The 115,343-nt window shown below is 71.6% G+C and carries 87 protein-coding genes (2 of these 87 running past the window's edge); 59 read left to right on the forward strand and 28 right to left on the reverse strand.

The window, feature by feature from the left end; genetic code table 11:
* From GA0074704_RS07910 to GA0074704_RS07920, 3 genes are all read left to right on the forward strand, one after another.
* Nucleotides 1-6,619, forward strand: the 3' portion of a protein-coding gene (locus GA0074704_RS07910) for a non-ribosomal peptide synthetase (protein ID WP_088969891.1). Its footprint begins 2,951 nt before the window's first position; only the last 6,619 of its 9,570 coding nucleotides appear in the window; its start codon lies off the left edge, out of view; it ends in the stop codon at nt 6,617-6,619.
* Between the two features lie 25 nt (nt 6,620-6,644).
* On the forward strand, nt 6,645-7,943 hold the full coding sequence (locus GA0074704_RS07915) for an MFS transporter (protein WP_088969892.1): 1,299 nt from the start codon (nt 6,645-6,647) through the stop codon (nt 7,941-7,943).
* Nucleotides 7,944-8,037: 94 nt separating this feature from the next.
* The gene (locus tag GA0074704_RS07920; RefSeq protein ID WP_088969893.1) at nt 8,038-8,715 is read left to right on the forward strand and encodes a sensor domain-containing protein; all 678 of its coding nucleotides are present in this window, start codon (nt 8,038-8,040) and stop codon (nt 8,713-8,715) included.
* A gap of 26 nt (nt 8,716-8,741) precedes the next feature.
* On the opposite strand, the gene GA0074704_RS07925 is transcribed toward GA0074704_RS07920, so the two are convergent.
* Nucleotides 8,742-9,725 carry a Fe(II)-2OG oxygenase family protein gene (locus GA0074704_RS07925; RefSeq protein WP_088969894.1) on the reverse strand — a complete coding sequence of 328 codons (984 nt, stop codon included), beginning with the start codon at nt 9,723-9,725 and terminating at the stop codon, nt 8,742-8,744.
* Nucleotides 9,726-9,766: 41 nt separating this feature from the next.
* Nucleotides 9,767-10,612, reverse strand: coding sequence for an alpha/beta fold hydrolase (locus GA0074704_RS07930; RefSeq protein ID WP_088969895.1), 846 nt, complete (start codon nt 10,610-10,612; stop codon nt 9,767-9,769).
* 243 nt (nt 10,613-10,855) lie between these two features.
* Between GA0074704_RS07930 and GA0074704_RS07935 the strand changes: the two genes are divergently transcribed.
* The 6 genes from GA0074704_RS07935 to GA0074704_RS07960 all read left to right on the forward strand — a co-directional run bounded on the left by GA0074704_RS07935 (nt 10,856) and on the right by GA0074704_RS07960 (nt 19,816).
* The gene (locus GA0074704_RS07935; RefSeq protein ID WP_088969896.1) at nt 10,856-11,581 is read left to right on the forward strand and encodes a thioesterase II family protein; all 726 of its coding nucleotides are present in this window, start codon (nt 10,856-10,858) and stop codon (nt 11,579-11,581) included.
* A complete protein-coding gene (locus tag GA0074704_RS07940) occupies nt 11,578-12,408 on the forward strand; it encodes an SDR family oxidoreductase (protein WP_088969897.1) in 831 nt (276 codons plus the stop codon). Before GA0074704_RS07935 ends, GA0074704_RS07940 begins: the two co-directional genes overlap by 4 nt.
* Nucleotides 12,409-12,447: 39 nt before the next feature.
* On the forward strand, nt 12,448-15,081 hold the full coding sequence (locus tag GA0074704_RS07945) for an amino acid adenylation domain-containing protein (RefSeq protein WP_197697611.1): 2,634 nt from the start codon (nt 12,448-12,450) through the stop codon (nt 15,079-15,081).
* A gap of 128 nt (nt 15,082-15,209) precedes the next feature.
* A complete protein-coding gene (locus GA0074704_RS07950) occupies nt 15,210-16,214 on the forward strand; it encodes a methyltransferase domain-containing protein (RefSeq protein WP_088969898.1) in 1,005 nt (334 codons plus the stop codon).
* A 42-nt stretch (nt 16,215-16,256) separates the two neighbouring features.
* A complete protein-coding gene (locus GA0074704_RS07955) occupies nt 16,257-17,456 on the forward strand; it encodes a cytochrome P450 (protein WP_088969899.1) in 1,200 nt (399 codons plus the stop codon).
* Nucleotides 17,457-17,620: 164 nt separating this feature from the next.
* Nucleotides 17,621-19,816, forward strand: a complete 2,196-nt coding sequence (locus GA0074704_RS07960; protein ID WP_088969900.1) for an MMPL family transporter — start codon at nt 17,621-17,623, stop codon at nt 19,814-19,816.
* Between the two features lie 128 nt (nt 19,817-19,944).
* Here the strand turns inward: GA0074704_RS07960 and GA0074704_RS07965 are convergent, their stop codons facing one another.
* Nucleotides 19,945-20,589, reverse strand: a complete 645-nt coding sequence (locus GA0074704_RS07965) for a response regulator (protein ID WP_088973532.1) — start codon at nt 20,587-20,589, stop codon at nt 19,945-19,947.
* Between the two features lie 14 nt (nt 20,590-20,603).
* Nucleotides 20,604-21,938, reverse strand: coding sequence for a sensor histidine kinase (locus GA0074704_RS07970; RefSeq protein ID WP_172880469.1), 1,335 nt, complete (start codon nt 21,936-21,938; stop codon nt 20,604-20,606).
* Between the two features lie 454 nt (nt 21,939-22,392).
* On the opposite strand from GA0074704_RS07970, the gene GA0074704_RS07975 reads away from it, so the two are divergent.
* From GA0074704_RS07975 to GA0074704_RS07995, 5 genes are all read left to right on the forward strand, one after another.
* On the forward strand, nt 22,393-34,794 hold the full coding sequence (locus GA0074704_RS07975; RefSeq protein ID WP_172880471.1) for a non-ribosomal peptide synthetase: 12,402 nt from the start codon (nt 22,393-22,395) through the stop codon (nt 34,792-34,794).
* Between the two features lie 178 nt (nt 34,795-34,972).
* On the forward strand, nt 34,973-36,175 hold the full coding sequence (locus GA0074704_RS07980; protein ID WP_088969903.1) for a LeuA family protein: 1,203 nt from the start codon (nt 34,973-34,975) through the stop codon (nt 36,173-36,175).
* On the forward strand, nt 36,175-37,587 hold the full coding sequence (gene leuC, locus GA0074704_RS07985; protein ID WP_088969904.1) for a 3-isopropylmalate dehydratase large subunit: 1,413 nt from the start codon (nt 36,175-36,177) through the stop codon (nt 37,585-37,587). The genes GA0074704_RS07980 and leuC overlap by 1 nt, the downstream gene beginning before the upstream one ends.
* Entirely contained in the window at nt 37,584-38,219 is a 636-nt protein-coding gene (gene leuD / locus GA0074704_RS07990) for a 3-isopropylmalate dehydratase small subunit (RefSeq protein ID WP_088969905.1), read from the forward strand. The genes leuC and leuD overlap by 4 nt, the downstream gene beginning before the upstream one ends.
* A complete protein-coding gene (locus GA0074704_RS07995; protein ID WP_088969906.1) occupies nt 38,216-39,538 on the forward strand; it encodes a serine hydrolase domain-containing protein in 1,323 nt (440 codons plus the stop codon). Before leuD ends, GA0074704_RS07995 begins: the two co-directional genes overlap by 4 nt.
* A 125-nt stretch (nt 39,539-39,663) precedes the next feature.
* On the opposite strand, the gene GA0074704_RS08000 is transcribed toward GA0074704_RS07995, so the two are convergent.
* Nucleotides 39,664-40,326: a hypothetical protein gene (locus tag GA0074704_RS08000; protein WP_088969907.1), complete on the reverse strand. Its 663-nt coding sequence runs from the start codon at nt 40,324-40,326 to the stop codon at nt 39,664-39,666.
* 23 nt (nt 40,327-40,349) lie between these two features.
* Here GA0074704_RS08000 and GA0074704_RS08005 point away from each other — a divergent pair, with 23 nt between their 5' ends.
* Both GA0074704_RS08005 and GA0074704_RS08010 read left to right on the forward strand, forming a co-directional pair.
* Entirely contained in the window at nt 40,350-40,868 is a 519-nt protein-coding gene (locus tag GA0074704_RS08005) for an acyl-CoA thioesterase (RefSeq protein ID WP_088969908.1), read from the forward strand.
* 150 nt (nt 40,869-41,018) lie between these two features.
* Entirely contained in the window at nt 41,019-43,007 is a 1,989-nt protein-coding gene (locus tag GA0074704_RS08010) for an acetoacetate--CoA ligase (protein ID WP_088969909.1), read from the forward strand.
* A 46-nt stretch (nt 43,008-43,053) separates the two neighbouring features.
* Here GA0074704_RS08010 and GA0074704_RS08015 read toward each other — a convergent pair whose 3' ends face one another.
* A complete protein-coding gene (locus GA0074704_RS08015; protein ID WP_088969910.1) occupies nt 43,054-43,743 on the reverse strand; it encodes a TIGR03089 family protein in 690 nt (229 codons plus the stop codon).
* A gap of 156 nt (nt 43,744-43,899) precedes the next feature.
* Between GA0074704_RS08015 and GA0074704_RS08020 the strand changes: the two genes are divergently transcribed.
* Nucleotides 43,900-45,045, forward strand: coding sequence for a glycosyltransferase family 4 protein (locus GA0074704_RS08020; RefSeq protein WP_088969911.1), 1,146 nt, complete (start codon nt 43,900-43,902; stop codon nt 45,043-45,045).
* 55 nt (nt 45,046-45,100) lie between these two features.
* Nucleotides 45,101-46,189, forward strand: coding sequence for a mannose-1-phosphate guanylyltransferase (locus tag GA0074704_RS08025; protein WP_088973533.1), 1,089 nt, complete (start codon nt 45,101-45,103; stop codon nt 46,187-46,189).
* Here GA0074704_RS08025 and GA0074704_RS08030 read toward each other — a convergent pair.
* A complete protein-coding gene (locus GA0074704_RS08030) occupies nt 46,158-46,712 on the reverse strand; it encodes an NUDIX hydrolase (RefSeq protein WP_231926889.1) in 555 nt (184 codons plus the stop codon). The two genes, GA0074704_RS08025 and GA0074704_RS08030, sit on opposite strands and share 32 nt — an antisense overlap.
* A 384-nt stretch (nt 46,713-47,096) precedes the next feature.
* Between GA0074704_RS08030 and GA0074704_RS08035 the strand changes: the two genes are divergently transcribed.
* Nucleotides 47,097-48,095 (forward strand): winged helix-turn-helix domain-containing protein, encoded by a 999-nt coding sequence (locus tag GA0074704_RS08035; protein WP_088969912.1) that lies wholly within the window; start codon nt 47,097-47,099, stop codon nt 48,093-48,095.
* 17 nt (nt 48,096-48,112) lie between these two features.
* Here GA0074704_RS08035 and GA0074704_RS08040 read toward each other — a convergent pair whose 3' ends face one another.
* Both GA0074704_RS08040 and cofD read right to left on the reverse strand, forming a co-directional pair.
* Nucleotides 48,113-49,201, reverse strand: coding sequence for a coenzyme F420-0:L-glutamate ligase (locus GA0074704_RS08040; RefSeq protein WP_088969913.1), 1,089 nt, complete (start codon nt 49,199-49,201; stop codon nt 48,113-48,115).
* Nucleotides 49,198-50,145 (reverse strand): 2-phospho-L-lactate transferase, encoded by a 948-nt coding sequence (gene cofD / locus GA0074704_RS08045; RefSeq protein WP_088969914.1) that lies wholly within the window; start codon nt 50,143-50,145, stop codon nt 49,198-49,200. The genes GA0074704_RS08040 and cofD overlap by 4 nt, the downstream gene beginning before the upstream one ends.
* Before the next feature lie 96 nt (nt 50,146-50,241).
* Here cofD and GA0074704_RS08050 point away from each other — a divergent pair, with 96 nt between their 5' ends.
* The 6 genes from GA0074704_RS08050 (at nt 50,242) to GA0074704_RS08075 (ending at nt 56,750) form a co-directional block, all read left to right on the forward strand.
* On the forward strand, nt 50,242-51,126 hold the full coding sequence (locus GA0074704_RS08050) for a hypothetical protein (RefSeq protein ID WP_088969915.1): 885 nt from the start codon (nt 50,242-50,244) through the stop codon (nt 51,124-51,126).
* Between the two features lie 127 nt (nt 51,127-51,253).
* Complete coding sequence (locus tag GA0074704_RS08055; protein WP_088969916.1) at nt 51,254-53,797, forward strand: bifunctional FO biosynthesis protein CofGH; 2,544 nt, start codon at nt 51,254-51,256, stop codon at nt 53,795-53,797.
* 155 nt (nt 53,798-53,952) lie between these two features.
* The gene (locus GA0074704_RS08060) at nt 53,953-54,231 is read left to right on the forward strand and encodes a hypothetical protein (protein WP_088969917.1); all 279 of its coding nucleotides are present in this window, start codon (nt 53,953-53,955) and stop codon (nt 54,229-54,231) included.
* A 12-nt stretch (nt 54,232-54,243) separates the two neighbouring features.
* A complete protein-coding gene (locus GA0074704_RS08065) occupies nt 54,244-55,641 on the forward strand; it encodes a DUF4331 domain-containing protein (protein ID WP_088969918.1) in 1,398 nt (465 codons plus the stop codon).
* Nucleotides 55,642-55,652: 11 nt separating this feature from the next.
* Nucleotides 55,653-55,997: a phospholipase gene (locus tag GA0074704_RS08070; protein ID WP_088973535.1), complete on the forward strand. Its 345-nt coding sequence runs from the start codon at nt 55,653-55,655 to the stop codon at nt 55,995-55,997.
* Between the two features lie 495 nt (nt 55,998-56,492).
* Nucleotides 56,493-56,750: a WhiB family transcriptional regulator gene (locus GA0074704_RS08075; RefSeq protein ID WP_007074725.1), complete on the forward strand. Its 258-nt coding sequence runs from the start codon at nt 56,493-56,495 to the stop codon at nt 56,748-56,750.
* Nucleotides 56,751-56,956: 206 nt separating this feature from the next.
* On the opposite strand, the gene GA0074704_RS08080 is transcribed toward GA0074704_RS08075, so the two are convergent.
* Complete coding sequence (locus tag GA0074704_RS08080) at nt 56,957-57,406, reverse strand: metallopeptidase family protein (RefSeq protein WP_088963879.1); 450 nt, start codon at nt 57,404-57,406, stop codon at nt 56,957-56,959.
* 164 nt (nt 57,407-57,570) lie between these two features.
* On the opposite strand from GA0074704_RS08080, the gene GA0074704_RS08085 reads away from it, so the two are divergent.
* Entirely contained in the window at nt 57,571-57,945 is a 375-nt protein-coding gene (locus GA0074704_RS08085; RefSeq protein ID WP_088969919.1) for a DUF3499 domain-containing protein, read from the forward strand.
* A gap of 121 nt (nt 57,946-58,066) precedes the next feature.
* Here the strand turns inward: GA0074704_RS08085 and GA0074704_RS08090 are convergent, their stop codons facing one another.
* The 4 genes from GA0074704_RS08090 to GA0074704_RS08105 all read right to left on the reverse strand — a co-directional run bounded on the left by GA0074704_RS08090 (nt 58,067) and on the right by GA0074704_RS08105 (nt 62,157).
* Nucleotides 58,067-59,443, reverse strand: a complete 1,377-nt coding sequence (locus GA0074704_RS08090; RefSeq protein ID WP_172880473.1) for an NAD(P)/FAD-dependent oxidoreductase — start codon at nt 59,441-59,443, stop codon at nt 58,067-58,069.
* Nucleotides 59,443-60,063: a pyridoxamine 5'-phosphate oxidase family protein gene (locus GA0074704_RS08095; RefSeq protein WP_231926786.1), complete on the reverse strand. Its 621-nt coding sequence runs from the start codon at nt 60,061-60,063 to the stop codon at nt 59,443-59,445. Before GA0074704_RS08095 ends, GA0074704_RS08090 begins: the two co-directional genes overlap by 1 nt.
* Nucleotides 60,064-60,146: 83 nt before the next feature.
* A complete protein-coding gene (locus GA0074704_RS08100; protein ID WP_088969921.1) occupies nt 60,147-61,493 on the reverse strand; it encodes an aspartate aminotransferase family protein in 1,347 nt (448 codons plus the stop codon).
* A gap of 151 nt (nt 61,494-61,644) precedes the next feature.
* The gene (locus tag GA0074704_RS08105) at nt 61,645-62,157 is read right to left on the reverse strand and encodes an Lrp/AsnC family transcriptional regulator (RefSeq protein WP_088969922.1); all 513 of its coding nucleotides are present in this window, start codon (nt 62,155-62,157) and stop codon (nt 61,645-61,647) included.
* Between the two features lie 210 nt (nt 62,158-62,367).
* On the opposite strand from GA0074704_RS08105, the gene GA0074704_RS08110 reads away from it, so the two are divergent.
* From GA0074704_RS08110 to GA0074704_RS08150, 9 genes are all read left to right on the forward strand, one after another.
* Nucleotides 62,368-63,552, forward strand: a complete 1,185-nt coding sequence (locus tag GA0074704_RS08110) for a polyamine ABC transporter substrate-binding protein (protein ID WP_088969923.1) — start codon at nt 62,368-62,370, stop codon at nt 63,550-63,552.
* A 5-nt stretch (nt 63,553-63,557) separates the two neighbouring features.
* Nucleotides 63,558-64,733, forward strand: coding sequence for an ABC transporter ATP-binding protein (locus GA0074704_RS08115; RefSeq protein WP_088969924.1), 1,176 nt, complete (start codon nt 63,558-63,560; stop codon nt 64,731-64,733).
* 58 nt (nt 64,734-64,791) lie between these two features.
* A complete protein-coding gene (locus tag GA0074704_RS08120; RefSeq protein ID WP_088969925.1) occupies nt 64,792-65,703 on the forward strand; it encodes an ABC transporter permease in 912 nt (303 codons plus the stop codon).
* Nucleotides 65,704-66,546 carry an ABC transporter permease gene (locus tag GA0074704_RS08125; RefSeq protein WP_088969926.1) on the forward strand — a complete coding sequence of 281 codons (843 nt, stop codon included), beginning with the start codon at nt 65,704-65,706 and terminating at the stop codon, nt 66,544-66,546. It begins immediately after the preceding gene.
* Nucleotides 66,543-67,964, forward strand: a complete 1,422-nt coding sequence (locus GA0074704_RS08130; protein WP_088969927.1) for an NAD(P)/FAD-dependent oxidoreductase — start codon at nt 66,543-66,545, stop codon at nt 67,962-67,964. The genes GA0074704_RS08125 and GA0074704_RS08130 overlap by 4 nt, the downstream gene beginning before the upstream one ends.
* Entirely contained in the window at nt 67,964-69,166 is a 1,203-nt protein-coding gene (locus GA0074704_RS08135) for a saccharopine dehydrogenase family protein (protein WP_088969928.1), read from the forward strand. The genes GA0074704_RS08130 and GA0074704_RS08135 overlap by 1 nt, the downstream gene beginning before the upstream one ends.
* Complete coding sequence (gene speB / locus GA0074704_RS08140) at nt 69,163-70,176, forward strand: agmatinase (protein WP_088969929.1); 1,014 nt, start codon at nt 69,163-69,165, stop codon at nt 70,174-70,176. Before GA0074704_RS08135 ends, speB begins: the two co-directional genes overlap by 4 nt.
* Before the next feature lie 191 nt (nt 70,177-70,367).
* Nucleotides 70,368-71,174, forward strand: coding sequence for a G5 domain-containing protein (locus GA0074704_RS08145; RefSeq protein ID WP_197697640.1), 807 nt, complete (start codon nt 70,368-70,370; stop codon nt 71,172-71,174).
* Nucleotides 71,175-71,265: 91 nt separating this feature from the next.
* Nucleotides 71,266-72,015: a LamG-like jellyroll fold domain-containing protein gene (locus tag GA0074704_RS08150; RefSeq protein WP_088969931.1), complete on the forward strand. Its 750-nt coding sequence runs from the start codon at nt 71,266-71,268 to the stop codon at nt 72,013-72,015.
* 55 nt (nt 72,016-72,070) lie between these two features.
* Here GA0074704_RS08150 and GA0074704_RS08155 read toward each other — a convergent pair whose 3' ends face one another.
* The 5 genes from GA0074704_RS08155 to GA0074704_RS08175 form a co-directional block, all read right to left on the reverse strand.
* A complete protein-coding gene (locus GA0074704_RS08155; protein ID WP_088969932.1) occupies nt 72,071-72,415 on the reverse strand; it encodes a DUF779 domain-containing protein in 345 nt (114 codons plus the stop codon).
* The gene (gene adh / locus GA0074704_RS08160; RefSeq protein WP_088969933.1) at nt 72,415-73,920 is read right to left on the reverse strand and encodes an aldehyde dehydrogenase; all 1,506 of its coding nucleotides are present in this window, start codon (nt 73,918-73,920) and stop codon (nt 72,415-72,417) included. The genes GA0074704_RS08155 and adh overlap by 1 nt, the downstream gene beginning before the upstream one ends.
* A 39-nt stretch (nt 73,921-73,959) precedes the next feature.
* Complete coding sequence (locus tag GA0074704_RS08165) at nt 73,960-75,243, reverse strand: sigma-54-dependent transcriptional regulator family protein (RefSeq protein ID WP_088969934.1); 1,284 nt, start codon at nt 75,241-75,243, stop codon at nt 73,960-73,962.
* A 217-nt stretch (nt 75,244-75,460) separates the two neighbouring features.
* Nucleotides 75,461-76,735 carry a 4-aminobutyrate--2-oxoglutarate transaminase gene (gene gabT, locus GA0074704_RS08170; RefSeq protein WP_088969935.1) on the reverse strand — a complete coding sequence of 425 codons (1,275 nt, stop codon included), beginning with the start codon at nt 76,733-76,735 and terminating at the stop codon, nt 75,461-75,463.
* A gap of 2 nt (nt 76,736-76,737) precedes the next feature.
* The gene (locus GA0074704_RS08175) at nt 76,738-78,174 is read right to left on the reverse strand and encodes a gamma-aminobutyraldehyde dehydrogenase (protein WP_088969936.1); all 1,437 of its coding nucleotides are present in this window, start codon (nt 78,172-78,174) and stop codon (nt 76,738-76,740) included.
* 140 nt (nt 78,175-78,314) lie between these two features.
* On the opposite strand from GA0074704_RS08175, the gene GA0074704_RS08180 reads away from it, so the two are divergent.
* The gene (locus GA0074704_RS08180) at nt 78,315-79,754 is read left to right on the forward strand and encodes an aldehyde dehydrogenase family protein (protein ID WP_088969937.1); all 1,440 of its coding nucleotides are present in this window, start codon (nt 78,315-78,317) and stop codon (nt 79,752-79,754) included.
* 7 nt (nt 79,755-79,761) lie between these two features.
* Here GA0074704_RS08180 and GA0074704_RS08185 read toward each other — a convergent pair whose 3' ends face one another.
* Nucleotides 79,762-80,994, reverse strand: coding sequence for an SUKH-3 domain-containing protein (locus GA0074704_RS08185; RefSeq protein WP_088969938.1), 1,233 nt, complete (start codon nt 80,992-80,994; stop codon nt 79,762-79,764).
* Between the two features lie 75 nt (nt 80,995-81,069).
* Between GA0074704_RS08185 and GA0074704_RS08190 the strand changes: the two genes are divergently transcribed.
* The 13 genes from GA0074704_RS08190 (at nt 81,070) to ahcY (ending at nt 95,949) form a co-directional block, all read left to right on the forward strand.
* Entirely contained in the window at nt 81,070-81,501 is a 432-nt protein-coding gene (locus GA0074704_RS08190; protein WP_331716650.1) for a YbaB/EbfC family nucleoid-associated protein, read from the forward strand.
* Nucleotides 81,494-81,838 (forward strand): hypothetical protein, encoded by a 345-nt coding sequence (locus GA0074704_RS08195; protein WP_088969939.1) that lies wholly within the window; start codon nt 81,494-81,496, stop codon nt 81,836-81,838. The genes GA0074704_RS08190 and GA0074704_RS08195 overlap by 8 nt, the downstream gene beginning before the upstream one ends.
* Nucleotides 81,839-81,856: 18 nt before the next feature.
* The gene (locus GA0074704_RS08200; RefSeq protein ID WP_088969940.1) at nt 81,857-86,413 is read left to right on the forward strand and encodes a toxin glutamine deamidase domain-containing protein; all 4,557 of its coding nucleotides are present in this window, start codon (nt 81,857-81,859) and stop codon (nt 86,411-86,413) included.
* The gene (locus tag GA0074704_RS08205) at nt 86,410-86,844 is read left to right on the forward strand and encodes a hypothetical protein (protein WP_088969941.1); all 435 of its coding nucleotides are present in this window, start codon (nt 86,410-86,412) and stop codon (nt 86,842-86,844) included. Before GA0074704_RS08200 ends, GA0074704_RS08205 begins: the two co-directional genes overlap by 4 nt.
* Nucleotides 86,845-86,886: 42 nt before the next feature.
* Complete coding sequence (locus GA0074704_RS28705) at nt 86,887-87,075, forward strand: hypothetical protein (protein ID WP_157743624.1); 189 nt, start codon at nt 86,887-86,889, stop codon at nt 87,073-87,075.
* A complete protein-coding gene (nfi, locus tag GA0074704_RS08210; protein WP_088969942.1) occupies nt 87,072-87,770 on the forward strand; it encodes a deoxyribonuclease V in 699 nt (232 codons plus the stop codon). Before GA0074704_RS28705 ends, nfi begins: the two co-directional genes overlap by 4 nt.
* A 137-nt stretch (nt 87,771-87,907) precedes the next feature.
* A complete protein-coding gene (locus GA0074704_RS08215) occupies nt 87,908-88,999 on the forward strand; it encodes a hypothetical protein (protein ID WP_088973538.1) in 1,092 nt (363 codons plus the stop codon).
* Nucleotides 89,000-89,068: 69 nt separating this feature from the next.
* Nucleotides 89,069-90,454 (forward strand): phosphomannomutase/phosphoglucomutase, encoded by a 1,386-nt coding sequence (locus GA0074704_RS08220; protein ID WP_088969943.1) that lies wholly within the window; start codon nt 89,069-89,071, stop codon nt 90,452-90,454.
* Nucleotides 90,455-90,515: 61 nt separating this feature from the next.
* Complete coding sequence (locus GA0074704_RS08225) at nt 90,516-90,728, forward strand: Trm112 family protein (protein WP_088969944.1); 213 nt, start codon at nt 90,516-90,518, stop codon at nt 90,726-90,728.
* Between the two features lie 5 nt (nt 90,729-90,733).
* Entirely contained in the window at nt 90,734-91,927 is a 1,194-nt protein-coding gene (locus tag GA0074704_RS08230) for an SIS domain-containing protein (protein WP_088973539.1), read from the forward strand.
* Between the two features lie 61 nt (nt 91,928-91,988).
* Complete coding sequence (locus GA0074704_RS08235) at nt 91,989-92,993, forward strand: cation diffusion facilitator family transporter (protein ID WP_088969945.1); 1,005 nt, start codon at nt 91,989-91,991, stop codon at nt 92,991-92,993.
* Between the two features lie 2 nt (nt 92,994-92,995).
* Nucleotides 92,996-94,159: a mannose-6-phosphate isomerase, class I gene (gene manA / locus GA0074704_RS08240; RefSeq protein WP_088969946.1), complete on the forward strand. Its 1,164-nt coding sequence runs from the start codon at nt 92,996-92,998 to the stop codon at nt 94,157-94,159.
* A gap of 290 nt (nt 94,160-94,449) precedes the next feature.
* Nucleotides 94,450-95,949 carry an adenosylhomocysteinase gene (gene ahcY / locus GA0074704_RS08245; protein ID WP_088969947.1) on the forward strand — a complete coding sequence of 500 codons (1,500 nt, stop codon included), beginning with the start codon at nt 94,450-94,452 and terminating at the stop codon, nt 95,947-95,949.
* Between the two features lie 441 nt (nt 95,950-96,390).
* On the opposite strand, the gene GA0074704_RS29030 is transcribed toward ahcY, so the two are convergent.
* The 3 genes from GA0074704_RS29030 to GA0074704_RS08255 are packed head-to-tail and all read right to left on the reverse strand — an operon-like array spanning nt 96,391 to nt 97,908.
* Nucleotides 96,391-96,537 (reverse strand): hypothetical protein, encoded by a 147-nt coding sequence (locus GA0074704_RS29030; RefSeq protein ID WP_172880475.1) that lies wholly within the window; start codon nt 96,535-96,537, stop codon nt 96,391-96,393.
* Nucleotides 96,534-97,406, reverse strand: a complete 873-nt coding sequence (locus GA0074704_RS08250; protein ID WP_088969948.1) for a tetratricopeptide repeat protein — start codon at nt 97,404-97,406, stop codon at nt 96,534-96,536. The genes GA0074704_RS29030 and GA0074704_RS08250 overlap by 4 nt, the downstream gene beginning before the upstream one ends.
* 52 nt (nt 97,407-97,458) lie before the next feature.
* Nucleotides 97,459-97,908, reverse strand: coding sequence for a hypothetical protein (locus GA0074704_RS08255; RefSeq protein WP_088969949.1), 450 nt, complete (start codon nt 97,906-97,908; stop codon nt 97,459-97,461).
* A gap of 195 nt (nt 97,909-98,103) precedes the next feature.
* On the opposite strand from GA0074704_RS08255, the gene efeU reads away from it, so the two are divergent.
* From efeU to hpf, 8 genes are all read left to right on the forward strand, one after another.
* Complete coding sequence (gene efeU / locus GA0074704_RS08260) at nt 98,104-99,081, forward strand: iron uptake transporter permease EfeU (protein WP_088969950.1); 978 nt, start codon at nt 98,104-98,106, stop codon at nt 99,079-99,081.
* Nucleotides 99,082-99,109: 28 nt separating this feature from the next.
* The gene (efeO, locus tag GA0074704_RS08265) at nt 99,110-100,249 is read left to right on the forward strand and encodes an iron uptake system protein EfeO (protein ID WP_088969951.1); all 1,140 of its coding nucleotides are present in this window, start codon (nt 99,110-99,112) and stop codon (nt 100,247-100,249) included.
* Between the two features lie 29 nt (nt 100,250-100,278).
* Nucleotides 100,279-101,613, forward strand: coding sequence for an iron uptake transporter deferrochelatase/peroxidase subunit (gene efeB / locus GA0074704_RS08270; protein WP_088969952.1), 1,335 nt, complete (start codon nt 100,279-100,281; stop codon nt 101,611-101,613).
* Nucleotides 101,614-101,707: 94 nt separating this feature from the next.
* Nucleotides 101,708-102,397: an MtrAB system response regulator MtrA gene (gene mtrA, locus GA0074704_RS08275; RefSeq protein WP_088969953.1), complete on the forward strand. Its 690-nt coding sequence runs from the start codon at nt 101,708-101,710 to the stop codon at nt 102,395-102,397.
* Between the two features lie 64 nt (nt 102,398-102,461).
* A complete protein-coding gene (gene mtrB, locus GA0074704_RS08280) occupies nt 102,462-104,156 on the forward strand; it encodes an MtrAB system histidine kinase MtrB (protein ID WP_377472140.1) in 1,695 nt (564 codons plus the stop codon).
* Nucleotides 104,153-105,982 carry an LpqB family beta-propeller domain-containing protein gene (locus GA0074704_RS08285; RefSeq protein ID WP_088969955.1) on the forward strand — a complete coding sequence of 610 codons (1,830 nt, stop codon included), beginning with the start codon at nt 104,153-104,155 and terminating at the stop codon, nt 105,980-105,982. The genes mtrB and GA0074704_RS08285 overlap by 4 nt, the downstream gene beginning before the upstream one ends.
* A gap of 50 nt (nt 105,983-106,032) precedes the next feature.
* Nucleotides 106,033-106,716 (forward strand): ComF family protein, encoded by a 684-nt coding sequence (locus GA0074704_RS08290; RefSeq protein ID WP_088973540.1) that lies wholly within the window; start codon nt 106,033-106,035, stop codon nt 106,714-106,716.
* Nucleotides 106,717-106,968: 252 nt separating this feature from the next.
* A complete protein-coding gene (hpf, locus tag GA0074704_RS08295; protein ID WP_088969956.1) occupies nt 106,969-107,607 on the forward strand; it encodes a ribosome hibernation-promoting factor, HPF/YfiA family in 639 nt (212 codons plus the stop codon).
* A gap of 46 nt (nt 107,608-107,653) precedes the next feature.
* Here the strand turns inward: hpf and GA0074704_RS08300 are convergent, their stop codons facing one another.
* Nucleotides 107,654-108,766 (reverse strand): GNAT family N-acetyltransferase, encoded by a 1,113-nt coding sequence (locus GA0074704_RS08300; RefSeq protein WP_088969957.1) that lies wholly within the window; start codon nt 108,764-108,766, stop codon nt 107,654-107,656.
* Nucleotides 108,763-109,917 carry a GNAT family N-acetyltransferase gene (locus tag GA0074704_RS08305; RefSeq protein WP_088969958.1) on the reverse strand — a complete coding sequence of 385 codons (1,155 nt, stop codon included), beginning with the start codon at nt 109,915-109,917 and terminating at the stop codon, nt 108,763-108,765. Before GA0074704_RS08305 ends, GA0074704_RS08300 begins: the two co-directional genes overlap by 4 nt.
* A gap of 169 nt (nt 109,918-110,086) precedes the next feature.
* Here GA0074704_RS08305 and secA point away from each other — a divergent pair, with 169 nt between their 5' ends.
* Nucleotides 110,087-113,005, forward strand: coding sequence for a preprotein translocase subunit SecA (gene secA / locus GA0074704_RS08310; RefSeq protein ID WP_088969959.1), 2,919 nt, complete (start codon nt 110,087-110,089; stop codon nt 113,003-113,005).
* A gap of 357 nt (nt 113,006-113,362) precedes the next feature.
* On the opposite strand, the gene GA0074704_RS08315 is transcribed toward secA, so the two are convergent.
* Nucleotides 113,363-113,965 (reverse strand): Rv3235 family protein, encoded by a 603-nt coding sequence (locus GA0074704_RS08315; protein WP_088969960.1) that lies wholly within the window; start codon nt 113,963-113,965, stop codon nt 113,363-113,365.
* Nucleotides 113,966-114,067: 102 nt separating this feature from the next.
* Nucleotides 114,068-114,295 (reverse strand): helix-turn-helix transcriptional regulator, encoded by a 228-nt coding sequence (locus GA0074704_RS08320; protein WP_088969961.1) that lies wholly within the window; start codon nt 114,293-114,295, stop codon nt 114,068-114,070.
* A gap of 208 nt (nt 114,296-114,503) precedes the next feature.
* Here GA0074704_RS08320 and GA0074704_RS08325 point away from each other — a divergent pair, with 208 nt between their 5' ends.
* Nucleotides 114,504-115,013, forward strand: a complete 510-nt coding sequence (locus tag GA0074704_RS08325; protein WP_088969962.1) for a DUF6912 family protein — start codon at nt 114,504-114,506, stop codon at nt 115,011-115,013.
* A gap of 12 nt (nt 115,014-115,025) precedes the next feature.
* Here the strand turns inward: GA0074704_RS08325 and GA0074704_RS08330 are convergent, their stop codons facing one another.
* Nucleotides 115,026-115,343: the final stretch of a hypothetical protein gene (locus tag GA0074704_RS08330; protein WP_088969963.1), read on the reverse strand. It continues 774 nt past the right edge of the window; the window shows 318 of its 1,092 coding nt (coding positions 775-1,092); its start codon lies off the right edge, out of view; its stop codon occupies nt 115,026-115,028.

Below are 115,343 nucleotides of genomic sequence, written 5' to 3' on the forward strand. Positions count from 1 at the left end.
CTACGACCTGCCTCGTCGCTCGTCGATGTTCGATCTCACCGTGGAGTTCGTGGAGCGCGGCGACGACCTGACGGTCTGGCTGGGCTACAACACCGACCTCTTCGAGGCGGATACCGTCCGCCGCCTCGCCGGCATGCTGTTCCGGCTGCTGGACGCCGTTCTCGAGGACCCCACGCAGACCGTCTCGGCGCTGCCGATGCTTTCCGCGGCGGAGGAGCACCGCGTCCTGACCGAGTTCAACGACACCGACGTCGAATACCCCTCCGACAAGTGCGTGCACGAATTGTTCGAGGAGCAGGTACGCCTCCGGCCGGACGCCGTGGCCGTGATCGCGGGCCAGGACCGGATCACCTATGCGGAGCTGGACCGGCGCGCCAACCGGATCGCCCACGCGCTGCGCGGCCTAGGCATCGGACCCGACGTGCCGGTCGGGCTCTGTGTGCGGCGGGGCTGGCGGATGGTCGCCGGGATGCTCGGCATCCTCAAGGCCGGAGGCGCCTACGTACCGCTGGACCCCGCCTACCCCGCCGACCGGTTGACCTTCATGCTCGCCGACACCGCGGCGCCCGTGCTGCTGACCGAGGAGGAGCTCACGGGTCTGTTCGGCGACGAGACGGCCCCCACCGTGGTCCTCCTGGACACCGGCTGGGACACCCTGGCGGAGCACCCGGACACCACTCCGGAGAACCTGACCACGCCGGACGACCTCGCCTACATCATGTACACCTCCGGCTCGACCGGCGTACCGAAGGGTGTGGCCGCGCCGCACCGGGCGACCGTGCGCACGTTCTTCTCCTCCGGGCTCATGATCTCCGGCCCGGACGAGGTCGTTCCCCAGTGCCTCTCGATGTCCTGGGACGGTCTGTCGGCGGAGCTCTGGTCGGTACTGCTGCACGGGGGCACATCCGTGCTGTACCCGAACCAGCCCACCGACGCCGAGGTGCTCGCCGGCCTGGTCCGCGAGCACTGCGTCACCACTCTGTGCATGCCCCCGAGCCTGCTCAACGCATTCGTCGACGCATTCCCCGACGAGCTGCGCAGCGTCCGCCAAGTGATCACCGGCGGCGACGTCGCATCTCCGTTCCATATCGCCAAGGCGCTACGGCACGCACCGCACCTGCGCCTCGTCAACTGTTACGGCCCGGTGGAGTCCACCGTCGCGGCCACCTGGTACGAGATGCCCGCCGGCTACGACGGCACGAGCCCGGTCCCTATTGGACGGCCGTTGGGTAACACGGTGGTTTATGTAGTGGATGAGGGTTTGAATCCGGTGCCGGTGGGTGTGGCCGGTGAGTTGCTGATTGGGGGTGACGGTCTGGCGAGGGGTTATTGGGGTCGTGCGGATCTGACGGCGGAGCGTTTTGTTCGGGTGTCGTTCGCGGGCGGGCGGCGGGTGTACCGGACGGGGGATGTGGGTCGGTGGGGTGCGGATGGGTGTCTGGAGTTTTTGGGGCGTGTCGATGAGCAGGTGAAGGTTCGTGGGTTCCGGGTGGAGCCGGGTGAGGTGGAGGCGGTGTTGTTGGCTCATCCGTCGGTGGGTGAGGCGGTGGTGGTGGCTGTGGGTGAGGGTGCGCGGCGGCGGTTGGTGGGTTATGTGGTGGGTGTCGGTGGTGGTGGGGTGGATGTGGGGGTGGTGCGGGAGTTCGTGGCGGCGCGGTTGCCGGGGTTCATGGTGCCGTCGGTGGTGATGGTGGTTGACGGGTTGCCGTTGTTGCCGTCGGGGAAGGTGGATCGGCGGGGTTTGCCGGTGCCGGTTGAGGTGGATGCGGGTGGGGTTTTTGTGGCTCCGCGTTCGTCGGTGGAGCGGGTGTTGGCGGGGGTGTGGGCTGAGGTTTTGGGTGTGCCTCGGGTGGGGGTGGAGGATAATTTCTTTGAGCTTGGTGGGGATTCGATCCTGAGTATTCAGGTGGTGTCGCGGGCGCGGGCTGCGGGTTTGTGGTTGTCGTCGCGGGATTTGTTTGTGCGGCAGAGTGTGGCGGCGTTGGCGGCGGGTCTGGAATCGGGGGAGATCGGCCGGCCGGGGCCGGTACAGCAGCAGGTGACCGGCCCCGCACCACTGCTTCCGACGCAGTCCCTCTTCCTCGCCCACCACCCCGAGGAACCTGATCACTTCAACCAGTTCGTCGTCGTGGAGGTTCCCACCGGACTCGACACCGCGGCGCTGCGCGCCGCGACGGACGCGCTGCTCGATCGCCACGACGCTCTCCGCATGCGGTACCTGCGCATCGACGGACAGTGGCAGCAGCACACCCGCGCGTCCGAGACCCACGACGTGCTCACCGTGCACGACCTCGGCGACCTGGCTCCGGAGGCGGCGCAGGAGGCGGCCGAGCGGCTGACCGCGCGTGCCCATCGCAGCCTGAGCCTGGAGCACGGCCCGCTGGTGCGGGCCGAACTGTTCCGCTACCCGGACCGTCCGGCCGAGTTGCTCCTCGTCGTGCATCACCTGGTCGTCGACGGCGTGTCCTGGCGGATTCTGCTCGACGACCTGTCGTCGGCGTACCAGCAGGCCGCAGCCGGTGAGTCGGTGTTCCTGGGTGCGAAGACCACGTCGCTGCAGGAGTGGGGGATCCGGCTGGCGGCGCACGCGGACGCCGGTGCCCTCGACGACCAGCGCGCGTACTGGGCTGAGCGGGCCGGCCCGCTCAGCACCCGCATCCCCGTCGACGGCACCGGCAGCCGGCGGGCCGGAGCTGCCCGTACGGTGGTGCGCCGCCTCGACCAGGCCAGTACGCAGGCCCTGCTCACGCGGACTCCAGCCCTGCACCGAGCCCAGATCACCGAGGTCCTGCTGGCCGCGCTTGGCCGGGTGCTGGTGCCCTGGACCGGCGGCAACCAGCTGCGCATCGCGCTGGAGGGGCACGGCCGCGAAGAGATCTTCGACGACGTCGACCTCAGCGGGACCGTGGGTTGGTTCACCACCATCTACCCCTTCGACCTGCTCGCGGTGCCCGGCGACAGTTGGGCCACGACCGTGCGGCGGGTCAAGGAACGGCTGCGCGCCGTTCCGGACCACGGCCTTGGCTACGGCGTGCTGCACCAGCTCGACGGTGCCGATCCGTCCGTCGCGGACCGGTGGGAGATCAGCTTCAACTATCTGGGTCAGTGGCAGGCGGGTGGTTCCGGCGAGTTCCGCCTGCGCGCTGCCACCATCGGCCTGGACCAGAGCCCGGCGCACGATCGAATGCATCTGCTCGACATCGTGGCCGCGGTCGAGGCCGGCGAGCTGACCGTCACCTGGGTGCACTCACCGGAGATCCACCGCCGGGAGACCGTCGCGGCGCTGGCCGACCAGTTCACCGCCGCGCTGCGGAATCTGGCCGCCGACGCCCGGCTGGACGAGGCCGGCGCGCTGGCCCCTGCCGACTTCCCGTATGCCGGGCTGGATCAGGCGGCGGTGGACGCGGTGGTGGGTGACGGTCGTGAGGTGGAGGACGTGTACCGGCTGACGCCGATCCAGGCGGGGATGCTCTTCCATGCCCTGATGGCCCCGGAGGCAGGCACCTACGTCGGCCGGGTGTCGTTCGTCGTGCAGGGTGTCCGGGACGTGGACGCGTTGGCGCGGGCGTGGCAGGTGGTGACGGATCGGACGCCGGTGTTGCGGAGTTCGGTGGTGTGGCAGGGGGTGCCGGAGCCGGTTCAGGTGGTGTGGCGGCGGGTGGTGTTGCCGGTGCGTCGGGTGGACTGGTCGGGGTTGTCGGTGGGGGAGCAGGAGGCCGAGGCGCGCCGGTTGTCGGAGGAGGAGCGGCTGGCGGGTGTGGATCTGGGGCGGGCGCCGTTGTCGCGGTTGGTGCTGGCGGAGTTGGGCGACGACCGCGTCCGCGTCTTCCTGACCTCGCATCATCTGATGTTGGACGGGTGGAGCACGTTCCAGGTGTTGTCGGATGTGTTCGCCGTGTACGGGGCGTTGGTGTCGGGGGCGCGGGGCGCGGCGGTGGTGGCGGGGTTGCCGGTGCGGCGTCCGTTCGTGGATTACGTGGCGTGGTTGGCGGCTCGTGATCGTGGTACGGAGCAGCGGTTCTGGCGGGAGGTGTTGGCGGGGTTCGAGGCGGCGAACGTGTTGCCGGTGGACCGGGTGCCGGTGGGGTCGTATCAGGCTCGGGCGGATGCGTCGGTGCCGGTGGTGTTGCCGTCGGTGGTGTCCGATGCGGTGGTGGGGTTCGCGCGGCGGCATCGGTTGACGGTGAACACGGTGGTGCAGGGCGCGTGGGCGTTGTTGTTGTCGCGGTACTGCGGTGTGCGGGATGTGTGTTTCGGTTCGACGGTGTCGGGTCGTCCGCCGGAGTTGGCGGGCGCGGGTGATGTGGTGGGCATTTTCATCAACACGTTGCCGGTGCGGGTGCGCGTCGACGGTGGTGAGCCGGTCGTCGGCTGGCTGCGGGGTTTGCAGGACGCTCAGGTGGCGGCGCGGGAGTTCGAGGGTTCGGCGTTGGCGGACATCCAGAGCTGGAGTGAGGTCCCGGCCGGCTCGCCGATGTTCGACAGCATCGTCGTCTTCGAGAACTACCCCGCCGACTCGTCGGCCGCGACGGCCGAGGGCCTGGTGATCGACGACATCCGCGCCGACGAGATCGGCAGCTACCCCCTGAACCTCATCGCGTACGCCGGGCCCGAACTGAACCAGGTCATCCGCTACGACCCCAGGCTCCTGGACGAGTCGACGGTCACGCGGTTGGGAGGCCACTTCGTGGCCCTGCTCGACGGGCTGGCCGCGGGGGCCGACCGCACGCTCGCCGACGTGGAGATGCTCACCGCGGAGGAACGCCACCGTATCATCGACGAGTTCAACGACACCGAGGCGGCGTATCCGGCACACCTGTGTGTGCACGAGGTCTTTGCCGAGCAGGCGCGCGCCACACCGGACGCCGTCGCGGTGGCGTGCGCCGGCAGGGAGCTCACCTATGCCGAGCTCGACCGGCGGGCCAACCAGCTCGCGCATCACCTGAGAGAACTGCACGTCGGTCATGGCGTCCTGGTCGGCCTCTGCGCCGAGCGCGGCATCGACCTGATCGTCGGCATGCTCGGCATCCTCAAGGCGGGCGGCGCCTACGTCCCCCTCGACCCGGACTACCCCGCGGCGCGGCTGGATTTCATGCTCACCGACATCGCCGCGCCGGTGATCGTCACCCTCGACCGGTACGCCGATCGGCTGCCCACGAGCGGGGCCCGGATCGTACGGCTCGACGCGGACAGCGCCACTGTCGCGGCGCGCCCGGTCTCCCCGCCCGACACCGACGTCACCCCGGACGACCTGGTGTACGTCATGTACACCTCCGGCTCGACCGGCACACCGCGGGGGGCGATGGTCACGCACCGGGGCGTCGTCCGGCTCGTCAAGCCGGGTGACTACTGCCCGATCGGGAGCGACGACGTGGTGGCCCAGTCCGCCTCCATCTCGTTCGACGCGTCCACGTTCGAGATCTGGACCGGACTGCTCTCCGGTGCCACGCTGGCCGTCTACCCGCCCGGTGTGGTCTCGATGCAGCGGCTGCGCGGTTTCCTGGCCGAGCACGGGATCACTCTGCTGACGCTAGCCACGGGCATGTTCCACGAGATCGTGGACAGCAACGTGACGGCGCTGGTCGGCCTGCGGCAGATCGTCGTCGGCGGCGACGTGCTCTCCCCGGGCCACTGCGCCCGCCTGGCGGAGCACGATCCGGCCGTCCGCGTGATCAACGTGTACGGGCCCACCGAGTGCACATCCATCACGACGGTGCACCGCGTCGGGGAGGCGCCCACTGCGGACGACCGTCTGCCGATCGGTGCGCCGATCGCCAACACCCGGGTGTACGTGCTCGGCGAGAACCATGAGGTGCTGCCGATCGGCGCCCCGGGCGAGATATACATCAGTGGCGACGGCGTCGGCCGGGGCTATCTGAACCGTCCGGACCTGGACGCCACCCGCTTCCTTCCCGACCCGTTCCGGACCGGTGGTGTGCTCTACCGCAGTGGTGACCGGGCCCGGTGGCGGCCGGATGGGCAGTTGGAGTTTCTGGGCCGGCTCGACACCCAGGTCAAGATTCGGGGTCACCGGGTGGAACCGGCCGAGGTCGAGGCCGTACTGCTGCGTCACCCGGATGTGGTGGACGCGGCCGTGGTGGCCCGGGCGCGCTCGAACGGCCAACGCTGGCTGGTGGGGTACCTGGTGCCCGCCGAGGGCCGGCAACCGGACCTGGTGGAGGCGCGTGAGTTCCTCGCCGCCCTGCTGCCCGAGCACCTGGTACCGGGCGCGTTGCACGTGATGGATCAGCTGCCCCTGACGCCGAACGGCAAACTCGATCGGCGGGCGTTGCCCGAGCCGGACGGCATTGTCCGGACGGAGCCGTCGGTGGCGCCGCGGACGCCGACCGAGGAAGCCCTCGTCACGATCTGGGCGGACGCACTCGGCGTGAGCGAGATCGGGGTGAAGGACGACTTCTTCGAGTCCGGTGGCGACTCGATCATCAGCATCCGGGTCGTGGCCCGGGTCCGCGAGGCGTTCGGCATCGATCTGTCGCCGCGGGAACTCTTCGACCGGCCGACGATCGACCGGCTGGCGGAGCACGTCGAGGATCTCGTTCTCGCCGAGCTCGAACGCCAACTGTCGCCAGGCGGTCCGTCCTCCAACTCGGTCGACTGACCGACCCGAGCAGAAGGTGGATGCAATGAGCTCACCCAAGATCCAGGATTCCGTTCCTGGTCCTCCCGATCCCGGGGTGGTGCAGCAGGCGCCGAAGGTGCCGCTGTCCCGCAACCGCAACTATCTTCTGCTGCTGACCGGTCAGACCATCTCGGAGCTCGGCTCCGCAGCCTCCGCCGTCGCGTTCCCCCTGTTGGCGCTGGCGATCACCGGCTCGTCGGTGCAGGCCGGTGTCGTGGGCTTCGCCAACATGGCGGCCCGGCTCCTGTGCGGGCTGCCCAGCGGCGCGATCGTCGATCGTTTCGACCGCCGCAAGGTGATGCTCACGAGCGAATTCTTCCGCGCGCTCAGCATGAGCGTGCTCGCCGTCGCGCTGCTGTTCGGCCAGGCGGGCTTCGTGCTGATCCTCGTCTGCGCGGCTGCCGAGGGAATCTTCGGCGCGCTGTTCGCGCCAGCCGAGGAGGCGGCATTGCCGCAGATCGTGCCCGCGGAGCAGTATCAGACGGCACTCGCCGGTCTCGCCGGTCGAGCGTACCTGGGCATCACCATCGGTCCGGCCATCGGCGGCTTCCTGTTCGGGCTGCAAAGGATGCTGCCGTTCGTCGTGGACGCCATCTCCTACACCTTCTCGTTCGTCCTGCTGCTCTTCGTGCGGCTCAAGCCCGGCGCTCCCCGCGTCGAGCCGTCCAACGTCATGAACGAGACCATGCGCGGGCTGCGTTGGGTCTTCGGTGAGGCGCGCATCCGAGTCACCTTCCTCTGCGCGGTAGGGCTGAATCTCGTCTTCAACACGGTGTTGTTCGTGGTGATCATCGTGTCGAACGACCGGGGCGTCGGCGCCGGTGAGATCGGCCTGATGGTCGCGATGATCGGGGTCGGCGGGCTCTCCGGCGCGTTGGTGGCGCCGGCGCTGACGACGCGCTTGCGGCCGTACGCACTGGTCATCGGCCTGGCCTGGCTCTGCACTTTCCTGGTCCCCGTGCTGTTGGTGGCACCGGCCGGTATCGGCTTCGGCGTGGTGCTCGCCGCCATGGCATTCCTGACCCCCGCGGCGACCACGAGCATCCAGGGCGTGCAAATGGCCCTCACTCCGGACGGCATGCGTGGCCGGATGAGCGCCGCCTCCCAACTGTCCGGTGGAGTGTCCGGCTCCCTGGGGCCGCTGATCGGAGGCTTCCTGGTCGGCTTCGGCAGCGCCAATGGAGCGATCATCATCTGTGCGGCCGCGTTGCTGGTCCTCGCGGTGCTCACCTCCGCCAGCGGCACACTGCGGAAGCTACGCGCGCAGGACGTGGTGGAGCGGTTGTCCGAGACGGTGGAGTGACCCCTGCCGTCGCGGTGTGGTGGGGAAAACCCGACATCGAGAATGCCGGGCCAGTCCCATAGGAGCGCCCGGCCCGAGCTGAAAGTCTGAGTACATGGATGCACATGACACCCTGCTGCACCGGCCGGAGGGCCTTGCGTCCCGGCTCCGATACGACCGCAGCGCCTTCGGTGACGCCGTCTACGGCATCACGGACATCTTCATCGTCACGTTCGGCCTGGCGTTCGTCCTGGCACTCTTCGCGACCGGGCTCATCCTCGCGGTGACAGTGGTGGGCCTGGTCTTCCTTGGCCTGGCACTCGCCGGCGCACGGCGGCTGGCGAACTGGGAAGGCGCGCGTACGCGCGCGCTGCTCCGCCGTCCGGCGGGCGTGCTGGAGGGCCCGGAGCGTCGTCCCGGGCTGATGGGCTCCATCCGGTCGGAGATCGGCCATCGGTCAGGCTGGCGTGCCTTCGGCTGGCTGCTGGTCAAGCTGCCGATGGCGATGCTCACCAGCGCCGTCACCCTGCTGTTCTGGGGAGGCGGCGTGGCCGAGCTGACATATCCACTGTGGTTCCCGTTGACCGGCTCGGTGGTCGGCGCCGACGGCGAGGCCCGTCCGGGTGGTCAGGTCTGGGGCGGTCTCGCCCTCGACAGCTGGCCGTCGGCGTTCGCGGCCGCGCTGGTCGGAGTGCTGCTGCTGCTGGCGGCCCCACGCGCGACCCGCGCGGTCGTCGCACTGAACGCCCGGCTCACCGGCGCCCTGCTCGGCCATCCCCCAGCGGAGCGGTGACGGCCGGCCGGGTCGACTTCCGTCGATCAGCCCAGAACGCGCGAGCGTGACCTGTTGACCGTGTAGACCCGGCGGATGTCCCGCGTCAGGTTGACCCGCTTGAGCCACCGGTCGGTGCCGTCGAAGTTGGCGGTGAACGGGCTGCGCCCGTGGACGCCCTGGTGGTTGTCGATGAAGCCCAGATCACCGGGCTTCAGGACGACCTTCTCGACCGAGGAGGCGAGCAGCTCCTGCATCGCCGTGATCGCCTCCTCGGCGAGCCGGTCGCCCTCCCGCTCCGCGGCCATGAAGTCCACGTCGAATCGTAGATACGGACGCTCGGCCGGCCCGAACAGCACCGATCCCGTGGTGAACTGCCGCTTCGCCAGCGCTCCCCGGTCTTCCTCGACGATCAGAACCTTGCCGAGGTGCGAGTCGTCGGGATAGAACCGGAACCGGTCCTCGGACAGCACCACCCGCAACTCCGGCGGTACGTCGACCCGGCTGATCCGGGTCAACTCGGTGGCGACGTCATGTGGGTTGCGCAGACAGAACAGGGCCACGTAATCCGCGCGGCAGTCGTGGAAGACGTCCTCGGTGTGCAGCGACAGCGGCACCGAACTGCTCGCACTGGTGAGGGACTTCTCCATGCCCCGCGACGGGCAGACGTCGTGCACCATCCGGCCGTCCTGCTGGCTGCTCCAGCCGAACGGCTGGGCCAGGGCGGCTGAGCAGATCAGCAGCAGGACCTCCTCCACAGTCCCGGCGCCCGTCTTCGCGGCCGCGTCCCAGCCGGACGGGGTGGGCGCGAGATCCCCGCTCAGCGGAAGCCCCGAGACGACGGCGAGCTCCGCCTCGTGCGAACGCACCGTGACCAGGAACCGCCGCAGTCGCTGCGGTAGCGCCTCCGCCTCCACCTCGCATCGGCCGACGAGCTCGTGCGCGTCCCAGCCGTCGTACTCCTCGTGCACGCGGTGCACCAGCTCGGCGACCGTGCGGCTCTCGTCGGTGGTCAGCTCAATTCTCTCCACGCCGTCTTCTCCCTGCTGACGTCGATATCCTGTCGGCAGTCTCAGCGGGCGACCGGAGAGCGGCAATCTCTTTCAGGAGACGTCGAAGAGACACTCGGATGAGCGCCGAAGAATTCGAGGATCAGGGAATTGACGGCCTTCGGCCGCTCCAGATACCCGTAATGGCCGCAGCCGGGAACCTCGCGGTAGACGCTCGCGGGAACGGCGTCGGCGACCTCTCGTCCAAGGTGCGCCGGCGTGATCCGGTCGTCGCCGAAGGCCATCACCATGCAACGGGTGCGGATCCGCCGGTAGGCGGCGGTGCGGTCCTCGGCCAGATCCGCGGGATCGACCTGGTCGATCACCGGGTCACCGGCGCCGGCCGCCCGCTCGAAGATCTCGAGCCAGTCGCGGGTCGCGCGCTCGTCCCGGAAGGTCTGTGGTGACAGATACCTCAGTGCCCGGTCGATCGCGGCGGACCGGGGCGTCCGGGTGCCTTGCGCTGCGTCGAACTCGCGGTCGGCAGCGGCCAGGGCGAGGGTCCAGTGGTCCGCCCGGGCACGGGTGCCCATGAGCACCGCAGCGCTGACCAACTCCGGCCGGACCAGCAGCAGTTCCTGCACCACGCGGGCGCCCAGGGAGAACCCGACCAGCCGGACCGGCCCGGTGTCCAGGCTCTCCAGCAGGTGCACCGTGTCGTCGACGAGTTCGCTCATCCGGTACGTCCTCAAGACTCCCCGCCCTGGCGTGCCGAGGTTGTCGAAGGTCGTGACCCGGTGCCCGGCCGCCGCCAGAGCCGCCACCTGATGCAGGTGCCAGACCCGGCCGCTGCTGCCCGTTCCGGCCACGAGAACCAACGGGGTCCCCGTGCCGCGGGACTCCTGCCGGTGATCGCCGCTCATCGCCATCAGTCATCCCTCCGTCCGTGCGCCACCCCGGTGCAGGGCCACGGTTTGCAGTTCGTATCAGCACCGAAGGCGGCCGGACATCACTTTCAAGACTGCATGAATGGTTACCCGAAAAGGTGGACGGAGGCTGGGAGGGCGACGCGGGCGTCGGTATATTCCGGGACCGAGCGCCGTGCCGGGATCTGTTTGCGGGCTTGGCGCCCGATCGTTTCCGCTCGCCGTTTTCCCGGTGGGAGAGGGTCCATGTCCGCCATTCCTGTATTCTGTTTTCCACCGGCCGGCGCCGGTGCCTCCTTCTATCACACGTGGCGCGGCTTCTCGACGACGCTGGACGTCCTCCCGGTGGAGCTGCCGGGCCGGGAGAAGCGGTACGACGAGCCGCTGCCCGGCGATCTGCGCGATCTTGCCGCACAACTCGCGGGCGACCTCGCCGAGGCAGCCTCTACCGCCGGACGCATCGTCCTGTTCGGGCACAGCTTCGGCTCGGTGCTGGCGTACGAGACCGCGCTGGTGCTGCTCGCGCGTGAACCCGGGCTGGACCTGACCCTCGTGGTGAGTGGATCCCCGGGACCGTGGACGTTGCGTGGCCGGCGCATCGCCACGCTGCCCGACGACGAGTTCGTCGCCGGCGTCCGCGAGATCTCGGGCTATCACCACCCGGCCCTCGACGACCCCGAGCTCAGGGACCTGCTGCTGCCGACCCTGCGTGCCGACGTGGTCATGCACGAGGCGTACCACTCGACCCACGGCGACGAGCCGCGGGAGCCGCTGCCGGCGAACATCCTGTCGATCCGGGGCATCGAGGACGAGGTCGTCGACGAACCGGCCGCCCGCGAGTGGGCGCGGATCGCCGGGCGAACGTTCCGCCTGGAGCAGGTCCCGGGCGGTCACATGTACCTCGTCGACTCGTGGCCCGGCCTGCTGCGCCTCATCCAGCGGCGCCTCCCGTCCGTACCCGTGACGGCATGAGCGGCAGCCTGGCGGGGCGGGTCGCCGTCATCACGGGCGCGGCCCGCGGTGTCGGTCGCGCCACCGCGACGGCGTTCGCGGCTGAGGGCGCGGACCTCGTGCTCGTCGACATCGCGGCGGACCTGCCCGGAGTCCCGTACCCGCTGGGCACGCCGAGCCAGCTGGAGCACACGGCGTGGCTGTGCCGCAAGGCCGGCGTCGTGGCGGAGACCGCAGTGGCCGACGTCCGCGACCTGGCTGCCGCCGAGCGGGTGGTCGGGGAGGCCCTCGCCCGGTTCGGGACGGTCGACGTCCTGGTGAACAACGCGGGCATCGCGGCGCCGTCGGGGGCGGTCGTGCACGAGGTCACCGAGCCGGAGTGGTCCCTGATGATCGACATCGATCTCGGCGGCGCCTGGCGGATGATCAAGGCGCTCGGAGCGTCGATGGTCGCCCGGCGATCAGGCAGCATCGTCAACGTCGCCTCGACAGCCGGACTTGTCGGCTACCGCAACTTCGCCGGATACGTCGCCGCCAAGCACGGCCTGATCGGCCTGACCAAGGCCGTCGCGCTGGACTACGCGCCCTACGGGATCCGGGTCAACGCCGTCTGTCCGGGCTCGATCCGTGACGACGAGGTGCTCGAAGGCCGGATGCTGCGCGAGATCGCCCGCTGCCTGGAGGTCGAGACGGCCGACCACGAGAGCACATTCGTGCAGCTGCAACCGGACAACGCGCTGGTGGAGGCGCCCGCGGTGGCCGCCGCGATCCTGTGGCTCGCGTCCGGTCGATCCCACCACACGACCGGGACGGTGCTGACGGTCGACGGCGCATACACCGCCCGCTGACGATCCCTTTCGGGAGGTAAGGTGCCTTCGCCCCACGACATGCCATCGACCACCGTGTACGGCCACGCGGCGGTGTATCCCTTACCGGCCACCGTCGACGCGTCACGCCGCCTCGATGACCTGAGCCGGCTCCTGGCCGATCCCGCGGCCCCGGGTGGGGGAGCGGCACGCGTCTGGCTGACCGCCGTCACCGGCTCGTCGGGCAGCGCCTCGGCAGAGCGGCACCGGGCCGTGGAGGTGCGTCGCCCGGTCGGCCCCACGGACGTACGCGTGGTGATCCTCTCCTACGACGACGATCGCGACGACCTGGTCGTCGTCGCGGGCGACGCCGGTTCCCGGGCGCTGCTGGAAGCGGTGGCGCAGATGGCCGGAGTGATCCCGGAGGCCACCTCCGCCACGTCGCCGCCGGCGCTCGCCGACGTCGTCGCCGCGCTGGGTCTGCTGTTGGCCGCCCACGGCACGGACAATCCTCCCCGCGTCACCGTGCTCCGCGAGGACGACGCGGGCCCGCGGGTGGGCGTCGTCACCGTGGACACCGGGGCGACCGGCACCGGGGCGTACCGCGAAGCGGTCGCCGAGGCGCTCAGCCGGCCGGCCCCGGAGCCGGCGGACCCCTCGACGCCGCTCCTCTACGCGGGAGCCACCGGCTACCGGCCGCTCCCGGCCCGCCCCCATCCACTCACGGTCACGGTGTCCGGTGACGGCATCACCGTCGAGGTGAGCGCGGACCCCGGGCGGCCCGGGTGGGCCCGGGAGGACATCGGTGACCTGATCCGCCACGTCGCCGTCCAGTTGGCCGAGGCTCCGCAGGACGCGTCACCGACCTCGCTGAGCCTGCTGCCGCCCGGTGAGCGCGCACGGCTGCGCGCCCTGGGCGCCACCCCGCGAGATCCCGGTTCCGACGGGCGTTGCGTACTCGACGCCTTCGCCGACCGGGTGGCGGCCACACCCGACGCCGTCGCCGTCGGGGACGGTACCACCCGGCTGACCTATCGTCAGCTCGACGAGCGGGTGAACCGCTTCGCACGGGTGCTTCGAGCGCACGGCGTGCGCAGCGGCGACCGGGTCGGAGTCTGCCTGGACCGCTCCACGGACCTCGTGACGACGCTGCTCGCGGTTCTGGCCGCGGGCGCGGTGCAGGTGCCGCTCGACCCGCGCAATCCCGGTGCGCGCCTGGCGGCGGTCGCGGCGGATGCCGGCGTCGCCCTCGTCGTCCTGGACGCGGAAGCGCCGCCGGTGGGCGACAAGCCAGGGCTCACCCTGGCGCAGCTCGCCGAGGAAGCCGCACCGCGGTCCGCGGCTCCGCTGAGCATCGACCTCAAGCCGGAGGATCCCGCGTACGTCATCTACACCTCCGGCTCCACCGGTAGGCCCAAGGGCGTGGTCGTGCCGCACGTGAACGTGACACGCCTGATCTCCGCGACCCGGTCCGACTTCGGGTTGACCGGATCCGACGTCTGGACGATGTTCCACTCGCCGTCGTTCGACTTCTCGATCTGGGAGATCTACGGCTGCCTGCTCACCGGAGGCCGGCTCGTCGTGGTGCCCTACTGGACGACGCGGTCTCCGGACGACTTCCGGCGCCTGCTCCTCGACGAGAAGGTCACAGTGCTGAGCCAGACGCCATCGGCCTTCACCCAGCTCCTGGAACTGGAGAGCCGCAAGCCGGTCGGCCTGTCAGTGCGTCTCGTCGTCTTCGGGGGCGAGAGTCTCGACGCCCGCGTGCTCACGCGGTGGTTCGACGCATGCCCGCCGGCGCGGTGCCGGGTCGTCAACATGTTCGGAATCACCGAGACGACCGTGCACGTGACCGCCCAGACCATCACCCGCGCCGAGGCGCTCGCCTCCTCCCGTTCCGTTGGCCGCCCGCTGCCCGGCTGGTCGGTGCGCATCCTCGACCCGTACCGCCGCCAGATGCCCGCCGGCTGGCCCGGTGAGATCGCCGTCGGCGGGGACGGTGTGGCGGCGGAGTACCTGGGGCGCGCGGAGCTGACGGCCGAACGGTTCGTCATCGACCCCGAGGACGGTACGCGGATCTATCTCAGCGGGGACCGGGGAAGGCTCCTCCCCGACGGGCGGATCGAGCATCTCGGCCGGTTGGACAGCCAGGTCAAGGTTCGCGGTCACCGGGTGGAACTTGACGAGATCCGCTCCGTGCTGCTGGCCGAGCCGGACGTGACCGCGGCAGCCGTGGTGCTCGACGTCCCCGACCCGTCCGACCCGGCCGGGGCGCGGCTCAACGCGTATGTCGTCCGCGACTCGGCCGGCCCCACCGACCTGCGCAAGCGGGTCGCGCGCGTGCTGCCCGACTACATGGTGCCCAGCACTGTCACCGAGTTGTCGGCGCTGCCGCTGACAGCCAACGGCAAGCTGGACACCGGGCGTCTCCCGGCTCCCGCCGAACCGGTATCCAAACCGGTTCCGGCCTCGGGCCGCAGCAGCACCTCGGGCGGCGAGCCGCTGGACGTGATCCTCGACGTCTGGCGGAGCGTCTTCGGGGAGTCCGCCGGAGAGGCGCACAACTTCTTCGATCTCGGCGGCAACTCCCTGCTCGCCGTCCGGCTGGTCCGGAGCCTGCAATCGCGCGGGATACCGCTCGTGGTCCGCGACATCTACCGGTTCAACACCCCGCGCGAACTCGCCGCCCGCGTCGAGCAGCCGGGCGGGACCTGAACCCCGCCCGGGCATTCGTCGTCCAGTGAAACGTGTGGTCCGGGCCACCGGTGCTCTCGGACCATGGTCAGCGTCGGCGGGTGACCGCCGGATCGCTCGCCGTCCCATCATCGGCAAGGGGAGAAATCATGATCACCGAAACATCCGCCCAGGATTCGGTCCGGGCCGCCGCGCAGATCTACAACTCCGCGGTCGCCTCCTGGGCCATCGCTGCCGCGTGGGAGCTTGGCGCCCTGGAGGAACTGCGGGAGCACGGAAAGCTGGACTCGTCGGCCTTCGCCGCCGCGAACGACCTCGACGCCGCCTCCACGTACGGGATGCTGCGGGCGATGGTGGCCGTCGGTGTGCTCGACCGTGACGGCACCGTCTTCGCGCCCGCCGCCAGCTTCGACGAGATCTACCGGACCAAGTCGTTCTTCCACTGGCTGAGCCGGGGCTGCTCCGACCTGTTCACCGACATGCCCGCCGTGCTGAAGAACGCCAACCGGACGGGTGACTTCTACAACCGTGACGCGGCCGCCATCAGCTACGCGTGCCGGGACATCAACGCGAAGTGCTTCGACCCGGCCTTCTGGGCTGCCATGGAAGGCCTCAACGGCTCGTTCTCGGTGGTGGCAGACCTCGGCTGCGGCAGTGGTGAACGGCTCATGCAGATCGCCCAGCGTTACCCGGGCGTCCGCTGTGTCGGCCTGGACATCGCACCGGCCGCCATCGCCGCCGCCGAGAGCGACCGCGACAAGGCCGGGCTGACCGACCGGATCACGTTCCACCAGGCGGACGTACGCGCTGTCGACTCCCTGCCCGAACTCACCGAGGTCGACCTGCTCACGTGCTTCATGATGGGGCACGACTTCTGGCCGCGGGAGAACTGCGTCGCGACGCTGCGTCAACTCCGTGAGCGCTTCCCCAATGTGAAGAAGTTCCTGCTCGGCGACGCGACCAGGACCGTCGGCATTCCCGACTCCGAGACCCCTGTCTTCACCCTGGGCTTCGAGGTGGGTCACGACATGATGGGCGTCTACATGCCCACCATGGACGAGTGGGACGGCGTATTCGCCGAGGCCGGCTGGCATCTCACCAAGAAGCACCTCATCGACGCCCTCACCGCGTCGGTCGTCTTCGAGCTCGAGTAGAACCTCGGCAACCGTCAGAATGACAGCGAATGGAGCACAGGCATGACCGAATCGCGTCTCGAGTTCCAACCACCCACCACGGAAGACGGCGGCGCGGAGCTGCTGGCCTGGCTCCGGCAGATGCGCACGGAACAGCCGATCTGGCGTGACGCGGAGAGTGGGGCCTTCCATTTCTTCCGGTACAAGGACGCGGCCCGGGTGCTTGCCGATCCCGGTGCCTTCTCGTCGGACATGAGTGCCGCCGCCCCGGAAGACGTACCGAACTTCATCGAAGGCAGCCTCGCCACGACCGACCCGCCGCGGCATCGCCAGCTACGCAACCTGGTGAGCGGCGCGTTCACTGCGGGCATGGTGGAGAACCTGGCACCCCGCATCACCGAGATCACCAACGACCTGCTCGACGCGGCCGGCGACGAGATGGAGTTCGTGGAGGCGCTGTCCAACCCGCTCCCGGTGACGGTCATCGCGGAGTTGCTGGGTGTGCCGATCACCGACCAGCCGAAGTTCCGGCGCTGGGCCGACGCCGCCATCACCGCCACCAATGACGCCCAGGTCGGTGAGGCGGCGTTCCAGATCAACGACTGGGTGGCCGAGCAGGTCCGGGAGATGCAGGAATACCTCATCGACTACGCCAACAAACGGCGTGACGATCCCACCGGCGACCTGATGAGCCGACTCGCCTGCGCCGAGGTGGACGGCACCGCCCTGACCGACAACCAGCTCTTCAGCTTCGCGGCGGACCTGCTGTTCGCCGGACACATCACGACGACCATGTTGCTCGGCAACGCCCTGATGAGCCTGGACGAGCACCCCGACGCGCTCGCGGCGGTCCGTGCGGACCGCAGCCTCATCCCCGCCGCCTTGGAGGAGGTGCTGCGCTGGCGTCCCCCGATCACCATGACGAACCGCCTGGTAACCCGGGACACGGAGGTGGACGGGGTGGCCGTTCCGGCGGGGAGCCTCGCCATCGTGTGGCTGCTGTCGGCCAACCGCGACGAGGATCGCTTCGTCGAGGCCGGTCAGTTCGACATTCGGCGCAGCCCGAACCCGCACCTCTCATTCGGGCATGGCATCCACTTCTGCATCGGTGCCCCACTCGGCCGACTGGAAGCCAGAATCGCGCTGAATATCCTCCTCGACCGCTACGCGGAAATCCGTATCGCCGGCAAGCCGGAGTTCCTGTCCGCCCCGGGCCTCTACGGCGTACAGACGCTGCCGCTCGCAATGCGCGCACACGCGTGATCCGCCGTCGTACCCGAGTCCACCGGCGGGTGGTGGGGTTAACCCCCTAGGAGACACGGGGGGTTCACGGCAAAGACGGGGCCGTGGTCGTCCTGCCAGGATGACAATCAGTTGATCCAGAGTGTGCGGTACGGCCGAAGCGGTCTGCGTTGAAGGAGAAACAAATGGCTCGTCAGCCAGCCACTGTCAAGGTTGCCCGGTGGAGCGCAGTGCGGCCCTGGCGAGCGATCGGTGCCTGGATCGTCTTCGTGGCGGTGTGCGTCGGTGTCAGCGGAGTGGTCGGGACGCGCATGGTCACGCCCGTCGAGGCGGCCGTGGGGGAATGGGGGCGCGCCGAGCAGATCGTCGCGGAAGGGAACTTCAAGGATCCCGCTCAGGAGAACGTCCTCCTCACCTCCAGGAGCGGTGGCTCGATCGACAAGGCCGAGGGCACCCGGGCCGCCCAGGATGTGCTCCAGCGGCTGCGGGCGCTGCCGGAGGTGGAGTCGGCCGAAGGGCCGGTGCCGTCGCCGGACAGCTCGGCGATGCTCGTCCAGGTCGCCATGACCGGCGACAAGCTGACCGCCTCGGAGCGGGTCGAGCCGCTGTTGGGCGTGGTCGAGGCGGTTCAGGGCGCCTATCCGGGGCTCCGGGTGGAGATGGCCGGCGACGCCTCGACCAACAAGGCGGTCAGCGACACCCAGATCAAGGACTTCCAGCGAGCGGAGATCTTCAGCATCCCGCTCACGTTGATCATCCTGGTCTTCGTCTTCGGCGCGCTGATCGCCGCCAGCATCCCGTTGGTGCTCTCGCTGACCGCGGTGGCCGCCGCGATCGCCCTGTCCGCCGTCACCTCGCACGTGGTCCCGTCGACCAGCGCACTCAGCAGCATCATCCTGCTCATCGGGTTGGCGGTCGGCGTCGACTACTCGCTCTTCTACATCCGCCGGGAACGGGAGGAACGGCGGGCCGGGCGTGAGCATCGCGAGGCCGTGGAGATCGCCGCCGCCACTTCCGGTCACGCCGTCGTGGTCTCCGGCCTGGCCGTCATCGTCTCCATGGCGGCGCTCTTCGTGGTCGGCAACAGCGACTTCTCCTCCATAGCGACGGGCACCATCCTGGTGGTGGCGATCGCGGTGCTCGGGTCGGTCACCGTCCTGCCCGCCCTGCTGAGCAAGCTCGGCAAGTGGGTCGACCGGCCTCGGGTGCCCTTCCTGTGGCGGATGCTGGAGCGCCGCCGGGAGAGCGGCCGCAGCATCTGGGCCACGGTCCTGAAGCCCTCCCTGCGGTTCCCCAAGGCCACGCTCCTCATCTCGGTGCTCGCGCTGCTCGCCATGGCGCTGCCCATGACGGACATGCGCCTCAAGGTCGTCCAGGCGACGGACATGCCGGCATCCGTGCCGATCATCGCGACCTACCAGCGGCTGACCGCCGCCTTCCCGAGCACCAACAGCGAGCACCTCGTCGCGGTCGAGGCGCCTGCCGGAAAGTCCGCCGCGGTCAACGCCGCACTTCGCCAACTGATCGACCGTACGAGCGGTGATCCGCTGTTCGCCGCCGAGCCGATCTCCTCGATCCGGACCTCCCAGGACGGCAGGGTCGCCACGGTGGGCCTCGGTGTGCCGTTCGATCCGCGCGACGAGCAGGCCGAGCGATCCCTGCAGAAGCTACGTGACGAGTACCTGCCGGAGACCGTGGGCACGGTTCCGGGTGCCCGCTACGCGGTAGGCGGCCAGGTCGCCGTCAACCACGACTACGTCGACGAGATGGTCAAGGCGCTCCCCTGGGTGGTCGGCATCGTCCTGCTGCTCACGTTCATCGTGCTGCTGCTGACGTTCCGCTCCGTCGTGGTCGCGCTCACCGCCATCGTCCTGAACCTGCTCTCGGCGGGGGCAGCCTTCGGACTGCTCACGCTGGTCTTCCAGCGCACCTGGGCCGAGGACCTCCTGGACTTCCGTTCCAACGGGGGCATCGTGTCGTGGCTCCCGCTGATGCTCTTCGTCATCCTGTTCGGGCTCTCGATGGACTACCACGTATTCGTGGTCAGCCGGATCCGGGAGGCGTACCGGCGGGGCGAAGCAATCCGCGACGCGGTACGCATCGGCATCGTCGGCTCCGCCGGCGTGGTCACCAGCGCCGCGATCATCATGGTCGGCGTCTTCTCGGTCTTCGGGACGCTTACGGCGCTGGAGTTCAAGCAGCTCGGTGTCGGCCTGGCCGTGGCGATTCTGATCGACGCCATTGTGATCCGCGCGATCGTCCTGCCCGCGGCCATGATCTGGCTCGGTAAGGCCAACTGGTGGGCGCCGCGGTTCCTGCACCGCGCCGATGACCAGCAGCCGTCTCCGCAGCCGGCGGAGGTGCCGGTCTCAGCATCCTGACGAGACCGCACTCACGGTCCGCCCTTGTTGCCCACTCCCCCCGGGGCAAGGGCGGACCGTCCCGCTGTCCCCTAAACCGCGGTCCGCTCCGGGAGCACTGGCCGACGCCGGGCGGCCGGAACCGGGCCTCATCCCTCCAGGAAGCGCAGGACCGCAAGCACCCGCCGGTGATCCTGGGTGGTGGCGGGCAGGTCCAGCTTCAGGAAGATGTTGGTGACGTACTTCTCCACCGCACCGGGGGTGACGGTGAGCGCCTTGGCGATCGCGACGTTCGAGCGGCCCTCGGCCATCAGCGCCAGCACTTCGCGCTCACGCGGGGTGAGTGCGGTGAACTGCCGGGAGCGCTGCTGTACCTGCAGGAGCTGGGTCACGATCTCGGGGTCCAGCACCGTGCCGCCGCTTGCCACCTGCTGGACCGCCTCGACGAAGTCCTTGACGTCCGCCACCCGGTCCTTGAGAAGGTAGCCGACACCGCCGGCGCCGGCGGCCAGCATCTTCGCGGTGTGGTGGACTTCGACGTACTGGGAGAACACCAGCACGCCGACCTTCGGGCAGGAGCGACGCAGGTTGATGGCGGCGAGCAGGCCGTCCTCGGTGTGGGTCGGTGGCATCCGGACGTCCACGATGGCGACGTCCGGCGCGGTTCGCTCGACTACCGCCAGCAGGTCGTCGGCGCTGCCGACCTCGCCGACCACCTCGTGCCCGCGCGCCGTCAGCATCCGGACCAGGCCGTCCCTGAGGACGACGGAGTCCTCGGCGATGACGACACGCATGTAGGTGCCCCGCTTCACGCTCGCAACGGCAGATGTGCCCGAATGATGGTCGGGCCGCCGACCGGACTGTTGACGGTGATGCGCCCGTCAACCCGCCGAAGCCGTTCCGCGAGCCCGGTCAGACCACTACCGGCCCCTATCCGGGCCCCGCCACGTCCGTCGTCCTGCACTTCGAGGCGGATCATATCGTGCCGTTGACTGACCCGGACCGAGGTACGGGTCGCATCGCTGTGCTTGACCACATTGGTCAGCAGCTCTGCCACGCAGAAGTAGGAGATGGCCTCGATCGCCGGTGATGGCCGGTCGTACAGGTCTATCGACAGGTCCACGGGCACCTTGACGCTGTTGGTGAGGCTGGCCAGGGCCGCATCGAGACCACTGTCGAGGATGGGAGGGTGGAAGCCGCGGGCGAGGTTCCGCAACTCGGTCAGCGCCTCCTTGGCATTGCTGTGCGCAATCTCGATCAGATCCCGTATCTGCTGCTTGTTCTGCCCGGAGTCGTCGTCCTCGAGCGTCTGCTTGATGAGGCCGAGATCCATCGCCAGGGTGACGAGCCGTGCCTGTGCGCCGTCGTGCAGGTCGCGCTCGATCCGGCGGAGAGCGCTGGTCGCGTCGTCCAGGGTTCGTGCCCGCATATCCTCCAGGTCCCGGATGCGCTCGGCTCCGCGCCCGGGGCGCAACAGGATCCAGCTCAGCAGGCGGTCGGGAGCCAGCGAGATGTGAATCGCACGCGGCGCCAGGATCAGCATGAGGACACCGGCGAGCCCGAGAGCCAGGGCGCTGAGCCAGGTGTCGAAGTAGAACGAGTCGAACCGGAGCGTGGTCTCCGGCTTGACGACACCTTCCTCGTCCGCGACGGAGGCGCCCATGCGGAACCAGACCGGGTACGTCGCCAGCACCGCCCCCAGGCCGTAGAAGGCTGTCGCGGTGACGAATGCGGTCGACGCGGTCGGCAGTTTGGCCACCAGGTAGAGCATCACGCGCCAGGCACTGGCGTCGGTCAGGTGAGCGATCGTCCAGCCGCCGAGGCCGGGGCGTACCGGAGGCGGCGGCGTGCGGTCCAGCCAGACGTCCAGCAGCCTGGCTCTGCGTGCCTCGACCGCGCCCCAGCGGCGGGCGCCGGCCAGCCCGAGCGCCAGGAGGGGAATGCCGGCGAGGACGACGGCGAGACCCACCCCGACGAACAGGACGGCCAGTACGTACAGCGGCCCGAACACGGCGACGACCAGGTTGCCGAGCACATAGCGGAACTCCTGCAGCCCACGGCTCTGCCGGCGCTGTCGGTCGGACGTCATCGGCGGTGGCGGGCCGATCTCCGCGCCGAGTTCCGGAGGTGACGCCGACTCCACGTTCACATCCTTCCGGTCGTCCAGTGACCGCCGGGACAGGCTGCGGCACCGGGACAGCTTCGCAGCGGTCACGAGCGGCCAGCAAGGGGGCTATCAGAGCTCGCGTTTTCGGGTTATCCCCACTTCCGCGACGCATCGCAGCGGTCGGGAACAGCGGGCCGAAGCCGCGCACGGGACCTACACGGTGTCATGAAAAGAACGGCACGAGCTCCAGCCTGACCGCATCTGGTGCCTGTGTTCATGCGCGGCTGAAAGATGTTGCCCGCCATGTCGTCGAATGCGAGCGTCAACGTCGCCTTCATTCCCGCCAAGGATGGAGGCTTGGGCTCGTTCCGGCGACGATTCCGTTCTCGCTCCTCCGACCGATCATGAATACCCTCCGATCCCAGCCAGCCGACTGACCGTGGTGCGGCGCCTGGTCGCTCCTTCGCATTTGACGAAAGAGGAATACACGATGTCGTTGTCGCGTGAAGACCGTATCGCCGCGCTGCCCGCGCACGTCCGGGAAGAAGCTCTCAAACGCCTCTCCGGGCGTGTGGTGGGTGGGGGTATTCCGGTGGTGGGGCGGGGTGAGGGTTTGCCGTTGTCGTTTGCGCAGCAGCGGTTGTGGTTTTTGGCGCAGTTCAATCCGGGTGGGGTGGATTACAACGCGTCGGCGGGTTTGCGGTTGGTGGGGGGGTTGGATCGTTCGGCGTTGGTGGGTGCGTTGGGTGATGTTGTGGCCCGGCATGAGGTGTTGCGGACGCGGTTGGTGTCCGTGGGTGGGGTTGGTGTGCAGGTGGTGGAGCCGGCGGGTTCGGTTTCCGCTGAGGTTCGGTTCGTGGATGGGGTGAGTGCCGGGGCGTTGGACGATGTGGTGTTGGAGGAGGTGTCGAGGCCGTTTGATGTGTCGGTTGTGCCGTTGGTGCGGGCGTTGGTGGTGGGTGTCGGGGTTGATGAGCATGTGGTGGTGTTGACGTTTCATCATGTGGCGGTTGATGGCTGGTCGTTGGGGTTGCTGACCCGCGAGTTGGGTGTCTTCTATGACGCTCGGGTGCGGGGTGTGGATGCGGGTTTGCCGGTGCCGGTGGTGCAGTACGCGGATTTCGCGGTGTGGCAGCGGTCGCGGTTGACCGAGCGGGTGCTGGCCGAGGGTGTGGGGTATTGGCGGCGGCAGTTGGCGGGTGTGCCGGTGTTGGAGTTGCCGGTGGATCGGCCGCGGCCGGCGGTGCGGTCGACGGTGGGTGCGGTGGTGCGGGGTGTGGTGCCGGCGCAGACGGTGGCGGGTTTGTCGCGGTTGTGCCGGGCGCGGGGTGCGACGTTGTTCATGGCGTTGACGGCTGCGGTGCAGGTGGTGTTGGGCCGCTGGTCGGGTTCGTCGGATGTGGCGGTGGGGTCGGTCACTGCGGGTCGTGACCGTCGCGAGTTGCAGGACATGGTGGGCTTTTTCGTCAACACCGTGGTGTTGCGGTCGCGGATCGCCGAGCAGGAGTCGTTCGGGCAGTTGCTGGGGCGGGTGCGTGAGACGGTGCTGGAGGCGTTCGCGCATCAGGATGTGCCGTTCGAACGGCTGGTGGAGGAACTCGTCGAGCAGCGTGACCCGAGCCGGTCACCGCTGTTCCAGGCGATGGTGGTGGTGCAGAACGCGCCGGTGGAACTGCCCCGGTTGAGTGGCCTGGCGGTGACGGAGTTCGAGCTGCCGTGCGTGGCCGCGCAGTTCGAGGTGACCGTGGAGTTCACGGTGCCCGGCCCCGCCGACCCCGACCAGGGTTTGCAGATGGTGGTGGAGTTCAACACCGACCTGTTCGACGAGTCGACGATGGTGCGACTCGGCGAGCACATCGTCGAGTTGTTGCGGGTGGTGGCCGCGGACGCGGTCGCCGAGGTGGAACGTCCGCTGGCGTTGGTGGACATGCTGCCGGCGGCAGAGCGTGACCTGGTGGTGCAGGGATTCAACGACACGACGATGACCGTGCCGCAGCCCCACTGCGTGCAGGAGTTGTTCGCGCAGCGCGTGGCGCGCACCCCGGACGCGATAGCGGTGATCGACCAGGCCGGACCCGTGACCTTCGCCGAACTCGACACCGCGGCGAACCGGGTGGCGCACTGGTTGCGTGCCGCCGGCGCCGGTCCTGGTTCGCTGGTCGGGTTGTGTGTGTCGCGGGGTCGGCTGATGCCGTTGGGGATGCTGGCGGTGCTGCGCTCCGGAGCGGCTTTCGTGCCGCTGGACCCGGGCTACCCGGACGACCGCCTGGCACACATGATCACCGACAGCGGCACCACCCTGGTACTGACCGAACACGCACTACACCAACGCCTAAGCGCGGCCGGCCCGCACACGCGGTGGCTGGCCCTGGACGACACCGACACCGACACCGCCGGACTCCCCGACACCACACCCGAACACACCGCCACCCCCGACGACCTGGCATACGTCATCTACACCTCCGGCTCCACCGGCACCCCCAAAGGCGTCCAGATCGAACACCGGCAGCTCTGGCACATCGCCCACGCATGGGACCACCGGTTCGGGCTCACCGAACGGCCGCTGCGCTTCGTCTCGATCTCCAGTCTCTCGGTCGACCTCTCCTTCGCCGATCTGCTGCGCTCGGCGTTCTTCGGCGGCACGCTGATCATCGCGGATACCGACACCGTCACCGACCCACCGGAGCTGCTGCGGCTCATGGAACTCACCGGCGCGACGGGCTTCGAGGTGGTCCCGTCCCTGTTGCGGGTGCTCGTGCAGGAATGCCGGAACCAGGGCGTGCCCTTCCCGCCGCTGGCGCTGCTGTCGGTGGGCTCCGAGGGCTGGCGGGTCGAGGACTGCCGCGACCTTCTCGGCATCCTGCAGCCGGGCACCACCGTGGTGAACGCCTACGGGGGCACCGAGGCGACGGTCGACTCCACCGTTTTCGAACCGACGCTCGAAACCATCGAGGGCCGCTCTGTCGTCCCTATTGGACGGCCGTTGGGTAACACGGTGGTTTATGTGGTGGATGAGGGTTTGAATCCGGTGCCGGTGGGTGTGGCCGGTGAGTTGCTGATTGGGGGTGACGGTCTGGCGAGGGGTTATTGGGGTCGTGCGGATCTGACGGCGGAGCGTTTTGTTCGGGTGTCGTTCGCGGGCGGGCGGCGGGTGTACCGGACGGGGGATGTGGGTCGGTGGGGTGCGGATGGGTGTCTGGAGTTTTTGGGGCGTGTCGATGAGCAGGTGAAGGTTCGTGGGTTCCGGGTGGAGCCGGGTGAGGTGGAGGCGGTGTTGTTGGCTCATCCGTCGGTGGGTGAGGCGGTGGTGGTGGCTGTGGGTGAGGGTGCGCGGCGGCGGTTGGTGGGTTATGTGGTGGGTGTCGGTGGTGGTGGGGTGGATGTGGGGGTGGTGCGGGAGTTCGTGGCGGCGCGGTTGCCGGGGTTCATGGTGCCGTCGGTGGTGATGGTGGTTGACGGGTTGCCGTTGTTGCCGTCGGGGAAGGTGGATCGGCGGGGTTTGCCGGTGCCGGTTGAGGTGGATGCGGGTGGGGTTTTTGTGGCTCCGCGTTCGTCGGTGGAGCGGGTGTTGGCGGGGGTGTGGGCTGAGGTTTTGGGTGTGCCTCGGGTGGGGGTGGAGGATAATTTCTTTGAGCTTGGTGGGGATTCGATCCTGAGTATTCAGGTGGTGTCGCGGGCGCGGGCTGCGGGTTTGTGGTTGTCGTCGCGGGATTTGTTTGTGCGGCAGAGTGTGGCGGCGTTGGCGGCGGGTCTGGAATCGGGGGAGATCGGCCGGCCGGGGCCGGTGCAGCAACGGCCGGTGGTGGACGGGGTGTGGGAGTTGACCCCGATTCAGCGGTGGTTCTTCGACGTTTTCACCGCTGATCCGTCGCATTACAACATGTCGGTGCTGCTGGAATTGGATCCGCGGGTCGAGGTGCGGCTGCTGCGGGACGTGGTCGACGCGTTGGTGGCGGAGCACGACGTGTTGCGGTGTCGGTTCGTGCGTGGTGAGGACGGCGGTTGGCGGGCTTCCTGCGCGCCGGTGCAGGACATGTCGGCGGTGTTCGACGTGGTCGAGATCCCGGCGGACGAACAGCAGGCGGAGTGGGTGATGCAGGAGCAGGCGCGGCGGGCGCAGGCGTCGTTGCGGTTGGACACCGGTCCGCTGCTGCGGGCGGTGGTGTTCCGGGGTGGTTCACAGCCGCCGCGGTTGTTGTTGACGGTGCATCACCTGGTGGTTGACGGGGTGTCGTGGCGGATCCTGTTGTCGGATCTGCAGGCCGGTTATCGGCAGGTGGCGGCGGGTGAGCCGGTGCGGCTGGAAGCGGCGACGTCGTCGTTCCAGTACTGGGCGCAGCGTCTGGTGGGGCATGTGGCCGCGGGTGGGTTGGACGCGGAGTTGGAGTACTGGTCGCAGGTGTCGGCGGCGGATCCGCGGTTGCCGGTGGATGCGCAGGCGGCGAATACCGCGGGTGCGGTGCGTGAGGTGTCGGTGCGGTTGGACGCGCGGCGGACTGACCTGTTGTTGCGTCGGGTGCCGGCGGTGTATCGGACGCAGATCAACGATGTGCTGGTGGCGGCGTTGGGTCGGGTGCTGGCGCGGTGGACCGGCCGGGATCGGTTGTTGATCGGGATGGAGGGTCACGGTCGGGAGGAGTTGTTCGATGATGTCGATGTGACCCGGACGGTGGGCTGGTTCACCACGCATTTCCCGGTGCCGTTGCACGTGCCGGAACAGGGTTCGGCGGCCGAGCCGGACTGGCGGATCCTGATCCGCGCGGTGAAGAGTCAGTTGCGTCGGGTGCCGGGTCATGGTCTGGGATACGACGCGTTGCGGTGGCTGTCGGGGCCGGACCAGCCGGGCGCGGTGCTGCGTGGCGACGCCCAACCGCAGATCAGTTTCAACTACCTGGGCCAGTTCGACACCGCCGGTTCCGCCACCGGCGGCGGGTTGATCACCGGCCAGCGGGCCGGGATCGGTCAGGACCACAGCGAAGCCGGCGAACGACCGTACCTGCTGGATGTCGCCGGCAGCGTCCTCAACGGCCACCTCGACATCGTGTTCGCCTACAACCACCACATCCACCACCCCGCCACCATCACCACCCTCGCCGACACCTACCTGAACACCCTCGAAAACCTCATCGACCACTGCGTCGACATGGCTGCCGGCGGATGTACGCCGGAGGATTTCCCGTATGCCGGGCTGGATCAGGCGGCGGTGGACGCGGTGGTGGGTGACGGTCGTGAGGTGGAGGATGTGTACCGGCTGACGCCGATCCAGGCGGGGATGCTCTTCCATGCCCTGATGGCGCCCGAGTCGGGGGTGTACCTCGACCAGATGTCCTTCGTGCTCGAGGGTGTCCGGGACGTGGACGCGTTGGCGCGGGCGTGGCAGGTGGTGACGGATCGGACGCCGGTGTTGCGGAGTTCGGTGGTGTGGCAGGGGGTGCCGGAGCCGGTTCAGGTGGTGTGGCGGCGGGTGGTGTTGCCGGTGCGTCGGGTGGACTGGTCGGGGTTGTCGGTGGGGGAGCAGGAGGCCGAGGCGCGCCGGTTGTCGGAGGAGGAGCGGCTGGCGGGTGTGGATCTGGGGCGGGCGCCGTTGTCGCGGTTGGTGCTGGCGGAGTTGGGCGACGACCGCGTCCGCGTCCTCCGCACCTCGCATCATCTGATGTTGGACGGGTGGAGCACGTTCCAGGTGTTGTCGGATGTGTTCGCCGTGTACGGGGCGTTGGTGTCGGGGGCGCGGGGCGCGGCGGTGGTGGCGGGGTTGCCGGTGCGGCGTCCGTTCGTGGATTACGTGGCGTGGTTGGCGGCTCGTGATCGTGGTACGGAGCAGCGGTTCTGGCGGGAGGTGTTGGCGGGGTTCGAGGCGGCGAACGTGTTGCCGGTGGACCGGGTGCCGGTGGGGTCGTATCAGGCTCGGGCGGATGCGTCGGTGCCGGTGGTGTTGCCGTCGGTGGTGTCCGATGCGGTGGTGGGGTTCGCGCGGCGGCATCGGTTGACGGTGAACACGGTGGTGCAGGGCGCGTGGGCGTTGTTGTTGTCGCGGTACTGCGGTGTGCGGGATGTGTGTTTCGGTTCGACGGTGTCGGGTCGTCCGCCGGAGTTGGCGGGCGCGGGTGATGTGGTGGGCATTTTCATCAACACGTTGCCGGTGCGGGTGCGCGTCGACGGTGGTGAGCCGGTCGTCGGCTGGCTGCGGGGTTTGCAGGACGCTCAGGTGGCGGCGCGGGAGTTCGAGGGTTCGGCGTTGGCGGACATCCAGAGCTGGAGTGAGGTCCCGGCCGGCTCGCCGATGTTCGACAGCATCGTCGTCTTCGAGAACTACCCCGCCGACCTCGGTCTCGGTGCCGAGCACGGTCTGCGGATGACCGGCCTGGCGGGCACGGAAGCCACCAGCTTCCCCCTCAACCTGCTGGCGTACCCGGGCGACGGACTGGCGCTCACGCTCGCGTACGACCCCCGGATGTTCGACGAGACGACGGTACGGCGGATGGTCGCCCACCTTGGGCGGATCATCGAAGGACTCGCCGCCGCGGATGCCGCCGGCTCGCTGGCTGCCGTGCCGATGCTCACCGCGGAGGAACAGCGGGAGGCCGTCGGGCGGCACAACGGCGCCCTGGTGCCGATCGGACCGGAATGCCTGCCGGACCTCTTCGACGCGCAGGTCCGGCGTACCCCCGACGCGCCGGCCGTACGCTTCGAAGGGCGGACGCTCACGTACGCGGCCTTCGCGGCCCGGGCCAACCAGCTCGCGCACCATCTGCGTGAGCTCGGCGTGGGCCCCGGTGACCTGGTCGCCGTGTCGCTGCCCCGGTGCATCGAGCTGGTCGTCGCCCTCTACGCGGTCCACCAGGCCGGCGGCGCCTATCTTCCCCTTGATCCGGACTACCCTGCCGAGCGCCTCGCGTTCATGCTCGACGACGCGCGTCCCCGGGTGGTGCTGACCGACAGCCGTACCGAGAAGGTCCTGCCGTCGGGGCAGAGCACTGTCGTACTGCTCGACACCGAGACGACCGGCGCCCTCCTGAGCGGCCTTCCCACCGGTCCGGTCGACCGGAGCGGACTCGATCGGAACAGCCCCGCCTACGTCATCTACACCTCCGGCTCCACCGGCCGTCCGAAGGGTGTCGTCGTGCCGCACGTCGGCGTGGTGAACCGGCTCCTCTGGATGCAGGACGAGTACGGTCTCGCTGCCGACGACCGGGTTCTGCAGAAGACCCCCTCGAGTTTCGACGTCTCGGTATGGGAGTTCTTCTGGCCGCTCATGACCGGCGCCGCGCTCGTGGTGGCCCGGCCGGACGGACACGCCGACCCGGAGTACCTGGCCGACCTCATCCGGCGGGAACGGATCACCACCGTGCACTTCGTACCGTCGATGCTGCGCGCGTTCGTGGACACGCCGGCCGCCGCCGGGATCGAGACGCTCAGGCGGGTGATCTGCAGCGGAGAGGCGCTGCCCGCGCAGCTGTGGCGGCATTACCGCGAGGTGCTGGATGCCCCGCTGCACAACCTGTACGGCCCGACCGAGGCGTCGATCGACGTGACGTACCACCAGTGCGTGGACAGCGACCTGGACGGCACCGTTCCGATCGGCAGGCCGGTCTGGAACACGTCCATCCACATCCTGGACGCCGATCTGGCGCCGGTGGTGCCGGGCAGCGAGGGTGAGCTGTGCATCGGGGGCGTCCAGCTCGCCCTCGGGTACCTGAACCGGCCGGAGCTGACGGCTGAGCGCTTCGTGCCGGACCCGTTCGACGGATCGGATGGCCGCCTCTACCGCACCGGTGACCTGGCCCGGCGGCGGGCGGACGGCGTCATCGAGTACCGCGGCCGGCTGGACGAGCAGGTCAAGGTGCGTGGCTTCCGGATCGAGCTGGGCGAGATCGAGGCGGTGCTGGAACGGCACCCGGAGGTCGAGCGGGCGGCGGTGACCGCACCGGCCGACTCCGGCGGCGGACGGCGGCTGGTCGCTCACGTCGTGGCCGTCGACGGACGGTCACCGGTCGCGGCCGAGCTCCAGGAACACCTGGGAGAGCACCTTCCCGAGCACATGGTCCCGGGCCTGGTACTGCTGCGTGACGACCTGCCGCTGACCCCCAGCGGCAAGCTGGACCGCCGTGCGCTGGAGACGGCCAATCTCGCTACGGACGCCGTGGCGGTGTTCGTGGCGCCCCGCACCCCTGTCGAACGGGCGGTGGCGGCCATCTGGGCCGAGGTGCTCGAGGCGCCCCGCATCGGCATCGAGGACAACTTCTTCGCGCTCGGCGGCGACTCCATCCGCACCATCCGGATTGCATCGATGATACGCGATGTCCTCGGAGTCGATCTGCCCCTGCGCCGCCTGTTCGATCTGCCCACTGTCAGCGCCCTGGCCGCCGAGATCGAGCAGTCCGGGCGTGTGGTGGGTGGGGGTATTCCGGTGGTGGGGCGGGGTGAGGGTTTGCCGTTGTCGTTTGCGCAGCAGCGGTTGTGGTTTTTGGCGCAGTTCAATCCGGGTGGGGTGGATTACAACGCGTCGGCGGGTTTGCGGTTGGTGGGGGGGTTGGATCGTTCGGCGTTGGTGGGTGCGTTGGGTGATGTTGTGGCCCGGCATGAGGTGTTGCGGACGCGGTTGGTGTCCGTGGGTGGGGTTGGTGTGCAGGTGGTGGAGCCGGCGGGTTCGGTTTCCGCTGAGGTTCGGTTCGTGGATGGGGTGAGTGCCGGGGCGTTGGACGATGTGGTGTTGGAGGAGGTGTCGAGGCCGTTTGATGTGTCGGTTGTGCCGTTGGTGCGGGCGTTGGTGGTGGGTGTCGGGGTTGATGAGCATGTGGTGGTGTTGACGTTTCATCATGTGGCGGTTGATGGCTGGTCGTTGGGGTTGCTGACCCGCGAGTTGGGTGTCTTCTATGACGCTCGGGTGCGGGGTGTGGATGCGGGTTTGCCGGTGCCGGTGGTGCAGTACGCGGATTTCGCGGTGTGGCAGCGGTCGCGGTTGACCGAGCGGGTGCTGGCCGAGGGTGTGGGGTATTGGCGGCGGCAGTTGGCGGGTGTGCCGGTGTTGGAGTTGCCGGTGGATCGGCCGCGGCCGGCGGTGCGGTCGACGGTGGGTGCGGTGGTGCGGGGTGTGGTGCCGGCGCAGACGGTGGCGGGTTTGTCGCGGTTGTGCCGGGCGCGGGGTGCGACGTTGTTCATGGCGTTGACGGCTGCGGTGCAGGTGGTGTTGGGCCGCTGGTCGGGTTCGTCGGATGTGGCGGTGGGGTCGGTCACTGCGGGTCGTGACCGTCGCGAGTTGCAGGACATGGTGGGCTTTTTCGTCAACACCGTGGTGTTGCGGTCGCGGATCGCCGAGCAGGAGTCGTTCGGGCAGTTGCTGGGGCGGGTGCGTGAGACGGTGCTGGAGGCGTTCGCGCATCAGGATGTGCCGTTCGAACGGCTGGTGGAGGAACTCGTCGAGCAGCGTGACCCGAGCCGGTCACCGCTGTTCCAGGCGATGGTGGTGGTGCAGAACGCGCCGGTGGAACTGCCCCGGTTGAGTGGCCTGGCGGTGACGGAGTTCGAGCTGCCGTGCGTGGCCGCGCAGTTCGAGGTGACCGTGGAGTTCACGGTGCCCGGCCCCGCCGACCCCGACCAGGGTTTGCAGATGGTGGTGGAGTTCAACACCGACCTGTTCGACGAGTCGACGATGGTGCGACTCGGCGAGCACATCGTCGAGTTGTTGCGGGTGGTGGCCGCGGACGCGGTCGCCGAGGTGGAACGTCCGCTGGCGTTGGTGGACATGCTGCCGGCGGCAGAGCGTGACCTGGTGGTGCAGGGATTCAACGACACGACGATGACCGTGCCGCAGCCCCACTGCGTGCAGGAGTTGTTCGCGCAGCGCGTGGCGCGCACCCCGGACGCGATAGCGGTGATCGACCAGGCCGGACCCGTGACCTTCGCCGAACTCGACACCGCGGCGAACCGGGTGGCGCACTGGTTGCGTGCCGCCGGCGCCGGTCCTGGTTCGCTGGTCGGGTTGTGTGTGTCGCGGGGTCGGCTGATGCCGTTGGGGATGCTGGCGGTGCTGCGCTCCGGAGCGGCTTTCGTGCCGCTGGACCCGGGCTACCCGGACGACCGCCTGGCACACATGATCACCGACAGCGGCACCACCCTGGTACTGACCGAACACGCACTACACCAACGCCTAAGCGCGGCCGGCCCGCACACGCGGTGGCTGGCCCTGGACGACACCGACACCGACACCGCCGGACTCCCCGACACCACACCCGAACACACCGCCACCCCCGACGACCTGGCATACGTCATCTACACCTCCGGCTCCACCGGCACCCCCAAAGGCGTCCAGATCGAACACCGGAGTCTCGTCGAGGCGCTCGCCGTCGTGGAGCCGGTCCTCCGCCTCGATGACCGGGACGTCCTGCTGACGACGGGTGCCGGCCACTCGCTGTGGGAGACCTGGGCGGCGCTGCTGGCCGGGGCCCGCCTCGCGTACGCGCCCCCGGTTGGCGACCCGCACGCTCTCGGTGAGGCACTGCTGGAGCACCACGTCACGGTCGCTTCCATCCTGCCGTCGGCACTGCAACGGCTGGCCGCCGGCAAAGCCGACGGGGTGCCGCCGCCTCGGGCGTCGCTGCGGAGGATCCTGCTCAGCGGGGAGACACTCTGGTCCACCCAGCACCAGGCGTGGCGCGAGGCGTTCCCGGAGGCCTCGGCGCAGCTGGCGTACGCCTGGTGCCCGGAGGTCGCGGCCGGACCGGTGACGTGGAGCCCCGTGTCCACCCCCGCCGTCGGGCGTCCGCGCCGGGAGCCGGCCGGCCCGCCGCTGCCCGGGCGTGCCCTGTGGATACTCAACGCGGCCGGTGCCCACCAGCCGCTCGGTGTGCCGGGAGAGCTCCGGATGAGCGGCGCCGGTCTCTCCCGGGACGTGTCCGGGCAGGGAGTACGCGCCGACGAGCCGGTGGCACTCAGGCCCGACCGCACGATCGAGGTGTACTGCCGCGACGACGACATGCTCTCGGTCCACGGCGTGCGTGTCGATCCGGGCGAGATCGAGGGGGTGCTCTCGTCGTACCCGCTCGTCGCGGAGAGCGTGGTCACCGTCATCGAGGACCGCCTCGGTCGACGACTGGCGGCCCACGTGGTGCCGTCCGGCTTCCAGGTGCCCGAACGCTCGGAGCTACGGGCCTTCGCCTCCGAATGGTTGCCGGGGTTCATGGTGCCGTCGGTGGTGATGGTGGTTGACGGGTTGCCGTTGTTGCCGTCGGGGAAGGTGGATCGGCGGGGTTTGCCGGTGCCGGTTGAGGTGGATGCGGGTGGGGTTTTTGTGGCTCCGCGTTCGTCGGTGGAGCGGGTGTTGGCGGGGGTGTGGGCTGAGGTTTTGGGTGTGCCTCGGGTGGGGGTGGAGGATAATTTCTTTGAGCTTGGTGGGGATTCGATCCTGAGTATTCAGGTGGTGTCGCGGGCGCGGGCTGCGGGTTTGTGGTTGTCGTCGCGGGATTTGTTTGTGCGGCAGAGTGTGGCGGCGTTGGCGGCGGGTCTGGAATCGGGGGAGATCGGCCGGCCGGGGCCGGTGCAGCAACGGCCGGTGGTGGACGGGGTGTGGGAGTTGACCCCGATTCAGCGGTGGTTCTTCGACGTTTTCACCGCTGATCCGTCGCATTACAACATGTCGGTGCTGCTGGAATTGGATCCGCGGGTCGAGGTGCGGCTGCTGCGGGACGTGGTCGACGCGTTGGTGGCGGAGCACGACGTGTTGCGGTGTCGGTTCGTGCGTGGTGAGGACGGCGGTTGGCGGGCTTCCTGCGCGCCGGTGCAGGACATGTCGGCGGTGTTCGACGTGGTCGAGATCCCGGCGGACGAACAGCAGGCGGAGTGGGTGATGCAGGAGCAGGCGCGGCGGGCGCAGGCGTCGTTGCGGTTGGACACCGGTCCGCTGCTGCGGGCGGTGGTGTTCCGGGGTGGTTCACAGCCGCCGCGGTTGTTGTTGACGGTGCATCACCTGGTGGTTGACGGGGTGTCGTGGCGGATCCTGTTGTCGGATCTGCAGGCCGGTTATCGGCAGGTGGCGGCGGGTGAGCCGGTGCGGCTGGAAGCGGCGACGTCGTCGTTCCAGTACTGGGCGCAGCGTCTGGTGGGGCATGTGGCCGCGGGTGGGTTGGACGCGGAGTTGGAGTACTGGTCGCAGGTGTCGGCGGCGGATCCGCGGTTGCCGGTGGATGCGCAGGCGGCGAATACCGCGGGTGCGGTGCGTGAGGTGTCGGTGCGGTTGGACGCGCGGCGGACTGACCTGTTGTTGCGTCGGGTGCCGGCGGTGTATCGGACGCAGATCAACGATGTGCTGGTGGCGGCGTTGGGTCGGGTGCTGGCGCGGTGGACCGGCCGGGATCGGTTGTTGATCGGGATGGAGGGTCACGGTCGGGAGGAGTTGTTCGATGATGTCGATGTGACCCGGACGGTGGGCTGGTTCACCACGCATTTCCCGGTGCCGTTGCACGTGCCGGAACAGGGTTCGGCGGCCGAGCCGGACTGGCGGATCCTGATCCGCGCGGTGAAGAGTCAGTTGCGTCGGGTGCCGGGTCATGGTCTGGGATACGACGCGTTGCGGTGGCTGTCGGGGCCGGACCAGCCGGGCGCGGTGCTGCGTGGCGACGCCCAACCGCAGATCAGTTTCAACTACCTGGGCCAGTTCGACACCGCCGGTTCCGCCACCGGCGGCGGGTTGATCACCGGCCAGCGGGCCGGGATCGGTCAGGACCACAGCGAAGCCGGCGAACGACCGTACCTGCTGGATGTCGCCGGCAGCGTCCTCAACGGCCACCTCGACATCGTGTTCGCCTACAACCACCACATCCACCACCCCGCCACCATCACCACCCTCGCCGACACCTACCTGAACACCCTCGAAAACCTCATCGACCACTGCGAATGAGCAGGTCGGGGCGAGAACGGGGCTGCCCCGACAGGGCGGCCCCGCTCTGCCGTGCGCAGCGTGTCATCGGCTTTCATGCGCACTTGAAAAGCTTTGGGGAGCGTCCAAAACCGGTGCCAGGGTGAAGCTCCAATTCACGCTCGCGTGCAGCGATCACGCGGAATGGAGGCGATCGGTCATGACCGTTCACGGCGTGCCCGAACGACGACTTATCAAGATCTTCGACACCACGCTGCGGGACGGTGAACAGGCGCCGGGCAACGCCATGTCACCGCACCAGAAGCTTGAGATAGCCCTTGTGCTGGAGGAGTTGGGCGTCAACGTCATCGAGACCGGTTTCCCGAGTTCTTCGATGAACGATCAGCGTGCGACCGCGATGATCGCGAAAGCGCTGACCACCGCGGAGTTCTCCACTCTGAACCGGGCGACGCGCAGCGACATCAGCATCGCCGCGGAGGCCGGCGGGACAGACCGGCATCACCTTCAGGTCATGGTGACCGGCAGCGACATCCACCTGGAGCACAAGCGCGGGATCAGCCGCGGCGAGAGCCTCGCGGAGGTGCGGGACAGTCTCCGCTTCGCCCGCACGCTTGGCTTCACCAAGATCTCCCTCGGCATCGAGGACGCCACGCGCGGAAGTGGCGACCTGCTTCAGCCGTTGATCGAGACCGGCCTCGAAGAGGGCGCGACGACCGTCGTGCTCGCCGACACGACCGGATGTATGGTGCCGTCCGAGTTCGGCGCGCTCATCGGACGGGCACGGCGCTGGGTCCCGGAGGGGATCGGGCTGTCCACGCACTGTCATGACGACATGGGGCTGTCCCTGGCCAACGCGCTGGCCGGCATCGCCGCGGGCGCCGACGAGGTGCAGGTGACCCTGGCCGGAATCGGTGAGCGGGCCGGCAACACCGCCTTGGAGGAGTTGGCCGCGGTCCTGCTCTACAAGGGCGACGAGATCCGGGCGACGAGCACTCTGCGTACGGAGGGCCTGTATGAGGCCTACAAGTTACTGAGCCGTGTGATCGGTCTGCAGCCGTCCCGCAACAAGGCTCTCTTCGGCGAGAACGCCTTCGCCACCCTCGCGGGGATCCACCAGGCGGGCATGCTGCGCACCCCGGTGAACTACGAGTACGTCGAGCCGCACCGCTTCGGCAGGCAACGGGAGATGCTCGTCGGGCGCCACTCGGGTCACAACGTCGTCCGTTACGCCTTCGAGCAGTTGGGGCTGCCCGTGGACGAATCGGATGTGCGTCGCATCTACGCCGACCAGATCGCGGACCGTACGGGTGGGCAGACCTTGACCCTCGACGGCCTCAAGGCGCTGATCCTCCAGGAATCGGTCGTCTCCAGGGAACCGGGCGCCGTCGAGGTGACCAGCTGATGACCACGCCACGGACACTGGTCGAGAAGATCTGGGACCGGCACACCGTCGTGCGTGAGCCCGGTGAGCCCGACCTGCTCTACATCGACCTGCATCTCGTGCACGAGGCGAGTTCGCCGCAGGCGTTCGACGGCCTCTCGCTGGCCGGGCGACGGGTACGCCGGCCGGACCTCACGCTCGCCGTCGAGGATCACAACGTCCCGACCAACACCTTGATGATCAAAGACGCCATGGGTCTTGCGCAGGTGCAGCGGCTGCGGGAGAACTGCGCGCTGCACGGGATCGAGCAGTTCCGTCTCGGGGACGCTCGGCAGGGCATCGTGCATGTCGTGGCACCCGAGCTGGGAGTCGTCCAACCGGGCATGACCATCGTCTGCGGCGACAGCCACACCTCCACCCACGGAGCCTTCGGCGCTCTCGCGTTCGGTGTCGGCACCAGCGACGTGGAGCACGTGCTGGCGACGCAGACCCTCGCCCTGGCCCGTCCCCGAACGCTGCTCGTCCGCTTCGTCGGGCAGACGCCGCCGGACGTCACTCCGAAGGACCTGATCCTCGCGCTGATCGCCGAGATCGGCGCCAACGGGGCACACGGGCACGTCATCGAGTACGAGGGTCCCGCTGTCGATCGGCTGTCCATGGAAGGCCGGATGACGATCTGCAACATGAGCATCGAGGCCGGCGCGCGGGCCGGGCTGATCGCGCCGGACCGCACGACTGTCGACTACCTCGCGGGCCGGCCGGGTGCGCCGACGGGCGCGGACCTGGAGGAGGCGACCGCGGCGTGGCTGGGCCTGCGCACCGACCCTGGCGCCACCCACGACCGGGTCGTCGAGCTCGACGTCACCGGCCTGACCCCGTTCGTCACATGGGGTACGAACCCGGGCCAGGCTGTGCCCCTCAGCGGCGCGGTGCCGGATCCGGACACCTTCGAGGACGCGGTGGAACGCGCCGGGGCCGCCCGGGCACTGGAGTACATGGGGCTCGCGCCGCACGTACGCATGCGGGACATCGCGGTCGACACGGTCTTTCTCGGCTCCTGCACGAATGGGCGCATCGAGGACCTGCGGGCGGCGGCCGACATCCTGCGCGGCAGGCGGGTCGCCGACTCGGTGACCATGCTGGTGGTGCCCGGGTCGATGGACGTGCGCCGGCAGGCGGAGGAGGAAGGGCTGAGCGACGTGTTCGAGAAGGCAGGCGCCCAGTGGCGACTGTCCGGCTGCTCGATGTGCATGGGCATCAACGCCGACCGGCTGCAGGGCGGCGAGCGTGTCGCCTCCACGTCGAACCGCAACTACGAAGGCCGGCAGGGTACCCGCGCGCGCACGCATCTCGTGTCACCGGCCGTCGCCGCGGCCACCGCCGTCACCGGGCGCCTGACCGCGCCGCACGAACTCACGGAAGGAGTCGCATGAACCCCGTGCGACGGCACACCGGTTGCGGTCTCGTGCTGCGCCGCAGCGATGTCGACACCGATCAGATCATCCCGGCTGAGTTCTGCAAGCGGCTGACCAAGAGCGGCTACGAGGACGCTCTCTTCGCGCATTGGCGCAAGAACCCCGGCTTCGTCTTCAACCTGCCCGAGCGGGCGGACGCCACGGTGCTCGTCGCGGGGCACAACTTCGGCACCGGCAGTTCTCGGGAGCACGCGGTCTGGGCTCTGCGGGACTGGGGGATCGCCGCGGTCATCGCCACCAGTTTCGGCGACATCTTTCTCCGCAACGCCCTGAAGAACCAGCTCCTTGCGGTCGCGCTGCCGGAGGCGGCCGTAGCCGTGCTCGCCGAGCGGGTCGAGAGTGACCCGGCGTACCAGGTGACCGTCGACGTCGAGCACCGGACCGTCCTCTCGGACGCGGGATCCTGGTCGTTCTCCATCGGCACCCGCGAACGGCGGTTGCTGCTCAACGGTCAGGACGACATCGACGTGACGATGCTCAACGAGGACACCATCTCCTCCTACGAGCGCGACCGTGAACGCTGGTTGCCGCGCCTGCGGCGCGGTGTCTTCGCCGGTACGACGGCGGATGGGACAGGCATCTTCCGATGAATGCCGATGAGTTGCTGGCGGTGCTGGAAGCCGGGATGGCGGCTCATCGAGTCCCTGGCGCTCAGCTCGTGGTGCACCAGGGCGGGAAGACCACCGAAGCGTTCGCGGGCACGGCCGACGCCGGCACCGGAGAGCCCGTCACCTCGCGAACCCTCTTCCCGTTCGGGTCGGTGACCAAGCCCTTCACCGCCACACTCATCGCCCAGCTGGTCGACGAAGGAGATCTGGACCTCGACAGCAAAGTCCTGGAGCACCTTCCGGAGTTACGTGCGGCCACAGCACCGCAGTGGCGAAGTTTGACACTGCGTCACCTGCTGAGCCACACCGGCGGGCTGGTCGCCGATCACGACCTGGGGGAGCGGGGGAGCCGGTCCCTGCGCCGGTTCGTGGCCGGCTGCCGCGATCTCGAGTTCGTCGCCGAACCGGGGACGCGGTTCTCGTACTCCAACACCGGGTACATCCTGGCCGGGCGATGCGTCGAGGCGGTGACCGGATACCCGTGGTGGGAGGCGCTCGACTCCTTCCTCGCCCGACCGCTGGGACTCGGCCTGGCCGACCTGACAACGCCCGGTCCGGGCCCCGGACCGGTCAGCGGGCACGGCGTCAGCGGGGAGCGGGTCTGGCCCGTTCCCGTGGAGCTGCCGACGACGTGGGCACCGGCCGGTGGAGTGCTGGGCTCGGCGGCGGACCTGGTCGCCTTCGCGTTGCTTCATGTCGATCCCGCCACGGCCGGTGCGGGGCTGCTCTCCCCGGCTGCCGGCCATCTGCTCCGAGAGCCGGTTCCGGCTGCGGAACCCTTCGGGTTGGCCGATCGCTGGGGTTCGGGCTGGGCAATCTTCCGCAACGGCTGGATCGGACATGACGGCACACTTGACGGTGCCGTCTGCCATGTCCGAGCACACCCCCCCACCACCAGCGTGATCGCGTACGTCGCCAACGCGACGAGCGGAGACGCCCTTTGGACGGATCTGACGGTGGCGGTCTCCGCGTTGGGCCTCGATGTCGCTGCGGCCGAGATGTCGATCGCCAACGTCGAGATCCCCTTCACCGACCTCGAGCAGTACGAGGATGTGTATGTCAACGGCCGAACCAGACTGACCGTGCAGGCTGCGGAGGGCGGACGGCTACGCATCGCGGACGCCGGTGGCTTCAAGGCCACACTCATCGGCTGCGGCTCCGACCAGTTCGCCGTGCGTCGCGTCGACAGCACGGAGGTGCCCCACCTGGGCCGGTTCCTGCGTGACGACGCGGGAAGGGTGACCGCGCTGCAGTTGAGCGGTCGCCTGGCCCTGGCGCGGCGAGCCGCCTGTTCTTTCTGAGCGGTCCGGGCCGGTGGCATCCGACACCGACGCGACCGGTTCGCCGCGTGCCCAGCCCCGGCAGCGACCGGGGGAGCCGGCGGGCAGACGGGCGGGCCGGTGTCACCGGCCCGCCCGCCGTCGATTCAGCGTTGCTCGGGATGGTCCTGCTGGGTGCCGTACCGCGGCGGGGCGGACCACGGCGACTCGCTATCGCTGCGCCGGGGCAGCGGCTCGGTGGGGGTCTGGTCGGGATAGCCGAGGGTCAGCGGGGCGGTGTCCCGCTCGCTGCGTTCCCCGGCCGGCGGCCAGTCGCTGAGGGTGAAGGTGTTCTCGATCGGCTCGTCCACGGCCGCCGAGGTCAGCTCCGCCTCGGCCGCCGTTCGCGGCCACTGTCGCCATCGCTGTCCGCTGAACGCCGCCAGCAGCAGCACGACGCCGATCAGGAACAGGGTGCCGTTCTCCACCGGCAGCCGCAGCGGCAGGGGGTCGCCGAGGACCTTCCAGCCCTCCGGGATGCGGTCACGCACGGTGAAGGGCGCGACGAACATCCCGACGTACGGGGTGACCAGCAGCAGTCCGGCGACGATCGGCCCGAGCGGGGAGATCCGCAGGCTGCCGACCAGCCCGAGCAGGATGCCGGCGACGCCGAGGTACACGGCGGGCTCGATGAGATTGGCGGTGTTGAAGGTGCCGATCTCCGCCCAACGGGTGATGGTGTGACTCGACCCGTCCTGTCCGAGGGTGATCAGCATCCACGTGAGCGGCGCCACCACCAACCCGGCGAGGAAGCTCCAGAGATGTCGCATCCGCGCACCGTACCGTTTTCCCCATGACCGAGCACCCCTCCACCTCCCCACCCGGCAAGCCGACGTCGTACTCGCGCGTCACGCTCAGTCGGATCATGACCGCTGTCGACGTCAACCTGTACGGGAACGTGCACGGTGGGGTGTTGATGAAGTTCGTCGACGACGTGGCCGGTGCCGCGGCTGCCCGGCACAGCGGCGGTACGGCGGTCACCGCGTCGATCGACGAGATCGTCTTCTCCGAGCCGGTCCGGGTCGGCGACCTGGTGCACGCGCACGCCCAGGTCAACTGGACCGGCAAGACGTCGATGGAGGTCGGCGTCCGGGTGGTCGCGGAACGCTGGGACTCGGCCGAGGACGAGCCGGTCCGGGTGGCCACCGCGTACCTGGTCTTCGTGGGGGTGGACGTGGGCGGGGCGCCGCGCGCGGTCCGGCCGGTGCTGCCGGAGACCCCGGAGGACGAGCGCCGCTGCCGGGAGGCGGAGATCCGCCGTGCCCACCGGCTGGCCCGGCGCCGCGCCATCCAGGCCCACCGCGCCGGCTGAAGCGTTCCCACATGTGGTGGGGCTGCGGGGTGTGGGGCGGCCACGCCCCGCCGCCCACCCCGGCTGCGGAGAATGACGCTTCGAGGTAGGGCAAGATGTCGCCACGGCCCATTTCACAGTGTCGTGCGCGGGCCAGGGGAGGGTGGATCAGTGGGTGACGTGCTGTGGACGCCGCCGGCGGACGTACGCGAACGGTCCCGGATCGGCGACTACCTGCGCTGGCTGGCCGAGCACCGCGGGCTGGAGTTCGCCGACTACGACGCGCTGTGGCAGTGGTCGGTGACCGACCTGGACGGCTTCTGGCGGTCGATCTGGGACTTCTTCGGGGTGGTCGCGCACACCCCGCCGACGGCGACCCTCGCCGGCCGGGAGATGCCGGGCACCCGCTGGTTCCCGGGCGCCACCCTCAACTACGCCGAGAACGTGCTGCGGATGCCGGGGAAGGGCGACGACGACCCGGTGGTGATCGCGCACGGGCAGACCCGCGCGCCGGAGACGCTGACCGCCGGGCAGCTGCGCGACCGGGTCCGCCGGGTGGCGGCCGGCCTGCGCCGGCTCGGCGTCGGCGCGGGGGACCGGGTTGCGGCGTACGCGCCGAACATCCCGGAGACGTACGTCCTGCTGCTCGCCACGGCGAGCCTGGGCGCCGTCTTCTCCTCCTGCGCGCCCGAGTTCGGCACCCGTAGCGTCACCGACCGCTGGCAGCAGATCGAGCCGAAGGTGCTGGTGGCCGTGGACGGCTACCGGTACGGCGACAAGCCGGTGGACCGTCGGGGCGAGGTGGCGGCGATCCGGGCGGCCCTGCCGTCGCTGGAGCACACGGTCTCCGTCGGCTACCTCGACCCGACGGGTGAGGCGCCCGAGGGCGCGATCTCCTGGGACGAGCTGGCGGCGGAGACCGACGAGCCGCTGGCCTTCACGCCGGTGCCGTTCGACCACCCGCTCTACGTGCTCTATTCCTCCGGCACCACCGGGCTGCCCAAGCCGATCGTGCACGGCCACGGCGGCATCCTGCTGGAGCATCTGAAGATGCTGGCCCTGCACCACGACCTGGGCCCGGCGGACCGGTTCTTCTGGTTCACCACCACCGGCTGGATGATGTGGAACTTCCTGGTCTCCGGGCCGGCGGTCGGCGCGGCGATCGTGCTCTTCGACGGCAACCCGGGCCACCCGGACCTGGGCGCGCTGTGGCGGCTGGCGGCGGAGACCGGCACCACCTACTTCGGCACCTCGGCGCCGTTCCTGCTGGCCTGCCGCAAGGCCAACCTGAAGCCCGCCGACATCGCCGACCTGTCCGCGCTGCGCGGCGTGGGCTCGACCGGCGCCCCGCTGCCCGTCGAGGGCTTCACCTGGGTGTACGAGAACGTCGGCAGCGATCTCCAGCTCCAGTCGCTCTCCGGCGGCACGGACGTCTGCACCGGCTTCGTCGGCGGCGTGCCGCTGCTGCCGGTGCACGCCGGGGAGATCACCTGCCGGGCGCTCGGCGCGAAGGTGGAGGCCCGCTCGGCCGACGGCACGCCGGTCATCGGTGAACTGGGCGAGCTGGTGATCACCGAACCGATGCCGAGCATGCCGGTCGGATTCTGGAACGACCCGGACGGCCGCCGCTACTCCGAGGCGTACTTCGAGGTCTATCCGGGGGTCTGGCGGCACGGCGACTGGATCACCATCAACTCCCGCGGCGGCTGCGTGATCACCGGTCGCTCCGACGCCACCCTGAACCGGGGCGGGGTCCGGCTGGGCACCGCCGAGTTCTACTCGGTGGTGGAAGGGCTGGACGAGGTCGTCGACTCGGTGGTGGTGCACCTGGAGGACGACGAGGGCGGCGCGGGTGAGCTGCTGCTCTTCGTGGTGCTCGCCGACGGGCTGGAGCTGGACGACGCGCTGCGCAAGAAGATCTGCCGGGAGCTGCGTACCGCCCTGTCGCCGCGGCACGTCCCGGACGAGATCCATCAGGTGCGGGCGGTGCCGCGCACGCTGAGCGCCAAGAAGCTGGAGGTGCCGGTCAAGAAGATCCTCACCGGCACCCCGGTGGACAGCGCCGCCGCCAAGGGCGCGCTGGCCAACCCCGAGTCGCTCACGGCGTTCGCCACCTTCGCCCAGCGCCGTGCCGACGCGGACTCCCCTGCGTCGGCCTGAGGCCCCGACGGTCGCAGGGGCCCTCGTCGAGGGCCCCTGCCCGCGCTCACGCCAGTTGGTGGGTGGTCTTCTCGGTCGCCGCGCGGGCGTCGACCCGGGCCGGGTCGAGGTTGCCGCAGAGCACCGCGCTGGCGCGGGCGGTGAGCGGGGCGAGCAGCCAGTCGACCGGGTCGGGGTGGGCGCCGGTGTCGACCAGCACCCGGTCGCCCGCGGTCAGACCCAGGTCCGCGGCGCGGGCCTGCGCGCGGGCCAGCAGCGCCGCGTCGCCCTCGCCGCCCCGCGGGTACGGCGTGAAGTGGTCGCCGTGGCCGCGGACGGTGGAGACGAAGTCGGTGAAGCCGGGCGGCACCTGCCGCATCGGCAGCGCGAACGGGTCCAGGGCGAGGGCGTACCGCTCGCCGGCCGACCAGTCCGCCGCCTCGCCGACCCGGTCGGCGGCGGCGAAGAGCACCTCCACGTCGCCCGGCGTGTCGAGCACGGTCAGCTTCGCCGACCAGCAGCCCAGCAGCACCGCCGCGGTCTGCCAGTGCGGCGGCAGCAGCACCGCGGCCGGGTCGCCGGGGGCGACGGCATGCTCGTCGACGAGCAGGTTGGCCGTCTTGGCCACCCAGTTGCCCAGCGTCGCGCCGGAGAGTTCGGTGCGTTCGCCCGTGGCGTCGTCGTACCAGGTCAGCAGCGGTCGGGTGGGGTCGGTCGCGAGCGCGTCGGCGAAGACCCGGGCAATGTTGTCGGCCATCGGCGCGAACGATACGCCTCCGGCGGCCGTACTCGATGGCGACGACAAGTCGGCGTACCGTCGGGTCGCAGTCAGCGTCCGGACCAGGCTCCGGCGTAGGCTTGCTCCGGAGTGTTCTTTCCCACAGCCCCGCCGTTTCCCCCAAGGAGTCGCCCCGTGACCGCCGGTCGCCCGCCCCGCGTTCTCATCGACGCCACGAGTGTCCCCGCCGACCGTGGCGGCGTCGGTAGGTACGTCGACGGCCTGCTCGGCGCCCTCGGCAAGGTCTGCGGCGAAGGGCTCGACCTCGCCGTGGTCAGCCTCCGCACCGACCTGGAGCGCTACACCCGCATGCTGCCGGGCGCCGAGGTCATCCCGGCCCCGGCGGCGGTCGCCCACCGGCCGGCCCGGCTGGCCTGGGAGCAGACCGGCCTGCCGCTGCTGGCCCAGCAGGTCGGCGCCGAGGTGCTGCACTCGCCCTTCTACACCTGCCCGCTGCGGGCCGGCTGCCCGGTCACGGTGACCGTGCACGACGCGACCTTCTTCACCGAGCCGGAGCACTACGACAAGTCCCGCCGGACGTTCTTCCGCAGCGCGATCAAGACCTCGCTGCGCCGGGCCGACCGGGTGATCGTGCCGAGCAAGGCCACCCGGGACGAGCTGATCCGGCTGCTGGACGCCGACCCCACCAAGATCGACGTGGCGTACCACGGCGTCGACCACGCCGCCTTCCACGCCCCCGGCGAGGAGGAGAAGGCCCGGGTACGCGCCCGGCTCGGTCTCGGTTCCGGCAGCTACATCGCCTTCCTCGGGGCCAAGGAGCCGCGCAAGAACGTGCCCAACCTGATCCGGGGCTGGGTCCGGGCGGTGGCCGACCGGGAGGATCCGCCGGCGCTGGTGGTCGCCGGCGGGCAGGGGCACGACGACGACATCGACCGCGCGGTGGCCGAGGTCCCGTCGCACCTGCGGCTGCTGCGTCCGGGTTACCTGCGTTACGCCGACCTGCCGGGCTTCCTCGGTGGGGCGCTGGTCGCCGCCTACCCGTCGTACGGTGAGGGCTTCGGCCTGCCGATCCTGGAGGCGATGGCCTGCGCCGCACCGGTGCTCACCACCCCCCGGCTCTCCCTGCCGGAGGTGGGCGGCGACGCCGTCGCGTACACCAGCGAGGACCCGGACCAGATCGCGACCGACCTGGCCGCGCTGCTCGACGACGAGGCCCGCCGGCTGACCCTGGCCGAGGCCGGTTTCGCCCGGGCCAAGGAGTTCACCTGGGAGTCGAGCGCGGAGGTGCACATCGCGGCCTGGAGCCGGGCCCGTTCCTGACCCGCTTGCCGGTGAGCGGGCGTCCGGGCTGGGACGGGTCGGGCATGATGTGCTGATGCTCTACGCCGTCATTCCGGCGGGTGGCAGCGGCACGAGGTTGTGGCCGCTGTCCCGTGCCGGCCACCCCAAGTTCCTCCACCCGCTCACCGGCACCAGCGCGTCCCTGCTGCAGGCCACGGTCGAGCGGTTGGCGCCGCTGACCGGCCCGGAGCGCACGCTGGTGGTCACCGGTGCCGCGCACGTCGCGGCGGTGGCCCGCCAGTTGACCGGCCTGCCCGAGGAGAACATCCTCGTCGAGCCCTCGCCGCGGGACTCCTGCGCCGCGATCGCGCTGGCCGCGGCGGTGATCGCGCTGCGTGAGCCGGACGCGGTGATGGGCTCGTTCGCCGCCGACCACCTGATCGGCGACCCGCAGCGCTGGGTGGCGACCGTGCGGGAGGCGGTCCGCGGCGCCGAGCAGGGGCTGCTGATGACGGTGGGCATCACGCCGACCCGACCGGAGACCGGTTACGGCTACCTGGAGACCGGTGAGCCGACCGGCGACGGTCCACTGCGTCCGGTGGCCGAGTTCAAGGAGAAGCCGGCCGCCGAGGTCGCCGAGGCGTACGTCCGGTCCGGGCGGCACCTCTGGAACGCCAGCATGTTCGTCTGGCGGGTCGACGTCTTCCTCGCCGAGCTGGCCCGGCAGCAGCCGGCCCTGCACGCCGGGATCACCGCGATCGCCGCGACCTGGGGCACCGACGACCAGGACGACGTGCTGGGCACGGTGTGGCCGACCCTGCCGAAGATCTCGGTGGACTACGCGGTGATGGAGGGCGCGGCGCAGGCCGGCCGGGTCGCCACCGTGCCGGGTGACTTCGGCTGGAACGACGTGGGCGACTTCCACACCCTGGGCGACGTCCTCCCGGCCGACCCGGCCGGGAACGTGGTGCTCGGCGGGGCGAAGCCCGACGTGCTGCTGCGGGACACCTCCGGGCTGGTGGTGGTGCCGCAGTCGGGCCGGCTGGTGGCCGCGCTCGGGGTGCACGACCTGATCGTGGTGGACACCCCGGACGCCGTGCTGGTCTGCCCCCGGGACCGGGCGCAGGACGTCAAGCAGCTGGTCGACGAGCTCAAGGAGCGGGGCGAAGAGGGCTACGTCTGAGCGCCGCCAGTCCGGGCGCGACGAGGCGGGCGGTCCCGCCGGCCAGCGGTTCGGGCAACCGGTCCGGCGGGAACCAGCCCAGCGCCTCGGACTCGTCGCTGACCTGCTCCACCGCGCCGGCCGGGGCGAGGACGGCGAAGCGTACGTCGTGGTGCAGGGACTCCCCACCGCAGGCGACCGGGTGCACGTCCACGTCGATCGGGACGGGGTCGATGCGCAGGCCGGCGATGCCGGACTCCTCGCTCGCCTCGCGCAGCGCCGCGCCCGCCAGCGTACGGTCGCCGGGCTCGCAGTGGCCGCCGAGCTGCACCCAGCGGCGCAGCTTGCCGTGCAGGCAGAGCAGCACCCGGGAGCCGGTGGCGTCGAGGACGAGGACGCTGGCGGTGACGTGGCCAGCCCGATGGGAGCGACCCATCGCGGCCGGGCCGGCCTCGAGCAGGCGAAGGGTGCGGTCCCGGGCCTGAGCGGCGCTCGGGCTGGTCGGCGTCCATCCCGCGAGCAGCGCGGTGGCGTCGGCGTGCAGCGCGTCGACGGCGGCCTGGTGCGGCGCGACGGCGGACTCCGGCGCGGCGGGGGAGGGCTGGGGGACCGTGGCGGGTCGGGTGTCGGACACCCGAACACTCTACGAGCGCCGGCGGCGGGATCCGGCGCGTCGACGCCGGTGGGCGCCGGGTGACACCTTCTGCGGACTCACGGCCACAGACCCTCGTGGTGCCACCCGGTCGTCCCGCCCCCGGGTGCCCGACCCCGTACTCCGACGGTGCCGATGCCGGGCAAGGAGAAGCATGCCGGGATGGGAACGGCACCGTCGAGGACTTTCAGCTGACGCTTAAAGACGGTGAAAGATGCCGCCCGGGTAGAGTCGGGACGTGGCGGGCACCCCCTCGGCCCGCCCGGGAGCGCTCCGATGCTGAGGATCTACTTCACCGCTGAGGACATTCTCCGGACCCGGGTGGCCCCGGCCGCGGACGCGGTCTGGGAGACCGTCCTCAGCCTGCACGTGCTGTCCGGCGACGCCCGTGACCCGCTGCTGTCCGCGTGGCGGGGCGGGGTGGCGCGTACCCTCCGCCGCGAGGTCACCCACCGGCCGCGCCTGCTGCTGGCGTTGAACCCGCCCCGCGGCTACTTCCCGGACTTCCTCACCCCGTACGAGAGCCGCGACGGTTTCGAGGCCGGACTGGAGGCGCTGCGGTCCACCCCCGTACGCCGGCTGCGCCGGGAGTTGACCCTGGTCGCCGCCGGTGCCGCGCTGCCCTCGTCGGCCACCGCGCTCGCCGACGGCGAGCCCGAGGCGCTGCGCCACCTCACCGACTCGGTGACGCACTACCGGGCCCGGGCCCTGGCACCGTACTGGGCCCGCATCGAGGCCGCGGTCGAGGCCGACCGGACCCGTCGGGCGCGGGCGCTGCTGGACGGCGGCGTGGAGGGACTGCTGGACAGCCTGCGGCCGGTGGTGCGTTGGGAGTCCGGCGTGCTCTCCGTGCCCGGCTACCCGAGCGACCGCGAGCTGCACCTGGACGGGCGGGGCCTGCTGCTGGTGCCGGCCTTCTTCTGCGCGCCGACCCCGGTCGCCCTGCTCGACCCGGCGCTGCCCCCGGTGCTGGTCTACCCGGTGGACCGGCTGGGCGGCCTGACCCGTACCGACGGCCGGCGCGGCCCGCAGATCTCCGACGCGGAGCGGACCGCGTTGGCCGCGCTGCTCGGCCGGACCCGGGCCGAGGTGCTCGCGGCCAGCGAGGACGGCTGCACCACCGGGGAGGTCGCCCGCCGGCTGAAGATCTCACCGGCCGCGGCGAGCCAGCACACCGCCGTGCTGCGCAACGCGGGGTTGCTGGTCAGCAGCCGGGACCGCAACACCGTGCTGCACACGCTCACCCCGCTGGGACGCGCCATGCTGCACTCCTGAGGAGGGCCCCAGCAGAGTCAGAGGGCCAGCGAGGCCACGGCGGTGGTGCCGGCGGGCGGCGGCAGCAGGTTCGAGGAGACTCCCTCGGCGGCCAGGGCGGTGCGCAGCCGTTGCAGGTCGACGCCGAAGCGGACCAGGTCGGGCCGGTCGACCGGGGTCGGCGCCGCGCCGAGGATCAGCCCGGTCGCCGAGGTCGGCCAGTCCGGAACGGTGGCGGTCATGCCGGCGCGTACCTCGGCGTCGGTGACGTGGGTGAAGACCGTGCCGGGGGCGACGACCCCGGCCACCGCGTCGATCGCCCGGCGGACCGCGGCCGGGTCCGCCTCGGCGTCACCCAGCCGGTCGGGCAGGGTCGCGGCGGCCCGAAGCCCGGCCGCCCGGGCCTCGGCGGTGCCCAGCGAGAAGAGATCCAGCGCGCTCTCCCGGATCAGCGCGGCCGCACCGGCGCCGTCGTCCGGCGGGGCCACCCCGAGATAGCCGCGCACCACGGCGACGGGGACCTGGTCCCGCTTGCCCTTGATCAGCTCACCGGCGCCGGCGAGCTCGTCCACCACCGCCATCTGGGTCAGCTGGAGTTCGTTGCCGTACGGGTCGACCTCGCCCCGGTGGTCCCGCATGGCGGCCATCCCGGCGACGCCGAGCGCCACGTCGGTGAGGCCGTTGCGCCACGGCCGGCCCATCGTGTCGCTGATGATGACGGCCACGTCCACGCCGTAGCGCTCGTGCAGGGCCGCGCGCAACGCGCGGGCCGAGGCGTCCGGGTCCTTCGGGAGCAGCACCAGGCGGGTCGGGTCGACGTTGGAGGCGTCGATGCCGGCCGAGGCCATCACGAAGCCGTGGTGGGTCTGCACGATCCGGGTCGCCCCACGGGTGGCCACCACCCGGGCCGTCTCGGCGGCCAGCACCTCGTCCCGGGCGGCGAGCCGCTCCGGACCGTCGGCCGGCACGTCCACCAGGCGACCCTCCGCCTTCGACACGATCTTGCTGGTGACGACCAGCACGTCGCCGTCGCGCAGCCACGGCGCGGCAGCGCCGATCAGGGCCGCCAGGTCGTCGCCCTCGGTCACGTCGCCGATGCCCAGCACCGGCAGGATCTCCAGCCTCACACCAGCTCCAAGGCGGACCGGACCATCGCCGCGGTCGCCGTCTCGTCGGTCATCCGAAGCGGAGCCGCGCCGACCGTCACCCCCGGCACCTGGGCACCCGCGTCCTCCGGCGCTACCAGCCAGCCGTCCAGCAGGCCACCGTCGCGCCGCCCGCCGTAGAGCCGGCCCACCCCGGCGGCGCTGCACTCCACGCCGAGTACGGCGAGGCAGCGGTCGGCCATCCCGCGGACCGGGGCGCCCCCGATGATCGGCGACACCCCCACCACCGGTGCCGGCCCGGTCGCCACGGCGTCGCGCAGCCCGGGCACGGCGAGCACCGGCGCGACGCTCACCACCGGGTTGCTCGGCGCGACCAGGACCACGTCGGCCCCGCCGATCGCGTCCAGCACACCGGGCGCCGGCTTCGCGGCGTCCGCGCCGACGAAGACGAACCGGTGGGTCGGGATGTCGGCGCGGTAGCGCACCCACCACTCCTGGAAGTGGATGGCCCGCTGGCCCTGCTCGCCGTCGACCACCGCGTGGGTCTCCAGCCGGTCGTCGGTGGCCGGGAGGATCTTCACGCCGGGCTGCCAGCGGGTGGCCAGCGCCTCCGTCACCTCGGACAGCGGGTACCCGGCGTTGAGCATGGTGGTGCGGACCAGGTGGGTGGCGATGTCCTTGTCGCCGAGGCCGAACCAGGCCGGCTCGGCGCCGTACGCGGCCAGCTCCGCCTTCACCGTCCAGCTCTCGTCGACCCGGCCCCAGCCCCGCTCGGGATCGGCCCCGCCGCCGAGGGTGTACATGACGCTGTCCAGGTCGGGACAGACCCGCAGGCCGTGCAGCAGCAGGTCGTCGCCGACGTTCACCACGGCGGTCACCTCGGCGCCCACCTCACGGGCGTACGCCCGGACGCCGAGCAGGAACCGGGCACCCCCGATGCCGCCGGCCAGAACCACGATGCGCATGCCTCCATCCTTCCGCACGGAACGTCGGCGGTCCGCCGCCGGCCCGGGAGACTAGGCTCACGTCGCATCCGACCGCCCACGCGAGGGGGAGAGTTCGTGACCAGCCCCGACGAGTCCGCGTCCACCGACCCGACTCCGGCCCGCCGGCTCACCGAGCCGCTGCGCGAGCCGGCCGCGCTGGCGCTGCTCGGCGCGAACGCCGTGTTCCTCTTCGTCGGCCTGCTCCGCCTGCTGGTGCCCAACGGCTACGGCGACCTCACCGACCGGGCCGACGTCGCGTACTCCTTCTTCGTGGGGCTGAACGCGGCACTGCTGCCGCTGCTCGCGGTGCTGCTGGCCACGCACGTGCGGCCGGTGCTGCCGCAGGCCGCGCTGGTCACGAAGGTGGCGCTCGGCGAGTACGCGGTCAGCGGTGTGCTCGGCGCGCTGAGCTTCCTGATCTGGATGGTCGGTCGGCTGGCCGAGGGCGAGGTCTTCAACGTGCTGCTCGGGGTGCTGTCCCGGGCCGGCTGGCTGGTCCTGGTCGCGGTGGGCGCGCTGGTGGTGTGGAAGGTGTGGAGCACCCTCTACCGAACGCCGAAGCCGCCGCCCGGCGTGTACGGGCAGCCGCAGCCCGGCTGGCCGCAGCAGCCCGCCGGCTGGCCCGCCCCCGGCCAGCCCGCCGGCCCGTACGGCCAGCCCTCCGCCCCGACCGGCCCGCAGTACGGTCAGCCGTACCCGGGACAGCCCGGCGCCGGCCCGCAGTTCGCCCCGCCGGCCGGCCAGTCCCCCCCGCCCGCCGGCCAGTACGGCCAGCCCCACGCGCCGTACTCGGCCCCGCCGGCCACCGGGGCGCAGCCGGCCCACCCCGCCCCGCCGTTCGGGCAGCCGCCGTCGGCGGACCCGACCCAGACCATCCCCCGCCAGCCGGGCGAGCCGGCCGGCCAGGAGAGCGACCGGACGCAGCCCTTCCGTCGCGACGACCAGAACCCGCCGCGCTGACCCCTCGCCGGCCGGGCGGGCCCGGGGCTGACGCCGCCCTGACCCGGCGCTGACCGCCGGACGGGTCGGATCTCACACCCGGTCGCTGGCCCCTCCCCGCGGGCGGGGCAGCGCCTAGGCTGAACGGATGTCTGACCGCATCGATCCCGGGCCGACCGAGGCGAGCGTGCGCCGGGCCCTGCGCCGGGCCGCCTCCGGGCGGGCGCTCGACGTCGACGAGGCCACCGGCCTGCTGGCCGCCCGCGGGCCGGAGCTGGACGAGCTGCTCCGGCTCGCCGGGGAGGTCCGCGACGCCGGCCTGCGGGACGCCGGCCGGCCGGGTGTGGTGACGTACTCGAAGAAGGTCTTCGTCCCGCTGACCCGGCTCTGCCGGGACCGGTGCCACTACTGCACCTTCGCCACCGTGCCGCACCGGCTGCCGGCGGCCTATCTGGAGCAGGACGAGGTCCTCGCGATCGCCCGGGAGGGCGCGGCGCAGGGCTGCAAGGAGGCCCTGTTCACCCTGGGTGACCGGCCCGAGGAACGCTGGCCGGCGGCCCGGCGGTGGCTGGACGAGCGGGGCTACGACTCCACCCTGGACTATCTGCGCGCCTGCGCGGTGGCGGTGCTGGAGGAGACCGGCCTGCTGCCGCACCTCAACCCGGGCGTGCTCTCCTGGTCGGAGCTGCACCGGCTCAAGCCGGTCGCGCCGAGCATGGGGATGATGCTGGAGACCACCGCCACCCGGCTCTGGTCCGAGCCGGGTGGCCCGCACTTCGGCTCGCCCGACAAGGAGCCCGCGGTGCGGCTGCGGGTCCTCGACGACGCGGGCCGGGTCGGCGTGCCGTTCACCACCGGCATTCTGATCGGCATCGGCGAGACCCCCGCCGAGCGGGTCGACGCGCTCTTCGCGATCCGCCGGGCCATGCGGGAGTACGGCCACCTCCAGGAGGTGATCGTGCAGAACTTCCGCGCCAAGCCGGACACGGCGATGCGCGGGATGCCCGACGCCGAGCTGCACGACCTGGCGGCCACGGTGGCGGTGGCCCGGCTGCTGCTCGGCCCGAAGGCCCGGATCCAGGCCCCGCCGAACCTGATCGCCGGCGAATACTCGCTGCTGCTGCGGGCCGGCATCGACGACTGGGGCGGGGTGTCGCCGCTCACCCCCGACCACGTCAACCCGGAGCGCCCGTGGCCGCAGCTGGACGAGCTGGCCCGGCACACGGCGGCGGCCGGCTTCACGCTGCGCGAGCGGCTCACCATCTACCCGGAGTACGTCCGGGCCGGCGACCCCTGGCTCGATCCGCGCCTGCTGCCGCACGTGGGCGCGCTGGCCGACCCGGTGACCGGGCTGGCCGTCGAGGAGGCCCGCCCGCAGGGCCGGCCCTGGCAGGAGCCGGAGGAGGTCTTCGGCGGCGGCCGGGTCGACCTGCACGCCACCATCGACACCACGGGCCGCACCGACGACCGGCGGGGCGACTTCGACAGCGTCTACGGGGACTGGTCGGAGGTGGCCGGCAAGGTCACCCCCGAGGCGGCGGCCCGCAAGGCGGCCGGCCGGGCCGGTGGGGTGCCGGTGGCCGGGGGCGACCTGGCGGCCGGTCTGCGGCTGGCGGCCGACGATCCGGCGGCGCTGCTGGAGCCCCGGCACGCCGACGCGGCGCTGGCCCTGTTCGGCGCGGACGGGCCGGCCCTGGACGAGCTGTGCCGGCTCGCCGACGACGTGCGCCGGGAGACCGTCGGCGACGACGTCACCTACGTGGTCAACCGGAACATCAACTTCAGCAACGTCTGCTACGTGGGCTGCCGGTTCTGCGCCTTCGCCCAGCGGGAGCGGGACGCCGACGCGTACCGGCTCTCGGTGGACCAGGTCGCCGACCGGGCGGCGGAGGCGTGGGCGGCCGGGGCCGGCGAGGTCTGCCTCCAGGGCGGGATCGACCCGAAGATGCCGGTCACCGGTTACGCCGACATCGTCCGGGCGATCAAGGCCCGGGTGCCCGGCATGCATGTGCACGCCTTCTCCCCGATGGAGATCGTCACCGCCGCGGCCCGGGCCGGGGTGCCGGTGAAGGAGTGGCTGCTCCAACTCCGCGAGGCCGGCCTGGACACCATCCCGGGCACCGCCGCGGAGATCCTCGACGACGACGTGCGCTGGGTGCTCACCAAGGGCAAGCTGCCGGCCGCCGCCTGGGTCGAGGTGGTGAGCACGGCCCACGAGCTGGGCATCCGCTCCAGCTCCACGATGATGTACGGCCACGTCGACCACCCGGGCCAGTGGCTGGCGCACTTCCGGGTGCTGGCCGGGGTGCAGGACCGCACGGGCGGCTTCACCGAGTTCGTGGCCCTGCCGTTCGTGCACACCAACGCGCCGATCTACCTGGCCGGCATCGCCCGGCCCGGCCCGACCTGGCGGGAGAACCGGGTGGTGCACGCGATGGCCCGGTTGCTGCTGCACGGGCGGATCGACAACATCCAGTGCTCCTGGGTGAAGCTCGGTGACGCCGGCACGGTGGAGATGCTCAACGGCGGCTGCAACGACCTGGGCGGCACGCTGATGGAGGAGACGATCTCCCGGATGGCCGGTTCGGGCAACGGGTCGGCGCGTACCGAGGAGCAGCTGCGGGCGATCGCGGCGGCCGCCGGACGACCGGCCCGCAAGCGGACGACCGCGTACGGTCACGTCCGCGCCTGACGTCGAACCTTTTCCCACCGCCGGCCGTACCCGTTGTCGCCGGCGGCGGTCGCGGCGAGGACCGCCGCCGGTAGCCCTCATCCCGGGCCCGGCGGCATCCGTCCGGACCTCGGTCGTCCCGCGGGCGCTGCGGCGCCACGGTGGAAAGGTTGCCCATGACCAGTGCAGAGCGGAAGCGGCCCTGGCCGCGGCTGACCCGCCGGCAGACGTTGACCGCCGCCGCGAGCGCCACCCTCGGCGCCGCCGCGCTCACCGTGCCGGGCCTGTCGGCCGCGCAGAACTCTCCGACGTCGGCGGCGCAGGAGGGTCCGATCGTCGTCCACCTGAGGGACGCGGCCTCCGGCGCCATGGACGTCTTCGTCGGCACGTCCCGGATCCAGGTCCGCGACCGGGGGCTGGCGGAGCGGCTTCGGCGCGCCGCCGGCCGGCGCTGAGCGGGGGCCGGCATGTCTTCCCACCGTGAGGCTCCGGAGATCGCCAAGGATCCGGTCGCCGACAGCTCCGACCTGTACGCCTTCGTCACGCCGGGCCACCCGGACTCGGTCACGTTGATCGCCAACTACGTGCCGTTGCAACTGCCGTCCGGTGGGCCGAACTTCTTCGAGTTCGGCGACGACGTCCGGTACGAAATCCACGTCGACAACGACGGAGACGGGCACCCGGATGTCACCTATCGTTTCGAATTCACCACCGAGATCACGAATCCGAACAGTTTTCTCTACAACACCGGGCCGATCGAGTCGCTGGACAGCAGGAACTGGAACCGCCGCCAGTTCTACCGGCTGACCCGGATCGCGGACGGCCGGGAGCACGTGCTGGCGCACAAACTGCCCTGCCCGCCGTGCAATGTCGGGCCGTTGTCGACGCCGAAATACCACGAGCTGGTGCGGCAGGCGACGTACCGGCTCTCGACCGGGGAGAAGGTCTTCGCCGGGCAGCGCGCGGACGGCTTCTTCGTCGACCTGGGCGCGGTCTTCGAGCTGGGTACGCTGCGCCCGTTCCAACAGTTGCACGTGGCCGGGAAGAAGCTGTTCAAGGCCGAGGGGGAGCCGGTCAACTCGCTGGACCGGATGAACGTGCACAGCCTCGCGGTGCAGGTGCCGCTGAGCCGGGTGCGCCGCCGGGCCAACCGGTACGCCGCCGCCGACCGGGCCTCGGTGATCGGGGTCTGGACGTCCGCCTCCCGGCAGCAGGTGCGGGTGCTGGGCGACCGGGTGGCCGCCGACACCGCCGCCGGGCCGTTCACCCAGGTCTCCCGACTGGGGAATCCGCTGTTCAACGAGGTCGTCGTGCCGATGTCCAAGAAGGACCTGTGGAACACCCTGCCGCCGTCGGAGGACAAGCGGTTCGCGCACTTCGTGGAGCATCCGGAGCTGGCCGCCCTGCTGCCGACGCTCTATCCCGGGGTCTTCCCGCGGCTGGAGGCGTTGAACAGGTCGAAGAAGCCGCGGGCGGACCTGGCGGCCGTCCTGCTCACCGGCATCCCGGCCGGGCTGATCGACGGCTTCGCCAACAACACCGGCGAGATCCAGGCCGACATGCTGCGGTTGAACACCGCCATCCCGCCGACCCGCAAGCCGGACCGGTTCGGGGTGCTCGGCGGCGACCTGGCCGGCTTCCCGAACGGCCGCCGGGTCGGTGACGACGTGGTGAGCATCGCACTGCGGGCCATCGCCGGGGTCACCGTGCCGCTGGTCGACAAGACGTTCACCCCGGACGCGGCGGCCGCCGCGGTGACCCCCGGGTTGAGCGCCGCCGACGTGACCGCGCCGTTCCTCGGGGACTTCCCCTTCCTCGGCACGCCGTACGACGGGTTCGGCAACCCACCGGCAACAAAGTCCTGATCGGGGTGACCATGCACACGCACCACCACGAGTACGGGCCCACCGGGAGCGGGACCGTCCTGCTCGACATCGGGGCCGACACCGGTGCCCTGATCATCTACACCGGACCGGACCTGCGGGGCCGGGAGATCGAGATCAGCCGGACGGACCGGGCGGACGGTGTGCGTACCCATGCCGCCGTCCGCGAGCGGATCGTCCGCGAGGGTTCGTTCCACAGTGCGGTCTACCCGGATCTGGCGGCGGGTGTCTATACCGTCTGGTGGGACGCCGAACGACCGGCCGGAACGGCCACCGTGGCCGGTGGCGGCATCGCCGAATTCGTCTGGCCGACCAGCGCTCCGGCGGGCTCCGACTGAGCCTGTCCCGATGCGCCGGCCCGTCGCGCCCTGTCCACGATGTGGGCAGGGCGCTGTCGGCGTTTCGCGGCTCGGCGGGCGGTCGGCGGCACGGCGGGTTAACCTGTCCCCCACCAAGATCAGCGATCTTGGTGGGGCGGTCCTCCGCATGCGGCCGGACGGCCCGTCCACCGCCTCCGCCCCGGCGACGACGGGCGCGGACGGCGGCGGCGCCACGGCAGAAAATTCGGCAACTCGCCGAAGAGGGCGTTACTCGTCCGGGGTCTGAATCGATAGGGCAGGTTGCGAGGCCGGGCGGCTCAGGCGGCCACCCGGGGCGTGTCGGGAGGGCGACTCCATTATCAAGTTTGGCTTGACGGCGCACGCATTACACGCGTGTAATTTGATTGGGGTTGTTCGCACGGAACGCATCAAATTGGGACCGGACGGACACGCACGCCTTTCGCGTGGGGGGTTGCAGCGGCGTTGAGCCGGTGCGCGACAAGGAGGCAATTGATGGACGGCCAGCTCGAGGTGGCCGACCTGCTCGGAAACGCGCCGGAGTGGCAGGAGCAGGCGCTCTGCTCCCAGACCGACCCGGAGGCGTTCTTTCCCGAGAAGGGCGGCTCGACCCGCGAGGCGAAGCGCATCTGCTCGCGGTGCGAAGTGAAGACGGAGTGCCTCGAATACGCGCTGGGACACGACGAGCGATTCGGGATCTGGGGCGGGCTCTCCGAGCGGGAACGGCGCAAGCTCAAGCGGCGGGCCGCCTGACCCAGGGGCTCGGGCCGGGGCGGTGGGGCCGCCCGGCTCACGCCTTCACCGGGCGGCCGGGCCGGGCGGGGGCGGTCCGGTCGGTGGGGGGCCCGGCCGCCGGTCAGGCCGGGCCGGGCGGGGGCGGTCCGGTCGGTGGGGGGCCCGGACGGCGGTCAGGCCGGGCCGGACGGGGGCGGTCCGGTCGGTGGGGGGCCGGACGGCGGTCAGGCCAGCTCGTCGGGGTCGACCCCGAGCAGGTTCGCCACCTGTTCGATGATCACGTCGTGCACCAGGTCCGCGAGGTCCTCGCGGTCCATCGCCCGGAACTCCAGCGGGCGGCGGTAGAGCACGATCCGGGGTGGGACCTCCTGGCGACCCGGCCGGCCCGGAAGCAGGCGGGCGAGCGGGACCTCGCCGTCCTCCAGCACGTCGGAGTCGTAGACGTTCAGGTCCGGCGGCACGTCCTCGACCGCGAACTCGACCCCGGCCAGTTCCTTGGCGAAGCGCCGTTCCAGCGTCTCGACCGTGTCGAGCACCAGATCGTCGAAGACCTCCGCCTTCGTCCGCGCCAGCGGGACCGTCGCCGGCACCAGTCGCCCGCGCAGGCCCCGCCCGTGCCGGTCACGGTGGGTACGCCGGCCGGAGCCGGGGCGGCGGTGTTCCGGACTGGTCATGAGGGACAGGGTAGCCCCCGGGCCCGCCCGGACGGCGTCGGCGGCGCCGGCACGCCCCGCACCGCCGGCCGATCGGACGCCAGGTGCCAATTGTGATCACCGTGACGGGCGTGTCGTAACGCGAACCGGTGCGCCGGACCCGGTATTGGGGATACCCTGCCGCCGTGAGGTCACCACGGCGCTGCTCCCGTAACGGCTGCCCCCGGCAAGCGGTCGCCACATTGACCTATGTCTACAACGAGTCGACAGCGGTCGTGGGGCCGCTCGCGGCGTTCGCCGAACCACACACGTACGACCTGTGTGAGCCGCACGCGCGCAGCCTGACGGCGCCGCGCGGTTGGGACGTCGTGCGGCACGAGGGCGAGTTCGAGCCGCCGCCGCCCACCACCGACGACCTGGTGGCGCTGGCCGAGGCCGTCCGCGAGGCGGCTCGCCCCGCGCCGCCGCGCCCCCCGGCCGACGACCAGGACGCCACCGGTCACCCCAACCCCCACACCGGCCGCCGCGGCCACCTCCGCGTAATCCCCCCCAACCACTAACCCCCCCCCACGGCCCCGGTGATCGCCCGGGTTGATCATGAAGTTGTTGTCACGACACGCCGAGGCCGAGGGTGACAACTTCATGATCAACGGCGTCGGTGGTGGGCGCCGGGTGGGTGGGTCAGTGGCCCAGGAGGCGGGAGAAGGCCTGAGCGCGGCGGGAGGGGCGACCGCTGCGTAGCTCCGCCTCGTCGGCGGAGAACATCAGGCGCAGGCCGGCGTTGACGGCCAGCCAGCGCAGGGGTTCCGGCTCCCACCGGGGGGAGCGGTGGTCGACCCAGGGCAGCGCGGTCAGGTCGCTCTGCTCGCCCCGGATCAGGTCGGCGAGCGTACGGCCGGCGAGGTTGCTGGTGCCGACGCCGTCGCCGACGTAGCCGCCGGCCCAGCCCAGGCCGGTCGACCGGTCCAGCCCCACCGAGGCGGCCCAGTCCCGGGCCACCCCGAGCGGGCCGCCCCAGGTGTGGCTGACCGGCACCTGTGGACCGAGCACCGGGAAGAGTTCCCCCAGCACCCGGCGCAGCGCCGCGAAGACCCGGGGTTCCCGGTCGAAGCCCGGGGAGACCCGGGAGCCGAAGTGGTAGGGGGCGCCCCGCCCGCCGAAGGCGAGCCGGCCGTCGACGGTCCGCTGGCCGTAGATGATGACGTGCCGGTGGTCGGAGAAGGTCTCCCGCTCGGCCAGCCCGATCCGCGCCCAGGTCTCCTCGGGCAGCGGGTCGGTGGCCACCATCAGCGAGTAGACGGGGGCGAGCGCGCGGCGCTGGCCGGGCAGCGCCGGGGTGTAGCCCTCGGTGGCCCGGACCACGATCGGGGCCCGGACGGTGCCGTGCCGGGTCACCGCCGCGCCGGGGCGCAGCGCGGTGACCGGGCTGCGCTCGAAGATGGTCACCCCGCGACGCTCGACCGCCCCGGCCAGCCCGCGGACCAGCCGGGCCGGGTGCACCGCGGCGCAGTGCGGGGTGTACGTCCCGCCGCGTACCCCATCGGCGGCGCAGCGCGCGGTGGCCTCGGCGGCGTCGAGCAGCACCAGGTCGGCGTCGGTCAGCCCGTGCGCGTGGGCGGTGGCCACCTCGGCCCGGGCCCGCTCCAGTTGCACCTCGCTGCGGGCCAGCACCACGGTCCCGCCCTGCTGCCAGTCGCAGTCGATGCCCTCGGCGGTGACCACCCGGCCCACCTCGCGGACGGTCTCCTGCATGGCCCGTTGCATGGCCAGTGCCCGGTCCCGGCCGTGCCGGCGGGCTAGCGCGGGCAGCGAGGTGGGGAAGAGCGCGGAGCACCAGCCGCCGTTGCGCCCGGAGGCGCCGTACCCGGCGATCTCGGCCTCCAGCACGGCGATCCGCAGCGTCGGGTCGGCCCCGGCGAGGTAGTACGCCGTCCAGAGCCCGGTGTAGCCGGCCCCGACGATCACCACGTCAGCGTCGGTGTCGCCGGGCAGCGCGGGGCGCGGTGTGAGCGGCTCGTCCACGCTGGACAGCCAGTACGACAGGTCCTGGTAGCGCATCACCACTCCGGTGGGGGCAGGTCGTGGCGCAGCCTCGGGTCGGGCCGTGGGGTGCCGTACGCCTCGACGACCGGCACCACGCCCGCCCAGACCGGCCGGTCGAGGTCGTCCTCGGGATCGTCGGGCGGGCCGGAACTGACCTTGACCGAGCACTCGTCCAACGGCAGCGCCAGCACCAGCGTGGCGGCCAGCTCCTTGGCCGACGGCGGCCGGATCACCGCCCAGCGTCCGGGCAGCAGGTGGTCGGAGAGGCGTTCCAGGGCGGCCAGCTTCTCGTCGCCGTCCAGCGTCGTCAACGCACCCAGCACCATGGCACAGCGGTAGTTCATCGAGGACTCGAAGGCGCTGCGGGCCAGCACCAGGCCGTCGAGCAGGGTGACGGTGAGGCAGGCCGGGGCGCCGGCGGCCAGCTGCCGGAAGAGCCGGCTGCCGGTCGACCCGTGGACCAGCACCCGCCCCCCGTCCCGGGCGTACGCCACCGGCAGGGCGTACGGCTGGTCGCCGTCGGCGATGGCCAGGTGGGCGACCCGGCCGGCGTCGAGCACGGCGTGCAGGGTGGTCCGGTCTCCGACGGCGAGGTCGGGCAGCCGGCGTACCCGGGTGCGGTCGGTGTCGCCCACGGCCCCGGCGGGCGGGGTGCCGGAAGGGCGGGGCCGGGACCCGTCGCCGTGGGTCCCGGCCCCGCCCGGCCCTGGGCCGCCGCTCAGAGGCGCGACCATGCCTCGGTCAGCACCCCGCGCAGGATCTGCTCGATCTCGTCGAACTGCTGCTGCTCGGCGATGAGCGGCGGGGCGAGCTGCACCACCGGGTCGCCCCGGTCGTCGGCCCGGCAGTAGAGGCCGGCCTGGAACAGCGCGGTGGAGAGGAACCCGCGCAGCAGCCGCTCCGACTCGGCCTCGTCGAAGGTCTCCCGGGTGGTCTTGTCCTTGACCAGTTCGATGCCGTAGAAGTAGCCGTCGCCCCGGACGTCGCCGACGATCGGCAGGTCGTTGAGCTTCTCCAGGGTGGACCGGAAGGCGTCCTCGTTGGCCCGGACGTGCCCGACCAGGTCCTCGCGGGCGAAGACCTCCAGGTTGGCCAGGGCCACCGCGCAGGAGACCGGGTGGCCGCCGAAGGTCACCCCGTGGGCGAACATGCCGGTCTCGGTGAGGAACGGCTCCATCAGCCGCTCGCTGGCGATCATCGCGCCGAGCGGGGCGTACCCGGAGGTGATGCCCTTGGCGGTGGTGATGATGTCGGGCTGGTAGCCGTACCGGGTGGCGCCGAAGTACTCGCCGAGCCGGCCCCACGAGCAGATCACCTCGTCGGACACCAGCAGCACGTCGTACGCGTCGCAGATCTCGCGGACCCGCTCGAAGTAGCCGGGCGGGGGCGGGAAGCAGCCGCCGGAGTTCTGCACCGGCTCCAAAAAGACCGCGGCGACGGTGTCCGGGCCCTCCCGTTCGATGGCCCGGCCGATCTCATCGGCGGCCCAGCGGCCGAACGCCTCCGGGTCGTCGCCGTGCTCGGGGGCCCGGTAGAAGTTGGTGTTCGGCACCTTGATGCCGCCGGGCACCAGCGGCTCGAAGTCGCTCTTGATGCCGGGCAGGCCGGTGATCGACAGCGCGCCCATCGAGGTGCCGTGGTACGCGATGTAGCGGCTGACCACCTTGTACTTGTTGGGCTGGCCGGTGCGTTTGAAGTAGGCCCGGGCCAGCTTCCAGGCCGCCTCGACGGCCTCGGAGCCGCCGGTGGTGAAGAAGACCCGGTTGAGGTCGCCGGGGGCGAGCGAGGCGACCTTCTCGGCCAGCTCGACGGCGGTCGGGTGGGCGTACGACCAGAGGGGGAAGTACGCCAGCTCGGCGGCCTGCTTCGCGGCGGCCTCGGCGAGCTCGGTGCGGCCGTGGCCGGCGTTGACGACGAAGAGCCCGGCGAGCCCGTCGAGGTAGCGGCGGCCCTGGGAGTCCCAGACGTACGCGCCCTCGCCGCGCACGATGGTCGGCACCTCCCCGTCGGCGTAGCTCGCCATCCGGGTGAAGTGCATCCAGAGGTGGTCGGTGGCGTTGGCCATGTCAGCCCCATCGGGTATCGGGCCGGTCAGGGGGTGGCACCGGCCGCTCTGCCCACGGTTATCGCACAGTCCGACCCGCGAAAGCAAGAGCCTGAGAGGCGTCAGGCAACGAATTCAGCGTTGCGTGTTTGCCCACGCAACGGAATCCGTATCAGGCGGTGCCCCAGGTGTAGGTCTGCTTGCGCAGCTTGAGGTACACGAACGCCTCGGTGGCGAGCACGCCGGGAACCGCCCGCAGCCGCTGGAGGATCTCCAGCAGGTGCGCGTCGTTGCGGCACACCACCTCGGCCAGCAGGTCGAAGGAGCCGGCGGTGATCACCACGTAGTCGATCTCGTCGATGTCGGCCAACCGGTCGGCGACGGCCTCCAGGTCGCCGTCGGTGCGCAGGCCCACCATGGCCTGGCGGGGAAAGCCCAGCTGGAGCGGGTCGGTGACGGCGACGATCTGCATCACCCCCGCGTCCAGCAGTCGCTGCACCCGCTGGCGCACGGCCGCCTCGGAGAGCCCGACGGCCTTGCCGATCGTCGCGTACGGGCGGCGGCCGTCCTCCTGCAACTGCTCGATGATCTGCTTCGCCACGTCGTCGAGCAGTGCGTGACTGGAACCTTCACGCACCGTGACGCGGCGACTGCCGTTGCCGCTCTCCTGTTGCCGTACGACCATGGTCCGCTCCCGGGTGTCCGAATCTCCGTGCTGAGCGTAGTGCGTTGGCGCAGTCTGCCGTAATTCGTGGCCTAGGGCTATTCCCGCAACGGAATCCCTTGTAAGCGAGGTCACCTCATGTCAGGATCAGTCGTCCATCGCCTGAAGACCCTCCCGCCGGCGCGCCACCCCCGTCCCGCCGCCGACGATGACCCCCCTAGGAGTCGTCCCATGCGTAGTCCCCTCCGACCCCTCACTCGGCGTGGTCTGCTCACCGGCACTCTCGGTTCCGCCGCGCTGCTCGCCGCGGGTGGCACGCTCGCCGGATGCGGCACGAAGGGCGCCCAGCAGACCGAGGCCGGCTGCAAGAGCGACGACGTGTCCGCCACGGAGAAGAAGCTGGCCTTCTCAAACTGGCCGCAGTACATGGACGTCGACGAGAAGGACGAGTCGAAGCGGCCCACGCTGGACGCGTTCGTGGCCAGGTCGGGCATCCAGGTGACCTACACCGAGGACGTCAACGACAACAACGAGTTCTTCGGCAAGGTGCAGAACCAGCTGGCCGGCTGTCAGAGCACCGGCCGCGACATCATGGTGCTCACCGACTGGATGGCCGCCCGGATGATCCGGCTCGGCTGGATCCAGAAGCTGGACAAGTCGAAGATCGGAAACGTCGAGGCGAACCTGCTGCCCTCGCTGCGCAACCGCTCCTTCGACGCGGAGAACCAGCTCGCCATCCCGTGGCAGTCCGGTCTGGCCGGACTGGCCTACAACGCCAAGGTGACCAAGGAGATCCGCACCGTCGACGAGCTGCTCACCCGCCCCGACCTCAAGGGCAAGGTGACCGCGCTGTCGGAGATGCGCGACACGATGGGCCTGCTGCTCCAGTCGAACGGGCACGACCCGGCGAACTTCACCGCCGCCCAGTTCGACGACGCGCTCAACAAGCTCAAGAAGGCCGTCGACAGCAAGCAGATCCGCAAGTTCACCGGTAACGACTACGCGCCGGAGCTGGCCAAGGGCGACATCGCCGCCTGCATCGGTTGGTCCGGGGACGTGATCCAGCTCGGCTTCGAGGACGAGAAGATCAAGTTCGTGGTGCCCGACTCCGGCGTGATGCTCTGGTCGGACAACATGCTCGTGCCGAACAAGGCCACCCACAAGGCCAACGCCGAAGAGCTGATCAACTACTACTACGAGCCGGCGGTCGCCGCGAAGCTGGCCGCGTATGTCAACTACATCTGCCCGGTCAAGGGTGCGCAGGCCGAGATGGAGAAGATCGACCCGGAGCTGGCCGCCAACCCGCTGATCTTCCCCGACGAGGGGATGCTGTCGAAGTCCAAGGTCTTCATGGCCCTGGACGAGAAGCAGGAGAAGGAGTACGAGACCAAGTTCCAGCAGGTCATCGGGGCGTGAGGCAGATGGGCGCGAAGGCACAGGAACGCGACACCCCGGCCGGCGACCTGCGGCTGGCCAACCTGACCAAGCGGTTCGGCATCTTCACCGCGGTCGACGACCTCAGCCTGACCATCCCGCAGGGCTCCTTCTTCGCCCTGCTCGGCGCCTCCGGCTGCGGCAAGACCACCACGCTGCGGATGATCGCCGGGCTGGAGGAACCGACCAGCGGGCAGGTGCTGCTCGGCGACCGGGACATCGCCCGGCTCCGGCCGTACAAGCGGCCGGTGAACACCGTGTTCCAGAGCTACGCGCTCTTCCCGCACCTGGACATCAACGAGAACGTGGCCTTCGGGCTGCGCCGTCGCGGGATCCGCAAGGTCACCGAGCAGGTCGACCGGATGCTCGCCCTGGTGCAGCTCGAAGGCTACGGCCGGCGCCGGCCGGCCCAGCTCTCCGGCGGGCAGCAGCAGCGCGTCGCGCTGGCCCGGGCGCTGATCAACCACCCGCAGGTGCTGCTGCTCGACGAGCCGCTCGGAGCGCTCGACCTGAAGCTGCGCCGGCAGATGCAGATCGAGTTGAAGCGGATCCAGACCGAGGTAGGCATCACCTTCGTGCACGTCACCCACGACCAGGAGGAGGCCATGACCATGGCCGACACCGTCGCGGTGATGAACGCCGGCCGGATCGAGCAGCTCGGCGCCCCCGCCGACCTCTACGAATACCCGGCGACCGCGTTCGTGGCGAACTTCCTCGGCCAGTCCAACCTGCTGGCCGGCGAGGCCGCGGGCAGCGCCGGCACCGACGTGCCGGTCACCGCCCACGGCGCCCGCTTCTCGGTGCCCGCCGACCGCGCCCGCTCCGAGCGGGGTCCGGTCTACCTGGGGGTACGCCCCGAGAAGCTGCACCTGGTCGACTCCGTCGCCCAGGTTCCCAGCGGTCACCAGCACGTCGAGGGGGTCGTCACCGACGCCTCCTACGTGGGGGTGAGCACGCAGTACCTGATCCGGACCGGCTGGGGCAGCGAGATCAGCGCTTTCGTGGCCAACACCGGCGCCGGCCGGCAGCTCCCGGTGGGCGCCCCGGTGGTGGCGCACTGGGACGCGCGGCACGCCTTCCTGCTGCCCCGGGAGGCCGGCGCCGACTCCGACCGCACCACGCCGCTGCTCGACGAGCAGCCCCCGGTGGGGGCACTCTCGTGAGCGCGAGGAGCGAGCCGGTTCTGCGAGCCCCGCAGTCGCGAACAGGGGAGGCTCTGCAATGACGGCGCTGGCCCACGTACCGACCACGTCGGGGCAGTCGGCGGGCCCGACGCCGGCACCCCGGCGCGGCCGACGCCGGCTCCTGCCCTACCTGCTGCTGCCCGGCGCGGCGTGGCTCCTCCTCTTCTTCGCCCTGCCGCTGCTCCAGCTCGCCGCGGCCAGCCTCTACGACCCCAGTGGCTCGCTCTCCACCGGATACGCGCTGACCTGGGCGTTCGGCAACTACCCGGACGCGTTGCAGGCGTACTGGCCGCACTTCGTCCGGTCCTTCGTCTACTCGGCGCTGGCGCTGGCGCTGGCCCTGCTGATGGGCTACCCGCTGGCGTACGGCATCGCCCAGAAGGCCGGCCGGTGGAAGAACCTGCTGCTGGTCTGCGTGGTCGCCCCGATGTTCACCAGCTTCCTGGTCCGCACCCTGGCCTGGAAGACCATCCTGTCCGACAACGGTTGGCTGGTCGGGCTGCTGCGCGACGTGCACCTGCTCGGCGCCGACGGCCGGCTGCTGGCCACCCCGTTCGCGGTGGTGCTCGGCCTGACGTACAACTTTCTCCCGTTCCTGGTGCTGCCGCTGTACGCGAGCCTGGAGCGGCTGGACCCGCGGCTGCTGGAGGCGGCCAGCGACCTGTACGCCAGCTCGTGGGCGGCGTTCCGCCGGGTCACCCTGCCGCTGTCGATGCCCGGCCTGATCGCCGGCACGCTGCTCTTCTTCATCCCGGCCACCGGCGACTACATCAACGCCGAGCTGCTCGGCACCCCCAACGAATACATGATCGGCAACGTCATCGACTCGGCGTTCCTGGTCCGACTGGACTACCCGCAGGGCGCGGCGCTGTCGTTCCTGCTGATGGCGGCGATCCTCGCGGTGGTCTTCCTCTACCTGCGCCGGGCCGGCACGGAGGAGGTCCTCTAAATGAGAGTCTCGCGTTGGCTCGCCGACCGGTGGGTGATGATCGTCGCCCTGCTGGTGCTCGGCTACCTGTCGCTGCCGATCCTGGTGGTCGCCGGCCTGTCCTTCAACCGGCCCTCCAGCCGGCTGTCGTACGACTTCCACGAGTTCACCCTCGACAACTGGCGTAACCCGTGCGCCACCTCCGACATGTGCGACGCCGTGGTCCGCAGCGTGCAGATCGGCTTCATCGCCACCGCCGTCTCCACCGTGCTCGGCACCCTGATGGCGTTCGCACTGGTCCGGCACCGGTTCCGGGGCCGCTCCGGGATCAACGTGCTGATCTTCCTGCCGATGGCCACGCCGGAGCTGGTGATGGGCACCTCGCTGCTCGCCCTCTTCGTGGCCGCCGGGGTGCCGCAGGGCTTCTGGACCATCGTCATCGCGCACGTCATGTTCTGCGTCTCGTTCGTGGTGGTGACGGTGAAGGCGCGGCTGGCCGGCATGGACAGCCGGCTGGAGGAGGCCGCGATGGACCTCTACGCCAGCGAGTGGCAGACCTTCCGCCGGATCACCCTGCCGCTGGTGCTGCCCGGCATCGTGGCCGCCGCCCTGCTCGCCTTCTCGCTGAGCTTCGACGACTTCATCATCACGAACTTCAACGCCGGCACCACGGTCACCTTCCCGATGTACGTCTGGGGTGCCGCCCAGCGGGGCATCCCGCCGCAGGTCAACGTGATCGGCACGGCGATGTTCGCCATCGCGCTGCTGCTGGTCGGGGCGAGTTCACTGCGCGGCCGGCGGGCCCGTCGGGCGGCTCTCGCGGCCCCGGTGGCGACCGCCGGCGCGCCGAAGAGCGCGTCATGACCCTCCCGCATACCGGCCGGGCGCTGGCCGACGCCGCGCCCGTGCCGTACTGGCTGGACCGCCCGGAACGCCCCGACCCGCTGCCGCCGCTGGCCGGTGAGCAGACCGCCGACCTGCTGGTGGTCGGCGGCGGCTACAGCGGGCTGTGGGCGGCGCTGCTGGCCAGGCGCGACGATCCCAGCCGGGACGTGCTGCTGGTCGAGGCGGGCACCTGCGGCTGGGCGGCCTCCGGGCGCAACGGCGGCTTCTGCGCCGCCTCGCTCACCCACGGGCTGGCCAACGGGGTGGACCGGTTCCCCGGCGAGGTCGACGAGCTGGAGTGGCTGGGCCGGCAGAACCTGGCGGCCATCGCCGCCACCGTCGAGGCGTACGGGATCGACTGCGACTTCGAGCGCACCGGCGAGCTGGCGGTGGCCGTGGCGCCCTACCAGCTCGACGGGCTCGCCGAGGACGCCGAGCTGGCCCGCCGGTACGGCCACGACGTGCGGCTGCTCGACGCCGACGAGGTGCGCGCCGAGGTGGCCTCTCCGACGTACCTCGGTGGGATGTGGGACCGCGACCGGGTGGCCATGCTCGACCCGGCGAAGCTGGCCTGGGGCCTGCGCCGCGCCTGCCTGGCCGAGGGGGTGCGGATCGCCGAGCACACCCGGGTGACCGGGCTGCGCGCCGACGGGGCCGCGCTGCGGGCCGCCACCGCCGGCGGTCGGGACGGCCTGCCCGGCGCGGTGCGGGCCGGCCAGGTGGTGCTCGCCACCAACGCCTTCCCACCACTGCTGCGCCGGCTGCGCGCCTGGATCGTCCCGGTGTACGACTACGCGCTGATGACCGAGCCGTTGACCGCCGAGCAGCGCAAGGCGGTCGGCTGGGCCAACCGGCAGGGGCTGGCCGACGTCGGCAACCAGTTCCACTACTACCGGATCACCGCCGACGACCGGATCCTCTTCGGCGGGTACGACGCGGTCTACCACTACGGCAACCGGGTCGCCCCGGAACTGGAGCAGCGGGCGACCACCTTCACCGCCCTCGCCGACCACTTCTTCACCACCTTCCCGCAGCTCGACGATCTGCGGTTCAGCCACTCCTGGGGCGGGGTCATCGACACCTGCACCCGGTTCTGCCCGTTCTTCGGCACCGCCTACGACGGGCGGTTGGCGTACGCGGCCGGTTTCACCGGGCTCGGTGTCGGGGCCACCCGGTTCGGCGCCCGGGTGATGCTGGACCTGTTGGGCGGGGTGGAGACCCCGCTGACCCGGCTGGACCTGGTCCGCCGCAAGCCGCTGCCGTTCCCGCCGGAGCCCGTCCGGGCCACCGGCATCAATCTCACCCGCTGGTCGCTGGCCCGTGCCGACACGCACGAGGGCCGGCGCAACGTCTGGCTCCGTACGCTCGATCGTCTTGGACTGGGGTTCGATTCCTGATGCGCATCCTGCTCGTCGGCGCCGGTGGCGTCGGCTCCGCCGCCGTAGCCATCGCCGCCCGCCGTTCCTTCTTCGAGACCGTGGTGGTCGCCGACTACGACCTCGCCCGCGCCGAGCGGGCGGTCGCCGACCTGGACTCCCGGTTCCGTCCCGCCCGGGTCGACGCGTCGTCGGCCGACGCCGTCGCCGCGCTCTGCCGGGAGCACCGGATCACCCACGTACTGAACGCCGTCGACCCGCGCTTCGTCATGTCGATCTTCGACGGCGCGTACGCCGCCGGGGCCGACTACCTGGACATGGCGATGTCGCTGTCCCGGCCGCACCCGTCGCGCCCGCACGCCGAGACCGGGGTCAAGCTCGGCGACGAGCAGTTCGCCGTGGCCGACGACTGGGCGCGCGCCGGCCGGCTGGCGCTCTGTGGTGTCGGCATCGAGCCGGGCCTGTCCGACGTGTTCGCCCGCTACGCCGCCGACGAGCTCTTCACCGAGATCGACGAGGTCGGGGTACGCGACGGCGCGAACCTGACCGTCGACGGCTACGACTTCGCCCCGTCCTTCTCCATCTGGACCACCATCGAGGAGTGCCTGAACCCGCCGGTGGTGTGGGAGGCCGACCGGGGCTGGTACACCACCCCGCCGTTCAGCGAGCCGGAGGTCTTCGACTTCCCCGAGGGCATCGGCCCGGTCGAGTGCGTCAACGTGGAGCACGAGGAGGTGCTGCTCATCCCGCGCTGGGTGAAGGCGAAGCGGGTCACCTTCAAGTACGGCCTCGGCGACGAGTTCATCGAGGTGCTCAAGACGCTGCACAAGCTCGGCCTGGACTCGACGAAGCCGGTCAGCGTACGGGGCGCCGAGGTGTCGCCGCGGGACGTGGTGGCCGCCTGCCTGCCCGACCCGGCCACGCTGGGCGGGAAGATGCGCGGCAAGACCTGCGCCGGCACGTACGTCACCGGCACCGGGGTGGACGGCCGGCCGCGCCGGGTGTACCTCTACCACGTGGTCGACAACGAGTGGTCGATGCGGGAGTACGGCCACCAGGCCGTGGTCTGGCAGACCGCGGTCAACCCGGTGGTGGCCCTGGAGCTGCTGGCCACCGGCGCCTGGTCCGGCGCGGGCGTGCTCGGGCCCGAGGCGCTGCCGCCGAAACCCTTCCTGGATCTGCTCACCGGCTACGGCTCGCCCTGGGGGATGGAGGAGCGGTGACCCGCTACGGCCCGATGTACGGCCCCGACGTGACCTTCCTCGGCGTGCCGCCGTGCACCATCGAGGAGCCGGTGACGTACGCCGACGCCGATGTGGTGATCGTCGGCGCCCCCTTCGACGGCGGCACGTCGCACCGGCCCGGCACCCGGTTCGGCCCGTCCGCCATCCGGCAGGCCTGCTACCTGCCGCACGACGGCTCCCGCCCGTCGCTGGCGTTGCGGGTCGACGCCCTGCGGGACCTCTGCGTCTACGACGCGGGGGACGTGGAGATGTTCGCCGGTGACATCGAGCGGTCGCTGCACGCCCTGGAGCAGGCCGTGCACGCCGTCGCGGCGGCCGGCGCGATCCCGGTGGTGCTCGGCGGCGACCACTCGATCGCCCTGCCCGACGCCACCGGGGTGGCCCGCCACCACGGTCTGGGCCGGGTGTCGCTGGTGCACTTCGACGCGCACGCCGACACCGGGGACGTCGAGTTCGGCTCCCTGCACGGGCACGGCCAGCCGATGCGCCGGCTCATCGAGTCCGGCGCGGTACGCGGCGACCGGTTCCTCCAGATCGGCCTGCGCGGCTACTGGCCGGGGCCGGAGACGCTCTCCTGGATGGCCGAGCAGCGGATGCGCTCCTACGAGATGACCGAGCTGGTGGCGCGTGGCCTCGACGAGTGCCTGACCGAGGCGTTCGACATCGCCACCGACGAGTGCGAGGGGGTGTTCCTCTCCGTCGACGTGGACGTGGTGGACCCGGGCATGGCGCCCGGCACCGGCACCCCCGAACCGGGTGGCCTGACCTCGCGGCAGCTGCTCGACGCGGTCCGCCGGGTTTGTTACGAGCTGCCGGTGGTCGGGGTGGACGTGGTCGAGGTCGCCCCGCCGTACGACCACGCCGACATCACCGCCTTCCTCGGCAACCGGGTGGTGCTGGAGGCGTTGTCGGCGATCGCCCGCCGTCGTCGGGACGCCGCCGGTGGACCGTCGTGGGATCCCCGCCAACCGCTGCTGGACGGTCGCTGACCGGCCGCTGCCGTCCACAAGGGCCGTCCGACCGGCCCGTCTCTCCTGGTACAACCGTGTTGACCAGGCCGGACGTCCGTCGCCGCGACCGACCGGTCGGTGGCCGGGCAGGCACCGATCGACGATCGTGAGAAGAGGTACGCCCCTTTCCGCCGCAGGTGGGGGCCACGAGACTCGGCTGCGTGACGCAGATGCCGCCGTACTCCGGCCCGCCCCAGCCGTACCCCGTCCCGCCCACCGGTGGCCGACCCGGGTGGTTCCACCGACTCAGCCCCGGCCGCCGGGTCGGCGTGCTCGTCGGTGGGGTGCTGATGTCGGTGCTGCTGCTCTGCTGCCTCGGTACGGCGATCGTCGCCGCCTTCACCGATCCCGAGCAGCCGAAGGCCACCGGCGCCGACCGTACCGCCGGCCAGGCGGCGCCGGTCGCCGAGCAGCCCATCGCGGTGCTGCCCAGCACGGCGGAGCCGACCTCGGCGGCGCCGGAGACCACCGCCCCGAGCCCGACCACCGCCAGCCCGGCCACCGCCAGCACGGCCGCCGCCAGCCCGACCACGGCCCGCCCCACGCCGCCGCCCACCCCGGCCGCGCCCAAGGTGACCACCCGGACCGAGACGCGGACGCAGCCGATCGCGCACGGGACCCGGACCGTGGAGGACTCCTCGCTGGCCGAGGGGAAGCGGGTGGTCCGCACCAGGGGCGTCGACGGCGTACGCACCCTGACCTACCGGGTCACCCTCACCGACGGGGTACGCACCGACCGGACGTTGGTCAGCTCGACGGTGACCCGCAAGCCGGTGACCGAGGTGATCGCCGTCGGCACCAAGCAGGAGCGGCAGTGCGACCCGAACTACAGCGGCTGCGTGCCGGTCGCCAGCGACGTCGACTGCGCCGGCGGCAGCGGCAACGGTCCGGCGTACGTCAGCGGCCCGATCCGCGTGATCGGCATTGACATCTACCGGCTCGACAGTGACAAGGACGGCGTGGCCTGCGAAGACTGAAACAGGCATTGACAGGCGTCGTACGAGTCGTGATCATACGGTGACGCTGCGGCCGTACGGGGGACCGCGGCACGATCACCGGAGGACCTTCATGGGTCGAACCCTGTCCGCCTTCGCCCTGGGCGTCACCGCCCTCGCCGCCGCCGTCCTGGTGGACACGGCACCCGCGTACGCCGCCACCGACCAGCTGCGCCTGGACTTCGACGCCACCCCGACCGGTCAGGTCGAGCCGGGGCCGTGGACGTCCGGCTGCTTCGCCGACGTGGCCACCCCGGGTGACTCCGGCTGCATCGCGGTGAACGCCCCGGGCAGCATCTCCCGGGCGACCCGGCCGAGCGGCGCGGGCAGCAGCCCGGCGCTCGCGTTCCCCGCCGCGGGCAGCGCCATCGTCCAGGTGCCCGACGCGCCGAACCTCAACCCCGGCACCCAGGACTTCACCGTCAGCGCGCTGGTCAAGGTGACCTCGGCTCAGGTGACCGCCGGGGCGAACCTGGTGCAGAAGGGCCTGTTCGCCGACCCGGCGCAGTGGAAGCTCCAGCTCGACGGTGGCAAGCCGGGCTGCCGCATCAAGGGCACCGACGCCAACGGGGCCGCTCTTCCCGAGGTCCTGCTCGGCTCGAGCGTGTCGATCGCCGACCAGGGCTGGAAGTTCATCCAGTGCAAGCGGCGGGGCGACGTCCTGACCCTGCTCGTCGCCAACCAGGTGGTGGACACCAAGGACAAGGCGAGCATGAACATCACCAGTACCGCCAAGGTCAACATCGGTGCCAAGGGGACCGGGCTGACCAACAACGACCAGTTCCGCGGCGAGCTGGACAACGTGATCTTCAGCCTCGGCTGAGGTGGACGTTCGCGGGGGGGGGGCGGTGGGCGGCTGCCCACCGCCCCCCGCGGTGTCAGGCCAGCCGGGAGCGGATCAGAAAGCGGACCCCTTCGGGGGCTTCCAGGGAGAAGCCGCTGCCCCGGCCCGGCACCACGTCGACCGTGAGAGTGGTGTGCCGCCACAGCTCCCACTGCGACTTCGACATCCAGAACTCCACCGGCTCGGCGACGCCGTCCACGGCCAGGGACGCCAGCAGCACGTCGGAGGAGCCGGTGCGGAACTCGCCCGCCGGGTAGCACATCGGGGCGCTGCCGTCGCAGCAGCCGCCGGACTGGTGGAACATCAGCGGGCCGTGCGCCGCCCGCAGCGACCGGATCAGCTCGGCCGCCGCGGGCGTCACGGTCACCACGTCACCCATCAGAAGAAGCCGAGCTTCTTGGGCGAGTAGCTGACCAGCAGGTTCTTGGTCTGCTGGTAGTGCTCCAGCATCATCTTGTGGTTCTCCCTGCCGATGCCGGACTGCTTGTAGCCGCCGAACGCGGCGTGCGCCGGGTAGGCGTGGTAACAGTTCGTCCAGACCCGCCCGGCCTGGATCGACCGTCCGGCCCGGTACGCGGTGTTGATGTCCCGGCTCCACACCCCCGCGCCCAGCCCGTAGAGCGTGTCGTTGGCGATCTTCACGGCGTCGTCCAGGTCGGCGAAGGAGGTCACCGACACCACCGGGCCGAAGATCTCCTCCTGGAAGATCCGCATCGAGTTGTCGCCCTCGAAGATCGTCGGCTGCACGTAGTACCCGCCCGACAGCTCGCCGCCCAGGTCCGCCCGCTCACCGCCGGTCAGCACCTTCGCGCCCTCCTGCCGGCCGATGTCCAGGTAGGACAGGATCTTCTCCAGCTGGTCGTTGGAGGCCTGCGCCCCGATCATCGTGTCGGTGTCCAGCGGGTGGCCCTGGACGATCTGACCGGTCCGCGAGACGGCCGCGGCCAGGAAGTCCGCGTAGTGGCCCTGCTGGATCAGCGCCCGCGACGGGCAGGTGCAGACCTCGCCCTGGTTGAGGGCGAACATGGTGAAGCCCTCGAGCGCCTTGTCGAAGAAGTCGTCCCGGGCCGTGCTGACGTCGTCGAAGAAGATGTTCGGGCTCTTGCCGCCCAGCTCCAGCGTGACCGGTCTGATGTTCTCGCTGGCGTACTGCATGATCAGCCGCCCGGTGGTGGTCTCCCCGGTGAACGCCACCTTCGCCACCCGGGGCGAGGACGCCAGCGGCTTGCCCGCCTCGACGCCGAAGCCGTTGACCACGTTCACCACGCCCGGCGGGAGCAGGTCGCCGACCAGCGACAGCAGGTAGTGGATGGACGCCGGGGTCTGCTCGGCCGGCTTGAGCACCACCGCGTTGCCGGCGGCCAGCGCCGGGGCGAGCTTCCAGACCGCCATCAGGATCGGGAAGTTCCACGGGATGATCTGCCCGACCACGCCAAGCGGCTCGTGGAAGTGGTACGCCACGGTGTCGTCGTCGATCTCACCGAGCGAACCCTCCTGGGCCCGGATCGCCCCGGCGAAGTAGCGGAAGTGGTCGATCGCCAGCGGGATGTCGGCGGCCAGAGTCTCGCGTACCGGCTTGCCGTTCTCCCAGGTCTCGGCGATCGCCAGGGACTGGAGGTTCTCCTCCATCCGGTCGGCGATCCGGTTGAGGATCAGCGCCCGCTCGGCCACCGAGGTGCGGCCCCAGGCGTCCGCGGCGCCGTGCGCGGCGTCGAGCGCCTTCTCCACGTCCTCGGCGGTGCCCCGGGCCACCTCGGTGAAGGTCTGCCCGGTGACCGGGGTGGGGTTCTCGAAGTACTGGCCCTTGTGCGGCTTGACGTACTCGCCGCCGATGAAGTGGTCGTAACGCGACTGGTAGGTGTCGGGCGCCTCGAAGCGCGGCATGGGAACCTCCGTCGTCCGGCAGGGGTGACGACGGCGAGGCTAGTTTCGGGCACGTTGCAGCGACGTTGCGCGGGGCAGGTCGTACTCCGTGGCGAGCTGGCGGGCGCGGGCCAGCGCGAGCGGCCGGCGCGGCGCGCCCGGCGGCAACGCCCGCGCCAGGGCCTGCCACGCGACCAGGTCGTCGGCGCCGACGGGGGTGGCGGTCCAGGCCGTGAGCAGCGCCGGATCCGCGGCGGCCAGCACGGCCGCGCGCAGTTGCCCGTCGATCAGCCGGCGCAGCCGGGCCACTCCCGGCGCGTCGGAGCCGGGCAGCAACGGCCCCGGGTACGCGCGCAGCGCACCCGCCACGTCCCCGGCGTCGAGCAGCCCGGAGACGGTACGGAAGTCGGCGTGCACGGTCCCGCGCAGCCGGTACGGGCGGGAGTCCAGCAGCTCGGGGCCGAGCGTGCGGCGCAGCCGGGACAGCTCGGCGCGCAGCGTCACCGGGTGCAGCCGGTCGTCGCCGTAGAGGTCCAGGCCCAACTGCTCCCCGGTGCGCCCCTCCGGATGGTCGAGCAGGAGCACCAGCAGCTCGCTGTGCCGGCGGCCGAGCCGCACCCGCCGCCCGGCCACCCGCAGCTCCGCCTCGTCGCGGCCCAGCGCCGACAGGTGCACCACGTCCGGGTCGACCGGCCGCGCCCCGGCCAGGTACGCCTCGGCCGCCCGCGCGGTGGCCCGGACCAGCGCCAGGCTCTGCGGGGTGGCCAGGTGGTCCCCGCCGGTGATGTCGACCGCCCCGAGCAGCAGCCCGGTGGCCGGGTCGTGGATCGGCGCGGCGGCGCAGGTCCAGCGCTGCACCGGCCGGACGAAGTGCTCGGTGGCGAAGATCTGCACGCTGTGGTCCACGGCCAGGGCCGTGCCGGGGGCGTTGGTGCCGGCGTGCCCCTCGTCCCAGCGGGCCCCGGGTACGAAGTTCATCCGCTCGGCGTGCCGCAGCACCCCCGGATGCCCCTCCACCCAGAGCAGCCGCCCGTACGCGTCGCAGACCGCCATCAGGTGCGCCCCGTCCTGGGCGATGCCGCCGAGCAGGTCCCGGAAGAGCGGCAGCACCGGCGCGAGCGGATGGGCGGCCCGGTAGCTCTCCAGCGCGTCGTCGGTCAGGTCGACCGGCGCGGATGCCTCCGGGTCGAGCAGCGCCGAGCGTTCCCACGATCGGCGGACCACCTCGCGCACCCGGTCGGGGGCGGTGCCGGCGGCGAGGAACGCCTCGTGGGCGGCACCCACCTGCGCGATCCGCTCGGCCGGATCGGCGCCGAACTCCAGGGCGAGCCACGGGTCAGCCATCGGCGACCTCCTCCCGCCCATCGTGACGCACCTCACGGCCGATCGCCAACAACGTGTCCGCCAGCTCCGGGAGGTGGCCCGCCGTGCGGAGACGGACGGCGTGCGGGCGTACTGCTGGTGGCGCCTCTGAAGGGTGGGGCACCACGGGCGCTTCTCCTGGGGTGAGAGCGCCCGTGGTGCCCCACGTTCCGGAGCCGGCTGTCGGGACGGCCGGCGGTCAGCCGAAGGCTTCCTCCAGGATGTCCAGGCCGCGGGCCAGCTCGTCTTCGGAGATCACCAGCGGTGGCAGGAAACGCAGCACGTTGCCGTAGGTGCCGCAGGTCAGGGTGAGCAGCCCGGCGGCGTGGCAGGCCGCCGAGACCGCCGCCGTGGCGGCCGGGTCCGGGGTGAGGGTGCCGGGCACGACGATCTCCACGGCCAGCATCGCGCCCCGGCCGCGTACCTCGGCGATCCGCGGGTCGCGGGCGGCGATGCCGCGCAGCCGGTCACCCATCACCTGGCCGATCCGCCGGGCGGCGGCGGCCAGGTCCAGCTCACGCAGGGTCTCGATGGCCGCCAGGGCCGCCGCGCAGGCGATCGGGTTGCCACCGTACGTGCCGCCGAGCCCACCGACGTGCACCGCGTCCATCAGCTCCGCCCGCCCGGTCACCGCCGCCAGCGGCAGCCCGCCGGCGATACCCTTGGCCAGGGTGACCAGGTCCGGTTCGACGCCCTCGTGCTGGCAGGCGAACCAGTCCCCGGTGCGGCAGAAACCGGTCTGGATCTCGTCGGCGACGAAGACCACCCCGGCGCGCGTCGCCCACTCGCGCAACGCCGGCAGGAACCCCTGCGCGGGTACGACGAAGCCGCCCTCGCCCTGGATCGGCTCGATCAGCAGCGCCGCCACGTTCTCCGCGCCGACCTGCTTCTCCACCATCTCGATCGCCCGGGCGGCGGCGGTCGGCCCGTCCAGCCCGCCGTCGCGCAGCGGGTACGACATCGGCACCCGGTAGACCTCCCCGGCGAACGGCCCGAACCGGTGCTTGTACGGCATGTTCTTCGCCGTCAACGCCATGGTCAGGTTCGTCCGCCCGTGGTACGCGTGGTCGAAGACCACCACCGCCGGCCGCCCCGTCGCGTGCCGGGCGATCTTGACGGCGTTCTCCACCGCCTCGGCACCGGAGTTGAACAGCGCCGAGCGCTTCTCGAAGTCACCCGGGGTCAGCGCGTTGAGCTGCTCGCAGACCGCCACGTACGACTCGTACGGCGCGACCATGAAGCAGGTGTGGGTGAAGCGTTCCACCTGCGCCTTGACCGCCTCGACGACCCGGGGAGCGGAGTTGCCGACGTTGGTGACCGCGATGCCGGCGGCGAAGTCGATCCACTCCCGACCCTCGACGTCGGTGATCGTGCCGCCGCCCGCATGGTCCACGTACGCGCTGATCGTGCTGCCGACGCCGCGTGCGACGGCCGCGCCCCGCCGCTTGTGCAGCTCCTCGCTGCTCACGCTCATGGTCAGGCCTCGATGTTGTGCATGACGTGCTTGATCCGGGTGTAGTCCTCCAGGCTGTAGACCGAGAGGTCCTTGCCGTGCCCGGAGTGCTTGAAGCCGCCGTGCGGCATCTCCGAGACGAACGGGATGTGCGTGTTCACCCAGACGCAGCCGAAGTCCAGCCGGCGGGTCATCCGCATCGCCCGGCCGTGGTCCCTGGTCCACACCGAGGCGGACAGGCCGTAGTCGACGCCGTTGGCCCAGCGCACCGCCTCGTCCTCGTCGGAGAAGCGCTGCACGGTGATGACCGGCCCGAACACCTCCTGCTGGATGATGTCGTCGGCCTGACGCACCCCGGAGACCACGGTCGGGGCGTAGAAGTAGCCGCGCTCGCCGAGCCGGGAGCCGCCGGTCTGCACCGCCGCGTGGTCGGGGAGGTTGTCGACGAAGCCGCTGACCCGGGCCAACTGGTTGGCGTTGTTCAGCGGGCCGTAGAGCACGTCCGCGTCGTCCGGCGCGCCGGTCTTCGTGTTGCGGGCCTGCTCGGCCAGCGCCGCGACGAAGTCGTCGTGGACGCCCGGGCCGGCCAGCACCCGGGTCGCCGCCGTGCAGTCCTGACCGGCGTTGAAGTAGCCGCCGACCGCGATCGCCTCGGCCGCCGCCGCCACGTCCGCGTCGTCGAAGATCACCACCGGGGCCTTGCCGCCCAACTCCAGGTGGGTGCGCTTGAGGTCCGGCGCGGCGGCGGAGGCGACCTCCATGCCCGCGCGGGTCGAGCCGGTGATCGACACCAGCTGCGGCGTCGGGTGCGACACGAGGGTACGACCGGTGTCCCGGTCGCCGCAGACCACGTTGAACACCCCCGGCGGGAAGAACTCCGCGGCGATCTCGGCCAGCAGCAGCGTTGACACCGGCGTGGTGTCCGACGGCTTGAGCACCACCGTGTTGCCGGCCGCCAGGGCAGGGGCGATCTTCCAGACCGCCATCATCAGCGGGTAGTTCCAGGGCGTCACCTGGGCGCAGACGCCGATCGGCTCCCGCCGCACGTACGACGTGTGCCCGGCCATGTACTCACCCGCCGAGCGGCCCTCCAGCAGGCGGGCGGCGCCGGCGAAGAAGCGGAACTGGTCCACCGCCGGCGGCAACTCCTCCTCGGCGGTCAGCTGGCGGGGCTTGCCGGTGTTGCGCACCTCGGCGTCGACCAGCTCGGCCGCCCGGGACTCGACGGCGTCCGCGAGCCTGAGCATCGCCTTCTGCCGCTCACCCGGGGTGGCGTCCCGCCAGCCCTCGAAGGCGTCGGCGGCGGCCTTCATCGCCGCGTCGACGTCGGCCCTACCGGAGACCGGGGCCTGGGCGAAGACCTCCCCGGTGCACGGGTCGATCAGGTCGGCGTAGCCGCCGTCCACCGGGTCGACGTACTCGCCGTTGACGAAGTTGCGCAGCTGCTGCTGGTCGCTCATGAGGATGTCTCCGAGGGGTGGCCGGGGGAGGTGAGCGGAGGTTATCGCAATCTGACTGCCATCTTGGCTACTGAATTCGCGGCAGACAAGGTCTTGGGCAACTGTTTCCGCGCGAACCTGCGTCGTCTACGCTCCGGAGCGTGGAGCCGAGAGCCTTCTATGTAGCCGGCCGCCCCGCACACGGCGAGGGCGAACTGACCGTCACCCACCCGTACGACGGCAGGACGGTGGGGCGTACCAGCTGGGCCACGCCCGACCAGGTCGAAGCCGCCGTCGCCGCCGCGGCCGGAGTGGCCGCCCAGGCCGCGGCCCTGCCCGCGCACGCCCGCGCGGCGGCCCTGGACCACGTCTCCCGGCGGCTCGCCGAACGGGCCGACGAGGTCGCCGAGCTGATCACCGCCGAGAACGGCAAGCCGGTCAAGTGGGCGCGCGCCGAGGTCGGCCGGGCGGTCTCCACCTTCCGCTGGGCGGCCGAGGAGGCCCGGCGCTTCTCCGGCGAACTGCAACGCCTCGACACCGACCCGGCGGCCAACGGCCGGATCGCCCTGGTCCGGCGGGTGCCCCGCGGGCCCGTCCTCGGCATCGCGCCGTTCAACTTCCCGCTCAACCTGGTCGCCCACAAGGTCGCCCCGGCCATCGCCGTCGGTACGCCGATCGTCGTCAAGCCCGCCCCGGCCACCCCGCTGACGGCGCTGCTGCTCGGCGAACTCCTCGCCGAGACCGACCTGCCCGAGGGCGTCTTCTCGGTGCTGCCGCTGCCCAACGAGCGCGCCGCCGAACTCGTCGCCGACCCCCGGCTGCCCGTGGTCTCCTTCACCGGCTCCGGGCCGGTCGGCGCGGCCATCCGCCGGGCCGCGCCGGAGAAGCACGTCACGCTGGAACTTGGCGGCAACGCCGCGGCGGTGATCTGCGAGGACTGGTCCTCCGACGAGGACCTGACCTTCGCGGCGCACCGGATCGCCACCTTCGCCAACTACCAGGCCGGGCAGTCCTGCATCGCCGTGCAGCGGGTCTACGTGCACGAATGGCTCTACGACGGGTTCCTGCCCCGGTTGGTCGCCGCCGTGCAGGCGCTGCGCACCGGCGACCCCTCGTCGGAGCTGACCGACGTGGGGCCGCTGGTGTCCGTCGAGGCCGCCACCCGGGTCGAGGCGTGGGTGGACGAAGCCGTCGCCGCCGGGGCCACCATCGAGGTCGGCGGTCGGCGCGACGGCGCCACCTACCCGCCGACCGTGCTCTCCGGGGTGCCGGCGGACGCGAAGGTGTGCCGGGAGGAGGTGTTCGGGCCGGTGCTGGTGGTCGCCCCGGTCGCCGACGACCGGGCCGCGTTCGCCGCCGTCAACGACTCCGCGTACGGGTTGCAGGCCGGCGTCTTCACACACCGGTTGGACGTCGCCTTCACCGCCTCGCGGGTCCTGGAGGTCGGTGGGGTGATCGTCGGCGACGTGCCGTCGTACCGGGCCGACCAGATGCCGTACGGCGGGGTGAAGGGGTCCGGGGTGGGACGGGAGGGGCTGCGCAGCGCGATGGAGGACTACACCGAGCCGCGGGTGACGGTGCTGACCGGGGTGGAGCTGTAGCGACCGGTCACCAGGTGCCATCGTCGCGTACCCGGGCGGGGGCGATGCCGAGCAGCAGGTTGGTCAGGGCGGTGTCGATGTCCGGGCCGATGAACCACTCGCCCGCCTGGTCCAGGGCGAAGATCCGGCCGTGCTCGTCGACGGCGAGGATGCTGTCCTGCCGCTCGGTGCCGATCGGGAAGAGACGTACGCCGAGGACCTGGGCGAAGTCGGCGAGGGTGTCGGCGGTGTGCGCGGCCCAGACCGGGTTGGTGTCGAACTGACGGATCCAGATCTCCCGGCCGGGGCGGCGTCTCAGCGTCACGATCGCCGGGAAGTCCAGGAAGACTCGCGTGGCGGCCGGGAAGGGCTCATGGCGATGCGTCCTTCCGGTCACCTCACACGTCTCCGCCATGGCACCATCCGCCAGAACGTCGTTCAGCTCGTGCTGATCCCAACCGCCGTCGGCGAGTGCCTGGGCGACCTCCGGCGGGAAGCGGTCCGGATGAGGTATCGGCTGCTGACGAAGGGGCGGGGTCTCGCTGAGCCGGCCGAGTTCACCCCACGGCAGGACTCCGAACTGGACCAGCGCCCTCGTGCAGGACTCGCAGATGTCCCGCACCTCGCCGCCGTTGCGGTCGCCCGGTTCGCGGATCTGGAAGACCTGGAGCCGGCTGCCCTCGAAGAGCGTCATCGCGTCCCCGACGGTCAACGGTCCGTCGCCGGTGGCCTCGCGGCGGTGGTCGTACTCGTGCAGGACGTCGGAGACGACGATGATCTCGGCGTGCCGCTCGCCGCCGCGGACCAGGCGTCCCGCCGGCAGGCCGTCCAGGTAGGCGCGGACCATCGGGTGGTGGTTGAGCTCGACGTCGCCCTTGGCGCCGTGCGCCACGTACGTCCGACCTTCGACGGTGAGATGGGCGGCCGTGCCGGGCGTCGGCAGCCGGCGGATCTCGCGCAGCAGCTGACTGGCCGGGTCGACCGTGCGCGGGGCCGGGTCGGCGGGGCGGCTGCGCCGGTACATCTGCTCGACCACGGCGGCGGGCACCCGCGGCCAGGTGGAGACGTCGCCGGTCTCCTTGTCGACCACCGTGGTGGGCAGGTCACCCGGCAGCGCCTGCGCATCGCGGGCCACTGTGGACCGGATGATGTAGCCGAGGTCGAACTCGTCGACCGTGGCCCGACACTCGAATCCCAGGCGCTGCGAGTCGCGGCGGGCCCAGACCGTGGCGAGCTGCTCGGCTTGCTGGCGATCGATCACAGCCGTGAAACTACCGGACCCCACGGATTCGTGGCGCCCGGTATGGTCTCCCTGACTGAACGTGACCGGGGGAGGGTGACGTTGACCGAGAGTGTCGACCGGGACGCCAATCGTGCGCTCCGGGCCCGCTTCGACGACGTGTACGGGCAGTACCAACGGCTCAGGTCCGGGTTGGACGAACTACAGGCCAGGCTGGCCGAGCTGCGGGTCACCGAACGGTCGGACGACGGGCAGGTGACCGCGACCGTCGGCGCGCGCGGGCAGGTGATCTCGGTGGAGCTCTCCCCGGCCGTCTTCCGGGACCGGGACGCCGAGGTGTTGAGTCGGAAGATCACCCGGACGGTGCAGCGGGCCGCCACTGCGGCCACCACGGCGACGCAGGAGCTGGTCGGCGGCTACCTCCCCGACGGGCCCGGGTCGGCGGAGTTCCTGCGCAGCGGCGACTTCGGGGCGCTGCTGGGCCGGGCGGACGCGGCGCTCCGCGGCGAGGGCGGCCCGCGTGACTGAGGAACAGCTCTGGCTCGATCCCGAGCGCGCCCGTCGCGGGGCCACCGATCTCCACCTGGCCGGGGAGGACGTCACCGCCAGGCGACACGAGGTGGGTGGCGCGATCGCGGCGGCCAGCTCGCAGCGGCCCTGGGGCCGGGACGACATCGGGGCCGCGTTCGAGAAGAACTACCGGACGTACGAGGGCATGCTGCTGCGCGCCTGGGAGGGCCTGGGCGAGGCGATCCAGCGGCTGGGCACCGACGTGACGACCTCCGTCACCGCCACCGTGGACGTCGACGTCACCAGCGGCCAGCGACTGGACGGGATATCCGGCCGGCACGGCTCCCGGCACTGATCGACGCGGAGGACCGGCGTGACCATCCTGCCCAGCCCGATCCCGCATCCGCTTGACTTCTGCCCCTGGCACCTGCCCGGCTGGGTCTACGAGGCCCTCGACTGGGTCGTCGGGGTGGAGTGGCCGGAGGGCAACGAACGCTCGGTGTGGGACCTGGCCGACCAGTGGTACGCCGTCGCCGGGACACTCGCCGGTCCGCGGGCCGACGCGGTCGCCGCCGCCGCCGAGGTGGGCAGCGGCTACGGCGGCGGCGGGATGGTGGCCGAGGCGTTCGACGCCGCCTGGCGGCGGATCGCCGACGGTGAGGACGCGCCACTTGGCGTCCTGCTCGCCTTCACCGACGACCTCGGCCGGCTGGTCGAGGGGTGCGGCACCGACATCGAGGCGGCCAAGCTCGAGGTCTGGATCGAGTTGGGCATCCTCGTCGTCGAGCTGATGTCCGTGGCGGTGCTCGCCGTGGCGACCGCCGGCGCCGCCTCGCCGGCCGCCGGTGCGGCGGTCACCGCCAGCCGCGCCGTGGTGCAGCAGATCTTCAAGCGACTGCTGGTGCAGCTCGCCAAGAAGGAACTGAAGAAGGGGCTCAAGGAGGCCGGGGAGCGGGCCGCCAAGGAGGTCGCCAGGGGCGGCCTGCGCGGGTTGGGGCGGCACGCCGTGAAGGGTGGCCTGGAGGAGGCCGCCGAGGAGGCCGGCGTCAGCCTGGCCACCCAGGCATACCAGAACACCACCGGCCGCCGCGACGGCCTCGATCTCGTCGACCTCGGCACCTCCGCCCTGGGTGGGGCGGCCGGGGGAGCGGTGGCGCCTCTGGCCGGTCTTGGCCGGCACGCGCACGGCCGGGGTGCGCGGATCGCGGAGCACTTCGGGCGGGAGATGGGCGGTGAGACCCTGGCCGAAGGCGCCGCCGGGTTGGCCACCGGCCAGGGTATCCTTTCGCTGGAGGATGCCGCTCGTGCCGCCGTCTCCGGGACCACCGGTTCGGCCACCGGGCAGGTGGACCACGCGCTGCGTTCGGGCCTCGACGGGCGGATGGCGGCCCTGGGGGCGCCCATCGCCCCGATGGAGCTGCCGCTCGCATCGCCACCGGAGCTGGCGGGCGGGATCACGGCAGACGCCGGCGCGGGACACTCGGCTGGGGCTGGGGCTGGGGCTGGGGCTGGGGCTGGGGCTGGGGCTGACGGGCGGATCCCGGGGCCTCGGCCGGCGTCGCCGCTGGAGACGGTGGCACACCCGGTGTTCCCGGGCGTCGACCGGGCCGAGATCTCGGCCGACGTCAGCCACACCCCGTCCGTCGCTCAACACCAGTCGGCGTCCGCTGCACCCGTGACACCCGTCCAGCCCGCGGAGTCGACGGGCCCGGGCGTGTCGCTCTCCCACCAGGTCGAGTCCGCCCCAGTGGCCGTCGGACCGGTGTCCGTGGACGTTTCGACGGCGGAGGCCGTGGGCGTCAGCGAACCGAAGGCCGGACCCGTCTCGTCGGGCGAGGTGGGATCGTCGGCCCATGTCGGCCCGGCACTGTCGGCGGTCGCGGTCGACCCGTCGTCAACCGTGACGCCGCAGCACCAGTCGGGTGTCGTGACCGCAGGCCAACCGGCACCGCAGACGGCGACCGGCAACGGCCCGACCAACGCCACCGCCGCTCCGGTGCTGCCGACGGTCAACCTGGCCGCTCCCCAGGTGGATCCGATCGACGTCCGGACCCCGCCGAACGGCGCCGGAACCGGCGCCCTCGGCTCCCATGGCGCCGCCGTGTCACCCAGCCCCGTTGCTCCGCAGGCCGCCGCCACGGCCGGGGACGCGTCCATCCGCCACCCGACGATTCCGTCACCGGACAGGGCCACCCCTTCCATCCCGCACCAGCGGCACGGCTCCACCGGCCCGGCGGACCCCACCCTCCCGGCCACCGGAGGTGGCGTCACGCACCACGCGGAGGCGGATGCGGCCGGCGCCGCCCACCGGCGGTCGGTGTTCGAGGCCCTGAACCCCGGGACGCCCCTGACACCACCCGTGGATCCGCCGGCACCGCCTCCGGCCGCCGACCCCGCCGACCTGCGACCCCGAACCCCCGAGTGGTACGCGGCGGTCTGGGCAGCCGAGCGGGACGCCTTCGAGCGACGCCGCTACCAGGGCTACTTCGAGGCGCAGCGCAGGTGGTACGAGGACGGCAAGCGCGACGAGTTGGTTACTCGGACTCGCCGGTTGGCCGGCGCGCATCTGGAGCGCGCACGCTGGTTCAAGGTGCGGGCCCGGGAGATGGTCAGGGCGGGGCTGAACCTGCGAGCCCAGCACACCTTCGAGGCGAGCAGGCTGGCGGAGAAGGACTCCTACGACTACACCGACTACGCCCAGGCGGTCCACGAGGGCAATGCCGTCCGGGAGACCGTCTACGTCGACAGTCCGGAGGACTTCCGGCGGATCAACGACGACGTCGCGGACCTGGCCCTCGGTGCCGTGGAGACCGGCGACCGGTCGGCGCTGACCGGCGACGACGTACCACCGCCGACCGACCGGTCCCGCCCGTACGGCATCCCGGGTGGCCTCCGGCCGCCGCTCGCCCTGCACCAGACCGACCTCGAACGGCGGATGCCGCGCAACCCCGACGGCAGCGTCACGCGTACCGCCGATCCTCGGCAGGGCGGCTGGTTCGCGCTGGCCAACGACGGAGGTCCGGAGGCCGACCCGACCCGGGGCATCAACTGCCTGGACTGCACCCTGTCGCTCTACGACACCTGGGTGCACGGCCGGCCACGGGTCTCCGCCCCGCGTACCTTCGACGGCTACACCGACGGCGACATCCGCCGGCCCATCCTGGGTGAGAAGGGCGGCCCGCGCCGGGTGGAGGAGGTGACCGGCGGACGGTTCCAGAAGCTCGTCGGTGCTCCGGCGGGTGAACCGCGAGACCACGCGGCCGAGCACCACGCGGTGCAGCGCGGCTACCGCAACCTCCACGACCAGCTGCGCCTGGGCGGCCACGGGGCCTACGCCTTCCTCATCACGCAGTGGGAGGACGGCGGATCCCACGCCTGGGTGGCACTCAACCAGAACGGGACGATCCTCTACCTCGACCCACAGAGCGGAGCGGTCGACGATCGACCCCTCTACTCGCACACCGGCGGCAAGTTCGACGGCAATGTGGTGGGCATCGACGTTCTCGTGCTCGCCGGGGACGGTGACCCGTTACCGCTGGGCGGGCTGGCTCGCGGGCGCTTCAGCGAGTTGCCTGATCTGCCGCGGTACCCGTCGACCCCGGAGGACAAGGCCGGCCACGGCGATCCGTACGTGAACCGGCTCTACCTGCTCGACGGGCCGTCCGCACCGCCGTACATCGAGCCCCGGCCGCCCGGGGCACCTCCGACAGGACCAACTCCTCGCGGGGTCGGGGAGCCGGACGAGGTGCTGCGGCGGGAGCGGATCCAGGCTTACGAGTCCAGAGTCGCCGATGGCGTGTCGGTCGACGAGGTGCTGGCCCGAAGCGCCGACCTCGACGCGGTCTTCGCTGCCGGCGTACGCCCCGACGAACTCGCTGCGGCGGCGGATCCAGCCACCTTGAGGCGGCTGGCCCCGCACCTCGATGAGGCAGCCGCCGCGGACCTGGCCCAGATGTTCGCCGACAGTCGGGTCCAGCGGATGCTGGGCACCGCTTGGACAGAGCCGCCCGCCGAGCAGCCGACGCTCGCCGAGACGCTCGTCCGTGATCTGTCACAGCATCCCGACCTGGTGCGGATGATCCTGGACGAGCCGGAGTTGGCGAACCCGCTCACCGCACGCCCGGAGACCCTGCATCATCTCGCTGGGCAGCAGCGGGCACTCGACGTGCTGCGAGAGGTGCTCGACGACGTCAATGAGCGTGGCCCCGCCGCGGTGGCTGAAGCTGGCGATCTGGGCGGCGCAAACGTGGAACTGTTGACGGGCGAGCAGAAGGAAATCAGCAGCCGGCTGGCTGAGATCGGCTCCGCGCCGACACAGCCCGGCTTCGATCGCTCTCGAAAGGACGACAAGGCATATCGGGACGGCTGGGTGCGAAATCTGATCCGAGAAGCTGAAGGAGCGCAGTCGGAGCTACAGCAACTGGCCATCCGTGTGGCTGGAGACCATGGTGGGCATCCTGCTTGGCGTACGGAACAGAAAAAACTGAGCCGGATTGAGGACAAGCTCATCGAGTATGAGAACGACGCATCGAGGCTAAAGGATCTGGCCGGCGCAAAGGTGCAGTTCCGAACGTTGCGTGCGCTCTACCGAGCGCTTGACGACATAGGGAGTGACCGGGCGGTCCAAGTGGTGGGCGTCAAGGACCGGTTCCAGCAGCCGCAAGCGAGCGGCTACTGCGATGTGTTGTTGAACATTCGTACCTCTGGTGGCCATATCGGCGAGCTGCGCCTGCACCTGACCGAGGTGGACGAGGTGGCCGAGTGGGAGCATGAGTTGTACAAAGTGCGCCGTGATCTTGAGGCGCTCGCAGAGTCGGAGGGTCGCCAGGCGAGCGTTCGAGAATCGGCGATCGTCAAGGGCCTGCTTCGGCGGGGACGGGCGGCCTACCGGCATGCCCTGTCAGAGGCCGCCCAGGAGGATGAGGATTGAACAAGTCGCAGAGCCGTGGCTCGTCGAGATTCTTCGACTACTACGACAGCCCCCTGAAGCTCGTGGAGGTACCCGGCGGGAAGTTCACTGCGTGGCGGCTCTCGGACACGGGTGGATGGAACCGTGCTGATGACCTCATCAACAAAGTGCTCCTCGTCGGTGGAGACGAGATCCAAGAGATCACTCGCGACGACTTCGTCCAGTTGACTGAGCGTGAACGTGCCTACCGGTTGAAGGGCACGGGACCGGTCTTCGCTCTCTACGAGACCGTCCAGGCCATTCTCGACGTCCCCGACCGGGAACGCAGGTCCCTGACGCCAAGGGAGCGTGCCCTGGTCGGCGGCATCAGACGGAAGACGTTCGTGATGTTCGAGGAGGAACTTCAGCGGGCCGGCGATCCGGGCGCGGACCCGACCCTCGCCCAGGGGTGACAATGGGCGCCGGCGCTTGCCTGTCGGCAATAAGGTCCAGGCGTGCGGACCAGAGGGCTCGGCCGTGAGACGACCATGCTGCTGCTGGGCATGGCGATCGGCATCTATCTCGGCATGTGGATCTTCGGCGGCATCCTCGGGGTGGTCGTCGGCGTGGCGTACGGCAGCGCCCTGCACGCGGTCGGCTTCGACCGCCGGCGGGCGGAGGCCCGGCAGGGCCAGGCCGGGTGAGCGTCGCGGGGCGGGAGACGCCGGGCACGGTCGAGGAGGCGTACGCGATCCAGGACGCCCTGCGGCCCCTGGTCGACCTGGTCGGGCCGGGTCCGGCCGAGCCCGCGACGGTAGCCGGCCTGGACGTCGCGTACGCCGACGATGATGACCGGCTCGCGGCCGCTGTCACGGTGCTGGACGCGCGGAGCCTGGCCGTCGTGGATTCGGCCGTGGTGGTCGCCCGGCCGGCCTTCGGCTACGTGCCGGGGCTGTTCGCGTTCCGGGAGCTGCCCGCGCTGCTCGACGCGTTGGACCGGCTGGCCGTCCGCCCGGACCTGCTGATCTGCGACGGGCACGGGCTGGCCCATCCGCGCCGGTTCGGGCTGGCCTGCCACCTCGGTGTGGTGACGGGCCTGCCGACGGTCGGAGTGGGGAAGACGTCGCTGGTGGGCCGGTGGGAGCCGCCCGCGCCGCGGCGGGGTGCCTGGTCGGCGTTGCGGGACGACGACGGCGAGGTGCTGGGCCGGGTGCTGCGGACCCGGGACGGGGTGAAGCCGGTCTTCGTCAGCGTCGGGCACCGGGTCAGCCTCGACAACGCCTGCGCGCGGGTGCTGGCGGCGACGCCGCGTTACCGGCTGCCGGAGACCGTCCGCACCGCTGACCGGCTCTGTCGGGATGCCCTGCGGGGGCACCTCCGGCCGGGGCAGGGAAGGTAACGCCGCGCACATCCGGGCCGCTCTATGACCGGGGGCCCTTCGGGGCCGGTAGTAGCCTGTCCGCCGGACCCCGACCGAGGAGGACCGGCCCACTCGAAGGGACCGGGCCCCGTCCGGGGAGGAACTGCGAGGTGAACATGTCGGTACGTCGGCACGCGGCGCGGCTCGCGACGGTCTGCGCGCTGCTGGGCGGCCTGGTGGCCGCCGGGGCGTCACCGGCCCTCGCGGAGGACGACTCGGTGCGGGTGCGCTCGACCGACACGTTCAAGGCCGGTGGCTCGCCGGGCGGTGTCTCGGTGGAGGTTCGCAAGCGCAGCGACGGCTGCGTCCTGGTCCGCACGGTGCTCGGCCTGCGCCTCGACGGGCTCTCCGCCGATCAGGTGAAGGTGCAGGTCAACTTCGGTGGGCGCTGGTGGCCGGCACCGATCGGTGACGGTGGTCGCGGCGTGCAGACCGGCCCGACGACGCCGACCAATCCGACGCTCTGCAAGGGCAAGAGCGTCACCGTGAAGTACCGGGTGGCGTTCCTGGCCGGCGCGCCGGAGGGTTCGCTGACCCTCGTCGGCGAGGCCACCAACGCGTTCGGCAAGCCGCTGGACCGGGGGGCCGACCGGGCCCGGGTGGTCGGCGGTCAGGTCGCCGCGGCCACGCCCTCCGCGACGCCCAGCCCCACGCCGGAGCCGACGCCGACGCCGACCCCGAGCGCGGTCGCGACGGTGGATCCGGCGGTGCCCAGCCAGCCGGCTTCGGCGGTGGCCGCCGCCGTCGACACCCGCAGCGCCCAGCCGGTCGCCCAGAAGCAGAGTTCCGGAATGTCGCCGATCATGCTCGTCGGCCTGGCCCTGGTACTGGTCGGCGCGGGCCTGATCATCCTGCTGGTCCGTCGCTCGCGCGCCGACCGGGCCGCCGTGGAGGAGCCGGCCGCGGCCGATCCGTCGCCGTGGTCGGGCGCGCCGCTGCCGCGCAGCGCCGGCCCCACCACCTACCGCGCCGGCGGCGGGTCCGCGCCGGCGCCGAGCGGCCAGGTGTACGGCCAGCCGCCCGCCCCCTCGGGCGGCGTCTACGGTGCCCCGGCGCCCCGCCCGACCGGTGGCGTCTACGGCACCGGTGCCACCCCGGCCCCGCCCGCCGCTCCCACCCCGCCGGTTCAGGGCGGGCCGGGCACCCCACCGCCGGATGCGGCGAGTGGCGGCGACGCCACCACGGTGATGCCCCGCCTGCCCGGCTGAGCCGGGACGCCCCCTGCTCCTCCGATACGCTCAGGTGCGTTGACGACCTGCGGCTGAGGAGCGAAACCGGTGTCTGATCTGTCCCAGATCATCAAGGCCTACGACGTCCGGGGCACGGTCCCGGAGCAGTGGGACGAGCCGGTCGCCGAGGCCATCGGTGCCGCCTTCACCCAGTTCCTGGCCGCCACGGGCGAGCCGGGCGACGCGGTGGTGATCGGGCACGACATGCGGGCGACCTCGCCGGGCCTGGCCGCCGCCTTCGCGGCCGGCGTACGCGCCGAGGGGCGCGCGGTGATCGAGATCGGGCTGGCCTCCACGGACATGCTCTACTACGCCTCCGGCGCGCTCGACCTGCCCGGGGCGATGTTCACCGCCAGCCACAATCCGGCGAAGTACAACGGCATCAAGATGTGCCGGGCCGGCGCCCGCCCGATCGGGCAGGCCAGCGGGCTGGCCGAGATCCGGGACCGGGCCGAGGCGCTGCTGGAGAAGGGCGAGGCCGCCCCCGGCGGCGAGCCGGCCGCCCCGGCCGAGCAGCGGGACCTGCGCCCCGAGTACGCCGCCCACCTGCGGAAGCTGGTCGACCTCTCGGGCATCCGCCCGTTGAGGGTGGTCGTCGACGCCGGCAACGGCATGGGCGGGCACACCGTGCCCAGCGTGCTGGGCGACGCGGTGCTGCCGGCCCTGCCGCTGACGATCGTGCCGCTCTACTTCGAGCTGGACGGCAGCTTCCCCAACCACGAGGCCAACCCGCTGGACCCGGCGAACCTGGTGGACCTCCAGCGGGCCGTCGTCGCCCACGGGGCGGACCTGGGGCTGGCCTTCGACGGGGACGCCGACCGGTGCTTCGTGGTGGACGAGCGTGGCCGGCCGGTCTCCCCGTCGGCGATCACCGCCCTGGTGGCCGTCCGCGAGCTGGCCAAGCACCCCGGCTCCACGGTGATCCACAACCCGATCACCTCCGCGGCGGTGCCCGAGATCATCCGTGAGCAGGGCGGGCAGCCGGTGGTGGCCCGGGTCGGGCACTCGTTCATCAAGGCCGAGATGGCCCGGACCAACGCCATCTTCGGCGGGGAACACTCGGCGCACTACTACTTCCGGGACTTCTGGTTCGCCGACACCGGAATGCTGGCCGCCATGCACACCCTCGCCGCGCTCGGCGAGCAGCCGCTGCCCCTGTCCGAGCTGGCCGCCGCGTACGAACGCTACGTCGCCTCGGGTGAGATCAACTCCACGGTCGACGACCAGGTCGCCAAGGTGGCCGAGGTGCGGGCCGCGTACCCGCAGGCGGAGGTCGACGAGCTGGACGGGCTCACTCTGCGGTTCCCCGACGGCGCCTGGTTCAACCTGCGCGCCTCCAACACCGAGCCGTTGCTGCGGCTCAATGTCGAGGCCCCGTCCGAGGAGCGGATGATCTCGCTTCGCGACGAGGTGCTCGACCGGGTTCGCCGATAAGATCCCCTGCGCCGGTCGGCACCGCCGATCGGTCGACCGCACACGTGGAAGGAGCCGCGCCGTGGCCCTGGACCCGCAGTTGCTCGAGATCCTCGCCTGCCCGGACACGCACCACGCCCCGCTCGACTACGACCCGCAGGCGCAGACCCTGACCTGCACCGAGTGCGGCCGGATCTTCGAGGTCCGCGACGACGTGCCGGTGCTGCTGCTGGACGAGGCGCGGGGTGGCCCGGCCGCGGACGGCGGGCGTGACGCCTCGGCGGTCGACCGGTGATGGAGATGGACGGCACCGCCGGGGTGAGCGGCCACCGGCACGCCGACGAGGCACTGCTCGACGATCCCGCCCGGCTGGCCGAGAGCGATCCGGGCGGCATGCTGCGGTTCACCGCCTCGGCCGGCGCCCAGGTGCGCGAGTCCGCCGCGCTGGCCGCCGAGGCGAACCTGTCGGTGCTCACCGACGACCTGCGCGCCCGCGCGGTGGTGGTCGCCGGCATCGGCACGGCGGCGCGTACCGGTGACGTGCTGGCCACGGTCGCCGGCCCACGCTGTCCGGTGCCGGTCATCTCGCACCGCAGCGCCGGGGTGCCCGGTTGGGTGGGCGCGGCGGACGTGGTCATCGCGGTCAGCGCCTCCGGGCGCAGCCCCGAGGCGCTCGGCGCCGCCGAGGCCGCCCACCGGCGCGGCGCCCGGCTGGTCGCCGTCGGCGCACCCGACTCGCAGTTGCAGTCCGTCGCCGAGCGGGCCCGGGCACCGTTCATCCCGGTGCCCCGCCGCGCCCCGGCCCGGGCCAGCCTCTGGGCGCTCACCGTGCCGGTCCTGCTCGCCGCCCGTAGTCTCGGCCTCGTGAAGGTCAACGAGGCGGATCTGGCGGAGACCGCGGCGCGGCTCGACGCCGAGGCCGACCGGTGCCGGCCCACCGCCGAGTCGTTCGTCAACCCGGCGAAGTCGCTGGCCCTGGGGCTGGCCGGGTCGGTCCCGATCGTCTGGGGTTCGTCGCCGCTGGCCACCGTGGCGGCCCGCCGCTTCGGTGACACCCTGTCGGCCAACGCCCGCTATCCGGTGGTCACCGGCGCGCTGGGTGAGGCCGGCCGGGGCCGGGTCGGGCTGCTCGACGGTGTCTTCGGCGGGCTGTTCGAGTCGGGGCGGGACATCTTCGCCGACCCGGACGAGTCCGACGGCGACGCCACCCGGCTGCGACTGGTCATCCTGCGCGACGGCGGCCTCAACGCCGACGACGACACCGACGAGCCGCTGGCGGTGGAGGAGCGGCGCGCCGACGCCGTGCAGACCCTGGCCGAGCGGCGGGGCGTGCGCTGTGACGTGGTGACCGCCGAGGGCGGTTCCGCGCTGGAGCGGCTCGCCTCGCTGATGGCGGTGCCGGACTTCACCTCGATCTACCTCGCGCTCGCCCATGGCCTGGACCCGATGGCGGTCCCGGCGATCACCGAAATGAAGGAGCTGTCGAACCAGTGAGCGATCGGACGAACCGACCCGGCATGCACCGGCTGGCCATTGCCGGGACGGGGGCGGCGGCGTGAGCGCCAACGGCGGGACGAAGGCGATCATCGCCGCCCTGCTGGCCAACATCGGCATCGCCGTCACCAAGTTCATCGCCTTCCTGTTGACGGGCTCCTCGTCGATGCTGGCCGAGTCGATCCACTCGGTCGCCGACTCCGGTAACCAGGGGCTGCTGCTGCTCGGTGGCAAGCGGGCCAAGCGGGAGGCCACCCCGCAGCACCCCTTCGGCTACGGCCGGGAGCGCTACATCTACGCGTTCATCGTGGCGATCGTGCTGTTCACCCTGGGTGGCCTCTTCGCGCTCTACGAGGCGTACCACAAGTGGTCCGAGCCGCACGGCATCGACAGCTGGCAGTGGGTGCCGGTGACCGTGCTGGTGCTGGCGATCGGCATGGAGGGTTTCTCCTTCCGTACCGCCATCAAGGAGTCCAACCACACCCGCGGCAACCAGAGCTGGGTGCGGTTCATCCGCCGGGCGAAGGCGCCGGAACTGCCGGTGGTGCTGCTGGAGGACTTCGGCGCCCTGGTCGGTCTGGTCTTCGCGCTCTTCGGCGTCGGCATGACGCTGATCACCGGCAACGGCAGGTGGGACGCCGCGGGCACCGCGATGATCGGCATCCTGCTGGTGATCATCGCGATCGTGCTGGCGGTGGAGACCAAGAGCCTGCTGCTGGGTGAGGGTGCGGAGCCGAAGGACCTGGCGGCCATCGAGCGGGCCGTCACCGACGGCCCGGAGGTCGAGCGGATCATCCACATGAAGACCCTCTACCTCGGCCCCGAGGAGCTGATGGTGGCCGCGAAGATCGGCGTCCCGCGCTGCGAGAGCGCGGAGGCGCTGGCCCGCGACATCAACGCCGTGGAGGCCCGGATCCGGGAGGCCGTGCCGATCGCCCGGGTGATCTACCTGGAGCCGGACATCTACAGCGCCGCGGCGGAGCGAGCGGGCACCGGTGCCGCCGCGGACACCGCGGTACCGCAGCCGGAGTCCACCCCGGAAGCCGCCGGCCACTCCGGGAGCTGACCGTGGAGCTGCTGTACGGACCGATCCGGGACTACGCCTGGGGTTCCCGCTCGGCGATCGCCGAGTTGCAGGGGCGCCCGGTGCCCAGCGACGGCCCGGAGGCCGAGCTGTGGCTGGGCGCCCACCCGGGCGCACCGGCCACGGTGGACCGGGAGGGCACCCGGGTCAGCCTGGTCGACCTGCTGGTCGCCGAGCCGGACCACTGGCTCGGCGAGCGGATCGTCGGCCGGTTCGGCACCCGGTTGCCCTTCCTGCTGAAGGTGCTCGCCGCGGACGCCCCGCTGAGTCTTCAGGCCCATCCGGATCCGGAGCAGGCCCGGGCGGGGCACGAGGCGGACGCGGCGCGGGCGGCCGGCGAACGCAACTACGTCGACCCGTACCACAAGCCGGAGCTGCTGGTCGCGCTCTCGCCGATGGAGGCGCTCTGCGGGTTCCGTGACCCGGCCGTCTCGGCGGAGGCGCTGGCCCGGTTCGGCGTACCCGCGTTGGCGCCGGTGGTGGCCGCGTTGCGGGACGGTACGGCGGGGTTGCGGGAGGCCGTACGCACGCTGCTGACCTGGCCCGCCGCGCGGCGGGCCGGGCTGGCCGAGGCGGTGCTGGCCGCGGAGGTCGCCGGTCCGGACGCACAGCTGGCACGCTGGCTGGCGGCGACCTACCCGGCGGACCCGGGGGTGCTGGTGGCGTTGCTGCTCAACCACGTCCGGCTGGACCCCGGTGAGGGGATCTGGATGCCCGCGGGCAACCTGCACGCCTACCTGGGCGGCACCGGCGTGGAGATCATGGCGGCCAGCGACAACGTGCTGCGCGGCGGGCTCACCCCCAAGCGGATCGACGTGGACGAGCTGTTGCGGGTGCTCCGGTTCGAGGTGCTCGACGACCCGGTGGTACGACCGCAGCCGGTGTCGCCGGGGGTGGTGACCTGGCCGGTTCCGGTGGAGGACTTCGCGTTGCACCGGGTGACGGTGGACGCGTCCGGGCCGGGTGTGCGGTTGGCCCTGCCGGGCCCGCGGGTGGTGCTCTGCCGGACGGGGAAGCTGTCGGTGGACGACGGCGCCGGCGCGGTGACGCTGGACCCGGGCCAGGCGGCGGTCGGTACGGCGGCCGGCGGGGCCCTGGTCGTCGGCGGTGAGGGCGAGGCCTACGTCGCCAGCTGCGGCCTGCGCTGAGCCGCTTCGCGGCGTGCGCGGCGCTCCGGCGACTCGCCCAAGTCGGAAATTCCGGAAACGCTTGACGTGGCCAATGCGGAGTGTGACTCTATGAGTACGCAGCGTTGTCGCGACGATCGTCGGGGCACGCGCGCGGGGGAACCAAACCGGGGGGATGCACGGGGCGGCCGGCCCGTGGGCGGAAAGTCCGTCCACGCCGACCGCCCCGTGCGCTGTCCGCCCCCGCAGTCGGATCGACCCGCGCGTAAGGTAGAGGGTCGCGCACAGCTAATCGTTCGACAGGAGCTTCCATGACCAGCACCCTCCCGGCGGCCGCCAGCGGCTCGCCGACCGAGGCCCGGCCGAGCACCCTCGGCGAGGGCGACTACAAGGTGGCGGATCTGTCGCTCGCCGAGTTCGGGCGCAAGGAGATCCAGCTCGCCGAGCACGAGATGCCGGGCCTGATGGCGATCCGTCGCGAGTTCGCCGAGGCGCAGCCGCTGGCCGGCGCGCGGATCACCGGCTCGCTGCACATGACCATCCAGACCGCCGTCCTGATCGAGACCCTGGTCGCGCTCGGCGCGCAGGTCCGCTGGGCGTCCTGCAACATCTTCTCCACGCAGGACCACGCCGCCGCCGCGATCGTGGTCGGCCCGACCGGCACCCCCGACAACCCGGCCGGTGTGCCCGTGTACGCCTGGAAGGGCGAGAGCCTCGAGGAGTACTGGTGGTGCACCGAGCAGGTGCTGAACTGGCCGGACGGCCAGGGCCCCAACATGATCCTCGACGACGGCGGTGACGCCACCCTGCTGGTGCACAAGGGCGCCGAGTTCGAGAAGGCCGGCGTGGTCCCGCCGGTCGAGTCCGCCGACTCCGAGGAGTACGCGGTCATCCTGAACGTCCTGCACCGCTCGCTCGCCGAGGACGGCCAGCGCTGGACCCGGATCGCCGCCGGCATCAAGGGCGTGACCGAGGAGACCACCACCGGCGTGCACCGTCTCTACGAGATGCACCGCGACGGCAAGCTGCTCTTCCCGGCCATCAACGTCAACGACTCGGTGACCAAGAGCAAGTTCGACAACAAGTACGGCTGCCGGCACTCGCTCATCGACGGCATCAACCGGGCCACCGACGTGCTGATCGGTGGCAAGATGGCCGTCGTTCTCGGCTACGGCGACGTGGGCAAGGGCTGCGCGGAGTCGCTGCGCGGCCAGGGCGCCCGGGTCGTGGTGACCGAGGTCGACCCGATCTGCGCCCTCCAGGCGGCGATGGACGGCTACCAGGTCGCCACCCTGGACGACGTGGTCGAGCAGGCGGACATCTTCATCACCGCCACCGGCTGCTTCGACGTCATCACCAACGAGCACATGGCCCGGATGAAGCACCAGGCCATCGTCGGCAACATCGGCCACTTCGACAACGAGATCGACATGGCCGGCCTGGCGAAGCGTTCGGACGTCACCCGGGAGAACATCAAGCCGCAGGTCGACCTGTGGCGCTTCGACGACGGCCACGCCATCATCGTGCTCTCCGAAGGCCGTCTGCTGAACCTGGGCAACGCCACCGGCCACCCGAGCTTCGTGATGTCGAACTCGTTCGCCAACCAGACCATCGCCCAGATCGAGCTCTTCACCAAGACCGAGGAGTACCCGATCGGCGTCTACGTGCTGCCGAAGCACCTGGACGAGAAGGTCGCCCGGCTGCACCTGGCCGCGCTCGGCGCCAAGCTGAGCACGCTCACCAAGGAGCAGGCCGCCTACCTGGGCATCTCGCCGGAGGGCCCGTTCAAGTCCGAGCACTACCGCTACTGATCCACACCGAGGACCGGGTCGGCCGCCGCGCGGCCGGCCCGGTCCTTTCGTGTACGCCGTCCACCCGCCGTGCCTGTTCACCAAGGGTGATCGCTCGACGTGGTGGCGCAGTGTGACCGCGTGGCGCGGGAGCCACCACAGCCCTCGGCGCCTTTGCTCTGCTGCGCCCGACGCAACACCGCGTTGAGCTGGCCTTCTACGCGATCGAGCCTCGCCGGCCTATCAGCGATCCGTCACCCTCCGTGCCTGTTGCGCGCGTTGCAGCAGAGCAAAGGGAGGGCGGGGATGGTGGCGTGCCGGCGGGCCGGTCACCGTCGGTGGCCGGGCGGGATCGGTGCGACACCCTGGGTGGTCGCGGCGGACGCGGCGGACGGGGCGGACGGGGCGGACCGGGCGGGGCCGCTCGACCAGGAGCGACGGCCCGGGCAGCGGATCGGGTGGTCAGGGGCGGCGGGAAGGGCGGATCCAGGTCCAGACGCACCAGGCCAGCCAGCCCAGCGAGACGAGGGTTGCCAGGGCGCGGAGCCGCAGCGCGCTGAGCAGCAGCACCACGACCAGCACGGCCAGCCACGGCCCGAAGCCCTTCACGACCGCCACCTGCCGAGGACCAGTCGCCGGACCAGGGCCGGGGCGACCCAGGACCAGACGCAGTACACCAGCCACAGCAGGCCGACCAGGCCGGCGACCGGCTCCAGCCCGGCCAGGTTCAGCGCCACTACCGTCCCCACCGCGATCAGCCAGGTACGCAGCACCCCGAGCCGGTAGAGCGGGCGCAGCGGCAGCAGCAGCGGGTGGGCGTACACCCGGGACTGCCAGGCGGCGTCGGCGTAGTCGGCGTCGGTCGGGTCCTGGGCCACCGCCTGGCCGAACGAACGGTGGGCCACCCCCACCTGCCCCCGCTCGCCGGCCATCGCGCCGTGCAGGAACAGCGCGGCCGGGTGGTCGGGCCAGCGGCCGAGGAAGTCCTTGGCGATCCGCTGCGCGGTGCGGTCGTCGCCGGCGGCGTAGGCGAGCTGGAACCGGGAGACCCACACGAGCGGGTGCTCGGGTGCCAGCGTGGCGGCCCGGTCGACCAGCTGCGCCGCCTTGCCGGTCTGGCCGACCATCGCGCAGAGGTCGGCGTACTGGCAGAGCAGCCAGACGTGCTGCGGTTCCACGGCCAGGCCGTCGAGCAGGGCCCGCTCGGCGCCGGCGTGGTCGCCCTGGTGGCGTAGCGCCAGCCCCAGCCGGCCGAACAGTTCGGCGTCCGGACCGGTCTCGGCGAGGCCCTGCCGGGCCGTGTCGGCGACGGCTGACCACCGTTGCAGGTCGGTCAGCGCGGCGGCCCGCAGCTGGAAGGCCCGCCGCTGGGTGGCCTCCGGGCCGGCGAGCCGGCCCAGCTCGGTCAGGGCCTCGTCGGCGCGGTTGAGGTCGAGCAGGGCCGCCACCCGGTCGAACTGCCGGTCGGGGGCGGTCACCGGTCGGCTCCGGTCCGGCCGGCTCCGGTGGCGCGGTCCGCCCCGGCGCGTGTCATGCCCCCGCCACGGTGAGCACCAGCAGGGCCTCGGCGAAGCCGAGCACCAGGACGGCCAGCACCGCCGGACCCCAGAGCGAGCCGGCCTCGCCGCCGCGCATCTCGTACCCGCGGAAGGCGCCCTTCTGGGTGGCCGACACCGCCAGCCAGGCCAACCCACCGGCCAGGGCGCCGATCAGCCGGCCGGGACCGCGGGAGCCGTCGTCGTCGAGCACCAGGGCGGTGACCAGCACCCTGGCGGCCAGCGCGGCCAGCCCGGCGCCGAGCACCGCGGCCCGGGCCCGCCCGGGCAGGCCCAGCCGGCGGGCGTTGACCAGGGCGAGCGCCGTCACCGGGGCCGCGCCGCCGAGCAGGGCCGGATAGACCAGCGAGGACGGGCGCCACGGTTGGCGGCCGTCCGGACGGGCGGTGGGGGAGATGGTCGGTCGGAAGAGCTCGTCGGCCACGGTCGTCCTGTCCTACGAGGGGTTGGCCGGATCCTGCCACAGCCGAGCGCGGCGCGGGGACCTCGGCGAACCGGTCGGCTGCGTCACGGACCCGGGTGACGTGACCATGAACGACTTGACGGCACGGGGGGATCGGGAGGAAGGTATGGCTGCCCTAAGTTAACTGAGGCGTGCCTAAGTGATCACGGAGTTCCGATGTTCGCCACGTACCTGATCGGCCTGCGGGAAGGGCTGGAAGCGACCCTGGTGGTCAGCATTCTCGTCGCCTTCCTGGTGAAGTCGCAACGGCGCGACCGGCTGCCGCACGTCTGGGCCGGCGTGGCCCTGGCCGTGGCGCTGTCGGTGCTCTTCGGCTGGCTGATCGAGTACACCTCGACCTCGCTGCTGGCCCGCTCCGAGGACCGCGAGCTGTTCGAGGCGGTCACCTCCGTGGCGGCCGTGGTCTTCGTCACCTGGATGATCTTCTGGATGCGCAAGGCGGCCCGGACGATCTCCGGCGAGCTGCGCGGCAAGCTCACCGAGGCCCTCGCCGTCGGCGCCCTCGCGGTCGCCGGGATGGCCTTCCTCGCGGTGATCCGGGAGGGCCTGGAGACCGCGCTGATCTTCTACTCCGCCGCGCAGAGCGCGGCCGGCGGCGCCGGCCGTGGCCCGCTGCTCGCGCTGATCGGTGGCATCGCCACGGCCGTGGTGCTCGGCTTCCTGCTCTACCGCAGCGCCCTGAAGATCAACCTGTCGAAGTTCTTCACCTGGACCGGCGCCCTGCTGATCCTGGTCGCCGCCGGCATCCTCAAGTACGGCGTGCACGACTTCCAGGAGGCCGGCGTGCTGCCCGGCCTGAACAACCAGGCGTTCGACATCTCCGCCTGGCTCGACCCCAGCACCTGGTACGCCGCCCTGCTCGCCGGGATGTTCAACATCACCGCCGCCCCGACCGTGCTGGAGATGATCGCCTGGGTCGCGTACGCGGTCCCGGTGCTCTTCCTCTTCCTGCGCAAGCCGGCCGGCAAGCCCGCGACCCCCGCGAAGCCGGTCGCGCAGACGCAGCCGGTCGCGCAGCCGGAACCGGTCGCGCCGACCGGGCCCGCCGTGTCCGCCGAGCGGACCGAGCCCGCCGCACGGACCTCGTCCGGCGAGGCCGGCACCACCGACACCTCCGCGCCCCAGCGCGCCTGACCCGCCTTCCGCGAGGAGATCGAGAACCATGCGTACCACCCGCTTCCTGGTGCTCGCCGCCACCGGCGTGCTGGCCGTCACCGGCGTGACCGCCTGCGGCTCGGACGACGACTCCTCCGCCGCCGGGGGCGGAGGCAACACGGTGACCGTCAAGGCCACCGACACCACCTGCGAGGTGGCGACGACCGACCTCACCGCCGGTCAGGCCACCTTCTCGGTGACCAACAGCGGCAGCAAGGTCAACGAGTTCTACATCTACGCGGCCGGTGACCGGGTGATGGGCGAGGTGGAGAACATCGCCCCCGGACTGACCCGTGAGCTGCGCGTCGAGTTGCCCGCCGGGGCGTACGAGACGGCCTGCAAGCCCGGGATGAGCGGCCGGGGCATCCGGGGCGCGCTCAAGGTCGGCGGCGGGTCGGCGGCGCCGAAGGCCGCCGACGCCCTGCTGACCCAGGCGACCGCCGGCTACCAGCGCTACGTCACCAGCGAGACCGCCGAGCTGCTGACGAGGACCGGCGAGTTCGTCGCCGCGGTGAAGGCCGGCGACGTGGCGAAGGCCAAGGCGCTCTACCCGGTGACCCGCACTCACTGGGAGCGGATCGAGCCGGTCGCGGAGAGCTTCGGCGACCTCGACCCGAAGATCGACGGCCGGGAGGAGGTCATCGAGGAGGGGATGGAGTTCACCGGCTTCCACCGGATCGAGAAGGACCTCTGGACCACCGGCGACATCAGCAAGGACGGCCCGATCGCCGACCGGCTCCTGGTCGACGTCAAGGCCATCGTGGCGAAGGCCAACGCCGAGAAGCTCACCGCGCTCCAGCTCGCCAACGGCGCCAAGGCGCTCCTCGACGAGGTCGCCAGCGGCAAGATCACCGGTGAGGAGGAGCGCTACTCGCACACCGACCTCTGGGACTTCGACGCCAACCTGGAGGGCTCCAAGGCGGCCATCGCCGCGCTCCGCCCCGCCCTGGAGCAGCGCGCGCCCGAGCTGGTGAAGCAGCTCGACACCGAGTTCGCCAACGTGGAGAAGGCGCTCGGCCAGCACCGCGCCGGTGACGGCTGGAAGCTGCACACCGAGCTGAGCACCACCCAGCTCAAGGAGCTCTCCGACAGCATCAACGCGCTGGCCGAGCCGGTCAGCAAGGTCGCCGCCGCCGTGGCCCGCTGACCCCCGAGCCCACCTTCGTTGGAGGTTCGATGAGCACCGACGCCGAGAAGACGAGCACCGACGCCGGCGAGCCGACCGCCGACCGGGCCGGTACGACGCTCTCCCGCCGCCGGGCGATCACCCTGGCCGGTGTCGGGGTGGCCGGCGTCGCCGGGGTGGCCGGCGGGGCCGGCGCGCTGATCCGGGGCGCGGCCGACCACGCCTCGGCCGGCGCCGGCGCTCCCGCCGACGCGGTGCCCTTCCACGGCGCGCACCAGGCCGGCATCACCACCCCGGCCCAGGACCGGCTGCACTTCGTCGCCTTCGACGTGATCACCAAGGACCGGGGCCGGCTGGTCGCCATGCTCCAGGAGTGGACGGCCGCCGCCGCCCGGATGACCACTGGCCGCGACGCCGGGGTGTTCGGCGCGGTCGGCGGCGTGCCGGAGGCCCCGCCGGACGACACGGGTGAGGCGCTCGGGCTGCCCCCGTCCCAGCTCACCCTGACCGTCGGCTTCGGCCCGACGCTGTTCCGCGACGCGCAGGGACGGGACCGGTTCGGGATCGCCGACCAGCGTCCACCGGCCCTGGCCGACCTGCCGCACTTCGCCGGGGACGCCCTGCGCCCGGAGATCTCCGGCGGCGACATCTGCGTCCAGGCCTGCGCCAACGACCCGCAGGTGGCGGTGCACGCCATCCGCAACCTGGCGCGCATCGGCATGGGCGTGGTGAGCGTCCGCTGGTCGCAGCTCGGCTTCGGGCGTACGTCGTCGACCTCCCGGGAGCAGGCGACCCCGCGCAACCTGTTCGGCTTCAAGGACGGCACGGCGAACCTCAAGGCCGAGGACGCCGCCCTGCTCCGCGAGCAGCTGTGGGCCCAGCCCGGCGACGGACCGGACTGGATGACCGGCGGGTCGTACGCCGTCACCCGCAAGATCCGGATGCAGATCGAGACCTGGGACCGCAGCTCGCTGGGGGAGCAGGAGCAGATCGTCGGGCGGACCAAGGGCAGCGGTGCGCCGCTGGGCCGCCGGGACGAGTTCGACGAGCCGGACTTCGCCGCCCGCGGGGACGACGGGCAACCGGTGATCGCCGAGACCTCGCACGTGCGGTTGGCCCACCCCACCCTCAACAACGGTGCCCGGCTGCTGCGCCGTGGCTACAACTTCGTCGACGGCTCGGACGGCCTGGGCCGGCTCGACGCGGGGCTCTTCTTCATCGCGTACCAGCGGGACCCGCGCCGGCAGTTCGTGCCCATCCAGACCCAGCTGTCCCGGCACGACGCGATGAACGAGTACCTGCGGCACGTCTCCAGCGCGTTGTTCGCCTGCCCGCCCGGGGTGTCCGACGCCGGCGACCACTGGGGCCGGGCCCTCTTCGCCTGAACCGGCCGCGCCGCTGGCGAACCGGGGCCCGACCGGGGATCATGATGGTGACCGTGATCCCACCGACGTGAACGGGGATGCCAACATAAACCCCATGAGAGCCCGGGTACTGGTGGTCGACGACGACCCCGCGCTCGCCGAGATGCTCGGCATCGTCCTGCGCAGTGAGGGCTTCGTGCCGTCCTTCGTCGCCGACGGGGAACGGGCGCTGGCCGCGTTCCGGGACAGTCGACCCGACATCGTCCTGCTGGACCTGATGCTGCCGGGCATGAGCGGCATCGACGTGGCGCGCGCCATCCGCGGCGAGTCCGGCGTGCCGATCGTGATGCTCACCGCCAAGAGCGACACCGTCGACGTGGTGCTCGGGCTGGAGTCGGGCGCCGACGACTACGTGGTCAAGCCGTTCAAGCCCAAGGAGCTGGTGGCCCGGATGCGGGCCCGGCTGCGTCGGGGCGAGGACGTGGCGCCGGAGATGCTGACCATCGGGCCGCCCGGGAACCAGATCACCATCGACGTGCCGGCGCACACGGTGAGCCGGGACGGCGAGGAGGTCAAGCTCACCCCGCTGGAGTTCGACCTGCTGGTCGCGCTGGCCCGCAAGCCGCGCCAGGTGTTCACCCGCGAGGTGCTGCTGGAGCAGGTCTGGGGCTACCGGCACGCCGCCGACACCCGCCTGGTCAACGTGCACGTGCAGCGGCTCCGGGCCAAGATCGAGCCGGATCCGGAGCGACCCGAAATCATCCTCACTGTGCGGGGCGTGGGCTACAAGGCGGGCACCGGCTAGCCTTGGTCACACTGTGGCCACCCTCCGCGTACCCCCGGACCAGAATGCCCACCAACGCTCCGCCGTGTGGGACATCTGGCGTGCCCTGACCGGTTGGGCGGCCCGGCTGGTGGCCGGTCTGCATCAGACCTGGCGCCGGTCGTTGCAGGTGCGTGTGGTGTCCATCACCCTGGTCGCGTCGAGCCTGCTGGTCGGCGGCTTCGCCTACCTGATCGCTGACAAGATCACCAACATCCTGCTGGAGAACGCCGAGACCGACGTGCTCCTGCGGCTGCGCAGCGGCAGCGACTACGCCGCCAAGCAGCTCGGCCTGTTCAGCCAGCCGCAGGACGCCCAGGTCCAGGACACCATCGACAACACGGTCAGCTACCTGGGCGACCCGCAGCAGACCAGCGGGGTGGTGGTGGCGCTGACCGCCGACCACACCGACAGCATCAGGCCGCGCAGCTCACCGGACGTCGACTTCCAGCCGCTGGTCAGCCCGGAGCTGCGGGCGGCCGTCGCCGACGGCAACATCGCCCACCAGATCCGTACCGGCCGGCTGAACGGGAACGAACCCACCAAATACCTGGTGTACGGCTCACCGGTGCCCACCCGGTTCGGCCAGGTCGAGCTCTACTACCTCGTACCCCTGGCCCGTCAGGACAGCACCGCCGCCGACGCCCGGGCCACCGTGGTGGCCACCGGCGTCGCCCTGGTGCTGCTGCTCGGCCTGCTCGCCGCGCTGGTCACCCGGCTGGTGGTCACCCCGGTCCGGGTGGCCGCCCGGACGGCCCAGCGGCTCTCCGCCGGCCTGCTCGACCAGCGGATGACGGTCAACGGCGAGGACGACCTGGCCCTGCTCGCCGCCTCCTTCAACCAGATGGCCACCAACCTCCAGCGGCAGATCCTGCGGCTGGAGGAGATGTCCCGGTTGCAGCGCCGCTTCACCTCCGACGTCTCGCACGAGCTGCGTACGCCGCTGACCACGGTCCGGATGGCCGCCGACCTGATCTTCGCCGAGCGGGACGAGTTCGACCCCGCGGTGGCCCGCAGCGCCGAGCTGCTCCAGGCCGAGCTGGACCGGTTCGAGGAGCTGCTGACCGACCTGCTGGAGATCAGCCGCTTCGACGCCGGCTTCGCGATGCTCGACTCCGAGCCCACCGACCTGGTGCCGGTGGTGCACCGGGTGGTCGACCGGCTGGCCGGCCTGGCCGAGCGGGTCGGGGTGGCCATCGAGCTGGACGTCCCGAGCACGCCGGTGATCGCCGAGGTGGATCCGCGCCGGGTGGAGCGGGTGCTGCGCAACCTGGTCGGCAACGCCGTCGAGCACGGCGAGTCCAAGCCGGTGCTGATCACCCTCGGCGCGGACGAGACCGCGGTGGCGATCACCGTCCGCGACCGCGGGGTGGGGCTGAAGCCGGGGGAGGAAAAATTGGTCTTCAACCGGTTCTGGCGGGCCGACCCGTCCCGGGCCCGGCAGACCGGCGGCACCGGGCTGGGCCTGTCGATCAGCCTGGAGGACGCCCGGCTGCACGGCGGTTGGCTGGAGGCGTGGGGCGCGCCGGGGCAGGGCGCCCAGTTCCGGCTCACCCTGCCGGCCCGCTCCGGTGACCGGCTCACCACCTCGCCGCTGCGGCTGGTGCCGGCCGACGCGCCCTTGCCGTTCGGCGGCCCGCGCGACGGCGGGCTGCTGGCGATCGGTCCGGGCAGCGCCGGTGCGCTCGCGATCGGCCCGGGCCCGGGCGGGGACGCCGAGCGGGCGGGGGTGCGGTCGTGAGGCGCCGGCTGGCCGGGCTGCTCTGCGGCGTGCTGCTCGCCACCGCGGCGGCGGCCTGCGGCATTCCGAAGTCGTCCGAGGTGCAGGTGGACGGGCGGGGACTGCCGCCGACGGAGGCGGGCTCCACCAACGGGCGTCCCAACCAGCCACCGATCCGCACGACCAGCGGCAACGACACCAAGGCGTTCGTGCTCAACTTCCTGGCCGCCGCGGCGGGTGAGCCCGATCGGGCCTACCTCCAGGCCCGGGCCTTCATCCAGCCCGAGCAGCGCAACCGGTTGCAGCCGAAGCAGGGCAGCGAGGTCGCCCTCACCGTGGTGCGGCTGCGCGAACCGGACCCGTTGGTCCAGACCAACACCGACGGCACCTTCTCGGTGGAGCTCGCCGTGCAGCAGGTCGGCCTGCTTCGCGCCGACGGCACCCTGGCACCGCCGGTGTCCACCGAGACCGAGTACAAGTTCAACCTCAGTGCCGACTCGGAGAACGGCAACGGCGGGCTGTACGTGACCGACCCGCCCAACGTGCTGCTGCTCAGCGACACCGCGTTGGAGCGGTACTACGAGCGACACCTGGTCTACTTCTGGAGCACCGACCAGACGCGACTCGTGCCCGACCAGCGCTACCTGCCGCTCACCGTCCCCAAGGAGCGGCTGGTCAACGAGGTGGTCCGGTGGCTGATCGGTGGGCCGTCGGAGTGGCTGGCCAGCGGCGTCAGCCGGCTGCCGGATCGTACCGATCTGATCAACAACGCCACCGGGGCCGACAGCCGCTGGGAGGTCAACCTCCGCATGCCCGGCGAGGACGTCGGCAAGCTGAACCGGCTCGCCACCCAGCTCGCCTGGTCGCTGGCGGATCTGGGGCAGCCGGGTGGCCAGCTCGACCTGAAGATCGGCAACCAGAGCCGGCGCATCATCGACCTGGCGCGGGAACGGGCGGCCCACCCGGTCTACTCGCTGCTGCCGCCGGCAGCGCAGCGGTTCTGCGTGTACGACGGCGCCATCCACCCGCTGAACTTCCCCGAGGAGCCGCCCGGACAGGTGCCGGTGGTGGCGGCGGAGAACCACGACATCGTCTCCGCCGGGCTGAGCCGGGCCGAGGAGGAGATCCTCGCCGCGCTGGTGGTGACCGGACCGGATCGCAAACTGCGGCTACGGGTCGGCACCGGCGTGCGACCGGTGGCCGTGTTCAACACCGGCGACGACCGGTACGCGGCCATGGGCCGGCCGGTCTGGCTGCGGCCGTTGCACAAGGAGCCGCCGCACGGGCTGGTGGTGGCCGACAACCGGCTCTACTCCTTCGACCAGTCCGCCGGGATGACCCCGGTGGCGTTGACCGTGCCCGGCCCGGTGACCGCGGTGGCCGCCGCCCTGGACGGGCGCCGGATCGCGGTGATCGTGGGCGGCCGGCTGCACGTCGCGGCGGTCAACCTCGACGGCGGGGTGGTCAACGTCGGGCCGGCCCGGACGCTGGCGACCTCGCTGACCGGCCTGACGGCGGTCGACTGGGGCGGGGAGAACTCGCTGATCGCCAGCGGGCTGAGCGCCGGCCCGGCCGGGCGCCGCCCGGCGCTGCACGAGGTGGGCGTGGACGGCGCGTTGGAGACCTCGCTCAAGCCGGACGTGGGCGCCCAGGTCACCCACCTCGCCGCGTACCCGACCAACCCGGTCGTGCCGCAGCCGGCCAACGCGCTGATGTACGAGGCGAACGGTGTCTCCTGGGCGAACAGCCCCTTCGAGACCATCAAGCGGGATCAGGTGCTGGACGTGGCGCAGCCGCCGGCAGGGGGCCGGCCGTCCAACCCGACCGCCCCGTTCTTCCTCTACTGAGGCCCGGCGTGCGTGACGTCGGCGGGCTCTTCACCGACCTCACCGACCTGGTGCTGCCGACCGGCTGCGCGGGCTGCGGCGAGCGGGTGCCGGGCATCCGGCGCGGCGTCTGCCCGTCCTGCGTGGCGGAGTTGGAGTCGTTGCGTCCCGGCCCGGCACGACCCACCCCGGCCCCGCCCGGCCTGCCGCCCTGCGCCGCCCTCGGCCCGTACGCGGGGGCGTTGCGCGCGACCCTGCTGGCGTACAAGGAGCAGGGCCGGCACGGACTGGCCCGCCCGTTGGGCGGGTTGCTGGCCGAGGTGGTGGCCGCGGCGGTCGACGGCGACCGGCCGGTGCTGCTGGTCCCGGTCCCGGACACCGCGGCGGCGGCCCGCGCCCGGTACGGCGACCACCTGGCCGGGCTGGCCCGGCACGCGGCGGCGCGGCTGACCGCGGCGGGCTGGCGGGTGCGGGTGGACCGGCCGCTTCGGGCGCTGCCCCGGCCGGACTCGGTGACCCTGGACAGCGCCGGCCGGGCCGAGGCGGCGGCGGCTGCCTTCCGGCCCCGTTCGACGTGGTGGCCCGTCGGGTCGGGCCGGCGCGACGCCGCCGGTGACCCGGTGGTGGTGCTGCTCGACGACATCCTCACCACCGGTGCGACCCTGGCCGCCGCGAGCACCGTGCTGACCGCCACCGGCCGGTCACCGGCGGTGGCGGCGGTCCTCGCCGCGACCGTGAAGCGGCACCATTTGTGACCGTGCGTGTTTCCGTTTCACCCTTTGGTGTATGAGCTGTGAAAATTTTGGGGCCGCCACGACGACTGGGGGTGACTGTTGGCCGAACACGAGTTAGCGTTTTCGTGTCGGGGGTAGGAGGTCATTCCCAACCGCTCCCGGCGGTGAGAGGAGGCGTAGCCGTACGAACCGGTCGACGCCGAGCGTGGGGTCTCCCCAAGGCGTCGTGACCGGGCAACCGGATCGAACGACCGTCCGAAAAAGGGAGGTCACGTGGACATCGTGGTCAAGGGCCGAAACGTCGAAGTGCCGGACCATTACCGGGTTCATGTAGCGGAGAAACTCGCAAAGATCGAGCGCTACGATCACAAACTCATTCGGGTGGACGTGGAGTTGTTCCACGAGCGCAATCCACGCCAGTCCGACCATTGTCAGCGGGTGGAGATCACCTGCGTTTCCCGGGGCCCGGTGATCCGGGCCGAGGCCTGCACGAACGACTTCTACAGCGCGTTGGACGCCGCCATCGCCAAGCTGGACACCCGGCTGCGCCGGGCCGCCGACCGCCGGCGGGTGCACCGGGGCCGGCACGCGCCGCTGTCGGTCTCCGCCGCCACCGCCGGCCTGCCGGTCGCTGACCTCGACGGCCCCGGCCTGAACGCCCTGGCCAACGGGACGGCCACCGCGGTCGCCGAGCGGGCGGAGGAGCCGGTCGACGAGTACGAGCACCAGCCGTGGCACATCGCCCGGGCGAAGGTGCACCCGGCCGAGCCGATGACCGTCGACGACGCGCTGTTCCAGATGGAACTGGTGGGGCACGACTTCTACCTGTTCCACGACAAGGAGTCCGGACGGCCGAGCGTCGTCTACCGGCGACACGCCTACGACTACGGAATCATCTCCCTCGACGCCTGAGTTGCCGGAAGGGGCTCCTCATCGCAGGGGCCCCTTCCGACGCGGCTCAACTGGGCCGGGGGTCGGTGGCGAGCAGGCCGTAGAGCGCCGAGTCGACCCGGGTGCCGTCCGGGCCGGGCAGCCGGCCGCGCATGAGCCCCTCCGACCGGAAGCCGGCCCGTTCCAGCGCCCGCCGGGACGCGACGTTCTCGGGCCGGGTGCCGGCCCAGAGCCGGGCCAGCCCCACGCCGAACGCCCAGTTGGCGAGCAGACGGAGCACCCGACTGGTCAGGCCGCGCCCGCGCGCCTCGGGCAGCAGGCTGTAGCCGAGCATGGCCTGACCGGTGGTCGGCTCGTCGTACACCAGCGCGCAGCCGCCGGCCACCGCGCCGGTGACGGCGTCCAGGATCGCCAGGTCGGCCGAGGCGCCGGCCAGCCAGTGGCTCTCCGCCAGCAGGCAGCGCCCCTCGATCGCGGCCCGCTCCGGCGGGACGGGCGGCACCCGGTTGGCCACCACCTCCGGCAGGGTGTGCAACCGGTGCATGGCCGCCGCGTCGCCGGGGGCGAGCCGGCGCAGCGTCACCACGCCGTCGGTGAGCTGCCCGCCGGGCAGGTCGGGCAGGAGCCGCGCGGTGGGTCCGGGCGGGTCGTCGGCGAGGCGTACCCAGGCGATCAGGTCGTCGCGGCCACCGTCGCGGCCGGGGTTCGCGGCCCGGCGTACCCCCTCGTGCCGAAAACCGGCGGCCAGCGCGACCCGCTGGCTGGCCGGGTTCTCGGGGTGGGTGAGCAGCTCCAGCCGGACGGCGCCGGCGGCGAACGCGTGCCAGGCGAGGGCGCGGGTGGCGGCGGTGGCGACGCCGCGGCGCCGCGCCCAGGGCGCCACCCAGTAGCCGATCTCCGCCTGGCTGCGGGTGGGCACCGGCTGGCTGAGCCCGATCCCGCCGAGCAGCCGGTCGGTGGCCGGGTCCGCGATGGCGTACGCGGCGCCGCCGGTGGCCCAGGCCGCGGGCGCGCCCTCGGTGATCCACCACCGGGCGCCGGCCTCGGTGTACGGGTCCGGCATGCCGGAGATGAACCGTCGGGTGAGCGGGTCGGCGCAGGCCGCCGCGGTGTCCGTCGCGTCGTCGAGCCGGAACAGCCGCAGCCGTACTCCGCCCGTCTCGATCATCGCCGGTGTCACGTCAGGTCCTCGGCGAGCAGGGCGGCCAGCCAGGTGTCCACCCGGTTCCCCCGGTGGGTGAGCCCGCCGCGGGTGGTGCCCTCGAAGGTGAAGCCGGCCTTCTCGGCGACCCGCCGGGACGCGGTGTTGCCCACGTTGGCCCGCCACTCGACCCGGGCCAGGCCGAGCGTGGTGAAACCCCAGGCGGCCACCGCGGCCACGGCGGCGGGCATCCAGCCACGACCGCGGGCGTACGGGGCGGTCATGAAGCCGACGTCGGCCAGGAGCGGGTCGGTGGGTTGCAGCCGCAGGTCGATCGTGCCAGCGAAGCGGTCGTCGGGGCCGGCGATCACGAAGCAGCCGCTGGTGCCCCGCGCCCAGGTCTGCCGGACGAAGGCGAGGTATCCGTCGGCGTCGCCGCGCTGGTAGGGGTGCGGCACCGAGGTCCACCGGACGGTGTCGGGGTCCTGGCAGGTGGTCACGATGTCGTCGAGGTCCCGCTCCTCCATCGGCCGCAGCCGCAGCTCGGTGTCGCCGGCGGTGGCGAAGAGGGTGGGTTGCGGCCGGCCGAAGACGGCGGCGCGGCGGGCCTCCAGGGTGCCCGGGGCGGCGGGGCCCGGATCGTCCGGGGCGGGCACCTCACCGGGCAGCAGTGAGCCGACCCAGGCCTCCGCCCGGCCCTCCTGGGTCGGGCGGGCCAGGCGCAGCTCGCCCTGGATGCGGAAGCCCGCGCGCAGGGCCACCAGCCGGGAGGCGTGGTTGCCGAGCTCCGCCTGCCAGATCAGTCGGCTCAGCTTCAGCTCGTCGAAGGCCCAGCGGGCGACCGCCCGGGTGGCCCGGACGGTGACCCCCCGGCCGCGTGCCCACGGCGCGGTCCAGTAGCCGACCTCGCCCGAGCCGAGGCCCCGGTCGATGGAGACCAGGCCGCAGGACCCGAGCAGCTCGCCGGTGTCGGCGGCGCAGACCGCGAACGGGGCGCCGGTGCCGTCGGCCCACGCGCTCGTCGACATGCCGGTGACGAAGCCTTCGGCGTGTTCCGGCAGGTACGGTCGCGGTACGGTGGTCCAACGCTGGATGTCCGGATCCTGGCAGGCGCGGTGCACGTCGGCGGCGTCGCCGGGCCGCCACGGGCGCAGCAACAGTCCGTCCTCGGCGATCTCCACAGGCTCCATTCCGGGCATCCTGCCGGATCGTTCGCGCTGGGCGTAACCGGATATGGTGCGCCGGACACAGCGGTTGCCAGTTATGTCTGATTCACGGCCTCGGACCGCCGCCACCAGTGACCATCGCCCCGATGGAACGCCTACGATGGTTCGAGACTGTCTAGGGGAGCGTTGATCCGTGTCGATTCTGGAAAAGGTCCTCCGCGCCGGCGAGGGCCGTATGGTGCGCCGGCTCAAGGCCATCGCCAACGCCGTCAACTCGATCGAGGACGACTACGTCAACCTCACCGACGAGGAGCTGCGCGGCCTGACCGAGCAGTACCGCGAGCGGATCGCCGACGGTGAGTCCCTCGACGACCTGCTGCCGGAGGCCTTCGCCACCGTCCGCGAGGCGGCGGCCCGGGTGCTCGGCCAGCGCCCCTACGACGTCCAGGTGATGGGTGGCGCCGCCCTGCACTTCGGCAACATCGCCGAGATGAAGACCGGTGAGGGCAAGACCCTGACCTCGGTCATGGCGGTCTACCTCAACGCGCTCTCCGGCAAGGGCGTGCACGTGGTCACGGTCAACGACTACCTGGCCCAGCGCGACGCCGCCTGGATGGGCCGGGTGCACGAGTTCCTCGGGCTGACCGTCGGCGTGGTGCTGCCCAACCGACCGGCCAGCGAGCACCGCGCCGCGTACGAGTGCGACATCACCTACGGCACGAACAACGAGTTCGGCTTCGACTACCTGCGCGACAACATGGCCTGGTCGCAGGAGGAGCTGGTCCAGCGCGGCCACAACTTCGCCGTGGTCGACGAGGTCGACTCCATCCTCATCGACGAGGCCCGGACCCCGCTGATCATCTCCGGCCCGGCCGAGCACTCGGCCCGGTGGTACCAGGAGTTCGCCTCGGTGATCGCCCGGCTCCAGCCCGGCACCGACGGTGAGGGCGACTACGAGGTCGACTACGCCAAGCGCACCATCGCGGTGACCGAGCGGGGCGTCGCCAAGATCGAGGACCGGCTCGGCATCGACAACCTGTACGAGTCGGTGAACACCCCGCTCGTCGGTTACATGAACAACGCCATCAAGGCCAAGGAGCTCTACAAGCGCGACAAGGACTACATCGTCAGCGACGGCGAGGTCCTGATCGTCGACGAGTTCACCGGTCGCATCCTGCACGGGCGCCGCTACAACGAGGGCATGCACCAGGCGATCGAGGCCAAGGAGGGGGTGGAGATCAAGCAGGAGAACCAGACCCTGGCCACCATCACCCTCCAGAACTACTTCCGCCTCTACGAGAAGCTCTCCGGCATGACCGGTACGGCGCAGACCGAGGCCGGCGAGTTCAACAAGGTCTACAAGGTCGGCGTGGTCACCATCCCGACGCACCGGCCGATGGTCCGCGAGGACCGCCCCGACGTCATCTACAAGACCGAGAAGGCCAAGTTCAACGCGGTCATCGAGGACATCGCCGAGCGGCACGCCGTGGGCCAGCCGGTGCTGGTCGGCACCGTCTCGGTCGAGAACTCCGAGATCCTGTCCCAGCTGCTGCGCCGCCGCGGCATCCCGCACTCGGTGCTGAACGCGAAGTTCCACGCCAAGGAAGCGGAGATCGTCGCCCAGGCCGGGCGCAAGGGCGCCGTCACCGTCGCCACCAACATGGCCGGCCGGGGCACCGACATCCTGCTCGGCGGCAACGCCGAGTTCCTCGCCGCCAACGAGCTGCGCCAGCGCGGCCTCGACCCGGCGGAGAACGAGGAGGAGTACGCCAAGGCCATGGAGGAGGTCCTCCCCACCTGGAAGCAGGCGTGCGAGGCCGAGGCCGAGGAGGTCGCCGCCGCCGGTGGCCTCTACGTGCTGGGCACCGAGCGGCACGAGTCCCGCCGGATCGACAACCAGCTGCGCGGTCGCGCCGGCCGGCAGGGTGACCCGGGTGAGTCCCGGTTCTACCTGTCGCTCCAGGACGAGCTGATGAAGCGGTTCCGGGCCGGCGCCGTCGAGGCGGTGATGGAGCGCTTCAACATCCCGGAGGACGTGCCCATCGAGTCGAAGATGGTCACCCGCCAGATCAAGAGCGCCCAGGCCCAGATCGAGGGCCAGAACGCCGAGATCCGCAAGAACGTCCTCAAGTACGACGAGGTGCTCAACAAGCAGCGCCAGGTCATCTACGCCGAGCGCCTGCGGGTGCTCAACGGCGAGGACCTCTCCGAGCAGGTCCGCAACATGATCGACGACACGGTCGGCGCGTACGTGGTGGGCGCCACCAGCGACGGCTACGCCGAGGACTGGGACCTCGACCAGCTCTGGTCCAGCCTCAAGCAGCTCTACCCGGTCAACGTCACCGTGGAGGAGCTGGAGGAGGAGGTCGGCTCCCGGGCCGGCCTGGACCAGGACTTCCTGCTCTCCCGCCTCAAGGAGGACGCGCACGCCGCGTACGACCGGCGGGAGGAGACCCTCGGCGAGGAGGCGACCCGCCAGCTCGAGCGGATGGTGCTACTCCAGGTCATCGACCGCAAGTGGCGCGAGCACCTCTACGAGATGGACTACCTCCAGGAGGGCATCAGCCTCCGGGCGTACGCCCAGCGCGACCCGGTCATCGAGTACCAGCGCGAGGGCTTCGACATGTTCGCCACCATGATGGACGGCATCAAGGAGGAGACGGTCGGGTTCCTCTACAACCTGGAGGTGCAGGTCCAGGAGCCGGAGCCCGAGGCCGAGGAGGTGCAGCTGCTGGAGAAGCCGGTCGAGATCAAGGCCAAGGGTCTCAACCGCGCGCCGCAGCAGCAGGGCCTCCAGTACTCCGCCCCGACCATCGACGGCGAGGCCGGCGCGGGCGCGGTCGCCGTCGAGCGCCCCGAGGAGCAGGCGCCGGCGCTCGGCCTCGGCGGTCCGGCGGCGCCGGAGCGTGCCGCCGCCCCGTCGAACACGCCGCGCCGACCGGCCGGTGCGAGCGGCCAGGCGATGGCTGCGGCCGGTGCCTCCCGCCGCGCCGCCGCCCCGGGGCAGGCGGAGGCGGGCAACGGCCCGTCCCGTAACGCGCCCTGCCCGTGCGGCTCCGGCCGCAAGTACAAGCGCTGCCACGGCGCCGCCAACGGCAGCGGCGACCTCTGATCGGTGCTTCTCGTCGCCCGTGCACCGGGTGACGGCGGGACGACAAGTGGTCCACGCGACGGGCCCCGGCCGACGGCCGGGGCCCGTCGGCATGTCCCGACCCCTTGGGGTGCCCGACCCCCACGCCGGTCTGACGTGATGATCGCGCTCGATCCTGGATGTAGTGGCCTCGTAGCGATGACGAGGCCACTACATCCAGGTTGCAGCACGATCTTGCAGCCGGGCGCCCGCTGCCCGGGCGCCCGCTGCCCGGGCGCCCGCTGCCCGGGCGCCCGCTGCCCGGGCGGCCGCGCAGGGCGGCGGTCAGGGCGGGGGCGGTCAGGGCGGGGGGCGGTCGGGAAGGGGCGGCGGTCGGGGTCAGAGCACCTGGAGGGCGGTGCAGAGCCACCTGCCGCGCCGGTGCTCCAGGCGCAGCGCCATCGCCCAGCTGCGGCCGGCGGCGCTGCCCACCACGGCGGCCACCTCGATCGCGCCGGCTCGTGGCTCGCACACGCGGATCCGGCGCAGTCGTACGGACGGGCGGGTCGAGCGACGGCGGACCGGGCCGGTGCGGGCCGCGGCCCGGGTGAGTTCCTGGACGACCTCGGCGGACTTCCCGGGTTCGCTCATCGGGCGGATCTGGCCGATGGGCCGGTAGCCGTTGAGGATCTCCAGGCAGGTGGCGACGAACCGGTGACCGGCCCGGGCGGCCTCCGGGGTGGCCGTGGCGCGTACGGCAGGCGGAACCGGCGCGGTCGGGTGCCGGCCCGGACCGGCCGGGGTGGGGCGGACGTCGCGGAGCCGGCCGGCGGGGCGGGTCGGTTCGGGGCGGCCCGGGTCATGGAGGTCGAGGGTGAGCTGGAGGCCGGCCGGGGGGAGCCAGGGTTCGGCCTCGTCGTCGGTGAAGGGCGGGTCGATCGAGGGCGCGGGGCGCAGCCGGATCGGTGGGCGGGGCGACACCGGACGGCGGGAGTCGACCATCGTGAACGGCCCCAATCCTTGCGTTTGCCTTCGTTTGCCTCCGACAGGAGCCATTCTCGGGCATGCTGACGCCCCCGGTCAATGCCCGGCGGAGCCGTCGGGTCACTCCCCGTCGCGGTCGGTCAGCGGGTTGCCGCGGACCCATTCGGCCGTCTCGGCGTACTTCTGCTGGATGTACTCCTCCAGCCGGGCGCGCTCGACGCGCCACTGGCCACGGCCGCCGATCTTGATCGCGGGCAGCTCTCCGCTGCGCACCATGTGGTACACCTGCGAGTCCGACACGTTCAGCTCGGTGGCCACGTCGGAGAGCAGGAGGAACCTCGGTTCCACGAAGACTCCCGGGGTTGACGGCGTTTGCCTCAGTTTGCCACCGGCGGCCGACACTGCCCAGCAGGCCGTGCCGCGGCGATGTGGGGGACACACCGGCCGGGGAGCTGCGCTCCCGCCGGTGCGCGGTGTGTGACGATTCCGGCGTACGGCATGATCTGCGCCCGGGACCGGTGGCCGCCGGCCCGGACCGAGCAGGGGGAGACGACCGGTGACCGACGAGCTTGTCCGGGTGTACGTGCCGGCGACCGTCCCGATGCTGGCCCGGCTGCACGCCGAGGGCCTGCGCGCGAGCGAGGCGCACGCCGTGACCCGCGACCTGCGTGAGTGGTACGCCGAGGGCGACGAGGAGGAGTTGGAGTACGTCGCCTTCACCCGCGCCGCGCAGGACGCGTTGCTGCTGCTCCGGGAGGACACCTCGGCGCCCCGCCGGCGGGTGGTGGTCTCGGTGGACCTGCCCGCCGCGGCGGTCGAGCGGGCCGACGGGGTGCTCGGCTCCAGCCTGGTGCTGCTGTCGGCGCCGGTGCCCGCGGCTGCGGTGGCGGCCCTGCACGTGGACGGCGCGGAGGCGGTCGGCGACGTCACCGCGGCGGTGGACGTGGCGCGGGAGGCCCTGGCGGGTGACCCGGACGCCCAGTTCACCGTCGACTCCGCCGAGGACCACGAGCTGGAGTGGTACGACGCGTCGGAGCTGGAGCTGCTGCTGCGTACGGTCTCCTGACCGCGGCGGCGGTCAGCTGTCGGCGGGTTCCTCGTCGTGCCGGGCCGGGCCGAGGGTGCGGCCGAAGGCGATCAGCGCGGTGAGCGCCCCGACGAAGAGCACCCAGATCCCGTTGTCGATGCGGGAGGCGCCCAGCGACGTCTGGGCCACGGCGTCGGCGTCGCTCAGCGCGGCGGCCAGGTCGAGCAGCCCCTTGCCGCCGACCCGGATGATCACCTCGGCGAGCAGCAGGAGCAGCCCGGGCCCCGCCCCGGCCAGCAGGTACGCGGGCCAGCGCAGCGCCGGTGCCTGCGGGTCACGGCGGGCCGCCCGGCGGCGGGCCCAGGTCAG

The sequence above is a fragment of the Micromonospora siamensis genome (assembly GCF_900090305.1).
In the GTDB taxonomy this organism is placed as follows: domain Bacteria; phylum Actinomycetota; class Actinomycetes; order Mycobacteriales; family Micromonosporaceae; genus Micromonospora; species Micromonospora siamensis.

What these genes read in the sequence shown, in the direction of transcription:
- gabT (WP_088969935.1), bottom strand. Translation starts at nt 76,735, where the DNA reads ATGAGCGTGAGCAGCGAGGAGCTGCACAAGCGGCGGGGCGCGGCCGTC.
- GA0074704_RS07980 (WP_088969903.1), top strand. Translation starts at nt 34,973, where the DNA reads ATGACCGTTCACGGCGTGCCCGAACGACGACTTATCAAGATCTTCGAC.
- GA0074704_RS08025 (WP_088973533.1), top strand. Translation starts at nt 45,101, where the DNA reads ATGCTCTACGCCGTCATTCCGGCGGGTGGCAGCGGCACGAGGTTGTGG.
- GA0074704_RS07920 (WP_088969893.1), top strand. Translation starts at nt 8,038, where the DNA reads ATGGATGCACATGACACCCTGCTGCACCGGCCGGAGGGCCTTGCGTCC.
- GA0074704_RS07940 (WP_088969897.1), top strand. Translation starts at nt 11,578, where the DNA reads ATGAGCGGCAGCCTGGCGGGGCGGGTCGCCGTCATCACGGGCGCGGCC.
- GA0074704_RS08075 (WP_007074725.1), top strand. Translation starts at nt 56,493, where the DNA reads ATGGACGGCCAGCTCGAGGTGGCCGACCTGCTCGGAAACGCGCCGGAG.
- GA0074704_RS08115 (WP_088969924.1), top strand. Translation starts at nt 63,558, where the DNA reads ATGGGCGCGAAGGCACAGGAACGCGACACCCCGGCCGGCGACCTGCGG.
- GA0074704_RS08015 (WP_088969910.1), bottom strand. Translation starts at nt 43,743, where the DNA reads ATGGCCGACAACATTGCCCGGGTCTTCGCCGACGCGCTCGCGACCGAC.
- GA0074704_RS08125 (WP_088969926.1), top strand. Translation starts at nt 65,704, where the DNA reads ATGAGAGTCTCGCGTTGGCTCGCCGACCGGTGGGTGATGATCGTCGCC.
- GA0074704_RS07960 (WP_088969900.1), top strand. Translation starts at nt 17,621, where the DNA reads ATGGCTCGTCAGCCAGCCACTGTCAAGGTTGCCCGGTGGAGCGCAGTG.
- GA0074704_RS08110 (WP_088969923.1), top strand. Translation starts at nt 62,368, where the DNA reads ATGCGTAGTCCCCTCCGACCCCTCACTCGGCGTGGTCTGCTCACCGGC.
- GA0074704_RS08145 (WP_197697640.1), top strand. Translation starts at nt 70,368, where the DNA reads ATGCCGCCGTACTCCGGCCCGCCCCAGCCGTACCCCGTCCCGCCCACC.
- GA0074704_RS08065 (WP_088969918.1), top strand. Translation starts at nt 54,244, where the DNA reads ATGTCTTCCCACCGTGAGGCTCCGGAGATCGCCAAGGATCCGGTCGCC.
- leuD (WP_088969905.1), top strand. Translation starts at nt 37,584, where the DNA reads ATGAACCCCGTGCGACGGCACACCGGTTGCGGTCTCGTGCTGCGCCGC.
- GA0074704_RS08150 (WP_088969931.1), top strand. Translation starts at nt 71,266, where the DNA reads ATGGGTCGAACCCTGTCCGCCTTCGCCCTGGGCGTCACCGCCCTCGCC.
- GA0074704_RS07935 (WP_088969896.1), top strand. Translation starts at nt 10,856, where the DNA reads ATGTCCGCCATTCCTGTATTCTGTTTTCCACCGGCCGGCGCCGGTGCC.
- GA0074704_RS08175 (WP_088969936.1), bottom strand. Translation starts at nt 78,174, where the DNA reads ATGAGCGACCAGCAGCAGCTGCGCAACTTCGTCAACGGCGAGTACGTC.
- GA0074704_RS08135 (WP_088969928.1), top strand. Translation starts at nt 67,964, where the DNA reads ATGCGCATCCTGCTCGTCGGCGCCGGTGGCGTCGGCTCCGCCGCCGTA.
- GA0074704_RS08000 (WP_088969907.1), bottom strand. Translation starts at nt 40,326, where the DNA reads ATGCGACATCTCTGGAGCTTCCTCGCCGGGTTGGTGGTGGCGCCGCTC.
- GA0074704_RS08005 (WP_088969908.1), top strand. Translation starts at nt 40,350, where the DNA reads ATGACCGAGCACCCCTCCACCTCCCCACCCGGCAAGCCGACGTCGTAC.
- efeB (WP_088969952.1), top strand. Translation starts at nt 100,279, where the DNA reads ATGAGCACCGACGCCGAGAAGACGAGCACCGACGCCGGCGAGCCGACC.
- ahcY (WP_088969947.1), top strand. Translation starts at nt 94,450, where the DNA reads ATGACCAGCACCCTCCCGGCGGCCGCCAGCGGCTCGCCGACCGAGGCC.
- GA0074704_RS07930 (WP_088969895.1), bottom strand. Translation starts at nt 10,612, where the DNA reads ATGGCGATGAGCGGCGATCACCGGCAGGAGTCCCGCGGCACGGGGACC.
- GA0074704_RS08035 (WP_088969912.1), top strand. Translation starts at nt 47,097, where the DNA reads ATGCTGAGGATCTACTTCACCGCTGAGGACATTCTCCGGACCCGGGTG.
- GA0074704_RS07955 (WP_088969899.1), top strand. Translation starts at nt 16,257, where the DNA reads ATGACCGAATCGCGTCTCGAGTTCCAACCACCCACCACGGAAGACGGC.
- GA0074704_RS07915 (WP_088969892.1), top strand. Translation starts at nt 6,645, where the DNA reads ATGAGCTCACCCAAGATCCAGGATTCCGTTCCTGGTCCTCCCGATCCC.
- GA0074704_RS07975 (WP_172880471.1), top strand. Translation starts at nt 22,393, where the DNA reads ATGTCGTTGTCGCGTGAAGACCGTATCGCCGCGCTGCCCGCGCACGTC.
- GA0074704_RS08105 (WP_088969922.1), bottom strand. Translation starts at nt 62,157, where the DNA reads ATGGTCGTACGGCAACAGGAGAGCGGCAACGGCAGTCGCCGCGTCACG.
- GA0074704_RS08315 (WP_088969960.1), bottom strand. Translation starts at nt 113,965, where the DNA reads ATGGTCGACTCCCGCCGTCCGGTGTCGCCCCGCCCACCGATCCGGCTG.
- GA0074704_RS07965 (WP_088973532.1), bottom strand. Translation starts at nt 20,589, where the DNA reads ATGCGTGTCGTCATCGCCGAGGACTCCGTCGTCCTCAGGGACGGCCTG.
- GA0074704_RS08230 (WP_088973539.1), top strand. Translation starts at nt 90,734, where the DNA reads ATGGACGGCACCGCCGGGGTGAGCGGCCACCGGCACGCCGACGAGGCA.
- GA0074704_RS07945 (WP_197697611.1), top strand. Translation starts at nt 12,448, where the DNA reads ATGCCATCGACCACCGTGTACGGCCACGCGGCGGTGTATCCCTTACCG.
- GA0074704_RS08055 (WP_088969916.1), top strand. Translation starts at nt 51,254, where the DNA reads ATGTCTGACCGCATCGATCCCGGGCCGACCGAGGCGAGCGTGCGCCGG.
- GA0074704_RS08165 (WP_088969934.1), bottom strand. Translation starts at nt 75,243, where the DNA reads ATGGCTGACCCGTGGCTCGCCCTGGAGTTCGGCGCCGATCCGGCCGAG.
- leuC (WP_088969904.1), top strand. Translation starts at nt 36,175, where the DNA reads ATGACCACGCCACGGACACTGGTCGAGAAGATCTGGGACCGGCACACC.
- GA0074704_RS08120 (WP_088969925.1), top strand. Translation starts at nt 64,792, where the DNA reads ATGACGGCGCTGGCCCACGTACCGACCACGTCGGGGCAGTCGGCGGGC.
- GA0074704_RS08060 (WP_088969917.1), top strand. Translation starts at nt 53,953, where the DNA reads ATGACCAGTGCAGAGCGGAAGCGGCCCTGGCCGCGGCTGACCCGCCGG.
- GA0074704_RS07995 (WP_088969906.1), top strand. Translation starts at nt 38,216, where the DNA reads ATGAATGCCGATGAGTTGCTGGCGGTGCTGGAAGCCGGGATGGCGGCT.
- GA0074704_RS08100 (WP_088969921.1), bottom strand. Translation starts at nt 61,493, where the DNA reads ATGGCCAACGCCACCGACCACCTCTGGATGCACTTCACCCGGATGGCG.
- GA0074704_RS08215 (WP_088973538.1), top strand. Translation starts at nt 87,908, where the DNA reads ATGTCGGTACGTCGGCACGCGGCGCGGCTCGCGACGGTCTGCGCGCTG.
- adh (WP_088969933.1), bottom strand. Translation starts at nt 73,920, where the DNA reads ATGCCGCGCTTCGAGGCGCCCGACACCTACCAGTCGCGTTACGACCAC.
- GA0074704_RS08130 (WP_088969927.1), top strand. Translation starts at nt 66,543, where the DNA reads ATGACCCTCCCGCATACCGGCCGGGCGCTGGCCGACGCCGCGCCCGTG.
- mtrA (WP_088969953.1), top strand. Translation starts at nt 101,708, where the DNA reads ATGAGAGCCCGGGTACTGGTGGTCGACGACGACCCCGCGCTCGCCGAG.
- GA0074704_RS08070 (WP_088973535.1), top strand. Translation starts at nt 55,653, where the DNA reads ATGCACACGCACCACCACGAGTACGGGCCCACCGGGAGCGGGACCGTC.
- efeO (WP_088969951.1), top strand. Translation starts at nt 99,110, where the DNA reads ATGCGTACCACCCGCTTCCTGGTGCTCGCCGCCACCGGCGTGCTGGCC.
- GA0074704_RS08305 (WP_088969958.1), bottom strand. Translation starts at nt 109,917, where the DNA reads ATGGAGCCTGTGGAGATCGCCGAGGACGGACTGTTGCTGCGCCCGTGG.
- GA0074704_RS08090 (WP_172880473.1), bottom strand. Translation starts at nt 59,443, where the DNA reads ATGCGCTACCAGGACCTGTCGTACTGGCTGTCCAGCGTGGACGAGCCG.
- efeU (WP_088969950.1), top strand. Translation starts at nt 98,104, where the DNA reads ATGTTCGCCACGTACCTGATCGGCCTGCGGGAAGGGCTGGAAGCGACC.
- GA0074704_RS08155 (WP_088969932.1), bottom strand. Translation starts at nt 72,415, where the DNA reads ATGGGTGACGTGGTGACCGTGACGCCCGCGGCGGCCGAGCTGATCCGG.
- GA0074704_RS08080 (WP_088963879.1), bottom strand. Translation starts at nt 57,406, where the DNA reads ATGACCAGTCCGGAACACCGCCGCCCCGGCTCCGGCCGGCGTACCCAC.
- GA0074704_RS07950 (WP_088969898.1), top strand. Translation starts at nt 15,210, where the DNA reads ATGATCACCGAAACATCCGCCCAGGATTCGGTCCGGGCCGCCGCGCAG.
- cofD (WP_088969914.1), bottom strand. Translation starts at nt 50,145, where the DNA reads ATGCGCATCGTGGTTCTGGCCGGCGGCATCGGGGGTGCCCGGTTCCTG.